The sequence below is a fragment of the Algoriphagus namhaensis genome (assembly GCF_042649705.1).
GTDB lineage: Bacteria > Bacteroidota > Bacteroidia > Cytophagales > Cyclobacteriaceae > Algoriphagus > Algoriphagus namhaensis.
The window spans coordinates 1-115,343 of the sequence record NZ_JBHRZS010000002.1; the positions used below are offsets into that span (position 1 = coordinate 1).

The window sequence follows — 115,343 nt, forward strand, 5'->3', positions numbered from 1 at the left end:
CCTGAGGTCCAGTAGGTCCATCAGCACCGGTTGGTCCAGTAGCTCCGGTTTCACCAGTAGCACCAGTAGCTCCATCGGCGCCAGCAGCTCCAGTAGGTCCTGTTTCGCCTTGTGCACCAGTAGCTCCATCGGCGCCATCTGCTCCAGTAGCTCCAATTGGGCCTTGTGCACCAGTATCCCCTTGAGGTCCAGTAGGTCCAGTCTCGCCTTGTATTCCTTGAGCACCCTGAGGTCCAGTAGGTCCATCAGCACCGGTTGGTCCAGTAGCTCCGGTTTCACCAGTAGCACCAGTTGCTCCATCGGCGCCAGCAGCTCCAGTAGCTCCGGTTTCTCCAGTAGGTCCTTGTGCACCAGTAGCTCCGGTATCTCCTTGAGGTCCGGTAGGCCCTGTTTCTCCTTGTGCACCAGTAGCACCAGTATCTCCTTTAGGTCCGGTTGCTCCGGTAGGTCCAGTCTCGCCCTGTATTCCCTGAGCACCCTGAGGTCCAGTGGGTCCATCTGCACCGGTTGGTCCAGTAGGTCCTTGCGCTCCGGTTGCTCCGTCCGCACCAGTAGGTCCGGTTGCACCAGTTGCGCCATCTGCTCCATCTGCACCAGTAGGTCCAATTGGGCCTTGTGGACCAGTATCCCCTTGTGGTCCAGTGGCGCCAGTATCACCTTGAGGTCCGGTAGGTCCTTGTGGACCAGTTGCACCATCAGCACCGGTAGGTCCAATTGGTCCGGTTGCTCCAGTAGCTCCGGTTTCTCCAGTAGCTCCGTCTATTCCGTTAGTGCCAGCAGCTCCGGTAGGTCCTGTAGGACCAGTTGCACCGGTTGCTCCATCGGCTCCGTCAGCACCAGCAGCACCTTGAGGGCCGGAAGGGCCCATTTCTCCTGGGTCACCTTTATCACCCTTTGGACCTTGAGGCCCTGTGGATGTAGGGAGAGTAACAGTATTTCCATCGGAAATGGAAAGCTGATCCCCATTAATTGCAAGGGTTTGTAATTCGTTAGTGATAGAACCATCGACTACGTCAGTATTCCCGAAATCATCGGTGATTGAAATAGTACCATCACCGTTGTCAGTGATTAAAGCACGTCTAGAATCAAAATCTAAACTTATTCCTGCAGCGCTGGTAAAAGTAAACGTCCCATCACCATTATCTAAAAGTTCGGTATTTGCATTGAAGGTAACTGCTGTACCATCTTCAGAGGTGAAAGTAAAAGTCCCATTTGCATTGTCGGTAAGTGTGGTAATGGTTTGTAAGTTTTGTACAATTTCTTCGAGGTCTAAGACTATGAAATCCCCATTTTCATCAAAATAACCTATTGTGCCATCTTCATTCACAACTAGGCTCCCTTGCATTTTCATGCGGATATCCTCCAGTTCTGTGCCTACTGCGGCAAGTTGATCGTCAATATCGTCCAGATTATCAGAATCCAATACTCGATTCCAACTCCCCTCTCGCCAGAAATAGAAGCCGGGCTCAATAGTTTCACTTTGATTGATGTTGAAAACCAAAAGGCCATCCACAGGTCCTCCAGGTAGCAACGCTGCATCCTCTGGGGAATTAAGTGAGAGTCTTGGGATCAAAATCCCAAGATTGGAAGATTCAATATGCAGAATAGTAGATGGATGGGGATTTTCTGTCCCAATCCCTACCTGCGCATGGGCTACACCGACAAATAGCGCCAAGAAACTTACCAGTAATACCTTTTTCATAACCTCTATATTTACTAAACTTTTAATGCTTTAATTTTGACCGTGAAGACAGCGTTTTGTTTTTTTAATCCTCCTTAATTACTTGAATCCAACCCTTAAAGGACTGAGTGCTTCCATCTTCTTCTACCACATCTAAAATGTAGAAGTAGGTGCCTGCCACAAGCCCTTTTGCTTCCCAGTTGTTCGAATAATTATCTTCTTCAAGGATGTTATCCCCCCAACGTGAGAAAATAGTAAGCTTGTTAGAGACAAATTTGTTGAGTCCCTTTATTTCAAATTGATCATTGAATCCATCAGAATTTGGCGTGATGGCATTTGGGATGAAGAATGATTTCACCTCATTTTCATCTGTATCCAGGTTGTCACTAGGATCTTCATCTGGTTCAAAAGAGCTTACCTCTGCCACATTGATGATTCGGCCTGGATCAGCTGCCCTTACTCGCAGTGTAAAAGTGGCCTCATCGCCGCCGATAAACTCGGGGATACGGATGATAACAGACTGGCCGACGACCTCTACGTCAAACTCAAGTAGCCCAAAAATCGATTCTCCTTCTACGCTCACAAATTCAAGCTCTCTAGGAAGATTATCAACCAGAACGACGTCTGTGGCGGCAACCTGGCTATTGTTTTGAAGGGTGATTTGATAGTCAAATTGATCGCCCTCCCAGATGGAAAGGTCGAATGAGGTTTTTGTTAGCCCCAAATTAGTAAACCCAGTGAGCACACCTAATGTATAAACAGAAGTGCCACTAAGTGTGACAGCCGAGCTCACAAGTTGTGCTGGTAAATCTATTTCTCCTCCTTCACTGACCCATTGAGAATCAGTTTCGTCCCATCTTACAATCCCAATTTTGTTGAGCTCTCCTAAGATAAAAGGAGGTGTGGTCACATCACGCCAAGAAAGAGTTAGGCTTAAGTCGCGGTCACTTGCCTCAAGATTTTCTAGTTCCCAATATTCGGCATCATTTACTAAAACAACGTTTGGAGCCGTTTGATCTCTAGGGTAAAGGTTACCTGGATCTTCTAAAAAATATCGAGCAGTGATATTCAATTCATCTCCTGCGGGAATTGGAGAAGCGAAAAGAATACGACGAAATGCTGCATCTCCCGTAGGGAAAAGAAGCTCCTGCTCGATAGCGGCACCTACTTTCCCATCTACAAAGCTTTCATCAGAGGAGTTCTCAGAATTTGCACCTACTTCAAAACCAAAAATATGGTCAGCAGAACTTGCCCTGACTACCCCTGCCTCAAAGTCCGCTAAGCCAGATACCTGCAGATCATTGGATAGAATGAAGTCGGAATCGTTGCTAAGGAATAGATTCCAAGTGTTGATCTTTGAAGAGCCCGTTAGACTCTGACCACTAAGCCCTTCTAATCGAAGTAGTCCGGTTTCTTCGGACTGGCTAAAGGTAAACTCTCCTTCATTGGCTACATCAGACAAGAATATTACTGTCCCATCGTTTATAAATGAGGCATCGGTGCGATTTTCAAATGGAAATGCAGACCATATAATTGCTCCTTCTTTGACGGATAATTTACCCGTATTGACAAATTGTGCAAAAACAGTTTGGCCGCAGCACAAAAGTCCTACAAAAACCGGTACACACCGATATAAGAAGCTTCGAGTCATTTTGGGTAAAATTGTAATTCTATATGGGTAAAATTTAAGCTATGATCTTTCACCTTCGGCATAAATTATGCCATTAGTCCTTCCGATTTAGTACAAAGCCCTTTTACAAATAATATAAGTATCTGTTGATCTGTATTTTATGAATAAATGAAGCTAAAATTAAGGGTGATTTAGCTCCACTTTTTTAATTATAAATTGGGGTGTAGACAAAAAAAAGAACATAAAATTGTATTCCAACATCTTTTTTTTGAATTCAAACCAAATAGCCAATGCAAAATTTTGCTTGACCTAGCGGTAAAAATACAAGCTGCTACAGAAAAAATGGTTTAAAAAAAAGAAAAATTATGTAAAGCTTGGTTTAAATTTAACCAAATGACCGATTCGGTGAGATTTCGGTAGAGCAAGTGATACTCTTAGGTTTTTTGGTGTTGTAATCACTTCTCTGAGATCAGTAGTTCTGATTCAACTCTAAATCTTTCACCATAAATCCCCTCAGGAAGCCCTTTGCCGCAGCCAATGATCATACAGATTTCAGAACCTGAGGTAAGATTTAGGAGTTTTTTCACCCGCTTGCTATCAAAGCCTTCCATAGGGCAGGTATCATACCCAACTGCCTTCACTCCCAGCATAAAGGTCATGGCTGCCAAAGCTGCAGATTTATGAACCGAAATTCGAACTTCTGTTTCACCGACCTCTCGAACCATAGGTCGTTTTAAACCTACGGTAAAGGCGATTAATTTTTTTACCAAGGTCCATCCCGGAAATTTGCTGTAAAGCTTGGGGATTAAATTTCCGTAGTAGCTCAGGGCTTGTTTTTTCTTCTTCTCGGATTGATTTTGAGTCGCCGATTTGATGTATTCGTAGTTGGCAGCTGCACGCGATTTCCATAGATCTCGTCGAGTCACTACCACGACCAATTCTCTAGCCGTGGTGGCGGCTTTTTGTCGCATGCAGAGCTCAGCAAGCTGGTCTTTTAAGGAAGAGGATTCGGGAACGCGGATAAATTGATAGAGTTGAAGATTGGAACTATTTGGAGATAAAATTGCAGCTTCTAGTGCCTTCTTAATCAAATCATGATCAAACGGAGTTTCTTGGTCAAAAATCCGGACTGATCTTCTACTTTCTACTGCATCAAAAAAACTCATCGTCTCGCTCATCGTTAAATCGGGTGATTTTCTTATCATTTTTTCTTGGGAATAGCACATATTCCCTATCTTTTGACACGAATTTAATGCAAATAATCATTCCCACTTATGATTTTCGAACTCATTCGATTACAATGGCTCAAGTCCTTTCGATCCACCTCCTTTGCAAAAAGTGCGGCAGTGACTGGACTTTTGATCTTTTTGGCTATTCTATTACTAAGCTATGTATTGATGGCGGGTCTCCTTTTGGCCAACATCATAGATAAGCTAGCAGAAGGTCAAGATCCGATTTTCGTAGTGAACAGTTCGCTCATCTATTTCTTCTTGGGTGAGTTTATGTATAGATATTTTATCCAAAAACTCCCAGTAATCGAACTGGAGAGTCTTCTGCATCTGCCTATCGGAAAGCGGAAAATCATGAATATTCTGCTCGGGCGATCATTTTTCTCTCCACTAAATATTATAGCCCTTCTCCTATTTCTTCCCTTCGGGATCAGTAAGGTAGCGGAAGCCCATGGTATGTTAGGGCTGATTGGCTGGATTGGGACGATTGTTCTGTTAAGTTGGTCTTTGCATTGGTTTATGCTTTGGTTTAAGCAAAAATTCGAGGATAGCTTTATTGGGCTTGTAGTGGTTTTTGTGGTATTGATTTTAGGTGGCGGATTGAGTTATCTGGGCTGGTTTAACATGGGCGAATTATTAGCTCCCTTGTTTATTTACTCTATGACAAGCCTGATTCCTGTGATTGGGTTTTTGGGACTTTGCATTCTGACCTACTTTATTACATACCGATTCTATCTCAATAATGCCTATCTGGAGGATCTGACGGAAGAGGAAGAAGTTCGTTTTGCCAATCAAAGCGTAGGATTTTTCTCCAGATTTGGAGATGCTGGTGAAATGGCGAATTTGGAATGGAAGCTCATCATCCGTCATAAAAAGAGTAGATCGTATCTCATGCTTTCAGCTTTCTTTTTGCTTTATGGGTTGATTTTTTATACCAATCCAGTATATCAGGATGAAGGGGTAAGTGCCATTTTCATATTCGTTGGGATTTTCATCACAGGTATCTTTATGATCCAATATGGTCAGCTATTTTTAAGCTGGAACTCCTCGAATTTTGATTTTTTCATCAATCGAAGAAATGGCATTGAGTCTCTGATTCGGGGGAAATATTTACTCTTCATTTCTATCTCATGCCTTTGCTTTCTGCTATCGGTGCCTTATGCGTATTTTGGCTGGAAGTTTCTGCTGATCCATTTTGTCACCTTTATTTTCAACATTGGAGTTCTCATCCATTTATTGATTTATGTGGCGCTTTGGAAACCAAAACCCATGGATTTGAATAAGGGAGCGATGTTTAATTATGAAGGAGTAGGGGCAGCCCAATTCTTGATAATTATACCATTGATTGTCATACCTTATGCGATTTATCTCCCTTTTGCCTTGCTAATCAATGACTATGTTGGTCTAGCGGCACTTGGATCGGTTGGTCTGCTAGGATTGATTTTCTCCAAAAAACTTATCAATATCAACGTAAAAAGAGTGCTCAATCAGCGCTACGAAGTTTCATCATCATTTAGACAAGAAGTATGATCAGTGTAACAAACCTTAAAAAACAGTATAAAGAAGCAGTTGTATTGGACGTGCCACAGCTGGAGATTCCAAAATCTGAATGTTTTGGCCTAGTTGGAAATAATGGTGCAGGTAAAACCACACTTTTTCGAATCATGCTCGACCTGGTAAGAGCAACGGAAGGCACAGTAACCCTAGAAGGGGAGGATGTGAGTAAGTCGGAAGCATGGAAAGGGCGAACTGGGGCTTATTTGGACGAGCATATGCTCTTGGCTTACTTGACTCCAGATGAGTATTTTGAGACGCTTCGCAAAATGTACCAGCTCTCCGAAGAGGATTTGAACCTGCACTTGTCAAAGTTTACCGAGCTTTTTAATGATGAAATTCAAGGCAAGAAAAAGTACATCCGAGATCTCTCGAAGGGAAACCTAAAGAAGGTAGGTATAGCTGCTGCCTTAATGGGCAATCCCGAAGTAGTTTACTTAGATGAGCCTTTTGAAAACCTGGATCCAAGTTCTCAGATTCGATTGAAAAAACTGATTTTACAAGAGAAAGAAAAGTCTCAAACCACCTTTTTGATTTCTTCGCACGATCTGAACCATGTCACGGAGATTTGTGATCGAATTGTGCTTTTGGAAAAAGGTAAAGTCATTAATGACCTTCGAGATCGTAATGCAATGATGGCTGAACTTGAGGCTTACTTTACAGGGTAAGTAAGAATTATACTCTTGGTAATTTGGTTATTTGGCGAGCTTTAGGATTCGAAAAGCCCCCTGAATAACCAAGGCAAAGACGATGATCCCTACGAGGAGATCCGGGAGGCTCGAATTGAGCCAGTTGACCAGTAAGGCTGCGACAATGACCCCCGCATTGATAATCACGTCATTGGATGTGAAAATCATGCTTGCTTTCATATGTGCTTCCTCTTTAGTTTTTGATTTTTGTAAGAGATAAAGACAAAGGGCATTAGCTACTAGTGCCAAAAGTGACACCCAAATCATAGTTTGAAAGTCCGGTAATTTTTCTGATCCAAGAAACCTTCGTAAAACCTCTACAAAACCAATAAGAGCAAGTACGATCTGAAAATATCCAGCGATGCTAGCAATGCGTTTCTTTCTATGGATCGCTGCACCCACAGCGAATAAACTGATCCCGTATACAAAACTATCGGCGAGCATGTCCAGACTGTCAGCCACTAATCCCATGGATTTTGAGATCAAGCCAAAAGTCATTTCAAGTAGGAAAAAGAAAAAATTAATCAGTAAAACCATCCAAAGAAGTTTTTTCTGATCTTGATGCTCCTCAAATTCTTCTTGATCAGTAATAGAAGTCGATAGCTTTTTTTCACCCAGGTTTAGTTCGGCAAGGGACTTTTCAATAGGGCCGATTTCTCCCGAGTGATATACCGTCAGTTTGCGATTCGGAATATCAAAGTTAAGATTGGCGATGCCGTCAACACCCTCTAGTTTCATCCGGATCAAATTCTCCTCGGAGGGGCAATCCATCTGAGTTATTTCAAAAACCGATTTTTTCATTAGCTAGATCGAGAATTGTCTGAGCAAAAGAATATCGCTTTGAAAAGACTACTGATAGACTCGAATGTAGTCTACCACCATGGCACTTTCTGTAAAATCAGGATCAATTTCTGGCAAAATCGCAATATTCATCAAGAAATAGTAGTCACTGTCATAGGGCCAGGTGTTCTCATCTTTTACTTCTGGGGCGTAGGTGAGATGTTCTACTCCGTCGACGCTGAATACGATCTTGTCCTTATCCCATACCATAGAATAGATATGGAAATCATCTGAAGCATTTTTGATTTTTTGACCGCCTACATTCACGACCCCATCTCCATAGCTGGAGCCATTATGAAGTGCGCTGGATACATAATCTTGATCATCCCCCCAATGCTCCATGATGTCTATTTCTCCACAATAAGGCCATTTGGTAGTGTCGTAGCCCTGATTATCCCAAAAGGCACCATCTTCATCAATATTGGTATTGAGCATCCAGATGGCAGGCCAGGTCCCTACGCCAGAAGGGAGCTTTGCTCGTACTTCCACTCGACCGTAGGTAAAGGAAAATTTAGAATTGAGGCGGGCAGCCGTGTATTCTTTGGTTTCACCTTGGTCGGTAAATGTTTCTTTTTTGGCTACTAAATGAAGAAAGCCGTCTTTTTGGAAGGTGTTTTCTACCCGATTTGTATAATGATTAACTAATCCGCCAAACCAACTTCCCCAAGGGGGTAATTGGGTTTGATGAAACCACTTTTCCTCATCTAAAGCCCCTGAGCCATTAAATTCGTCAGCCCAAACCAAATTATCGAATTTTTGAGAGTCGTCTCGGTCAGAAGAGGAGTCTGAAGCCCCCTTATTCAAAAAGATGAAACAAGAAAAAAGAATTAATACTAAAGGAAATGCAAGGGTGGATAGGATCTTTTTCATAGGTCTAAGTTAGCTCATTTAAAATTTACCCAAGATAAGACCTATCTCCGTAGAGGTCAAAAATCTGAGTACTTGTGCCCTCAGGATAAAAATTTAGAAATCCTTAAACAGAGGCTGAATCTTTTTCCCATGCAATCATTCTGTAAGCTGTCTCAGATTTAAATCCAGTTTCTTGATCTTCAAAAGTGTAATTGAATTGACGATCGATTAATCTCCGGAGTGGAATATCTTGGCTAATGGCCTCATTTAGTACCTTGATTTTACTCCCAGAGTCCTGGATACAAATCACCACAATACATTCACTTTGAATACCTGATATGATTCGTTGGATGAATTCGACTTCTTTTTTCTTATCCTTTTTGGTGAAATGAAACATGCTGTCTAAAAGGACAAAATCAAATCCTTTAAAATTATCAAAGGCATAAATGTCTTCTACTAGGCCTTTTAAGTTAAGATTTTCGGTCTTTGCTATTCTATTCATCTGGTCAATTCCAACTAGAGAGTTGTCAATTCCAGTCACATCATACCCAAGACGCGCAAGTGATATCGCATCCCTTCCTTGCCCGCAGCCTAGATCAAGTACATTCCCTTTTCTCGGATATCCAGCAAAAAACTCAATCAATTCTGGATAAGGCTCGCCGAATAGATTTTCTGTTTGATAGTATTTGTCGTAGACAGCTGCCATTTCAGTTTTTGGATTTCAGAAAGGTGTTGACAACAATAACCAGGCTTATAATTGAACATAAAAGCAAGGAGAATTTAGAGTTATTTGGTGAAGCAAAGCTTACTCCTATTCCTATTCCCAAAATAAATAATGCAACTATTAATTGAATCGACATTTTGGGGGTAAGGACGAGATCTCCATTTTTGAAAGGTTTTAGTTTCATTTTTAGAAAGATTTCAATTCGTACAAAGGGGCGGGATTAAATTTTATCTGAATCTTAAAATAGCACAAGATTATCATCAGTATTTTATCAGCTACAACTAAAAATATGAAAAATTCACTTATCTCGGAGGGTAATAAAAAAACCTCTCCATTTGGAGAGGTTTTGTGGAGCTGGCGAGATTCGAACTCGCGTCCAGATAAGGAAACACCGTACCGTCTACATGCTTAGTCATCGATTGGTTTTCGACCAGATTATGGTGGATGACACACCTTGCACCGGCTTAGCTATTAAGTCTTAGGCCCGATGAATAGCATCTCGAGCAGCAGTCCAATCTTATCGACACCCCTTAGTCCACCCCGAAAGGACGGAGGGCGGAGGGATGTGGCTGGGGAATCCCGATTGGGGACTCAACCCTTAAAGCAGTCTATCCTAAAAGGTTAGATTAGGCAGCCATGGCGTAATTAGATTCGCCAATTATGGTTCGTATGAATGGTTTAAGGCCGTACATACTCCAGCCTGCATGCGAGCCCGCTATTCACACTTCCTGTCAATACCGGTCAGCCCCATTGTAGGGATGACAAAAGTAAGCGAAATTTTGTTCCCAACACCTCTTCGATTTTTTAGATCATCGAGTAAAATCTGGTTAATACATCTAGAAAGTGCCAATGAAATTTTCGGGAAGGGATTGCACTCAGTCATATCAGTAAGATAATCCCGCTAAGTGTCAAATGCTTAAATAAAATCTTTCCAATCCCTGCCTTTTCCTACCTCCCGAATACTCAGTTTTTTATATCTTGCGGTGATGGAAAATTTTGTCGTTTCGGCAAGGAAATACAGACCGGCGGATTTTAAAAGCGTAGTAGGGCAGGAGCACATTACCACCACCCTGAAAAATGCGATCAAGAATAATCACTTGGCGCAGTCTTTTCTTTTTTGTGGTCCTAGAGGAGTGGGTAAAACTACTTGCGCCAGAATTTTGGCTAAAACGATCAACTGCGAAAACAAAACCGCAGATTTCGAGGCTTGCGATACCTGCGATGCCTGCAAATCTTTCCAAAACAACAGTTCATTTAATATCTACGAACTTGATGCAGCATCTAACAACTCTGTAGATGATATTCGAAATCTTGTTGATCAGGTACGTTACGCTCCGCAAAAAGGTCAGTACAAAGTATATATCATCGATGAGGTTCACATGCTTTCGACTTCGGCCTTCAATGCCTTTTTGAAGACCTTAGAGGAGCCGCCGAGTTATGCCATCTTTATTTTGGCTACCACGGAAAAGCATAAAATTCTTCCCACCATTCTATCTCGATGTCAGATTTTTGACTTCAATAGGATTCAGATCAGGGATATTGCTACGCATCTCACCAAAATTGCAGAGGCAGAAAAAGTAGAGTTTGAAGAGGAGGCTCTTCGACTGATCGCGACCAAAGCTGATGGAGCCCTTCGAGATGCTTTATCTATTTTTGACTTGATCGTAACCTATTCTGCGGGTAAGAAAGTCACCTATCAAGAGACTATAGATAATCTCCATATTCTGGATTACGATTATTACTTCAAGGTTGTAGATGCTTTTTTAGCTGAGGATATAAGTGAGGCACTTTTGATTTTTGATGAAATCCTTAAAAAGGGATTTGATGCGCATAATTTTATCGTAGGTCTAGCCACTCATTTGAGGGATGTTTTGGTAGTGAAAGATCCAGCTACTGTGGAGCTTTTGGAGGTTTCTGACGATACGAAAGCACGATATATTCAGCAAAGTGAGTCCACTTCTGTATCCTTTTTGATTTCTGCATTGAATATTATCAATCAATGCGACATCAATTATAAAATGAGCAAGAATCAGCGCTTGCATGTGGAATTGGCCTTGATGAAAGTGGCGAAGCTTTCCCAAGCTTTCACGCTAGCGAAGCTAGCTCAGGCAGAGTCAAAAAAAAAAGCCTAGAACCGAAGACTGAGGAGCCTTCTGCTTCGAAAAGCCCAGCTACAAGCGCAATCGAGGACACCCTAAAGAAAGCACCTCCTCCGAAAACGCTTTCTATCCCCACAAGCCTATCGAATACCAAGGAGCTCTTAACTAAAGCAGCTAAAGATGAGGTGGAAGAAAGTGCATCGAAGGCTGTAGCCGAAGAAGCTAAAGAGAAGAGCGTGGAGCGAGTTTCCCTTACGCCCCCTTTGTTTAATCAACTAATCGAAGGAATTAAAGATAAGCTTACCCAAGAGGATAAAAACCTAGAGTTGGCAATTCTTAACCAAGAGTTGGAATTTCACGAATCTGAAGTCAGTATTCAGGTTTTTGGGCATGTGCAGGAAGAAATCGCGACAAAGATGATTCCTTCTTTGGTACATTATTTCAGAGAGGAAGGAAAGGTGTCAGAGATTTCATTCAAGCTTGACATTCAGGAGGAAGCAGATCAGAGTGCAAACAGAATGTATACCAACTCTGAGAAGTTTGAATATCTCAAAAAGAAGCACGGAGCCCTCGCGGAGTTTCAGCGGAAATTTGGCTTGGACACGGACTTTTAAAAGTCCAGAGATATCCCAAAGTTTATGAGGTTTTGGAGCTGAATGGCCTGTTTTGACGTGCCATCATCTTGTTTTATGAAGACCTCCTCATCATAGATTAGTATGGTCTCGATCCGTGTGGAGATGAATTTGTTCACTTTTAGGCGGATCACTGAATTGAAGTTCACTACTAGATTTCCAAATCGCTCGTAGTTTGAGAAGAGGTTCAGATCTGCCTTCCAGGTGACATTTTCCATTATCTTAAAATTCGAAATGGAGGTATTCAAGGAAACTCCAGCTTCAGCACGGACATTTTCGCCAGGAGTCACACCAAATGCTCCAGCCTGACTGAGTGAGTCATTCATCACGATTGTGAATCGTCCCGTAAAAGGGGACAAGATCATGGATACTTTGCTTTCGTTTTCGTAGGTACGTCTGTAGTTGATACCCGTAGACGATTGCAAGTAGCCCGGGCTGAGCAAGTCAGAGATTTTTTGCCGGGTTTCAGAATCACCCCCACCCGGGCGACTATATTTAAAGCCTTCAAGAAGTTGGGTTCGGAAGTCGATTTGGGTGGACAGATAGTATAATTCGGATAACTCACGACCATAGTTACTCACAAAGTTCAGGTTGTCATTAGTCTTTCTGGTTCGGTACTCTCGATCGGATTGACTATTGAATCCTAAATTGACATTAAGCTGCGTGTCCCAAACTTTCTTGTCCTTTTTATAATTGGCAAAAAGGGAAAGGCCCGAGTTCAAAGCCAAAGAACTAGCACCACCTGCAGCCCAATTACTAAGGGTTACTTGTTGTATGTTAAGGTTGTAATTTCCCCCGGTCTTCCAGAATATTTCTTTGGGAGGTTCTTCAATCAAAAGCGAGTCACCTAGCATGAGCAAAGTGTCCCCATTGATCAAAACCGTATCGGGGATTACTTGCCGATCTTGAGCACGACTAGATTGGGCAAAAATGAATAGAAAAGCTCCAAAAAGCAGTAAAAACCTTTGCATGAAGGGTGAGCGACATTGATAAATTAAGGCGTGAAGATAACCAATTTCTGACCTATGCTGATGAGGTTATCGTTACCGATTCGATTCCAGGTTTTTAATTCATTCACAGAAACTCCGTATTTTTTGCTGATCGCAAAAAGCGTCTCTCCTTGTCTCACGGTATGATAGGTTTGACTCGGCGCCTTGTTTGTTTGTGCGGTAACTTGGGTCGGTGTACTTGTCGGTTTGCTCTCAGCAATTACCACTTTGCTTGGCTGTGGCTGAGCAGGAACTTGCACGATCGGAATTTCTTCCCCTCTGCTTCTGTGCTCTTGGAGATTGAGAACCATACCCACTTTGAGCTCGGAGTCTTTACGGATTCTATTTTTTGCTTTGAGGGAGCTAAGTTTGATACCATATTTCTGAGAAATGCTCCACAGCGTTTCACCAGCACGCACAATGTGTGTTTCTACTTCTGCTTTCGCCTTCTTCTTTTTGGTGTAATAGTACTTTCCAGATTCTATTCGAGCACCTTTTTCCAGATCATTTAATCTTCGTAGCTTCTTTTCTTTGATTTCCAGATCTTCTGCGAAATCAGCCTGTGTGGTGGTTGCAGGCGCTTGAACAGCCTTAATGTCGTTTACTCGGATTTGATTTGGCTGAGAGGCCTTGCTTTGGTTTCCTGATACCTTTGGATAGCTATCAGCCAAACTATACTTTGGGCTAACCTTGCTCTCCGTCTTGGTCTGTGGCTTGCTTTCGATGATGGCAGGCTGGATAGGAAGTTCACCTGTGGAAACATAGACTAGGGTATAGGTTTTTCCAGCTGGGATTTTACCATTTTTCGTCCAAGTATTATATTCTTCCAAATGATCTTCGGAAACATTATACTTTTTGGCCAACGCGGAAAGAGTCGTCGGGCCATTGACGGATACTTCTACAAGTCTTCTATTGCTGGTAAATTGATTGATGTTATCCTGAAAGGCGATTTTATGGGCAAGAAATTTCTTGAAATACCAATGCGTATTTCGATCTACATCGACCACCCGCTGACCATTGTATCTATCTCCAAAGTACTTTTTGGCTCCACCTAAGCCCATTTGATAGGAAACCAAGGCGCACATCCAATTATCAAAAGAGTTATTATGTTTTTTTAAATAAAGTGCAGCTCCTTTGGTCGAGGAAGCAATATTTTGACGCTCATCGATTTGTCCATCGACACGTAAAAACACCTCCTCTGCCGTGCCTTGCTTAAACTGCCAAAATCCAACCGCATTGGATGTGGAAACAGCATTTGAAATCAAGCTGCTTTCTTGAATCACGAGAAATTTCAGGTCTTCGGGGACATTGTTTTCCCGAAGTACCCGCTCCACCAAAGGCATGTATAGGTTTACCCGATCAAGTTTAATTTTGAAATATTCCGGGTTTCGATATTGCGCATCCACATCCAGTTGGATTTCTCTTCGTGCTTGCGGATTGATCCGTACCAAAAGGTCGGCAAACTCCAGCTCTGCAGGCACTTGTGGGATCTGCGCCAAACTCTCAAATGAAAGCGAAAGAATCAGAAGAAAAGGAACAAGGAATAATTTGGTGTACTTCATGTGAAAAAAGGCTTAAAACCTACGGTTGGCCTACTTTCTGCAAAAATGATTCCCTTTTTAATTCCTTTATTTTTTTCTTAGCATCATCACTCCATCTCGCAAGGGGAGGAGGGCATTTTCTACTCGTGGATCGTCCTGTACTTTTTTGTTAAAATGAAGCAAAGCGCGAGTATCCTTGTCCATTTTTTTACCGCCAAGATCCACCACCTTTCCGGACCAAAGTACATTATCTGCAAGAATAAAACCGCCTGGACTTAGCTTATCTATAAGTAAATCAAAATACGCGCTGTAATTTACTTTGTCGGCATCGAGAAAAACCAAATCAAAAGGTCCATCTAACTCTGGAATGATATCCATGGCATTTCCCAGTCGATAATCGATTTGATGCTCCATTCCGCTCTCTTTGAAAAAGCCCCTTACCATGGTTTCCAATTCATCATTGACATCTATGGTGATCAGCTTTCCTTCCGAATCTAGACCTCGGGCCAGGCAAATAGCCGAATAGCCTGTATACGTACCCAATTCTAAAATTACCTTGGGACGGGCTATTTTAGAGATTAGCTCCAGAAATTTTCCTTGAAAATGACCAGAAATCATTCTGGGTAAAAGCACCCGAGTCTCCGTGATTCGGGTTATTTTTTTGAGAAGAGCATCTTCCGGAGAGGTGTGATTTTCGCAATAGGAAAGTAAGTCTTGGTCAAGGAAGTCCATGAGAATTAATGGGGTAAGTAGGTCAGCGTACTGATCATTTCTGGATCGAAAGTTTCTTGGGCAATCTCCTGCAGCTCTTCGGCTTTGGTTTCTCTTACCAAATCGAAAATTCTATCCAATGAGTCAATTTTGCCATGATCCAAAAGGCTTTTGCCATAAACCAGCATAAGTCCAGCATAATTTTCCTCTGCCATGGCCATTTGCCCAATGACTTGCTCCTTGGCCATGTGCAGCTGTAATGTACCCATCTTTTTATTTCGAAGTAGGGCTAATTCTTTGAGGACAAGTTTCCTCGCCTTGTCCAGGGTTTTGCCCTCCGTTCCAAAATAAATCCCGAAAAATCCCGTATCGGAAAAGGGTTGATAGGAGGACTCAATGCTATACACCAAACCGTGTTTTTCTCGTAAGGTGAGATTTAATCGGCTATTCATGCTAGGGCCACCGAGGATGTTGTTCAGCAGGAAAAGCTTGTACCGATTCGGATCATGAAGTGAATAAGTAGGACGTCCCATGGCACAAAGGGACTGTGTTACTTCTCTATTAATAGTCTTTTGCTTAGGCTCATAATTCTGAAAATCACTTCGAATGTAGAGACTTTTCTTAGGCTGAATATCTTTTAGCGGACCTTCGATTTGACGAAGTGCTTTGGCAAAGCTAATGTTTCCTACCACGGAAAAAATCAGATGCTCAGTGTCCAGATGCGTACCTATAAAATCAAAGAAATCGTTTTGGGTAAATGAGGCTACAGTTTCTTCCGAGCCCAAAATATTTCTACCTAGGGAATGATTTTCAAAAACCAGAGCGTCTAGCTCGTCCTGAATAGAATCATCCGGAGAGTCGCGATACATGGCCATTTCTTCCAAAATCACCTGTCGCTCTTTCTCGATTTGCTTTTCTGGAAAGGTACTATTGAATGTAATGTCGTACAGCAGCTCGGCTGCCTTTGGGTAGTGATCTTTGAGAGTAGAGGCATAGAAACACACCTTTTCCTTGGTGGTATAGGCGTTGAGTTCTCCACCCAGTGACTCTAGACGATTGAGGATATGAAAAGTCTTCCGCTTTTTGGTTCCTTTGAATGCCATATGCTCCCAAAAATGGGCGAGCCCTTCTTGAGCCTTGGTTTCATCTCGGCTGCCAATATTCAATATAAATCCACAATGGACCAATCGAGTATGTGTGATCTCCTGATGGACAATGCGGATCCCGTTTGGAAGTTCTTTAATATTGATCATCAATGGGGTTTAGAAGGGCGAAGTTACGCAAAAATGCAGGCTTTTAAAGCGACGTGAATAATGTTAAGTTTGTACTTAACCCAACGTAGAGTTGCTTGGTTTGAAAATTAGATTTTTACTCGATACAATTTTATTAAGATGAAATATACTCCACTTCCCAAAGAACTCTATCAGCGGAATAGAGCAAAACTCGCTTCGAAACTACAGTCTGGAAGCGTTGCCATTTTGAATTCAAATGACATCATGCCTACCAATGCGGATGGTACCATGCGTTTCAGGCAAAACAATGACATTTTCTACCTCTCCGGAATCGATCAAGAAGAGTCAATCCTTTTGATTGCCCCTGATTGTCCAGTAAAGGATTATCGGGAAGTTCTTTTTCTCCGAGAAACCAATGAACACATTGCTGTATGGGAAGGTCATAAATACACCAAAGAAGAAGCGCAAGAAGCCTCGGGAATCGAGAATATCCAGTGGCTAGGTAGCTTTGATCAGATTTTTAACACGGTAACCGCCCTTTGTGAAAATATCTATCTGAATACAAATGAGCATCTGAGAGCTGGAGTGGTGGTGCAGACAAGAGATGCGAGATTTATCGAGCGTTGTAAAGCGCAGTTTCCGCTTCATGAATACAATCGTCTAGCGCCTATTATGCACGAATTGAGAGGGGTGAAGGAGCCAGAGGAAATCGCGCAACTACAAATGGCCTGCGACATCACAGAACTTGGTTTCCGTCGGGTACTAGGTTTTGTAAAGCCAGGGGTGACTGAGTACGAGATCGAAGCGGAGTATCTGCATGAGTTTGTAAGAAATCGCAGCAAGGGTTTCGCATATGAGCCGATCATTGCTTCGGGAGCCTCAGCTTGTGTGTTGCATTATTTAGAAAATAATAAAGCCTGCAAGGATGGGGAACTACTTCTGATGGATGTGGGTGCGGAGTATGGCAATTACAATGCGGACATGACTAGAACCATCCCTGTGAATGGTCGATTTACATCACGTCAAAAGGATGTCTATCAATCCGTTCTTAGGGTAAAAGATATCGCCACTGGCATGTTGGTTCCAGGTGTGACTATTCAGGACTATCATCGTGAAGTTGGCTTAGTGATGCAAGACGAATTATTAAGACTTGGATTGATCACTCAAAAGGATATCTCAAAGCAAGACCCTAAATGGCCTGCCTATAAAAAATACTTTATGCATGGCACTTCCCATCATTTGGGGTTGGATGTACATGATGTGGGCACGATGCATTATCCCATTGTAGAAAACATGGTATTTACTGTAGAGCCAGGAATTTATATTCCAGAGGAGGGTTTTGGAGTGAGACTGGAAAATGATGTGGTGGTGAAGTCAGGAGGAAATCTAGACCTGATGAAAAATATCCCGATTGACCCAGAAGAAATTGAAGACTTGATGAATGCTTAAAAAAAGAAAAGCTCTTCCGAAAGGAAGAGCTTTTTTGGTTGATTGCAGGATGTGCAATAATGGATTATCCGATAGAGATTCTCTTGAATGCTGATACAGTCATTCCTTTGCTTACTCCGTCAAGATATTGAGCGATAGTCCTAGAGTTGTCTTTTACAAAAGACTGGCTAAGCAAAGTATTCTCTTTGTAGAACTTGTTCAATTTGCCTAGAGCAATTTTCTCAAGCATTTCCTCAGGCTTACCTTCAGCTCTAGCTTGCTCTTTTCCTACTTCGATTTCTCTTTCTACAACGCTAGAATCTACACCGTCTTTATCTACGGCTACTGGATTCATTGCTGCAATTTGCATCGCTACGTCTTTTCCAGCTTCTTCAGCATCAGTTCCGCTTGTGTTGGTCAAACCTACCAATACACCAAGCTTACCGTTCGAGTGGATGTAAGGAACTACGCTTTCAGCGTTTACTACTTCGAAATGAGAGATGGAGATTTTCTCACCGATCTTACCAGTCATTTCCACGATTTTCTCACCTACAGTGATATTTTCGTAAGGAAGTGCAAGGATTTCTTCAACAGAAGAAGCTCCGCTTGCTACAGCAGTTTCAAGAAGTGAGTTTGCGAAAGCACCGAACTCTTCGTTTTTAGCCACAAAATCAGTCTCACAAGTCAAAGAAAGAAGTGTTCCTTTAGAACCGTCAGCAGAAACGTGAGTGACTACCACACCTTCTTTGGTCTCTCTGTCTGCTCTAGATGCAGATACTTTTTGTCCTTTTTTTCTAAGGATGTCCACTGCCTTTTCAAAATCACCTTCAGCTTCAGTCAAAGCTTTTTTGCAATCCATCATACCGGCGCCGGTCATTTGTCTTAGTTTGTTTACTTCTTGTGCAGTAATTGCCATTGTGTTGTCGTTTTATTGGAACGTTATTGATTTATAGAATCTATTTCGCTGCGAGCAGCGGAGTATTGGTTTTTTCCTCCTGAGAAAGGAGGTAAAACAAAAAAATTGAACATAGACGAAAGCCTGATGTTCAATTTTTTTATGTAATCAAATCATGCAGTGGATTATTCCTCTGTCTCAGCTGCGTCAAGTGCTTTTTTCTCAGCTTCCATTTCGGAAGATTTAGCTTCGTCCTTGTCTTTCTTACGCTCTGAAAGACCTTCTTCGATAGCTGCACCGAATGCTTTTACGAGTAGAGAAACAGATTTAAAGGCATCATCATTCGCTGGGATAGGGAAGTCCACCTCATTTGGGTTGGAGTTAGTATCCACTAGTGCGAAAACAGGTATACCTAATTTTTTTGCTTCGGCGATAGCAATGTGCTCACGCTTGATGTCCACGATGAAAAGGGCTGCTGGAAGTCTAGTCAAGTCGGCGATGCCTCCAAGTACAGTTTCCATTTTCTCCTTTTGACGGCTAAGCATCAATCGCTCCTTCTTCGCCAAGTTTGTGTAGGCATCTTCTTTGGTCATTTTTTCCAAAGTTGACATCTTCTTTAGCGACTTTCGGATTGTAGCGAAATTGGTCAACATACCACCCAACCATCTTTCGGTGGTGTAAGGCATGTTCAATCTGCGTGCTTCCTCAGCTACCAAGTCTTTTGCTTGCTTTTTGGTAGCGACGAACATCACTTTTTTACCGGAACGTACGATTTGCTTCACTGCGTTAGATGCTTCTTCGAGGCAGGCAAGCGTTTTGTTAAGGTCGATAATATGGATACCGTTCTTCTCCATAAAGATATATGGAGCCATTCTCGGATCCCACTTTCTCGTCAAGTGTCCGAAGTGGACACCAGCATCTAGTAAGTCTTTGTATTCTAAATTGGCCATTAATAAATTGTTTTTCTATGATGTAAGAATAGATTCGAATTAACGCTTCGAGAACTGGAATCTTCTTCTTGCTTTTCTTCGTCCTGGCTTCTTACGCTCGACCATTCTTGGGTCACGAGTAAGGAAACCTTCTTTTTTCAATGGACCTCTGTGCTCCTCGTCAAATTCGCACAAAGCTCTAGAGATAGCCATACGAGCTGCTTCTGCCTGCCCTTTGATACCACCTCCGTCTACATTGATTTTGATGTCATAATTTCCGTCTACACCTACGAGTGAAAGCGGCTGCTTCACTACGATCTGGTGAAGGTCAAATGGGAAGTAAACTTCCAATGACTTATCATTGACGGTAATGTTTCCATTCCCTGGAGCCATATAGATTCTGGCCACAGAGGTCTTTCTTCTACCGATTTTGTTGATCATTTCCATGATTTGTTCGATTAAAGGGTGATAGATTTTGGCTGCTGCGCTTCATGCGGATGCTCAGCCCCTTCGTATACATAGAGGTTGCCATAAAGCTTTCTTCCTAGTCTGTTTTTAGGAAGCATGCCTCGCACCGCTTTTTCGATTAAAATGGTTGAGGATTTGTCTTTCAACAATTTTGGGGTAGAAATTCTCTGACCTCCTGGATATCCAGTGTGTCTCACATAAACTTTGGAGTCCCACTTGTCACCAGTTAGTCGGATTTTGTCTGCGTTGATTACGATTACATTATCACCGCAATCCACGTGAGGAGTAAAGCTTGGCTTTACTTTGCCTCTTAAGATTTTTGCGACTTCACTCGCCAATCGGCCTAGAACTGCAGACTGGGCATCGACTACGACCCATTGTTTGTCTACGGTTGCGGCATTGGCTGAGATCGTCTTGTAGCTCAAAGTATCCACTGCGTAACTGTTTAATTTTTAGCGTATTAAATATATTTTGCCCTCAAAAAGGGACACAAAGATAGAAGTAATTTATTTTGCATGCAAAAAATTTACAATACTAAGTCCTAATTTTCATTGGCTTAGCCTGCACGTAATCTCACTCGAGAAAATTATCTTCTGAAATTTCAACGAATTTAGGCTGATTTTTCCAATTGTTGCGTCAAAACACGGAAGTCTTTGGGGTAGGGGGATTCGACAGAAATAGACTCTCCTTTAACCCCAAGAAAGGAAATCGCGAATGCATGCAGTGAGACTCGCTGCATAATTGGAAGCTCCTCGGTCTCCTTTTTAAGATTGAAACGTCTCTTCAGGGAAGAGAGGTAAAGAGGTTTGCCTCCATATAAGGTGTCGCCGCAGATAGGGTATTTCAGAAAAGCCAAATGCACCCGGATCTGATGTAAACGGCCTGTGATCGGCTTGCACTGCACCAACGTGTGAGCGTAATAGGTTTTTAAAGTGTGAAAAATCGTTTGTGCAGGCTTACCGGCTTTGGTGACCTTTGCCACTCCTTTAGTGGTAGCTGCCAGATTTTTATCCACAAGCTCTTGATCAAATTCTTTGATACCCTCGATTACTGCATGATAGACCTTGTCTACCTTTCGGTTTTCAAACTGCATGGCTAAGTTTCGATAGGCAACCGGATTCTTAGCAATTACAAGACATCCTGAGGTTTCCTTGTCTAGTCTATGACAAAGTTGCGGGTCGGGGGTATAGGTACGCGCTAGGTCCAGAATGTTTTGCGCTTCATGTCTATCATCCAAGCTTGAAAGATAAGGAGGCTTGTTGATCACGATGTAATCTTCGCTTTCAAATAAGATTAAAGAAGAGAAGGATATTTTTTTCATAATTCAGTTTTCCTGTTCTGGAAAGGCAAAACTAAGGAATAAAAAAATCGACTCGCTTATTTCATTTAGAATTCATTGCGATTTCCAAGTTTCTGGGGATTTAGGTGAGATCGTTGCAGTATTTTTCTTTTCAGAAATTATTCTGCCTCATCCTCCTTGATTAGTGGCAATGAAAAGCTAAAGACAGAGCCCTTACCCACTGTGGAACTTACGGAGATTTTACTTTTATGTCCTTCCAAAATATGCTTGACTATGGCGAGGCCCAGCCCAGTTCCGCCTTTTTCTTTGGATCGGCTTTTTTCCACACGATAAAATCGCTCAAAAATATGCTTAATGTCCTCTGCCGGAATACCCTTGCCATTATCCTTGACGGATACTTGGATACTGGATTTTCCCGCTTTTAATTCTACTTCCACTTCACCACCTACTTTTTTATTGTTGTAATTAATGGCGTTAAAAAGGAGATTTTGAATCACCCTATAGATTTTGTCTTCGTCTCCATAGGTGAGGTAGTCCACTCCCTCTTCAAACTTGAATTTCAGACTGATGCCTTTCTTGGTGGCTTTGTGTTCGAGTTGGTCTATTACCTCCAGTACCAAAGCTTTCAGTCTAAATTCTGAAAAATGAAAATCGATGTCTCCGCTCTCAATCTGATTTAGCGTCAAAAGGTCCATGACGAGCTTATCAAGAGAGTCAAGGTTTTTGGCAGCACGTTTCAGGAATTTCATTCGTACCTGCTTATCGTCTATGGCTCCATCTAGCAAGGTGTGAATGTAACCTTGCGTAGCGAAAATCGGTGTTTTCAATTCATGAGAAATATCCGCTACAAATTCTCGACGGTACTCTGCATTTTTCTGTAAAGCATCAATTTCCTTTTGCTGTGCAATGGCGTAGGAGTTGATCACTTTGTTGATTTTCCGAAGGGGAGAAATAGAGGCAGAGCCAGATTTTTCGGTAATGATTTCTCCATGCTTTTTCTTTTGGATTTTTTCCAAAAGGGAATAAATGTTCCCGATCTCCCGAAATACCAGAAACTCCAGTGTGATGAAGATGAAAATGTAAGAAGCTGAAAATGCTAGTCCAGCGGCTACCAAAATCAAATTGACCGTGGCGTCATCCATCAAAGAAAGAAAAGCTGCCACCATCAGTCCGATGATGATTGCAAGAATCAAAGCGATGCCACGGGAGGTTCCTAGCATGTCTAGGCCTGATCAAATTTATATCCTACACCCTTGACAGTTTTGATGTAATCGTCTCCTATTTTTTCACGAACCTTACGGATATGTACATCCACAGTACGTGCAAGTACAAAGACATCTGCACCCCATATATTATGGAGTAGTTCGTCTCTGGAAAAAACGGTATTAGGGTTTTTGGCTAAAAAGTAAAGCAGTTCAAATTCCTTTTTAGGGAGCGAAATCTGGTTTCCATCCTTTTCTATGGTATAGCTTCCGCGATCAATGAGAAGGTCTTTTGCCTGGATTTTGGTCTGTTCTTGTTCCTTTTTGGATTCTCTGCGGAAAAGCGCAGCGATCCGACTCATCAAGGCTCTGGGCTTAATGGGCTTCGTGATGTAATCATCCGCGCCCACATCAAATGCAGCCACTTCGGAATATTCCTCCATTCTTGCCGTGAGGAATATAATAAAGGTGTTTTTCAATTCGGGGATTGCCCTCAGCTGCAAGCAGGTCTCTACCCCATCTTGCTTCGGCATCATGATATCGAGAAGGATTACATCTGGGAAAAACTTAGATGCGGTTTTCACACCTTTAATGCCATCTTCGGCTGTTTCTACCTGATAGCCTTCTTTTTCCAGATTATACTTCAGGATTTCTACGATATCCGGTTCATCGTCTACGACTAGGACTTTGATCTTATTCTTTTTTCCCATGATACCTGGCTACAATTAGTTGATTAAAAATAATGATTATTTAGGCAAAAAAGCCAAATAAAGCACCGTTATGATTTGATCACGAAAGAAAAACAAAAGAATAATTTGAAAAAAAGGAAAGACGTTAACTTAATGTTATCCTATTGTTCAGTATGGGTTGATTAGCCCTTTGGCAGATACGATATCCAGATTCAATGAGCCAAGAAAAAGGTTGGCTTTGATGCGAACGGGGATTTTGTTCGCATCTTGGGTTACCCAGACTTTGATTGGATACTCTCCCCGAAAAAGCTTGTTTTTTGGAATCTGAGGGCTAAAAACAAAGGTGTCTTGCATCCCAAAGACTGTTTCAATTTTTTCCTCACCCTCGTAGATGAGCTTGATATTGTAGATTTCTTTATCAAAGAAGCCACGAATCACCACTGTTTCCCCAGGGTCGAGAGCTTTCAAATTCATGGTTCGAAGCTGATAAAAGCCACTGACGATGTCCTGTACTTCTCCCGGCAGGTCAAAAAGTCGCTTTTCCTTCACCCTAACATTATCCCTATCATATAAAGTGAGGTATGCTTTTTTAGCTTTTTGGTCAAAGTCTATCACTTCATGCTTGCGATAGTTTCCTTCCTCGATGTGACGGTAAGACTGTGAAGGTAGAATGGTCTTTTTGTTCAAATAGGTGCCCCAATTATCATTTACCTTTCCAAAAATGGTAGCGGCACCCTTGGTCTTGCCAAAAACATCTATTTTGAAATGCTCCTCCCCATTCATTTGCTGTGGGCGTTTGTGAATTTCTAGCTTTGCATCTGCTAGATTGAGCCAACCATAGCTGACCTCAAAGTTTAATACCTCCCCATATTCAAAGGGTAAAGTAGAAGTCATAGTCTGTCCGCAAACCCTGCCAAAGGCTGTCAGAAAAATCAAACTAATTAAAAAGGATGTTTTGCGCATGACTTGCTCAGACAATACGTGACAATTTTGTGTGGATTTTAAAATTTGATTCAAAAAATCATGGTGAAAGGTAGCGGAAATTACGAATTTAGGGCTGCAAAACAAATGAGAAAACCTCTCTTGGTAATCCCTCATTGTTTGACTAATTTCACTTAAATTGAATTCTTTACTAATCAACTCATGAGTAATAACGCAGAAAAGTTAAAAGCTTTACAACTGACCATTGACAAACTGGAAAAAACCTATGGCAAAGGTACAGTAATGAAGCTGAGCGACAATCATGTTCTAGATATTCCGGCGATTTCGACGGGTTCTTTGGGGCTTGATATGGCTCTAGGAATAGGTGGAATCCCACGTGGGAGAGTCATCGAGATTTATGGTCCAGAATCTTCTGGTAAGACCACCCTCACCATGCATTGCATCGCTGAAGCACAAAAAGCGGGAGGACTTGCTGCTTTTATTGATGCGGAACACGCTTTTGATAAAACCTACGCAGAGAAGCTTGGGATTGATATTGACAATCTACTGATTTCACAGCCAGATAATGGAGAGCAGGCGTTGGAGATAGCTGAGCATTTGATTCGTTCGGGAGCTATTGATATTATCGTGATTGACTCGGTGGCGGCTTTGGTTCCAAAGAGCGAACTCGAGGGCGACATGGGAGATAGCAAAATGGGTCTGCAAGCACGACTGATGTCTCAAGCATTGAGAAAGCTTACCGGAGCCATAAACAAAACGGGCTGTGCCTGCATTTTCATCAATCAGCTTCGTGAGAAAATCGGGGTCATGTTTGGAAATCCTGAAACGACCACTGGTGGTAATGCACTGAAGTTTTATGCTTCTGTTCGTCTGGATATCCGTAGAATTGGTCAGATCAAAGAAAGTGCAGACAATGTGCTTGGTAACCGAACCAAAGTAAAGGTGGTGAAAAACAAAGTAGCACCTCCTTTCAAAATTGTCGAGTTTGATATTATGTATGGTCAGGGTATTTCTAAGGTAGGTGAAATCCTAGACTTGGGTGTTGAGTTCGATATTATCAAAAAGGCTGGGTCATGGTTCTCCTACAATGGAGAGAAACTTGGCCAAGGTCGAGATGCAGTAAAAAACATCCTGCTAGACAATCCTGAATTGATGGATGAGTTAGAGGTAAAAATCAAATCTGCTGCAGGTTTGACTCCAGCAAAAGCAATTTTAGAAGAAGAAGAGGATTAATCTTTAAACTTTCAATTCATAAAAAAAGGGGATCAATTGTGATCCCCTTTTTTTGCTTAAAGCCGAATTAGGCTCGGATAGCTTCAACCGGATCAAGTCTCGCGGCTAAAGTAGCTGGGACAATCCCTGATACTATTCCGATTATTGAAGAGACACCTAGTCCGAGTACAATGTTTTTAAAGGATAGAACCAATTCCAAACTCCCCAGTTGCATAAAACTTAAGAAGTACACTAGCACGATCCCGGTCAATCCGCCGATCAAGCTTAGGCAAACAGCCTCAAAAAGAAATTGGAAAAGGATGAAATAATTTTTTGCTCCAAGAGATTTTTGAATCCCGATGATATTGGTTCGCTCACGTACCGAGACAAACATGATATTGGCGATCCCAAATCCACCAACCAGAATGGAAAATCCACCGATGACCCAGCCTGCAGCTGAGATTACATCGAATACAGATCCTATGGCATTCTGAACAAATTCAGTCTTGTTTAGCGCAAAGTTGTTTTCTTCTTTTGGTTTCAGGCCTCTTTTGGCTCGAAGTAAACCTGCCATTTCATTTTCAAGCTCGACAAGTCCAATGTCATCTTCACTTCCTTTGGCAGCGATGGTCGGTTCTACACCACGTCGTCCGCCCACATAGTACATTTTGGAAAAGGCACCAAAAGGAATTAGAGCGGTTTGATCTTTGGATGAAATCTCAAATAGTCCCTCACCCTCTTTTTCAAATACTCCTACAACTGTGAATTTCATTCCTCGAATCTTCATTTCTTTGCCCACAGCGGGCGAATTTGGGAAGAGTGTGGTAGCGATCTCCTGCCCAATGATGGCGACATTTCGCGCTGCCTTCACTTCTGAATCTGTAAAGAACCGGCCTGTTTCTAGAGGCACATCAAACACTTCTGGGTAGGTTTCCAAGACTCCGGTGATCTGAGTTCCTTCATACGCACTGGATCCAGCCTTTACCGTAGTTCCTGCAGAAACAGAAATTGTGATAGCTTCAGCGCTTTTAAGTCTTTCTTGAAGAAATTCATATTCTTCTAGAGATCCTGGAGGTCTTCGGAAATATTTCCACCAAGGGTAATCCCGACCATCATCGGTGAAGGGAAATCTACCTACATTGATCACGTTGGTTCCTAGAAAATCAAATGAAGACTTGATGTTGTTTTCAAGGGAATCCACCAAAGTAAAAACTGCGATAATGGCGAATATACCCACAGTTACCCCGAGGAGTGAGAGTACAGTCCGGGTGAGATTGGTCTTTAGAGCGTCTACAGAGAAAAGGAAACTTTCCCAGATTAGGGCAAGGACTTTCATGCTTTTACTAATAGTTGGTTAAAACAATTTGTCAAGTTAGCTGAATTTAGGCATTATTGTTACTATCTTTGCACTTTTTAGAGTTAATCTAGAATAATTAAAATCTTTCTTTCACTAAAGCCGCTTTATGAAATTATCAAATTTCAAATTTGACGTTCCCAAAAAACTTGTAGCCCTATATCCCGCTGATAATCGAGATGAATCACGATTGATGGTGGTTCATCGAGATACTGGTGAAATTGAGCATAAAATGTTCAAAGATATTACCGATTATTTCAGCGAAGGAGATGTCTTTGTGACAAACGACACGAAGGTATTCCCAGCTAGGTTGTACGGTAACAAGGAAAAAACAGGTGCCGAAATCGAGGTTTTTTTGTTGAGAGAATTGAATCCTGAGCTTAAACTTTGGGATGTGCTTGTGGATCCCGCTCGTAAAATCCGTGTTGGAAATAAATTGTATTTCGGTGACAGTGATTTGGTCGCTGAGGTCATTGATAACACTACTTCCAGAGGGCGAACGATCCGATTCCTTTTTGATGGAACAATGGAAGAATTTCACAAGACGATAGATTCATTAGGTGAGACGCCATTGTTGAAGGAGTTTATCGAGCGAAAAGTGGAAGCTGAAGATCGCGATCGCTATCAAACGGTTTATGCAAAGAATGTGGGTGCTGTGGCAGCCCCAACCGCAGGATTGCATTTTACTCCGCACTTGCTAAAAAGACTAGAGCTTCAAGGTGTAGATGTGACATCGATTACTTTGCACGTAGGTTTAGGTACTTTCAGAAAAGTGGAAGTAGAGGACCTTACCAAGCATAAAATGGATTCGGAAAATTATTTCATACCCGAAGAGACAGTTAATTTGGTAAATCGTGCATTGGATGAGAAGAAGCGTGTGGTTTCAGTGGGAACTACTTCACTTAAGACCATAGAGTCATCTGTCACTGCCAATGGTCGATTGAAAGAGAGTTCTGGCTGGACGGATAAGTTTATCATCCCACCTTACGAATTCAAAATTGCCAACGCATTGATCACAAACTTCCATCTTCCGGAGTCCACTTTGCTGATGACAGCTTCAGCATTTGGAGGATATGACCTCGTGATGAAAGCCTACAAAGTGGCCATCAAAGAGAAGTACAAATTCTTCTCCTACGGTGACGCGATGTTGATATTGTAAAATCTTAAAGTCCCAACCGGGGCTTTTTTTATATTTGATTTTTTAATCAAACATATAAACCCTGTGGAAAAATACGCGGTGATCGTGGCCGGAGGCAAAGGAACTCGAATGGGTACAGACCTACCCAAGCAATATCTACCCATAAAGGGCTTGCCAGTGTTGATGCGATCGATCCAAAAATTTCATCTAGCTGAACCACTTTGCAAGTTGATTTTGGTGATCCCAAGTGTTGATTTTGAATTTTGGAAGGGGCTTTGTGCCAAATATGACTTCGCTGTGCCGCATCAGGTAGTAGCAGGAGGGACTTCTCGCTTCCAATCGGTCAGCAACGGCTTGGCAGTTATCGAAGGCACAGAAGGCGTCGTGGCTATCCATGACGGGGTACGTCCATTCGTAGCCGTTGAAGTGATCCAGGAGAGTTTTCTGGTAGCGAAGAAAGATGGCAGTGCCATTGCTGTAGTGCCCCTGAAAGATTCGCTGCGCAAACTCACCGATTCCGGGGAATCTTTTTTCCAAGAGCGACAGCAATTTAGGTTGGTTCAAACCCCGCAGACATTTCAAGTCTCCAAAATCAAAAAAGCATTTGAGGTGGAGGAAATCCCACAATTTACCGATGACGCCACAGTGTATGAGTTCCAAGGCTGGCAGGTATCCTTGATTGATGGAAATTTAGAGAACATCAAGATCACCACTCCTGATGATCTCAGCTATGCCGAATACCTACTAAGCAAGGTCGGTTAAAATTCCCGCTACATTTTCACCGACTTTTTTGTAGTCTTTACCGACTGTTCCCGGCAGATAGCCTATTTGATATGGGCTAGGAGTGATTAGCTATCTAAGTTTGAGCATCATTTAATTCTCAAAACCATGAAAAATAACAACTCAAACGACTCCGGTATCATCTTCGGTTTTTTAATCATTGGGGTGGGTGTCTTGATTCTTGCCCGCAAATTGGGATTCTTCGTTCCAGATTGGATCATTTCCTGGCCAATGATTTTGGTAGCTATTGGTACCTTCACATTGATCAAACATGGCTTCAAAAGCTTTTTTGGATCCGTTGTTCTTGGCCTTGGACTCTACTTTCTTTTTGAACGAGAATTTGGCTTCGACTTTGGGATCGAGCGATTTATCTTCCCCGTAGCTTTGATTTTGCTAGGTATTTACCTGGTGACTCAAAAGCGTAAGGAAAACAATATCCTTGCCGATGTGCAGCGGAAGATGGATGCTAGTATGAAAAATCTGGATGATCAGTTGAATTCAGGTACAAGCGATTCAACTTCTCAGGGAAATCCCTTCGTGGCCAAAGGAGCTACTTTCTCAGAGCGACTTAATGTGGACGCCATTTTTAGTGGCGTGAATAAGCGTGTGATGACCAAAAACTTTCAAGGCGGTAAATTGACTGCGGCGTTTGGAGGGATTGATTTGGATTTTACTCAAGCCGACTTCAATGGCATGGTAACCGTTCAGGTGGATGTAATTTTTGGTGGGATGAAACTTGTTGTTCCACCGCATTGGGATGTACGAACAGAAGTGACCAATATCGCAGCGGGGATTGAAGACAAAAGGATCTATCGTGAAGCCGAAGTAGATCCACAGAAGGTCTTGGTTCTAAAGGGAACTGTTTTCTTCGGAGGTTTGGAAATCAAATCATTTTAACGAGATTCCAATCTTAAAATAGTCACCATTTTGTTTTCCAAAGCATTTTCTAATCCCATCAAAGCAAATTGGATAATCCAAGGAGCCAGCTTAGTCTGGATCCTTGGGTCTTTCGTTTTGCTCAAATTTTATGGATTGGAAACGTCAGTAGCACTTTTGGATGCAATAATTTTTGGGGGACTTTTCCAATTGGGAGTCATGCTCTTGGATCGGATTTTCACCTTCTATCTTCCTAAAAGTGGGAGTATCTGGTTGCTTTTGATCCTTCCATTGATTTTAAGCGTGGTGGGGGTAGTAATACATTATTTCTCATTGGAGTTGTTCTTTGATGAGCATCCAGGCTATGTTGACTTTCTAGCAAATGCGATTCCCATCCGCATGGCTGTCTATTGGATAAGTTTGACATTAGTTACCTTGATCGCCATAGTGGTGGGTAAATTAGAGCAGCAGGAAATAATTCAAGATCGTGAGATCATGATGCAGGAACTATCTAAAGAAGTCGAATTGACTCAATTGCGGCAGCAACTTCAACCTCATTTTCTTTTCAATAGCCTAAATTCCATCAATGCACTCGTCGTGAGCCAACCTGACAAGGCTAGAGAAATGGTTTTGCAGCTTTCTGACTTTCTTCGTGGAACGATTCGAAAGGATCATCAAAAATGGGTTCCGCTAGCTGAAGAGCTCAATTACCTGAAGCTTTATCTGGATATCGAAAAAGTCCGCTTTGGCCATCGCTTGGAAGTGGATTTGGATGTTGCTGAGGAAGTAGAGGTATTTAAGATACCTCAGCTTCTGATCCAGCCACTGCTAGAAAATGCGATCAAACATGGACTGTACGGTACTACTGAGCAAGTCAAAATCTCTTTGAAGGCGAACAGGGTAAATAACTATCTCGAGCTCATTTTGGAAAATCCTTTTGATCCAAATCACTCCTCACCCAAAGGGACAGGCTTTGGGCTTAGTTCTGTAGAAAGGCGATTGTTCTTACTTTTCGGAAGGAAAGATCTCCTTCAAACTGGAGCAGAGGGGGCACTATTTAGAGTTTCAATCAAAATTCCGCAACTCAAATGATTCGAGCCATAATCATAGATGATGAGCCATTAGCAGCAGGCGTGGTCCAAGAATTTCTAGCAGAACTCCCAGAATTCGAGGTGGTGGCAATGTGTCAAGATGGCTTTCAAGGGCTGAAGGCAATCCAAGAATGGAAACCCGATTTGATTTTTTTGGATGTTCAGATGCCCAAAATTACCGGTTTTGAGATGCTGGAATTGGTGGACAATCCTCCAGCAGTGATTTTCACCACAGCATACGACGAATATGCGGTGAAGGCCTTTGATGCCCGGGCTATTGATTATTTGATGAAGCCTTTTTCTAAAAGTCGATTTCAACAAGCGGTGGATCGATTTTTGAAAAACCGAACTTCTGAAGCGGTTCAGGAAGAAGGGGATGGGTTAGATAACCTGGCTGAAAAAAATCACCGATTGGTGGTGCGCGTAAAGAATGAAATCAAAATAATACCAACGTCGGAGGTTCGTTTTTTTGAGGCGCAGGATGATTATGTGGAGATTCATACCCCGGAAGGAAAATTCCTAAAAAAGATGACCATGAAATCTCTGGAACAAGCTTTGGAAGAAGGTAAATTTGCACGGACGCATCGCTCCTTCCTTGTGAATATCGATCAAATCACCAAAATAGAGCCTTATGAACGAGACAGCTACTTACTCATGCTGAAATCCGGCGAAAAGATTCCGGTGAGCAAATCGGGGTATTCACGACTAAGACTTGTACTTGGGTTATAAAAAAAGTCCCGCGTGGGACTTTTCTATTTAATACTCATCTTCATTAAAGAAGAAATCATCTTTTGTCGGATAGTCCGGCCAAATTTCCTCGATGGTTTCGTAAGGTTCCCCATCGTCTTCCAGCTCTTGGAGGTTTTCAACGACCTCCATAGGTGCGCCTGAGCGAATACCGTAATCGATCAATTCATCCTTGGTTGCTGGCCAAGGGGCGTCTTCAAGATAGGAAGCTAGTTCTAGTGTCCAGTACATAGTTATTAATATTTAATCGTTCCGGATTTTAAAGTGTGCAAAAGTATAAAATTTTTGAAATATTCAATCTTCTACTGATTATTTAAACGAAAGTTGTCTAAGAATATAATTTTTTACGTCAACTTTCCGCTTCAAAGCAGATAATTTTTTCATCATCGCAATTTCAAAGTCCTTTGTTTGTACTCGGAAATTATCCGAATTGTTTTGAACATTCTCCAACTCCGATTGATCTCTTCTCAATAGGTCCTTTAAAAGGGCTATTTTGAGCTGTTTTTGATCCGCTTCAGACTTTGAATCAAAGTCATCGTATTTATTTTTTACTAGGCGCTCCAAAAAGGATTTCTCGAAAATGATATCCGAAAAAAACTGAAAGGATTTTGCGGCCATGTTTGCTTCCCGAGGTTTACGTGGAGGTAGTTTTCTCCACTCCTGCTGGATTTCTTTTGCTTCATTGATTACCTGATAGGAAGTGGGTTCGCCTGCCAGTCGCTTAACTTTTGCAGTGAGCTCCTCCACTTTTTTAATCACTTCACGTGGGTGAAGGGTTGGGCCAGGATTGAGTGCTCGCTTGTACTTTGAGAAAATCCTATTGTTGAGTTTTGAGAACTCATCCCAGAGGGGCTGCCTTCTTTCGGCTGGAACCTTACCAGATTGTTTCCATTCTTTTTGAATCCGCTTGGAGATTTCAAAGGCCATTCTGACATCAGGCAAGTCATGCGCCTCTCTGGCTTGTTCCACCAAAGCCTCGTATACCTTGATGTTTTCATCCGCTTGCAGCGAAAGTCCTTCGTAGTAATGTCTTCGGTTTTCGAAGAAATTTTGAACGTAAAATTCAAACTCTTCCTCGATTTCTGCTTCAACGGCTTTTTCTACCGGACCGGTTTTGATCCAACGTATTTTGAGTTCCTTGTAGAAGTCCGTGGTGGCTTTCCAGTCCGTATCGTTAGTCTTGGTCGCGGCTTCTTGGATCAAAGCTCTCTTCAGCTCGAGATTCTTTGCTCGATTTCCGGCTATGATTTCATTGAGATAGGTCTCTTGCTGCTCAAGATCCTTAATCAAACTCACGAAATCACCCAAAGCATCAGGCGTCATCAAAGATTCTTTGAGATGCACCAGCTTCATTAGGAATGAGCCCTTATTTTGATTCTCAGCAATATCCTGCTTGAGTTTTTCTACTTTTTGCTTGAGGAGTTCGAATCGATTTTCAAAATATGCGATCGTAGAGGCTTCATCCTCCTTGACTTCACCTATCTCACGATCTTTCTGCCCCAAGAATCCCTTTAAAAAAACTTTATTATCCTTGATATATCCGTAGGGATGCTCCATGCACTCTAATAGGTTAGTTGGTCGGTTTCAATTTTGCAAATTAATTAATTCAAATGCACTTATCCTAAGAAAGGGCTTTTTTTGCCATCTTTGAAGTCAAAGCAAAAAACTACAAAATAAAGACCCATGAGTGCAGAAAAAATCATCTTTTCCATGGCGGGGGTATCCAAAATTTACCCTCCCCAAAAGAAAGTCCTCAATAATATCTATCTCTCATTTTTTTACGGTGCCAAAATCGGCGTGCTAGGTCTGAACGGATCGGGTAAGTCATCTCTTCTAAAAATCATCGCTGGCATGGACACCGAATTTCTCGGCGAAGTGGTTTGGTCTCCTGGCTACACTGTGGGTATGCTGGAGCAGGAACCTAAGCTTGACCCTTCCAAAACAGTGAAAGAAGTGGTGGAGGAAGCGGTAGCAGATACCGTGAATCTGCTGAAGGAATTTGAAGCCATCAATGAGCAATTTATGGATCCAGCCCTCATGGAAGATCCCGATGCGATGAATAAACTCATCGAGCGTCAAGGTGCAGTTCAAGAAAAACTGGATGCAGCCAATGCCTGGGAACTCGATGTGATGCTGGATAAAGCTATGGACGCATTACGACTTCCTCCAGCGGATGCCAACGTTGCGAATCTTTCGGGCGGTGAAAAGCGAAGAGTGGCACTTTGCCGTCTTCTGCTTCAGGAGCCAGATGTTTTGCTTCTCGATGAGCCTACCAACCACCTCGATGCCGAATCGGTACATTGGCTTGAGCAGCATTTGCAGAATTACAAAGGAACGGTGATCGCCGTAACGCACGATAGATACTTCTTGGATAATGTAGCCGGTTGGATTTTAGAACTGGATCGTGGAGAGGGGATTCCTTGGAAAGGAAACTATTCTTCTTGGCTAGATCAAAAGCAAAATCGACTGAAGCAGGAGGAAAAGACAGAATCTAAGCGTCAGAAGACCCTAGAGAGAGAGTTGGAATGGATTCGTATGACACCCAAGGCCCGACAGGCCAAAGGAAAGGCAAGACTTAGTGCATATGACAAATTAGTGGGCGAGGACGCCAAGGAGAAAGAAGCCAAGCTGGAGCTATTTATTCCTCCAGGGCCAAGATTGGGAGCCAAAGTCATCGAAGTGAATGGGGTGTCCAAAGCTTATGGAGATAAATTGCTTTTTGAAGATCTCACTTTTGCTTTGCCGCAGGGTGGTATCGTCGGTGTCATTGGTCCGAATGGTGCAGGTAAATCCACACTTTTCAAACTGATTACCGGTCAGGAAAAACCAGATGCAGGTCATTTCGAAGTCGGGGAGACGGTCCAACTAGCCTATGTAGATCAGGGGCATGATATCCTCGATCCTGCCAAATCGGTGTATCAGACCATTTCTGAAGGAAATGAATTTATCAAACTGGGCAATAAAGAAGTAAATGCCAGGGCCTACGTTTCGAAGTTTAACTTCGGTGGAGGTGATCAAGAGAAAAAAGTAGGCGTACTCTCAGGAGGGGAGCGAAATAGAGTACATCTCGCCTTGACGCTGAAAGAGGGAGGAAATCTTCTTCTCCTTGATGAGCCCACCAATGATCTGGACGTAAACACACTTCGAGCGCTTGAGGAGGCACTGGAAAACTTCGGAGGATGCGCGGTGGTGATTTCCCACGACAGATGGTTCCTAGATCGTATCTGTACGCATATTCTTGCCTTCGAGGGAGACTCGCAGGTGTATTGGTTTGAGGGTAATTTCTCTGACTACGAAGAGAACAAGAAGAAAAGGTTGGTAGATGTGACACCCAAGAGAATTCGGTATAAGAATTTGAAGTAAGACTGAAAGCTAAAATCAGAATTCTCAAAGGAAGTCGTCATTGCAAATGCTGTGAAGCGATCTTTCTGAAATGAATAAAACCTCCGAGGTAAAGGTACTTCGGAGGTTTTTTCGACTTACATGTGTATATATTTTTGTGGGTTTACTAGGGTTATGACCCAAGAGCTCTTGGATATGCCATGGGTCCGTACGTCCTTTCAAAAGAAGGGTAGCGAACGAGTGTCTAAGCCAATGAAGTGTGACAGGTTTTTTAATCCCCGCCTTCTTCACCGCTGACTTTAGCACTTCCTGTAAACTACTGCCACTATACACCTTGCTTTTATTCATCTGTTTTAAAATAGTTAATGAATCGTCTTTGGATGTATGTTTACTTAATATCACTTCATACTCTTTTGAAGTTATGAATGCTTTTCTCTTGCTTAAAAGCGACTCTTAAATTTTTGTCTCGTTATAAGAAGAACTAATAATGGATATTTTCATGGATTCAATTGTGTGGTTTGGGAAGTTCTTTTTGAATTTCAATTCATTTTTTGTGAAATGGAAAAATTTAAGTTTCCTCTAGCCAGTTTATTGGATGTGTCTAATTTCAAAGCTTGGTTACAAGCTTCAATAGCTTTGTCATACTTTTTGAGCTGATTGTATGCTGCACAAATATTATTAAAAGCAGCACTGCTAAGTGAAATTTCATTTGACTTCTGTGCAGCTTTTATACAAGATGAAAAATCTCCATTATTATAGAATTTTAAACTTAAAGCTAAAAAATCTTCTGCAGATGAATTCTTAGTATTCGAATTGCGATTTTGTAATTCAGTAGCATTAATTGCATCGGACAAGTTGTTTTTTGCAAGTGTAAAATCTGGTTTAAGGTTTAATGCCTTAGTGTAAGCTTTAATGGCTTTATCATATTCACCTAATCTAAAGTGGGCAATTCCAATGTTGTTGTATGCTTCTGGATAATTATTTTTTAAACTTAAAGCTAATGTTGCTGCAGAAATGGTTTTTTCAAATTTGTTAGCTCTAAAATAGTGGAGGCTTAAATTGAGATATTTTTCCGCTGATGGTTCAATGTGTGCTTCTTCTTCCAAAATCATAGAGATGGACTTCTTATTTTGAGCTATATTTAAATATTTCCTAGCTATGCCATTATTTGGTGATTTGTTCAAGGTTCTTTCAGCTAAGTTTTTTAATTTATCCCAGTCTTCTGCTTTATGATGGAGGTTTAACAATAACACCTGGGCATGCGTATAAGTAGGTGAAATTCTTAGGGCCTCTGATAACAGATCCTTAGCTTCTTCAAATCTATTGTTCTCATTCAAATATCTGGCATAATAATATAAGGCACTGTGGCTATTTGGATTTAATTCTAGCGCTTGTTTAAAATAGTCTTCCGCCTCAATTTTATCTCCCATTGCATTGTTTAAAATGCCTAGATTAATATATAATGTGGCATAATTTGGATTTAATAGAAGAGCTTGTTTGTAGTAACTCTCAGCATCAGCATATTCTCCTTTAGCCATTAGTGCCAATCCGTAATTCATTAAACCGCGTCCATTGTTGGGGCTCTTAATGGTAACATCCTTCCATAAACTAAGTGCATTGTTCCAAACTTTATTTCGTTGTCGTACCCCATAAACATTGGCTGCTAAAAAGACAATTATTCCAATAAAAATGATAGTCTTTGCTTTTTGGTTTTTTAGAAAATGGTGTAGATATTTCTTTAAGAGATAATTTGTGCCAAACACAAAAGCGATTGTTAATCCGATGTATGGAATAAACGTCCGATGGTCGTTTAATACCTCCGCAAAAGGTATAATGGAAGAAGTTGGTAACAAGGATATAAAAAACCATAAGAATCCAAATGAAAATAGTCGAGTTTCCTTCTTGTTAGAAGCTCTTAATGCTACATAAACCAGTAAAGTAATAATCACAATTCCAAGTATTGCTCTATAGTCGAAAAGAGAAGTATAGACCACCCAATCGGTATCTGCCGATAAATTATAAGGAATAAAGTAGGTGGCGATATAGTGCGCCATAACCATAGGTTGAGTTATCAGATAATTAAACGTGCTTACCCCCCCTGGATTAAAGGTAATTGGCCGTATGTTTGTATAGAATATATAAAAAGCGATCGTTAAAATAAATGCTGGTAATGCTTTATAAAGAGACTTTAATGTTTTTTTGAATTCTTCTTTTCTATAAAAGTGAAATAGATCAACCTTTTCTTCAAATATTAATAAATAGAGTAATAATAGAGGAGCAAAAACAAACGCCATCTCCTTAGCAAAAAATCCAATTAGCGGAAATAAAAGATAGACATAAAATTTCCTCCAAAAGCCTCTGCTGAGAAATGCCACAAATCCGGCAAGGACAGATAGTGCAGCAGTAATTTCTGCTCGTTGGATGATGTAATTCACTGTTTCTGCATTTGCACAGAGAAAACCAAAAATTGCGGCACATAAAAGTGCCCAATACTTGTTGTCTTCTGAATAGTTGATTCGGTCTAATAGCTTTTTGATAAAGAGTCCTATTAAAAAACAAGTGATTAAGAATGTGAGAAATATATGGATATGAAATACTTTGGTGTCAAGACCATCTCCAATTTTGTAATCAATTGCATTTTCTAATGTTGTTAAAGGACGATAGCTTTGATTAGAAGGTAATGAACTAAACGTACTTCCATCCGTAAAAAAAAGCCTGACATTGATTTCTTGAATGGCACTGTTGCTTTCAATAGTATGACTATCATCAAAATGAAAAGAATTTGAAAAATGATTTGAATAGGCAAATATCAATGTAGCTAATGTAATGCCTACCAATATTAGAAAACCCTTCTTTTTGATATAACTTGAGTTGTTTTTACCTGAAGTGTTGCTACCTTTCATTTTGATCGAATTGTAATACATACAAATAACACAAATTGTTTTGATTTTTCCATGGTGCGCTAATCTTATCTTAAAAATTAAACTGGAAAGAATATTTTTTTGAATAATTAGACACAGTTCGATGGTTACAGCGAAAGTCAAAATACAAGAATGACTCTATGCAGCTGAGGCAGGTCAAAGATACAGCCTTCGTGAAGAGGATATTCATCGCTTGGGAAATTTCAAACACTTCAACAGTTACATCGGTCTGAAGCCAATTCTACACCTGAGTGGTGAAGCAGATCGAAAAGGATATATGACTTACCTGGATCATCAGGTTTTGCGGAGCTCGCTATTTAAGTTCACCGTAACCACATTTCAACAAGTTCTGCTAATGCTGACTCGATTCCAAGAATTTTGGCTAGGAAATACTGGAAAGTGAGCCATTGTAATTATTGCAAGAAATTTACTCTCAAGAATCTATCAAGTGCTAAAGGCCAAGGAAGCGTTTAAGATGGGCTATTCAAATTAGTTCTTATCGGAGATCTCTGAACAAGCCTTATACATGCTGCAAACCTCTAATTCCCATACAGATGTCGGGACGTGAGTTCAATTTTTTGAAACTCTTGTATGGTTTGGGGCTTGAGCAGGTACTGAACTAACCTGAAACTGGCGCTCCTAATTAAGAGACTCTTGATAGCCTGTCCCGATGAATATCGGGTGGAGTATGGCTTTTCCGCCAGAGGTGACTAAGTGTTTTTTATGATTTGTTATAAGGTTGGAGCTTTTTGGGAATACTATTAATATCGATACTAATGGCTTGTAATAAAAATTGAATTCCCAAAATAATTGGTAAAGCGGCAAGCATTATGGTTCCAGAATTATTTGCAGTGTTTTCCATAATACCCATTATCCAGCTATAACCTCCAAAGAACAAACCAAATAAAAGTAGGGGGATAGAAATTAGAAAATAGATTGAGGCCATATTAAAATTATAAATATAGTATTTGTAAAATATTCTTTTGATTAACCCCTTCAATATTTTTATAGGAAAATTTAAAATAACCCTTTTTATGTTGAGATTACTAGTCTCATCCCCATAAATTGCAGAAATAGAAATATCTTCAACGACTTTGTTTAAAAGATTTAAATTTATGAGCATGTCGGTCTCAAAAAAATATCTATTATCAATTTTATTTAGGTTTAGTTCACATAAAGAATCCTTAGAAATAGCACAAAATCCATTTGTTGGATCCATAATGTCCCAATAGCCTGAAGCCAATTTTATAGTAAAAGATAAAAAACTATTACCAAAAAGTCTTATTTTGGGCATTCTTTTTAGTGCTTTGAAATCATTAAAACGATTCCCTTTTACATAATCAGCCCTATCATAGAGTAAAGGGTTTATTAGTTTTACAATTTCATTTGGATTCATTTGGCCATCTCCATCCAATTTAATTACAATATCACTTTGTAGCTCAATCGCCTTTTTAAAACCACTAATTACAGCTCCTCCAACACCTTTATTTTTTTTATGAAATATAACTTCCACAATACTTATATCCATTTCCTTTACTAAGGCACCAGAATTTTCGGGACATGCGTCGTCTACAACTATTATTTTGTCTACAAACTCTGGTATTAAGTGAATAACACCTCTAATTTGTTTAGAGACTTTATAGCAAGGAATGACAACAGTAATTCTTTTATTCAATTTCATGAACATTTCCCGTTATTTTTCTAAATTTTACATTGAGATGAATCATCAAATATCGACTCAAAATTGGGGGATTCTTCCTGCAATAGATATAACTTAGGCAGTGACGTATTAGTAATTTATATAGACATATCTGATCCAAAACCTGCTTTTTATTACATTGAAACACAAATTTTTTGCTATTGATTCTTTTTCCAATCATAAAAAATTTTAGTAACGTATAAGAATAGCAAACAAAACGATTAATATTAATAGAAGTCTTGAGATCTAGATTGTATAAAGTTGCTCATTATTTATTGATATATTTTTAGAAGATGTTTTAGGGAGTTTCCTATTTATGATGTCATTTAATTTTTTTATTGTTGCTAACGTTTTATGATTCTGCGTTTTAATGCAGTTTAGGTTTTGTTAGCCAAAGTTTTAAGGTAGTTTTTAGCCTTTTCTTTATCTGGATTTCTACTTTCATAAAATCGGTAGAGACCTATATTTTTGTTTAACCCAAAAACTTTACATGTATTACTATTATAAAAAAAGTTCAATACTTCTTCTATTTCCTTAGCTGTATTCACATGTTCAAATTTCATTAGATTTCCATATTCTAGCCCATGCCTCAATTTGAATTCCAAGCCTGTTGTCATTTTCCAAGCCAAGGTCCATAAAAATGTTCCTTCATTCGGAATGCTTGTCCTTAATGAACCATTTGGATCTAATAATAGACATGATTTTGCCACAACTTTTGGCAAGTCAGTTATATGTTCAAACGTTGCAATAGATGTGATTCTATCATATTGGTTAGAAATATCAACTTCATCAATATCCCTATAAACGCTTCTGATTTTTTTCAGGTCTGAAGAATTTAGAAATAAAGCTTCGAAGGGTTCAACTATATCATAATAATCAGATTGTTCGTATTTTAATTGGTTTAGTGTTCCAGCACCTATTTCCAGTGTTCTTTTATCATGATAGAAAGTAACATCAGAACTCACTTTTTTATGTAGCCATTGTTCCATTTTTTGAGCTAATCCAGAAGCAGGTGTATCCCCGTCACGATTTGACTTGTAATGTTGATTGTAAATCTCCTTAATTCCTTTGGATAAAGGAGGCCTCGTTTTTGGATAATTTTCAAACATAATGTGTTGCAATTTTGGCTGAAGAGTCGCTACACGCAACCAGGTGCGTATATATCTTATATGTTTTGTTTCGGGAAATTTGTGAAATTCGGCTTTATTATCTGAATATTAGCTTTATCTGATAACAAATGGATACAAACGGATAACTTTCCGCTTGATTTTTTTTTCGCTTTTTGATAGAGTTGTAAGATCGTCATTTAGCCCTTGATTCGCAATAGCTATTACTGGGTATTTTTTAATTTTGATGAGAGTCGCCTAGAAGTTTTAGGGGATGCGTTTTGTCTTTGGCACCTAACTCGATCGAAGTGCGCCACCTTAAGAATTGCCCAGCACTTGCCCCTGAGGATAGTATCATATTTTTCCTAGGCTCCAATTTTAATTACACCTTTATGTCATTAAGGGATTTGTAAATTCATCTCTTAAAATAGTTAAAGTCATTCCACAAAATTTGTCGAGATCCATTTCCACACGTTAAAACTACGAGCTCTACTTGGACAATTACTTCCTTTTCAACGTCAGCACTGTTATCTCCGGCCAGATTCCCACTCGCCCGGGAAAGGCTAGGAATCCAAAGCCTCGGTTCACATGTAAGTAGCGACCCATTTCTTCGTATAGTCCTGCCCATTTGGGATAGCGAAGGGATGCCGGACTCCATTTGATCCATCCTGGGATCTCGATCCCGAACTGCATGCCATGGGTATGGCCACTTAGGGTAAGATGGATAAATTGGGAAAACTTTTTCACCTCCTCATCAAAATGGGAGGGATCATGACTCATCAGGACTTTAAAACTTTGATCACTGAGGTTGGCTGTAGCTTTCGGCAGATCGCCATGCTGCGCAAAACCCTTTCCCCAGTTTTCCACTCCAATCAGGTCTATGCTTGCTCCGCCCCTAGTGATTTTCACATGTTCATTTCTTAAGAGCCTAAACCCCAATTCCTCTTGGATATCGTATAGCCGCTGCATATTAGCGGCCTTGGCTTCTTCGCTCGGCCAAGCCACATAGTCGCCATAGTCATGATTGCCGAGAATAGAGTATTTGCCCATGGGAGCTTTAAGCCTTTGGAAGGTTTCCATCCAAGGCTCCATCTCCTTTGCTTGATTATTGACCAAATCCCCGGTGAAAAGAATGATATCCGAATTCTGCTGATTAATCAGATCTACGCCATATTCCAGCTTCTTTTTATCATCAAAACTCCCCGAATGTATATCTGAAATCTGAGTGATGGTAAAGCCATCAAATTCTTCGGGCAAATCCTCAAATTCCAGGGTGTGCTTCATCACTCGATAGCGGTATTTCCCAATCAAGACTCCATGTAGGATCCCCAAAAACGGAACGGCTGCGAAAGCTAAAGCGGTTTGGCTGATGAATTTTCTTCGATCGGGTAAAAAATCCCCTTCTCTTCCCCCAGCTAGTGATTGAAAGGCTCCCGAGAAAAAACGTAGAATATCCTCTCCAAAAAGAAATGCTAATACAATTAATTTGGGAATCAGGGAGAGAATAAGAATGGAAACCATTTTCCCAAAGCTAGGGCTCATGGCCTCTCGGCTGAAGGTTAGAAATCCATAAGCCACATAGCCATACACCAAAACTGAAAAGGCCCAGTAGGCTACTTTAACCCAAGTATTTGAGGGGAAGGCAGTTTTGAAAGCCTGGTATGAATACCAGTCGATCAAGGCTATAAAGATCAAAAAGATGAAAATTCGAAAGAAAACCACAGCAGGAGAGTTTGATTTGGATATAGTCTTAAACTGTCAAAAGTACCTGAAAGGTTCTAGAAAAAGCAAGCAGGAAAGGAATGACAGAGAGGCTTTAAAATTTAAAAGCTATATGAACTTTATTGCCCCAAGTCTTTTGCTTTTCAGTCTTTTGGTGAAAAATCCATTGGCTTTTCTTTTTCTTTGTAAAGGAATATATTCCAAACAAGCCTATTGACCTATGAGACAACCTCTTTTGCGGCCCGGAGCCGAAGAACTCTCCTATGAAATCCGTGGTATCGTCAAAAAAGCCCGACAGATCGAAGCCCTTGGTTACGAGATCACTTGGGAAAATATCGGCGATCCTATTCAAAAAAATAATCGAGTCCCTGAGTGGATGAAGGAGATCATTGCCGATCTGCTGCAGCAAGACAAAACCTATGGATATGCTGACTCGAAGGGAGTGCTCGAAACCCGACAGTTTCTAGCTAATCTAAATAATAAAAACGGGGGCGTGCAAATCTCTGCGGAGGACATCCTTTTCTTTAATGGGCTGGGTGACGCGATTGCTAAACTCTACCAGTTCCTTACCCCAACGGCTCGCATTATCGGTCCTTCGCCGGCATATTCCACCCACAGCTCTGCCGAGGCTGCCCATGCAAATACCTCACCGATCACGTATAAACTCGATCCGGACAATCAGTGGCTACCGGATGTGGAGGATTTGTATCTGAAAGTTCGGTACAATCCCTCTATCGTCGGAATCCTAATCATCAATCCAGACAATCCAACTGGGATGGTTTACCCTCGAGAGGTATTGGAAAGCTTCGTGAAGATTGCCGAAGAGTTTGATTTGCTACTGATTATCGATGAAATCTACCAAAACATTACCTATAATGGAGTCCGAGCTGTTCCGCTGACAGAAGTGATCGGGGCAAGACCTGCCATTTCCCTGAAAGGCATATCCAAAGAATTTCCTTGGCCAGGCGCTCGTTGCGGCTGGATGGAGTTTTATAACCGGGAGGCTTCAACTGAGTTTTCAAAGCTCTGCCAGACCCTTGAAAACGCTAAAATGATCGAAGTATGCTCTACCATTCTGCCACAATTGGCGATACCTCGCATTATGAGTCATCCTTCTTATCATGACTATAGACAAAAAGCCAATGAAGCTATCGGGAAGAGAAGCGAGTGGATGAAGGAGATTTTGGGAGATATTCCGGGTATTAAATTCAACCCTACGCAAGGAGCATTTTACAATACCATCGTGTTTGATGAGTCGGTTTTGCATGCGGGACAAAGCCTGCCTATAGAAGATCCTAGGTTGAAGGCACTGCTTCAGACCTGGCTTGCAGATTCCAAAATGCCCTTAGACAAACGATTTGTTTATTACCTACTAGTTGCGGAGCGAATTTGCGTGGTACCTATTTCCTCTTTTTGCTCAGATTTGAGAGGATTTCGAGTGACCCTTTTGGAAGAAAAAGAAGAAGTATTTAAGGATACTTTCAGGAGACTGGGGAGAGCGATAGGGCAATATTTGAGGGCAGATTATGATGGCTGAAGGCTGAAGTACGAATGCTGAAGGTTGAAAGTCTAATAATCCAATGAAAAGCTAAAACCAATAAAAATGGAAAGGGACTTGAAAATCAGAACGAAGAAGTTTGCTCTGGAAATAATTAAAATAGTTTCTGAGCTTCCTAAGAATTCAGCTGGATTCGAATTAGGCAAACAACTCATTAGGTCAGGCACGTCAATTGGGGCGAACTACAGATCTGCACTCCGAGGTAGATCCAGAGCTGAGTTCATCTCTAAACTATCAATTGTCCAAGAGGAGGCCGATGAAACTGTTTTTTGGCTAGAACTGATCGAAGAAAGCGAACTCATCAACCCTGAGAAAATACGTCCATTAGTTAAAGAAGCGAATGAACTCACAGCCTTTTTACCACGATGGTCATTAATACCAAGAAAAATTCATAGCACTTTAACCTTTATGATTCACTCAATCTTCAACCTTTACACCTCATTCATCAAACCTTCTCCTTTTTCTTTTCATCCTTCATACCTCAGCCTTCATACTTCCTAATGATCCCTGACTTTCAACTTTGGATTGGTCTTTAATTCCTCCTCTGGGATTGAGTTAGTTCCTAGGCTGCCAAGATCCGGTTGCCCGGCATTGATCCATGCGGTGTACCAAAAGTCAGCGATCATCTTGATGGACTTTTTCATTTGCCGCTCAATTTGTCCGTTTAATGCCTCTTCATACGCGAGAGAAAACTCTCTAGAGTAAACTCGAATAGTCAGTCCATTTCGCTCCTCGAAGCTATATTTTTGATCTGCAGGAAAGGTGGTACTGAGGCTTTTTTCTATGCTCAAGACTGAGTCTACCTGACTGTGGGTAGCAAAGACGGCATCCCAAATGGCCTGCTGGGGTCTCTCCACATACTCCGCTTTCCCCACCCAAAGCGGATAATCGCTAGCCTGAATTTCAGGAATCCGGCTTTCCCAAAAGCCATGAATCCCTTCTTGGCCAGTTAGTTGTCCGTTGTAGTTTTTGGTGGTATGCAGGGGAACATTCAGATCGGCAAGGTAATGTCCTAAATCGGCGGAAAGCCTGAGAATCGCATTTGTGTTCTTTTCTTGAAAGGCTTTGGTGAGGTTGACAAAAGTGAGGTATGTCGACCAGGGGCCGATTCCATGGGCACGCAAGCTATCCTCGGAGTAGATCTTCAGTGCATCGTTCCAATAGATAGGAAGAGCTTTCTTAGCACTATCGGAATAATGATCCAAGTCGATGTAGTGCTTTTCTGCCTCTCCCTCCACCGCATATCGCCTTCTGTCTGGGTTGACGGCCTTCTCCCGGATAAAGTCAATATTAGGCTTGTAAAAGGCTATCATTTCTGGGGGCAGAGAGAAGGTCGCCAATCCATTGATGAGGGCATGTGCGAAAAAGCCCCAAAAAGAAAGTATGTAAAGCAGGGGTACCATAAATGAGCTAAAAGTTTAAAAATATAAAGATTTGTCTCTTAAAATACTAGCGGCAAACCCCATAAATCTGGCTTTATGGCCTTTGAAGACTGTTTTTGAGGCAATGGAACGGTCTGGGATTCATTAATTGCCAAGGAATGTTTGAATTTACTTTGGCAGTATTAATATTTTACAATAACTTTGCACTCCCAATCGGTATAGGGTAAGAAAAGAAATTCATTAATAACGAGATATGGCAAATCACAAATCAGCTCTAAAAAGAATTCGTGCAAACGAAGCGAAGCGTTTGAGAAATAGATATCAGGCAAAAACTACAAGAACTTTTATCAAAAGATTGAAGGCTTGTACTGATAAAATCGAAGCTCAGGAGCTTTACCAAAAAGTTTCTTCTATGTTGGACAAGTTGGCCAAGAAGAATGTGATTCACAAGAACAACGCAAACAACAAGAAGTCAAGATTGGCAAGACTTGTGAATGCAATGGGATAATCTTCCAAAGACATTTATTGAAAACCCTGTTTATCAGGGTTTTTTTTATGTCTGATAATTAGTAATTTTTAGTTCACTTTTTACTTTTTATCATGGAAAACTACACATCCATTAAGATTTCTCAGTTAGCCGAAGAAGATCGACCCAGAGAAAAACTCCTCCTCAAAGGCAAAGCAGTGCTCACGGATGCTGAGCTGATCGCTATTTTGATTGGTTCAGGAACGCCGGCCATGAGCGCTGTGGATCTCTCCAGGCTTATTCTCCAGTCAGTGGATCACGACCTATCTCGGCTTTCGAGACTGAGTATTCAGGATCTGAAAAAATTCAAAGGCATCGGAGAGGCCAAGGCGATATCCATCGTAGCAGCCATGGAATTGGGAAGGCGCCGAAAGGAAGCTGAGCCGATTAAAAAGCAGAAAATCACTTGTTCGCAGGATATTTATCAGATCATGAAGCCCGAACTTTATGATGAGGTGGTTGAGCATTTTTTCCTTATCCTGCTGAGTCGCTCCAATCAGGTGATCAAAAAAGTACGGATTTCACAAGGTGGCACAGCTGGTACGGTCGTGGATTCAAAAGTCATCTTTAAAGTAGCATTAGAGCATCTGGCCAGTTCAATCATTTTGGTACACAACCACCCTAGCGGTAATCTCAAACCCTCTCAACAAGACATTCGATTAACAGAAAGATTGGTAAAAGCCGGAAGAGAATTGGATTTACCCGTATTAGATCATGTTATTTTTGCGGATGATGGCTACTTTAGCTTCGCAGACGAGGGAATGATCTGATTTTATGAAACCAAAAAATATATTTCTTATCGCAGTGGCTCTTGTGGTCCTTGCTGCGGTGATTTACACGCTCACGGCCACAGAAAGCCCGGAGGATTACATCGAGCGAATAGAAGATGAACGCGAACGGCAATTTAAATTCATTCGCTTTAACATCGACTCCCCATTATCGGAGGAGCAAAAACGCAGCTTCAAAGCACTGAGCTTTTATCCTATAGACCCGGAGTACAAGGTGACCGCACGAATGGTCCCGGTAAGCAATAAAAAAGTACGGGAATTGCCCATGACTGACGGGACTACGGAGCGATATATAGAGCACTCTTATGCTGAATTTACTTTGAAAGGTATGCCGCTCAGACTTTTGCTGCTTCAAGATATCAATGAAGCAGATAAGCGTAATTTCTTTGTGGCTTTTGCAGATGACACTAGTGCAAGAGAGACTTACGGTGGTGGTCGATACATCAATGCTCGACAGACTGGAAAAAACAGTATTACCATTGATTTTAACCTAGCCTACAATCCCTACTGTGCCTACAATCCAGATTATGCTTGCCCTCTTCCTCCCAAAGAAAATCTGCTGAAAGTGCCGATTCCGGCAGGAGAGAAAAATTATGATAAATAGCCCTTCTGCTGGCCAATTCTCTTAAATTTGCTTTTTATTTTCTCACCAAAGACATGTGTTGTGGTGGAGCGAAATGCCTTATTTGGGCAAAAGAAAAAATCGTATGAAGATTTCGATCAACAGATTAAAAAAATATATCGCACTCGAGCAAAGTACTGATCAAATTGCAGAAATGCTTACCCAATCTGGTCTGGAAGTAGAGGGGATTGAAAAATTTGAATCCATTCCTGGTGGTCTGGAAGGAATTGTAATTGGGGAGGTTCTCAGCTGCGAAAAACATCCGAATGCGGACAAATTGAGCCTCACTACGGTAGATATCGGCCAAGAAACCCCATCTCCAATTGTTTGTGGAGCACCCAATGTAGCCAAAGGGCAAAAAGTACTTGTGGCAACTGTAGGAGCCACACTTTATCCTACTGAAGGCGACTCTTTCCAAATCAAAAAAGCTAAAATCAGAGGGGAAGTTTCCGAAGGAATGATCTGTGCTGAAGATGAGCTAGGTCTAGGAAAAAGTCATGATGGGATTTTGGTTTTGGACACTGATTTACCTAACGGTACTCCTGCAGCAAGTTTAATCGATGTAGGTCAAGATGAAGTTTTGGAAATAGGGTTGACGCCTAATAGAGCTGACGCCGCATCGCATCTTGGCGTGGCTAGAGATTTAAAAGCACTGCTTCAAAAGGAAATTTGCCTCGCAGAAGAATCTTCTCTCGAAAAAGAAACGAATGGTCCTAGCATAACCGTTCAGGTAGAAAATCATAAAGATTGCCCAAGATATGCAGGTGTGGTCATGACGGACATCAAAGTGGGTCCTTCCCCAGATTGGCTTCAAAACTTCTTGAAATCTCTGGATCTGGATCCGATCAATAATGTGGTGGATATCACCAACTTTATTTTGCATGATTTGGGTCAGCCGCTTCATGCTTTTGATGCAGATAAAATTTCGGAAGGGCAGATAATTGTAGGAAAACTTCCCAAAGGAACTTCTTTTGTCACCCTTGATGAAAAAGAGCGAAAGCTTTCCGGCGAGGAATTGATGATCAAAGATCTCAAAGGAGGCCTTTGCATTGCCGGTATTTTTGGTGGTGTGAATTCTGGTGTTTCGGAAGAAACAACTTCCATTTTCTTGGAGTCAGCGTATTTTTCCCCAGATATCACCCGAAAAGGTGCCCAATTTCATGGATTGAAGACAGATGCTTCCTTCAGATTCGAAAGGGGTACTGATCCCAATATGCCTGTGTATGCCTTGAAGCAAGCAGTCAAACTTCTCCAAGAACTAGCAGGTGGTAAGGTGGCATCGGAAATCATCGACATCTATCCCGAGCCAGTGAAAGACTTTGAAGTTGATGTAGAATACGGTCACATCAATAGACTGATCGGAAAGAAAATCGAAACTACTGAGGTAAAAAGGATTTTGGAGTCCCTGGATATTCAAGTGCAAAATGAAACCGAAACTGGATTTAAGGCGATCGTCAAGCCTTATCGAGTGGACGTGACCCGAGAGGCGGATATCATTGAAGAAGTCCTCCGAATTCATGGTTTTGAGCAAGTCTTACTTTCTGAAAATTTAAATACGGATTATTTGGCTGAGCATCCCGTCAAAGATTTTGATAAGCTTCAGTATAACGCGACAAGCCTTTTAGCAGGTCAGGGTTTTTCTGAAATTATCACCAATAGCCTCACAAAGCCCGTTTACTCGGCGAAATCGGGCTACTTGGATCCTGCTAAGGATGTTGAGATCTACAATAAACTCAGTGAGGATCTCGGAGTCATGCGACAGACTTTGCTCTTTTCAGGTTTAGAAGTTTTGGCTCATAATATCAATCGAAGACAGACCAATTTGAGGCTTTTTGAATTTGGAACAGTCTACCAGAAAGCAGAGACTGGATATGCAGAAGGGGTTAGATTGGGTATTTTCTTAACAGGAAATAGCAGGGAAGAAAGTTGGATTGAGGCATCTGCACCTTATTCATTTGCGAACATCTACTCCGCAGTAGTTCAAATCCTTGAAAAATTGGGTGTTTCTCCAGATTCAGTGGAGGTAGTAGAGTCGGCTCCTTTCGAGTATGGACTCATTCTGAAAGCCGGAGAAAAAATCTTGGGAAGCCTAGGATTGGTTCAGAAAAGCCTGCTCAAGTTGGCTGAGGTCCGTCAGGATGTTTGGTTTGCTGAGCTGGATTGGGACTTGCTTTGCAAGAAAGCCTCGGGGGTGAAGAAGTATGCTGAGATTTCAAAGTTTCCTGAAGTGCGAAGGGATTTATCTTTGGTGATTGACAAAGAAATCAGCTACAATAGCCTAGAAATTCTTGCCAAAAAAGCAGGAGGTCGATTGCTTCATCGGGTTGGCGTTTTTGACGTGTACCAAGGGGACAAGATCCCTGAGGGCAAAAAGGCCTATGCTTTGAGTTTTCATCTCCAAGACCAGGAAAATACACTTACCGACAAGGTAATTGACAAAACAATGAGTAAATTAATCCAAGCATTTGAAAAGGAGACGGGAGCATTGATCCGTACTTGATATGATACACGATGAACTGCAAAAGCTGGAGAAATTAGCCCATAAAATTCAGGCGAAACTCCAGGAAGTTAAGGCACAAAATGAAGAACTCAGGGTTCAAAACTCTGCTTTATCGAGTGAGTTGCAAGAAAAAGAGCAGGAAATCGAACACTTTAAAAATAAGATTAAAATTAGTAACATTGTGGACAACCGAACGGTGAATCCTGAGGATTCCACGGAAATGAAAGACTTAATCGATAATTATATAAAAGAGATTGATCAATTGATCACCTACTTGTCTGATTAATATGGAGACACTTGCCATACGTTTGAAAATTGGTGCCCGGGAATATCCTATGCGCGTCAAAATGGAAGATGAAGCCAAAATACGGCGGGCTGGCAAGTTGATAAATGAAAAATTAAGAAAATATAAGGAAGAATTTGGGCTGGATGATATTCAAGATTTATTAGCCATGGTGGCATTTGATTGCATGGTGGAATCCCTAGAATCAAATGAATTGAACGCTGAGGACAGTGAAAAAATCCAAACTAGTTTAGCCCAAATCAATTCACTTCTTACAGATTCTTTATAAGTCAATTCCCTTTCATTTCTTGGAGTTTTAGGCTTCCCCTAGGAGAATTATACCAAAATAACTCATGGGAGAAATACTATATATTATACTGGCTGGGGTCATAGGACTGGCAGCTGGAGGTGGACTGGCATCGATGCTGGTCAAAGGGAAAAATAAGAAAATAGAAGAGGAGGCACGCGAAAAGGCTAAGGCTATCCTACGTGAAGCAGAACTCAATGCAGAATCCATCAAGAAGGACCGCATTCTCGAGGCTAAGGAGAAGTTCCTCAAGTTGAAGGCTGAGTTTGATGAAGAGACCAGCAACAAGAAAAACATCCTAATCACCAATGAAAACAAGCTCAAGCAACGAGAACAGCATCTTTCCAAAGAGCTAGAGCGAACAAAGAGAAAAGAAGCTGAACTCGATAGTGCCAAGGAAAACGTGCAGGCACAATTACATTCACTACAGATTAAGAAAGAGGAGCTAGAGAAGGTTACTAATCGTAGAATTGCTGATCTAGAAAAAGTTGCTGGCCTAACGCGAGAAGAGGCAAGAGAGGAACTAGTCACCATGCTCACAGAGGAGGCTCAGTCCAAAGCTTCATCCCAGATAAAGGACATTCTTGATGAAGCCAAATTGACTGCGACTAAGCAAGCCAAGAAGATCGTATTGGATACCATTCAGCGTACAGCGACAGAGCACGCGGTGGAGAATTGTGTGTCAGTTTTCAATATCGAAAGTGACGATATCAAAGGTAAAGTCATCGGTAGAGAAGGAAGAAATATCCGAGCGCTTGAAGCAGCTACGGGCGTAGAGATCGTCGTAGATGATACTCCTGAGGCCATCATTATTTCTGGCTTTGATCCAGTGCGCAGAGAGGTAGCTAGACTGTCTTTGCATAGATTGGTGCAAGATGGAAGAATCCACCCAGCTCGTATCGAGGAAGTGGTAGCCAAAACTCAGAAAAACATCAATGAGGAGATCATGGAAATCGGTGAACGTACTTGCATTGATCTTGGAATTCATGGGGTACACCCAGAACTCATCAAAATGGTAGGCCGAATGAGATTCCGATCTTCTTATGGTCAAAACTTACTGCAGCACTCGCGAGAAGTCGCGAACCTATCTGCTACCATGGCTGCAGAGATGGGACTCAACGCCAAGCTTGCCAAGCGGGCAGGATTGCTTCATGATATCGGGAAAGTATGGCCCGAGGAGCAGGAGTTACCGCACGCAGTTCTTGGAATGGAGCTTGCCAAGCGATACAAAGAGCATCCGGAGGTTTGCAACGCTATCGGAGCCCACCACGATGAGATTGAGATGACCAGTATGATCTCGCCTATCGTACAGGCTTCTGATGCGATTTCTGGAGCGAGACCGGGAGCACGTCGTGAAGTGATGGATAGCTACATCAAGCGTCTGAAAGATTTGGAAGCTTTGGCTTTAAGTTTTGATGGGGTAAATAAATGCTTTGCGATGCAGGCAGGACGAGAACTGAGAGTGATCGTGGATGCCGAAAACGTAGATGATGGAACAGCAGGTCAGCTTTCCTTTGATATCTCGCAGAAGATCGAGAAGGAAATGCAGTATCCAGGTCAAATCAAAATTACCGTGATCCGAGAAATGCGAGCGGTGAATTATGCCAGATAAACTTTAGTTTTGAAAGATAAAATGAGGTGATTACATTTAGCGTAATCACCTTTTTTTATGGGTTTATATTTTCTCAAGGAATTATTTTACAGCATCGCAGATGCCTTTTCAGCATTGCGATTTTCATTTTTTGCAAAGAAACTTAGCATGGCGGACAGGAGGATTCTCCAAAACCATTTTCCCTATTATGCTAGGATGAATCCTAAATTCAAACCTGAATTTGAGCGGAAATTAGAGCGAATGATCTCTTCCAAAGAGTTTATTGGAAGAGGTGGAATCGATGAAGTGACCCAAGAAATGGAGTTGCTGATCGGAGCCACTTTGACCATGGTTTTGTTTGGCTGGAAGGGAATCCAATTGCCGCATTTCAATCGAATTTTGATTTACCCCAATGCCTACTACAGCACAGTAACCAAAACATACCATCGCGGAGAGGTCAATCCAAAATTTGGTTTGATTGTAGTGTCTTGGCGTTGCTTTCTTGAAGGATTGGTCGATGAATCAGATGGAGTCAATCTGGGGATTCACGAGATAGCTCATGCACTTAAATTAGAAAATTTGATCTCCAGAAATGACGAATATGGATTTCTCGACCCGAATACCAAACGGCAGTACAGAGCACATATGCAGGAGGAAATGAAGCAAATGAAGGCGGGTAAGTTTTCGCCCTTCAGATCAAATGCGATGATTGATGAAGATGAATTCTTTGCGGTGGTCTTAGAGTATTTTTTTGAAAAGCCCCAAAGCTTCCAGAAGCATAGACCTGATTTTTACCAGACTTTGGTTCATCTCCTTAGACAAAACCCTCTAGTGGTGAGTCCACCGACAGAAACTTCTCTCAGCACCTGAATCAGGCCTTCCGCTCTACTTCCCTGAGATTTTCAAGTTTCTTATTTCGTAAGAATCCATTGATATCCTCGAAGTGCTCCTTTACTCGCTTATTGCCAAATTCAAATACTTTGATCACCAACCCATCCAAGAAGTCCCGATCGTGAGAGACGACGATCAGCGTGCCATCAAAAGCTTTGAGCGCGTCTTTGATGATGTCTTTGGTCTTCATATCTAGATGGTTGGTAGGCTCATCCAAAATCAGAAGGTTCACAGGTTCCAGAAGCAGTTTGATCATGGCCAGACGAGTTTTCTCTCCTCCGGAAAGTACCCGAACTTTCTTATTGATATCATCTCCCTGAAACATAAAGGCACCCAGCAAGTCTTTGATTTTGCTTCGGATTTCGCCTACGGCAATCTGATCGATGGTTTCGAAAATGGTCAAGCTCTCATCCAAAAGTGAAGCTTGGTTTTGAGCAAAATATCCTACCATGGCATTGTGACCTAGTTCACACTTACCTTCAAAGTCGATTTCGCCCATGATGGCTTTGATCATGGTGGATTTTCCTTCTCCGTTTTTACCTACGAAGGATACCTTTTGGCCACGCTCAATGGTCATGCTGGCATTTTTGAAGACCACATGATCTCCATAGCTTTTACTCATATCCTCCACAATTACCGGATAGTTTCCGGATCGCGGAGAAGGAGGGAAGCGCAGTTTCAGGGCAGAATTGTCCACTTCATCCACTTCGATGATATCCAGTTTTTCCAGCATCTTTACTCTGGACTGCACTTGAAGTGTTTTGGAATAGGTGCCTTTGAATCGTTCTATAAACTCCGTGGTATCAGCGATGAATCTCTGTTGCTCTTCATAGTGCTTTTGCTGTTGCTCTCTTCGCTCTTTGCGCAGCTCCAGATAGTGGCTGTATTTCGCTTTGTAATCATAGATTCTACCCATAGTCACTTCGATGGTTCGCGTAGTGATATTGTCCACAAAAGCCCGGTCGTGAGAGATGACCACCACAGCCTTTGCCTTATTCATCAAAAAGTCCTCGAGCCACTGTATAGATTCGATGTCTAGGTGATTGGTGGGCTCATCGAGAAGGATTAAATCTGGGTTTTGAAGCAAGATTTTCGCAAGTTCGATTCGCATTCTCCAGCCACCGGAAAATTCTGAAGTAGCTCGCTGTAAGTCACTGCGCTCGAATCCAAGTCCTAGCAGGACCTTTTCCACTTCAGCTTCATAATTCACTTCCTCGATGGCGTAAAACTTCTCCGAAAGTTCCGATACCTTTTCAATTAGCTTATAGTAATCTTCCGATTCGTAGTCTGTGCGTTCGGTCAACTCTTGATTGATGCGATCGATCTCGGTTTTCATATCTAGATAGCTAGCAAAGGCTTTGGAGGTCTCCTGCATAACCGTGCAATCATCTGCAATAAGCAAATGCTGAGGCAGATAAGCTACCACGAAATCCTTTGGGGCAGAAACAGATCCCGAACTTGGTTTGGTTTCGCCAGCGATGATTTTCAGAAGTGTGGATTTCCCAGCCCCATTTTTCCCCATTAATGCGATTTTATCGGTAGGGTTGATGGCGAAGGAAACGTTACTGAAAAGGGTGGATCCGCTATGAATGACGGCTACATTATCTACTGAAATCATGACTTTCTGAATTGAGCTGGCAAAGGTAGATTTTAAAGGCAGAAATTAGAAGTAAGAAATGAGAAATAAAAAAACCGCTCCAAAATGAATCGAAGCGGTTTTCGAGCCTACCATGTAGGTCAGGCTTTTGATATCGGTCAGCCGACATCGAATAAATATTATGCGCTTACGCCCAAGGCTTTGGCCATGGTCGCGCCGATCTCGGCTGGAGAATCTGCAACGTGAATTCCGTTCTCTCGCATGATTCTCATTTTGGCTTCTGCCGTGTCGTCTGCTCCGCCGATGATTGCTCCTGCGTGACCCATTCTACGTCCTGGAGGTGCTGTCTGCCCTGCGATGAATCCTACTACTGGCTTTTTGTTACCAGTCTCTCTGATCCACTTGGCTGCTTCTGCTTCGTAGTTTCCGCCAATCTCACCGATCATGACAATGGCATCTGTCTCTGGATCTTCCATAAGCAATTGTACTGCTTGCTTGGTAGACGTTCCGATGATTGGGTCACCACCGATACCGATGGCTGTAGAAACTCCAAGACCTGCTTTTGCTACTTGATCCGCTGCTTCATAGGTTAAAGTTCCTGACTTAGAAACGATACCGATTCTACCCGATTTGAAAACAAACCCTGGCATGATACCCACTTTTGCTTCACCTGGAGTGATTACTCCTGGACAGTTTGGTCCGATCAAGGTAGCACCTCTTTCGATGATATATGGCTTTGCCTTAATCATGTCCGCCACAGGAATACCTTCGGTGATTGCGATAATCACTTTAATCCCTGCGTCTGCTGCCTCCATGATAGCGTCTGCTGCAAAAGCTGGCGGAACAAATATAATCGAAGTGTCTGCCCCAGTCTTTTGTACAGCTTCTTCCACAGAATTGAATACTGGTTTTTCCAAATGAATGGATCCCCCTTTGCCTGGAGTCACTCCACCCACTACGTTGGTGCCATATTCGATCATCTGCTGTGCGTGAAAAGAGCCTTCAGACCCGGTGAATCCTTGGACGATCACCTTTGAATTTTTATTGACAAGTACACTCATGATGCGTTTTTTAAAGTTTGCACAAAAATAGAATAAACAACCCGCTGACAAAAGAAATGATCAATATTCTGGCTTTAAATAATGCCGAATCCTTTTCGAAGGGGATGAAAGGTAAGGCTGCTGAGAAAATCTTAGGCCAATTTGGAGCTTTAGACCTGCTTTACTTTCGGGCAATCAATATTTTCGTATTTTTCGCCATCATAAGTTTCGCCCATTTTTCATAACCTGTACGGGATGTTTAGCCTAAAAATATTAATTGTAGAAGACGACTCAGTCTCAGCCCTGCTACTACAGCGTGCGCTTGAAAAAAATAATCATCAAATCATTGGGATCGCAGATACCGGGGAAATGGCATTAGATATTCTGGAGGTCAACCCGGCGGATATCGTAATGATGGACATTAATCTGGCCGGAGATCTTGATGGGATTAGGACTACCGAGATCGTCAATGAGAAATATGACATTCCTGTAGTGTACCTGAGTGCGAGCTCAGATGCCGAGACTTTAAACAAGGTGGTGGGTACGAATCCGAGTGCCTATGTGATCAAGCCTTTCAATATTCGTGAACTGAATATGGTGATCGAACTTGCCATATTTAAGGATAGGAAAGAAAAGGAGCTTCAAAAACTCAATAATGAGCTAGAAGAAAAAGTAAAACAGCGAACGGCTGAACTCTACGAGGCAAACCGCGAACTAACCAAAGCGCTAGAAAAGGAACGAGAAATCAGTGAGCTTAAATCAAGGATCGTACTCAATGTCTCTCATGGATTCAAAACACCGCTTACTTCTATTCTGAGTTCCGCCCAGCTGCTCCAAGTCTACGCTGAAAAGGAGCATCCCTTCAAACAAAAAATCGTGAAACACGGGGTGAAAATCGAAAACTCCGTCCGGGCATTGAATAATTTGTTGACCAGTGTACTATTCTTTGGGAAGGCGGATGAAAACAAGATGGAGTACAAGCCCAAGAAAGTATTTATTGGGGCTTTTGTAAAAGAATTAATTGCAGGTATCAAAGCTGGAATTGAGAATAACGTGAAAGTAAAGGTGGAACTCGGTGATTTACCTAAAACAATAACCACTGATGGAGAATTGCTTTACCAGGTTTTTGACAATCTTCTTTCAAATGCCACGAAATACTCCAAGGATGGGCAGGAAGTTATTTTTAAACTCAGAATGGACGGAAATAATTTAGTAGGATCAGTTACTGATAATGGAATAGGAATCCCTAAATCCGAACAAAGCCAGCTCTTCGATCGTTTTTTCCGTGCAAAAAATGTAGGGATTGTGGAAGGATCTGGACTGGGTCTTTCTATTGTGAAAAAATGTATAGAAGTGATGAAAGGAGAGATTACCTTCCAGAGTGAGCCGAATAAAGAAACCGTATTTCAGGTGTCTATACCCGTGACATAAACATGCTCGTAAAAACTCAGAATCTTTCATTTTCTTACCCAGGTGCCGGAGACATTCGCTATCCAGATCTTGGAGTTGGTGCTGGAGAATCACTGCTCATTCTTGGACAATCTGGAAGTGGGAAAACAACCTTTTTGAATCTTTTGGCTGGATTACTCACGCCTAAGACTGGTGAAGTTCAAATTGATGGGCAAAATTTAAATGACCTTTCAAATCAGAAACTAGATCAATTCAGGGGGGCAAAAATTGGCTTGGTTTTTCAGAAACCACATTTGCTTGCTCCTCTTTCTGTGCTGGACAATTTAAAGCTTGCACCTTTTTTTGGAAAGACTGAGGGGCAAGATCCGCTTGAACTTTTAAAAGAGCTACAAATCCAAGCTAAGGCAAATTCTCCAATTCAATCCCTAAGTGAAGGGGAGGCCCAGCGGGTTTCCATCGCCAGAGCATTGATGAATAAGCCCAAAGTGATTTTGGCAGATGAGCCTACATCCAGCCTAGATGATGAGAATGCCGAAATTGTGACGCGACTCTTGCAGCAACAAGCTAAAAAAATCAACGCAGCATTGATCGTAGTGACTCATGATCAGCGTGTGAAAAATCTAATTCCCAACTTTGTTCAAGTGCCACAATCATGAACCTCTTTAAGATCAGTTGGAAATATTTGACCTTTAAGCCATTGAGTACGGGCTTAAACGTGTTGCTTTTGGCCTTGGGCCTAGCCATCATTGCTATGCTTTTGCTAGTTCAGCATCAGTTTGAAAATACGATTAATCGAGATGCAGAAGGCATCGATTTGGTAGTGGGAGCCAAAGGAAGTCCACTTCAGCTGATTCTCTCCAGTGTGTATCATGTGGATTTCCCTACTGGAAATATTCCGATGAAAGAAGCAAAGGGGCTCCTACGAAATCGGCTGGTAGAAAAGGTGATCCCTATGGCACTTGGCGACAATTACATGGGGTATCGAATCATCGGTACGAATCATGATTATCTGGAATTATATGGGGCTACTTTCGCTAGTGGAGAAGCTTGGACTCGTCCATTTGAAGTGGTTTTAGGTTCGGCAGTGGCCAAAGCTGAGGGCCTCAAAGTTGGGGACACCTTTGAGGGAAGTCACGGAATCAGCGTAGGAAGTCACGCTCACGATCAGCATGATTTTGAGGTTGCGGGGATATTGGAGCCAAGTGGTAAAGTGATTGATCGTTTAGTCTTGACTAGTATCGAGTCCGTGTGGTTTACGCATGACGAAAGCGAGGATGAGGAGGAGTCAGGCGTTGAGCCAGATTACCACCACGATGAGGTGGCATTGACAGGCTTTCCTGATGGTGACGATGGACGAGAACTAACCTCCTTGTTGTTGAAGTATCGAAGCCCTATGGCAGCCGTACAATTACCAAGACAGATCAATTCTAGAATGTCCATGCAGGCTGCCTCGCCTAATTTTGAAATGTTGAGGCTTTTCGAATTACTAGGTGTTGGGGTGAGTTTGCTTCAGGGCTTAGCGGTTATTTTGATTTTTATCGCAGGCCTGGGAATCTTTATCGCTTTATACAATTCGCTTAAAGAACGAAAATACGACCTGGCTATTCTTCGCTCCCTTGGTGCGAGCCGTGGACAGCTCGTTTCCTTAGTATTTATGGAAGGCATTGTTTTGACTTGGGGTGGAGCTTTACTCGGTTTGGGCCTCGGACATATATTTCTGGCATTGCTTCTGAATGTCGCAGACTCTGGGTTCACAGCATCGGTGACTCCATGGCTTTTTCTAAAAGATGAACTTTGGATTTTGGTATATTCCACGGTTGTGGGTGTTTTAGCCTCTCTTATCCCTGCCTACACTGCTTATCAAACAAGTATTGCAAAGCAGCTAACAAAATCTTAACTAGCGCGTAAATTAGACTGGAAAAAGAAGGAAGATCATGAAAAAGCTATTGCTATTTGCCTTGATAATTGGAATGAGTTTTACCGTGTATGCTCAGGAAAAAAATGTATGGAGGAGCCTGTCTGAGGTCTCGTATAAGATTAGTGAGGATGACTTTGGCGAGTTGTATGTTCCTGTTTTTTCAGACAATATCAAGACCCTAGAAGGTAAAGTAGTGGAAGCAGACGGCTATATCATTCCGTTTGAAGGGATGTTTAAGCCAGAACATATTATTCTTTCCAGTCTCCCGCTTGCAGAGTGCTTTTTTTGTGGCTCCGGTGGGCCTGAGACTGTAATGGAGGTGATGCTCAATGATCCTATCAAGTACACTTCCAAGCGAGTGAAAGTGAGAGGAAAATTGACTCTGAACAGCAAGGACCCAGAAAAGCTGATGTACATCCTTCAGGATGCTAAATTGGTAGAATAGTCCCTACTTCAGCATTCTCTCCTCAAGCTCTCTGAATTTCTCTAAAATATTCTTGGTGTAAGGACCTGGTTTTCCAGATCCAATGACATGATCATCGATCTGTACCACAGGTAGTAGTACTTTGGTGGTGCTGGTAATGAATGCCTCATCAGCTTCAAAAACTTCAGATAAGGTCACTTTTCTGACCTCAACTTTATTGGCAATATCTAGGACATGTCTCCTCGTGATACCCTCCAGCACATCCGAATCTGGAGTAATCAAAGTTGAATCTTTGACAATAAAGAAATTACTTCTAGAACTCTCGCTCACGAACCCATCTCGGTGATATAGCACATCCTCTGCTCCCTTTTCTTTCCAGGTGGCACTATGCCAAACCGGATAAGCATAATTGGTGGTTTTGATCTTTGCCACTGGTCGGACGTGTTCCAAAGCGAGTAGTTTGACACCCTGCTCATATTTTTCGGCTGCTGGAAATGCCAACTCCTCAGCAAAAATGAAAAAAGAACTTCTGGCCGGAGAGAAATGATTTGGAGAAATCCCGCCACTGAGTAGCATTCGAAAACCTCCAGTCTCCATTTTATTTTGCTCGATTAGGTCATAAATGATGCTTTCTAGTTCTTTTTTGCTCAGCTCAAACGTCAAATGAGTTTCGCGGGCTGAATTGATAAAGCGGTCCAAATAATGCTCTAGAAAGACCGGCTTGGAACCGGCAACCCTGAAAAAATCAAAAATCCCATACCCTCTGATAAAAGCCAAATCCATAGGATGAATTTGAGCCTTTTCCCAAGGCATGATTGTTCCATTCGCGTAGCAAAAAGGCATCATATCGCAGCAATTATATTTGGTTCTAAATTAGAGATAGAAAAGGATTCTCAGGCACTATTTTGATTTTTTTTCGGTATTCGAGACTCCGCGCCTTACCTTTGCAAAGCACAAGCTAGTATCATGAAAAACTTAACACATTCTATATTTATTTTCCTCTTTGCACTTTCTTTTTCTTGCGGTCCAAGTCCTAGTGAGAAAAATCAACAGCTTCGCGATGAAGTCATCGCTGTACACGATGAGGTGATGCCTTTGATGGGCAAGCTAAAGTCTTTGGAAAAAGAGGCCGCAACTGCTGCCGAGGAATTGGAGGCTTCAGGCTCTGAGGACACCACGAGGATCGAAGAATTGAAAGCACTTGCTTTTGATCTCAATCAGGCTTATGAGGGCATGTTTGTGTGGATGAGACAATATGAAACTGAAGATGGTGAATTGACTCCTGAAGAGGTCAAAGCCTATCTTGATGATCAGATGAGTAAAGTGAGTGTGGTCAATGAGGATATCAAAGCTGCACTTGAAAAGGCGGAAGAGCTTCTGAAGGATTAAAACTCCGGTTCGCTTTTCAAATAAGCTTCCACGTCAGATGAAGTTATAATTCCTTCATTCATCCCCCAAATATTAAACAGATACGTACTGATTTGAGCAATTTCAAGTGGTTTGAGATTGGGGTTAGCAGGCATGGCCTGATTGTAAATTTGGCCATTTACGGTGATTTCCCCTTTTTGACCATACTTCATGATCCAAATGGATCGATGAACACTCGCCTGAAAATAGTCTGACTCACGAAGCGGAGGGATCAGTTTTCCCAAGCCTGTGCCATCTGATTGATGGCAATTACCACAATAGTTTTCGTAAAGCACCTTGCCCTGAATGGCATATTTCATCACCTCAGGATCGGAGATTTTAGCGAGTTCATTTTCTGTATTGGTAGACTTTGGTGTACAGGCAATTGCCCCACAAAAGACCAAGAGAATCAAATAGCGCATCACTTGAGTAATTTTGGGATATCAGCTATCAAACGGTCGACCTGATCACTTTTGGTGCCGTCATAGACACCCCGAATATGACCTTCCTGATCAATTAAAAGAAACGCCCCACTGTGCAAAAATCCCCCAGGCTCCTGTTGATCTTCCATAGCAGTGGTGAGATAGCTAGTTTGTCCCATTTCAAAGATTTTCTCCTGATCACCTGTTAGGAAATTCCAAGTGCTCGCATCTTCTATCCCGAGTTTATAGGCATAGTCAAATAACACTTCCTCCGTATCATGCAGCGGATCAATCGAATGACTCAGAATCAAGAAATCCTCTCGATCACCAAAAGCTTCATAAACCCGCAGCATTTCACGTTTCATGATGGGACAGATGGTGGGGCAAGAGGTAAAGAAAAAGTCAGCCACATAGACCTTTCCTTCTACTGTTGCATTGTCGATGGTGTCACCCATCTGATTGGTAAATTCGAATGGAGCGATTTTGTGAAAGACAGTGTCGGTTTTCGTTTCACCGTTTTCTTCAATTTCGTCAATGTAGAAATTCCCCAATTTTGGAAGTGCACTCGTCTCCTCGGTACTCGGGGAGTTGCAGCTTATAGCAGCTGTGAGTAGGACGCTTGTGAGGAGAATAATTGGCTTAATTTTCATTTTTGGTTCTATATTTTTTGTAAAGCCGAATGGCGATCATCAGCGAAATGGCTAGACCGATCAATCCAACCAAGCCCCATACCATGCTCAGGGTGTTTTTCAATACAATCAAGAAGACGATCGCGAAGAGAAGCAGGGTGGAAGCTTCATTCCAAAGTCTCAACTGATTTGAAGACCAGCGTGTTTTACCTTTTTGAAGTTCTTTGTAGAGAACGTGACAAAAAAAGTGATACACATAAAGAAGAAAGACAAAGGCCAGTTTGGCATGCATAAAACCAAGCTGCATATATCCCCATCTATACGTGAGCACCCAGGTCCCAAAAATCAAGGTAAGAATTGCCGATGGCCAAGTGATAATATTCCAAAGCCTTCGTGCCATTAGATCAAGTTGCGGCTTCAAAATAGCTCGCTCCGCCTCTGGTCGCTCCATAGCTTCAGTTTGATAAATGAAAAGCCGAACGATATAAAACAGCCCTGCAAACCAGGTGACTACGAAAATGATATGAAGAGACTTGACGTATTCGAATTCCATTATCAGAATTTTGGGCTAAATTAAGGCCTATTCCTTATAACCCCTACCTTTTTGAAAAGTAGCCGAATTATTTTCTGGATTATCACTGCAGTCGTGCTCGCCACCGTCTATTATATTGTTTCTGAAAGTCTTTCCCAGCCTGGTTTGGAGCGCTTCAAGGGGAAAATAGAGGAGCGAGGATTTTACCGAAATGAAAATAATACCGGGCCAGTTTTACGGGTGTTTGCAGCAGAAGTAATCGGTGGCGATTTAGCACTGATGAAGGAATATGGAGATGCTATGCCACATACCAAATATGGGAAAACCATAGTTTTCTTTTTAGAGCAAGATGAAATGAATTCAATTGAAATATCATCCCAATCTCCCTATTTACCCGTGGAGTTGCAGTCTAGGGTATTGGCTACATATTCCAAAAGCCCCATGGGGGAGGCCTCTATTGTAGAAAGTTTTGTGCCATGAAAAAACGACAGACTTTAAGCGAGTATAAAAATGGAGTCTTGGAAGGGAATCGTTCGACTTTGGCTCAAGCTATCACCTTGGTGGAAAGCAACCGGCCAACGGACAAAGAACTTGCGGCGAAGCTAGTCCAAGAAATTCTGCCACAAACAGGGAATTCAATCCGAATCGGGATCACTGGAGTGCCTGGAGTGGGGAAGAGTACCTTCATCGAAAGTTTTGGAACTACACTCGTGAATTCAGGGAGAAAGGTAGCTGTGCTTGCCATTGACCCAAGTAGTCAACGAGGTAAGGGAAGTATTCTGGGAGATAAAACCCGAATGGAAACTTTGGCAGGGGATAAGCGCGCATTTATCCGTCCAAGTCCATCAGGCACCTCTCTGGGTGGAGTTAGTGCTAAGACTCGAGAAGCCATGCTCCTTTGCGAAGCAGCTGGCTACGACACTATTCTCATTGAGACTGTGGGAGTGGGACAATCCGAAACTGCCGTTCGTGGGATGGTAGATTTCTTTCTTCTTTTGATGTTGGCTGGAGCTGGAGATGAGCTTCAGGGAATCAAAAAGGGGATAATGGAGATGGCTGATGCACTTTTGATCAACAAAGCAGACGGGAATAACCTCAAAGAGAGCAAGCTCGCACGTCAGCACTATTTACAAGCTTTGCACCTTTTTCCTCCAAGCGAAAACGGTTGGTACCCTAAAGTTGAGCTTGTTTCTTCTATAGAAAAATCTGGATTAGAAGAAGCTTGGGATATGATTCAACAGTATGAAAATCATACCAAAAGCAATGGATTTTGGAAAAAAAATCGATCTGATCAGCGATTGAAATGGCTAGACGAAAACCTTCAAATGATGCTATCAGAATTGATTTTATCAAATAAGTCTGTGCAGTCCCTTTTGGATACTCATAAAGATGGAATAAAGTCCGGAGATATCAGCCCACTCTGGGTGGCACAGGAAGCAATCAAAATTTTGACCCAAAATTATTCATGAAGACCGTACATTATTTAGCATTATTGGGCTTCTTACTATTTGCTTGTGATGAGAAATCCAAAATATCAGAAAATTGGCAAACCAAGAAACTAGAAAAAGTTGGCTCCATTGATGGGGATTCTGTGAGTGTGATCTTGGAGTGGCCCGAACTGGGGGGAACTCAATATTCGGATTCAATCAACTTTGCCATTCGCAAGAAACTGGCTTCTTACATCAGCTTTGAGGATAGCATCGGAACCCTAGAAGAGGAGACAGAAAAGTTTGTGCAGAGTTATTATGACTTCAAAAAGGATTTTCCAGAATCGTCTGAAGAGTGGCTGGTCAAGGTGGAGGTTTCAAAAACCTTTGATTCACTTGGGATAATCTCTTTGCAGTTTGCAGCGGAATCCTACACAGGTGGTGCCCACGGCAATTATTCAGTTGACTATTTAAACATCGATAAGGCTAGAGGAGAGGTCCTGAGCAACATCTCATTTATTTTGGATGAAGAGCGATTGGTAGAACTTTCTGAGAAAGCCTTTCGAGCTTATTGGGAAATTCAGCCAGATTCTAGTTTGCAGGACGCCGGATTTTGGGTTAGCGATGGATTTTTCCTCCCTAAGTCTATTGGCTTCGAGGCAAAAAATTTAATTCTCTATTACAATAACTATGAAATAGCCCCGTATTCCGCTGGGCCAACAGTTTTTAAAATCCCGTACTCTGAATTAGAGGGTGTGATTTCCTTTGATTAGTAGGAACGCATCTTAAATTTCTTCTTCAACTCATTAACTGAGTTTCTGAAATTGGAATCCGTCTCCATAATGTCATTCACAGTTTGCACAGCATGAATCACAGTGCTGTGATCTCTCCCTCCAAAATGATATCCAATGGATTTGAGGGAATGATTGGTGAATTCTTTCGAAAAATACATGGCGACTTGTCGCGCAGTTACGATTTCCTTCTTCCGGGTTTTTGCTTTGAGGTCTTCTAAAGGAATATTATAGTATTCAGAAACAGTCTTTTGGATAAAGTCAATGCCCACTTCAGTCTCGATATCCTTGATGATATTTTTCATCACTGTTTTGGCGAGCTCCAGGCTGATTTCTACCCTGTCCAAAGAAGCGTAAGCGATCAATGAGATCAAGATGCCTTCCAATTCCCGGACATTGGTGTCCACGGTATATGCAAGATATTCAACCACATCCGCAGGGATTTCTATTCCCTCGGATTGCATTTTCCGTCGAATGATAGCTACCCTCGTTTCGAAATCTGGCATTTGAAGATCCGCTGTCAAGCCCCATTTGAATCGGGAAAGCAAACGTTCTTCTAGTCCCTTCAGATCTCGAGGAGGGCAATCCGAAGTCATGATGATTTGCTTTTTGTTTTGATGCAAATGGTTGAAAATGTGGAAAAACATCTCCTGAGTTCTGTCTTTTCCTGCTAGGAATTGAATGTCATCGATAATCAAAACATCCACCTGCATATAGAAATTGGTGAAGCTTTTCACATTTCCATCCTTGATGGAGTCCATGAATTGATTTACAAATTTCTCGGACGAAACGTAGAGCACAAACTTATTATCTACCCCGTCTTTGATCTCATTGCCGATAGCTTGCACCAAGTGAGTTTTGCCAAGTCCCACTCCTCCGTAAACCATCAAAGGATTGAAAGAAGTGATGCCTGGCTTGGTGGCCACAGCAAATCCAGCTGATCTGGCTAGACGATTACAATCACCTTCGATGTAGGTGTTAAAGTTGTAGTTTGGATTCAGATTACTCTGAGTTAAGGTCTCCGCATTGAGGGAAGGGAGATTAAATGGGGTAGTGGACTGCTCCTCTGCAGGTCCCGGTTTTCCATTTTTCGCACCCTGATTTCCCTGTGGATAGGATACCACATAGGGTTGATTCGAGGAATTTCCCTTATCCACCACTACTGCGTATTCTAGTCTTCCTCCTTGACCTAAGGTAGTTTTGATCGCCAACTTCAGGACTTGGACATAATTGTCCTCAAGCCATTCGTAGAAAAATTGGCTTGGAACCTGAATAGTCAGGTTTGTGCCAACAAGTTTCACGGGTTGGATGGGTTTAAACCACGTAGAAAAGCTCTGCTCGTTCACGTGTTGTTCGATCACACGAAGGCACTCATTCCAAACGGCATTAGCTTCTGTACTCATAGAGAAGATTTGTGAAAAAAGAGAATATCTCTAAAAACAAGGGCTTCAAAATTGATGAAAAATCACATAAATAAAAAATCAATCCGAGGATGTTCTTCGATTTTTCGCCTTTCTGAAAATTGTGTTTTTTAGTCCAAAAGGATTATCCCTTGTTCAATGAAGAAATCCCTGTGATAGGTGAAACTGTTTCTAGAAATAGTTATGTTTTTATGGCTTTAATGCCTTCAAAAAAAATCTAAAAAAGTTTCGGCGCGCTCGTGGAATAGCGGTAGGGCGTTCTTGAGCATTTACCTATTTTTGATCTTGAAAATATACTCGCAATGAAAGAACTTGATTTTTATGGTTTTCCAAAGTCAACGCAAGAGGACTGGATTGCTCAAGTCAAAAAAGATTTAAAAGGGAAAGATTTTGATGAGGCTTTGGTCTCGAAACTTTGGGGGGAAATTGAAATTGCCCCAATGTATTTTCCTGAGATTAAGGAAACCGATCAAATGGCCTTTCATAAGCCCTCGGACTTGCCTGGGTTTTCACCCAGACTTTGGAGCAATCTTGTAACTGTGTCGGTTGAAGATGAAGCCAAGGCGAATGCTGAGATTCTTGAGCTTTTGAATTCTGGAGCGGATGGGATCATCCTCCAAACGTCAGGAAGTCCGAATTTGAATCAGGTTTTGAAGGATGTGATGATCGAATACATCGATATTTATTTTCATCCAAATGGAAATCCTAAAGAGCTTCAAGATTCGATCGAGGCTTATTTGAATTCTCAAGAAAACCCAAAGGACAAACTGAGCGGCGGAATTTCCTGGTCCCCGAGTAGTGATCTGGTTAAGCGAGGAGAAGTAAAGCTGGAGTTTCAGTTGGCTGCTGATTTGATAAAGTTTTATGAAGCCTATCCAGGCTTTAATCCCTTGACCATCGATTTTGCTAATTATGGTGAAGCTGGAGGGACGGGGTTTCAGGAGCTAACCTTTGGTTTGGGAGAATTGATCGAGCTTTTGGATCGTGTAGAAGGATTTGACATTCGGCCCAGACAAGTTTTCGAAAACTGTGGTTTTTTGCTTTCAGTTGGCTCAGATCATTTTGCTGAGATCGCCAAGCTCAAAGCAGCCCGAAAGTTGATTTCAAGTTTAAGTTCCCTGTACGATTTTGATTTTGAGAATGATAAAATCAAGCTGATTGCTACGACGAGTACCTTCAGCAAATCGCTGCTGGATCCTCATTCGAATCTCATTCGACAAACCTATGAAGCCATGTCGGCAATTCTTGGAGGAGCAAATTCACTTTGGGTAAAACCTGCTAAAGGTGATAAATCAGATATTCTGTCCAAACGAATGGCTCGAAATGTCTCAAATATTTTGAAAGATGAATCGTACTTGGACAAAGTCATGGACCCCGCTGCTGGATCTTATTATCTAGATCGGCTACAGCAAAATATCGAATCCAATGTCCAAAAAGCGCTGATCGAATTAGAAGAGCAGGGAGGTTGGTACGGCTTATATGAAAGAGGAGAAATTCAACAGCAGATTAGAGAAAATCGACTTTTGGCACAAAACTCAATCCTGGATCAGCAGATGATAAAAGTTGGTGCAAATAAATACAAAGCAGGAAGCGAGGATCAGGATTCCGGTAGTTTCGAAACCATTGAGGAAAACCCACTTCAATTAAGTCCTACTCGTGCAACCTATTTATTGGAAAAAGAAACGTTCAAGAAATGAGACCAGACCTGAAGAATTGGAACGTAAATCCAACAAAAACTACGATCAAGGCCGATTTTTGGGATGCGCCAGAGCAAATTTCGGTACCCTCGGTATTTGATCCGAAAACCATAAAAAAAGCAGGTCATCTCGATTATGTGTCTGGAATTGCCCCCTTTTTGCGAGGCCCTTACAGCACGATGTATAGGCTTCGACCATGGACCATTCGTCAGTATGCCGGATTTTCCACTGCAGAAGAATCCAATGCGTTTTATAGAAAAAATTTGGCTGCAGGCCAAAAGGGACTTTCTGTGGCTTTCGATCTAGCCACACATCGTGGGTATGACTCTGATCATCCAAGAGTAGTAGGAGATGTGGGTAAAGCAGGAGTTGCCATAGATTCAGTCGAGGATATGAAGATACTTTTTGATCAGATTCCATTGGATCAAATGTCCGTGTCTATGACCATGAATGGCGCTGTGATTCCCATTTTGGCTTTTTACATCGTGGCGGCTGAAGAGCAGGGAGTGAGCAGGGAAAAGCTAAGCGGAACTATCCAAAATGACATTTTGAAGGAGTTTATGGTGAGGAATACCTATATCTACCCTCCTCAACCTTCCATGAGAATCATTGCGGATATTTTCGAATATACCGCCAAGCATATGCCCAAATTCAACTCCATTTCTATTTCTGGATATCATATGCAGGAAGCAGGAGCAACAGCAGATATCGAATTGGCCTACACTTTGGCCGATGGCTTGGAGTATTTGCGTACCGGTGTAAAGGCGGGACTTTCCGTAGATGATTTTGCTCCAAGACTTTCTTTCTTCTGGGGGATTGGGATGAATTACTTTATGGAAGTAGCCAAATTGCGTGCAGGACGATTGCTTTGGGCTAAAATCGTGAAACAGTTTGGCCCAAAAAGTGAAAAGTCATTGGCCCTTCGTACACATTGCCAGACTTCTGGTTGGTCACTGACAGAACAGGACCCTTTCAATAATGTGACCCGAACAGCGGTTGAAGCCTTGGCTGCAGTGATGGGGCATACCCAATCCTTGCACACCAATTCGCTTGATGAGGCCGTGGCTTTACCAACGGATTTTTCAGCCCGCATCGCTCGAAACACGCAGTTGATCATGCAGGATGAGATAGCGGTCACACGCGTTGTGGATCCATGGGGAGGATCCTATTATGTGGAATTTTTAACCGATCAGTTAGTGGATAGAGCTTGGACTTTGATCCAAGAAGTGGAAGAGTTAGGAGGTATGGCCAAGGCCATTGAGGCAGGGATCCCCAAACTGAGGATAGAAGAGGCTGCCGCCAAAAAGCAAGCTCGAATTGATGGTGGAAAAGACGTCATCGTGGGTGTAAACCGTTATCAGGTTGAGGAAGAAGACGAGATTGAAATCCGTGAGGTGGACAATCAGTCTGTTCGGAAAGATCAGATCAGACGTTTGGAGAAACTAAAAGAGAATCGTGATGCCGCGGAAGTAAAAGAAAGTCTGGAGACTATTCAGAAATGTGCAGCAAGTGGTGAGGGGAATTTACTCGATCTGGCTGTGGATGCAGCGAGAAAAAGAGCTACTTTAGGTGAGATTTCAGACGCCATGGAAGCGGTTTTTGGTCGGCATAAAGCGACTACCCAAACTATTTCAGGTGTATATGCAGCAGAAGTGAAAAATCAAAAATCATTTACTAAGGCCGTAGAACTTTCAGATCGTTTTGCCGAGATCGAAGGGAGAAGACCAAGAATCATGGTGGCCAAAATGGGTCAGGATGGTCATGATCGTGGAGCGAAAGTGATTGCTACGGGCTTTGCGGATTTAGGCTTTGATGTGGATATCGGACCGCTTTTTCAAACCCCTGAAGAAGTGGCCATGCAGGCCATCGAAAACGATGTGCATATTGTAGGGGCTTCATCTTTAGCCGCTGGCCATAAAACTCTGGTTCCACAGTTAATCGAAGAACTCAAAAAGCAAGGAAGGCAGGATATAATGGTTGTAGCTGGTGGAGTGATTCCACCAAAGGATTATGAATTTCTGTATCAGGCAGGTGTTTCGGCAGTCTTTGGACCGGGTACTGTCCTCTCTGAAGCGGCAACGGAAATTCTCCAAAAATTAATGGAGGACTAAAATGAAAAGCCAGTCTAGCTAGAGACTGGCTTTTCATTTTATTGGTATTTCTTTCTTAGCCCTGCGGACCATCCCAAGCGTCAATTCCCATGCCTGCTAATCCAGCTTTCCGAATAGGTTCTGTCGCATCATTGAAGGCCTGAAAACCAAAATCCAAACCAGCAATAGTTCTGATTGGTCTTTTTCCCGCTGGTGTTTCAACTAATTTATCAAAGATATCTACGACGATTTGTGGGTCGGTTGGAGCATTTTCATCGGCAAACATTCCCGTAACTTGCTGTTCAAATCCACCAAAGAATTCGCCAACATGCTGATAAGCCTTAGCTATTTCTTGGTCCTCAGCATTCACCATAGCACCAAAGAAATTAGTGGCGAACGGTCCTGGTTCTACCAAAACTACATCGATTCCCAATGGAGCCAACTCGTATCGCATGGCTTCACTCATGCCCTCAAGTCCCCATTTGCTTGCGTGATATACCCCAAATCCAGGGAATGCCGCACGTCCTGCGGTAGAACTTACTTGGATAATCAAGCCAGACTTTTTTGCACGCATTTTTGGTAAAACTGCAGTGGCGACTCGGGCAGTTCCGACAATATTTAGATCCAATTGATCTAAAATTTGTTTAGAGGTGAAGGCTTCGATTGGTCCTCCAAATCCTCTTCCTGCATTGTTGATCAATACATCCACTTCACCCATTTGTGCCACAGCACTTTTTACGGACTCATCAGAAACTACGTCAAGTTCGATTACATCTAAACTATGATTTCCAGCTTTCGCAAAATCATTCAATTCTTTCGCCTTAGCGGCGTTTCTTCCCGCCACGTCACGCATAGTAGCGTAAACATGATGTCCTTTGGAAGCAAAGTGTTTGGCAGCATCAAATCCAAAACCGGAGCTGCACCCGGTGATTAAAATGTTTTTCATGGTAAAAAGGTTAAAAGTTGTGGAGCCATAAAATGATGACTACCATGATATAAAAACAATTTGTTGATAAAGTTCAGCTTTGGCAAAAGAATACCTTAAAGGTCGATAGCGATGATCATGTCCTTGTCGAGCTTGAAAAGGCATTCTTCAAAGGTGGGAGGCCCAAATGCACTGGAGGGGTTGTTTGAGAAACCATATTTCTCTGTGGGGATGGGTACAAGCTTACCCATATTCAATTTTCCATTAGAGTCCTCGTCATGGAAAATACTGATCGCATAAGTATCCGCCGGTAAATCCTCAAAAACCACGAAGAAATCTTTGGATTCGATAGGTACATTCCGACCGATTTTGCAACGCTCCAAAAAATCCCCCTTTTCAGTCACAATGCAAATACTGATGTTGCCAACCACTTTTTTGATGGATTTGACTTCTAGGGTAAGATTGTGAGTGTTTTGCCCAAAGGCACTCCATCCAAAAAGAAATGAAATAATGAGGAGGAAGATGTTCTTATTCATAGGCACTTTAACGCGAAAACAGTACCGGAAAGTTATGTAAACTGGATCATTTATCTAGCGGGCAACATATTTCTAATGGCGCTGATTTTCCAAATTTTATCTGCGCGATGCACCACAAATGTGCTCCACATTTTTCGCGTGACTTCACCCTTAGAAATGATTTCATAGCGGGCATCCACGACCGCCACATTGGCGTCCAGGAATTTAATCCGCTCTACGGTCAGCTTTCTCGAACCAGGGTTTGACGTAGAACTAGCCAACATTCCGGACATCGCTTCATCCATTCCACTGCGCCATACTCCTGAGGATACAAGTTGGTCCACGTCCTCGGTAAGAATTTTCTTTAACAAAATCGTGTCTTGAGATTCTCTGGCTTGAGAATATTTATGAATTAATTGCAAGATCTCTGTGGAATTGGCTTTTTCTTTATCAGTTGCTTGTCCAAAGCTTAGGTTTACCGAAAAAAGGAGAATAAGAAATACCAGTAAATTTTTCATATCAGAGCGCCTGTTTTGGTCTAATATACTCAAAATCCAGGTGATCTATAAAACACAAAAAACCACCCAAAATCAGGTGGTTTTTGATTTATTAAATCTGTGGATGAGTTAAACCACGTCTTCTCCTCTAAGCTTGACAACGGCCCCATCCAAGATTTCTCCTATGCGGATTTGGCAGGCTAGTCTGCTGGTGGGATAATATTCCGGCAGGTTTTCCAACTGATCCAATTCTGGATCTGTAGCATCTCCCAATCCATCTTTTCCCTCCAAAATCTCGACATGACAAGTAGCGCAAAGCGCCATACCGCCGCAGGTAGCCAAAACGGGATATTCATATGCTTTGAGTATTTCCATCAAGCTCAGCCCCATATCTTCGGGAGCTTCATGCTCTTGACGATTTCCCTCTTGGTCTTCTACCGTGAAATTTATCATGGGGCAAAAATAGAATTAAAATGCATTTACACCATTCACTGTGGTGTATTTGAAGCTTAATTTCTGATCTGGATACACATATTTAAATGCAGAATGCATCATAATGGCCGCTTCATGGAACCCACAAAGGATCAATTTCAGCTTACCCGGATAGGTATTGATATCTCCGATAGCATAGATTCGTTCCACTCCTGTGGAATAATCGCGTGTATCGACTTCGATCGCATTTTTGTCTATGCTCAATCCCCAATCCGCGATGGGTCCGAGCTTTGGGCTCAATCCGAACAAGGGAATCAAGTAATCCGCATCCAGCTCAGTCAGCTCTTTGTTTTTGTCTTCTAATACCACCTTGTTCAAGCGGCCATTTCCTCCGATTTCTTTAAGATTGGAAGAGAGGATTAAATCGATCTTGCCCTTATTAGCCAAGTCAAAAACTTTAGATGCGGAGTCTGGCGCACCTCTGAAAGTTTCATTTCTATGGACCAAAGTCACTCGTTCGGCCACGTCTGCTAGGAAGATGGTCCAGTCTAGAGCGGAGTCTCCTCCTCCGGCAAGAATGACTTTCTTATCACGGAAAGTCTCAGGGTCACGCACCATGTAGGTGATTCCCTTACCTTCAAATTTCTCCAAATTATCCAAAACTGGCTTTCTTGGCTCAAAGCATCCCAATCCACCTGCAATGATGATCACCTTGGCATGCACCTTGGTTTTCTCGCTTGTGGTAACGATAAATGATCCATCGGCTTGTTTGTCTAAGTGATCGACACGTTCGCCTAGGGTAAATGTGGGCTTAAATGGCTTGGCTTGCTCCATCAAATTATCCACCAGTTCCTGAGCTTTCACCTCTGGGTATCCCGGGATGTCATAAATGGGCTTCTGAGGATAAATCTCCGAAAGCTGTCCGCCAATCTGTGGAAGCGCATCGATCAGATGGCATCTCATTTTCAAGAGGCCTGCTTCGAAAACTGCAAAAAGCCCTACCGGGCCAGCACCGATAATACAAAGGTCAGTGTGAATCATAATGGGTAATTTTATCTGAAAACCAGTTTTTAAATACTTTTGTTCGTCTAAATATAATTAGTGCACGAAATAATTTATTCCGCCTTTTCTCCGCCTAAATTTTCATAAATGGTATCCAAGATTCGCTTGAATTCCTCAAAATCCTTCTCGTCTAAATTTTCCCAGGCTTTCTCTCGAATTTCCAGAATCTGAGGCCTTAGATGTCGGACCTTTTCTACCCCCGAATCGGTCAAATGAAGCTGAAAGCTACGTCGATCCTGGGGATGTGGCACTCGCTCCACATATCCTTTCTTACAGAGTAAATCTAAGATTCGAGTTAAAGTAGGATGATCTTTGAAGACCAAGTTGGCCAGCTGTGTTTGGCTGAGATGACCGTTTTCTGAGAGATTTTTCAAGATCAGCCATTGATCTACGGTCACGTCAAATTCGCCAGATTTAAAACGCTGTTGAGCGTATTGTTTTACCTTTCGTGCGGTACGATCGAGTAGAAATGAATACTTGGCAAATTGCTCTTGTGTCATACAAATTATTAGTACAACAAATATATAAAAATTGTTTATCAGAAGTATTAATTCTAATTGATAATTGCTGATTTTCAGACCAAATTGACCTTCTAGGAATCAAGATGTGGGTCGGATAAACTCAATTAGGGCTTCTGTTGAGCTGAATTTTTCCCCTTTGTAGGAAAGCTCAAAAGGCACTGAAGTGACCAAAAGTGGATGAGGTAAATGATGAATTTCTGCTTTGAGCAAAGCTTGTTTCACCCAAAAAGTAAACTCGTCTGGACCTTGGATCTTCAGATCTGAAGAAGGCATTGGTAAAACCAACCTGCCCTTTGCTAGATCAAATTTGAAATCACCTTCGGGCAGGAGACGCATGATATCTCCCGAAAGGATCAGGTCTTCGGGTTTTCCAATGATCAACTCGCCGGCATCAATAAGCATCCAGAATTCATGAGCGGTCTCTATTGCCAATTCCACGTTGTGGGTCACCACCAAAATGGCCTTTTGTTCGCTAACAGCAATTTGTTGCAGGAGGGTCATGATTTCTGTTCTGCCGGTGAGGTCTAGGTGGGCCGTTGGTTCATCCAAAATCATTATTTCACCTTCTTGTGCAAAAGCGCGGGCAATCATGGCTTTCTGCCTTTGTCCATCGCTTAGTTCTGAAAGTCGCTCTTTTCTAAGGTTCGAGATTTTAAGTGCGTTAATGGCTTCATCTATGGCTTGGTAATCTGCTGCCCGCAGTTTTGCATGCCATTCTGTATGAGGAATTCTGCCTAGAGCCACCAGTTGCTCCACAGTAAGGTTGCCTGGAATATTCGTTTCCGTAAGTACTACGGCGATATTTCTGGCCATTTCTTCCTTCGAATACTCTTGAAGCAAACGACCCTTTAATTGGATTTCGCCTTGGTGAGGATTTAGCTGGCCTAGTAGCCCCTTGATCAAAGTGGATTTTCCGATTCCATTTCTTCCCAATAGACAGGTCATTTGGCCTTTTTTTAAAGAAATATTTAATCCAGAAATGACTTCTTTGAAATTTTTCCCTCGGGGATAACCTAAATGGATATTTCTGCCTGATATGATGGTCGCGTTTTTCAAAATTCCTTACTGAAGTTTTTTCGAATCACTAGACTAATCACCACCGGAGCCCCAACTAAAGAAGTTACTGCATTGATCGGTAGGGACTGCGCTGTTCCGGGTAGCTGACTGATTGCATCGCAAAAAAGCAGCAGTAATGCCCCCAAAATGGAAGAGCCTATGAAAAGCGTGGTATGATCTGAGGTTTTCCAGATCATTCGTGCCAAATGTGGCACAGCAATTCCGACAAAAGCTATGGGACCACAAAAGGCCGTGATACTTCCTGCAAGCAGCCCTGTACTTATGATCATCATCCAGCGCAGTTTTTTTGGGTTGATTCCCATGCTGGCGGCATAGCTTTCTCCGAGGAGCATTCCATTGTAGGATTTGATTGAGAAAATGACAGGAATCAAACCAAGCAAAATCATAATGAACAGGGCCATAAGTTGTGACCAGCCCAATCCACCCAAGGATCCTAGTCCCCAAATGGTGAAAAGCTTTAATGCTTCCGCTCCCGCGAAATAGGATAAAACTGAAATAACAGCCGAAACGGCGGCTCCAAACATCAATCCCACGATCAGCAGCGTCATACTATCCCTCACTCGCCAAGCCACTAGACTTACGAGGACTAGTACCAATCCTCCGCCAATACTTCCTGCTGTCACAATGGCCCAGGGATTCATCGCTGCATTGCCCACCATCCAGCCAAAAGCCGAGCCTGCTAGCATAAGCAAAGCCACGCCTAAACCTGCGCCCGAGCTGATTCCCAACACGTAGGGTCCTGCCAAAGGATTTCTAAAGAAAGTCTGCATTTGCAATCCGCTCACGCTAAGGCCGATACCTGCCAAAACAGCTACAAAGGCCTTGGGAAGTCGATAATTCAAGAGGATTTGTTCGGTAGAGCTTTTTGTCCACTCCCCGAGGATTAGCCCAGAAAAAATTTCCTGAAAAGAAATGGAAACCGACCCTAGGCTGATATTGATCAGAAAGAAAACAGCCAATAGGCCAAGGCCTAAAAGTAAGAGCAGTACGTTACCCCGGTTAGTCATTTAACTTTTTGTAAAAATACAATTCATACTCGGGAAGTAGCTCTGGATGAATGATTTTGATCATATCCTTGAGGATAAGGTCAGGTCGCATATAGCCAAGTTCAAAGTATTCTAAACCACCTTTTGCACCTTTCTTTTGGGTGTAGGTGTAGACATTACCTGTCTTGAATGCTTCAAATACTGCATATCGAGGTTCCATTTTCCCCATACTTTCTAGGCTTTCGAAATCAGCCGACCCAATCCAAAATTCTGCATTTATCCCATTTTCTAGAACATATTCATAATTAAGCTGAAGGCTCCCTGTACCTTTTTGCTCCTCAAAAATATAAGAACCACCGGCATTTTTCAGAATCTGAGCCCCCCAACTATCACTTCCTGGCGCGTACCAAATGTCTTTGTACATCACTCCACTAAGGATTTCCGGGGAATTTTGTGAGCTGCTATTTTGCACAATCTCAAGGGCCTCGAGATACTCTTTTTCAATCCTGTTAAAGACTGCGGTAGCCCCATCGAGCTTGCCCGTAAGAGCTCCGGTAAACTTGATCCATTCGGCTCTTCCGAGAGGATGTTGCTCCACATATTCACCATTGATCACAGCCGGAACTCCGGCGGTTTTCAGGAATTCAAGAAACTTCAAATCTTCGCCAAGTGTGGAAATGACCATTAGATCCGGTTCGAGTTCTAGGGTCAGCTCGGTATTTGCGCTAGGCCCAGACCCCAAATCTTTGACTTTTCCTCCATCCACCAATTTGCGAGTCACTTCGGATGAGATCAAGTCCGTGTCTGGAAAGCCCACCAGCCGATCCGAAATTCCTAAAAGGTCTAGATGAGGGATTTGTGTGGTAGAGGTCAGGACGATTCGCTCAGGATTAGCCTTGATCACCGCATCAAATTCTCCATTGGGTGTGGTTGCTCCGGCTTCAAGAGCCAGATAAATATAGCGGGCCTCAGCACCAGTCCAAGGCTGAGAAACGGTGATAATAAAATATCCTTCACCCTTCTGAATCTCAAATCCTTGAGCATATTTCAATTCTATTTCCTTTAGATTAATCTTGGTGGTTTCCTCCGTTTTTGCGCAGCTCGAAAGCAACAAAAACAGGAGTCCAAGCATTGCAAAAAGCAATCGATTCGATGTCCACCTATGAAAAGTCATGCGGGCAAAGTACGAGTGACTTGAGCCCTTTTCCAAAAAAAATATTTTAAGCACTTTTTTTAGAGCTGGAGTAAATCTAGCTTTGCAGCGGAAATAGGTTCTCAATCTCGTCTTAGAGCGCTTGAGATTAAAAGGGAATTCGGTGTAAAACCGAAGCTGTCCCCGCAACTGTAAGCCCCCGTGGAGCGATCCACAAACGATTTGTCACAAAAAGCCATTGCTCCGAAACCAATTCGGAATGAGAAGGCGGCAAATTGGGGTGAGCCAGGAGACCTGCCTGATTCTACGATTCTGTGCTTTCGGAGGAAAAGCGAAGAAGATCTGTATCAAAAGTCAGCGGTGACTCCGCTTGGCCTAGTTTCATGTCTTCCTATTTCTCTTCAGGCCTGAATCGAATTTGATTTTAATTCGATCAGGGATGAGTTTGTTGCTTTGGATAGGTATGTTTTTCGGCTTTCAGCCGCAGAGTCAGGACACTGTAGCCTTGGCTCAGGTGGATGTTTATGCTCCCGCCTTGGCTCGCTTTACCCAAGGGCAAAAGGTCGAAAATTATTCCAAATCCATACTTAGCGAGTATTCAGGTAGGTCTTTGGGAGATTTGCTCCAGGAGACTTCACCCATTTTTATCCGGCAATATGGACCAGGTATGCTTGCCTCCCCATCTTTCCGTGGCACTTCAGCTGGGCATACCGCAGTATTTTGGAATGGTCTTCCCATCAATTCTCCATCCTTGGGACAAAGTGACTTATCGATTTACCCAGTTCAGGCATTTGATAAGGTGCAAGTGCAATTCGGAAGCAGTGGCGCCCTGTTTGGAAATGAGGCAATCGGGGGCTCGATACATTTAGATTCTCAAAGTGATTTTGATCAAGGCCTTCAGCTGAATATCAATCAGCAATTTGGAAGCTTTGGTTTGAAAAATACGGGTATATCTGCTGGTTTTTCCTCCGAAAAGGTGAGCCTTCAATCCAAGTTTTATTCATTTCAAATTCAGAATGATTTTCCCTATAGAGATTTAGGGCAACCAGAAACTCCACTAGTTAATCAAGATCATGCAGCTGTGAAGCAGATAGGTTTTGTTCAAGATTTTGCATTGAATCTCAAGCCAAACCAACAGATCAAGGCTTCTTATTGGTGGAATAGCGCCGATCGTCAGATTCAGCCCGTGATGGGGTCATCTGGCGGTGATACACAGGAAGATGAAAGCCATAGAATCGTGCTAGATTATTTTCTTTTCGGGGATCAGTCTGTTTTAAATTTCAAAACTGGATTGGTCCTTGATCGACAACTTTTCAATGGGTCCGCCAACGATACGGATCAGTATTTTTTGAGCGGAGATTGGGATAAAACTTTTAATGAAAAATGGAGTCTCAAAACGGGCGTAAGATATACCCAAGCGGTAGGAAATCTTTCCACTTATCAAGCCACGGACACCCGGCTCGAACTCTACCAATCCTTACGATTTCTTCCTTCGGAAAAAATTAGCCTCTCGGCAAATTTTAGAGAATTAGCTTATGAGGGTGGAGGAATTCCTTTTGCTCCTTCGTTAGGAATGGATTGGAGCATACGAAACATGTCGCTTCTTTCCATTATTCTCAAAACATCTCTTGGACGGGGTTTTAAAGTTCCTACGCTCAATGATCGATTCTGGGAGCCGGGAGGTAACCCCGACCTTTTGCCTGAGGAAAGTTGGAATGGCGAAATAGGCGTTCATTTTTCAGGGGAAGGGGAATTGTCCTGGAAAAGCTCCATGACCTATTATCGAATGGAGGTGGATAATTGGATCATTTGGCTTCCCAAGGGGAATGTATGGTCGCCAGAAAACCTTCGAGAAGTTCAAAACCAAGGGCTTGAATACCAAGGAAATCTAAGCAGGAGTCAAGGACTATGGAATTTTAGCGCAAGCTGGTCTTACACTTGGAGCAAGGCAATCATCACTGAGGGTGTTGGGGAAAGTGATCAAGCCATAGGCAAACAGCTGCCTTATACCCCCGAACACCAAGCAAACGGCAGGATTGAGGTGTCTCATGCTGGGCTTTCGGTTTTTTTAGGGACTTTTTACGTGGGTGAAAGAAGAGTGACAAGTGATGGCGGCCGCTCGATGCCCTCGTATCAGCTTTTCAATCTTGGATTGAACTATGAAAATTTCCACTGGGGTCAGGTCAAAATTCCACTCCGCTTCCAAGTCAATAATTTATTTAACACCGAATATCAAGTGCTAAATCTCCGGCCTATGCCGGGGAGATCGTATCAATTATCCTTATCTATCCAACTATGAACATTAAACTAAACCAATTCTTTTGGGCGGTAGCCCTGACCTTGTTCACCATGTCCTGCTCAGAAACTGAGCCCGAGCGCCCACTTGGTGAATACGAAACCGGAATTTTGATCATGAATGAAGGTGCCTTTGGGAGCAATGACGGAGAGGTCTATCATTTTGATCCCATCACAGGAGAGCTCAAAGCAGATATTTTTGAGGCGGAAAACCAACGGCCATTTGCGGGATTACTCGAGGATGTGGTCCTGCATGAGGAGCGTTTGTATCTCGTAGCCAATACCGGAAAGGTGGAAATTGTGAATGCGGGGGATTTTCGCAGCCTCGGTGCTGTAAGTGGTGACTTAGATCAGCCTCGCTCAATTGCGGTCGTTGGCAAGAAATTATTCATCAGTGATTACGGCCCCTATGATTCTGATTTCAATACTCCTGCATCATACATTGCTGTGGTGGATGGGCTAAACGGTGGTGTGGTGAAAACCAAAATCCCCGTTTCCAGCAAACCGGAAGACCTTTTTGCCTACGGAAAATATGTATTAGTGGCTGGATCTGATGAGGGCAAGGTAGAAATCATCGATACTGAAAAAGAGACTATTTTTAAAACACTCGAAGTACCGGGAAGGCCAATCCAGTTTTTTGAAATGCGCGGTGATCTTTGGATTTATTCCATCGGGGCTGATGAAATTTTCTTTCAGTCCTTTCATCTGGATAATTTTACCAAGAAAATCCAAACTGGATTTCCCATTCCTGATGCCACAGGCAGGATTGCATTTGGCAATGAGGACTTGATCTACATCAGCACTAGCTCAGGATGGCCAGATTATAACGATGCCATTTCTAAATTCTCCTTATATGATAGTAGGCTCGATATCAATTATCTCAGTGGAACAGGGATTTACGGGATAGGCTATGATAAGAACAACGACAAGTTATTGCTAGCCTTTTCCAAAGGCTTTCAAGGGAATGGAGAGGTGATGATTTATGATAAAAATGCCAACCTTCAGAATACGCTCACCGTGGGAAGAGGCCCTTCCGGATTCTTTTTCTATTGATAAAAAAAAGGGAAGATGTCAAAGCATCTTCCCCATATTTTCCTCGAAGCGATTGAAAAGCGAAGTGTAGCGTTTTTTGATATTTTCAATAAATTTTGACTGAGTATCAATCTCGTAGACTGGATTATACTGGATTCTGTCGATGATAATGTCCAGCCAAGATTTACCATCATCTATCAGATCTGCATGAAAAGCCTCGACCGTCAAGTCTCTGGAGCCTGAGTAAGGTCCTTTGCCCTGCTGGGCAAAATACTTACTCATCACCTTTAGTGCGAGCTCATGTGTCACCTCGAAACTAGTGATCAGTTCTCTGGATTGAGCCTCCGAGAGCTCCACTTTTTTCGCTTTTTGGACATAGACTCGGAGATCATCAAGGGCCTGACCAAATTCGGCAAGGCACTGTTCGCAGGATTGAGGGAGCGTTTTCATAAGGTTTTGCTTTGTGATAAGTTAGCAAACTTTTACGAAAAGGAATTATCTCACGGTATAACTCTGCATGAAAGGCTGACCATTAGGAGCTACTCCCTCGAGCAAGAGTTTACCACTGAAATCCTCCAGATATTTACCGACCACTTTAGGGTCTTTTGCTGGTTCACGATTGATAGAAGTGATGACGAAACCATTTCTCAAGCCCAAATCTCGGAGATACCCTCGATTGATTGCAGTGATTTTCACCCCATGAGAAAGACCCAAGCGATCTCGTTCAATAGTATTGACCGCTTCCAATCGCGCCCCGAGAAGGCTAGAGCTATAATATTCTCTTTTCAAAATACCAGATCCTCCTTCTAGATTTTGGAGTTCTAGCTGTGCAGTACGTGCATTACCCTCTCGCAAGTAATCGACAGTTACTTTATCACCGGGGTAATAATAGGATAGGGCTTCTTCAAAGCTACCCATACCAGTGATAGGTTGTGCATTGATTTTGGTGATTACATCACCGCGAGAAAGTCCTGCCGCCTCTGCGGCACCTTCTCTGACCACATGGGTGATAATTACCCCATTTAGGGTTTCAATTTTAAGTTCTTCAGCCAGCTCCGGTGTGATTTCCACGGCTTCGATTCCGGGGATGGCTTTCTGGACTTCGCCATATTCGATTAAGTCCTTGGCAACTTTCAATGCTATATCCACTGGCACGGCAAATCCATAACCGGTGTATGAACCTGTACGTGAAAGAATGGCTGTATTGATGCCTACAAGTTCCCCATCGACATTAACTAGTGCTCCACCGGAGTTTCCAGGATTAATTGGAGCATCGGTTTGGATGAAGCTTTCCAGAGGGAAATCTCCACCTAGGATATTAATTTGACGTTCTTTGGCAGATACGATTCCAGCTGTCACTGTGGAGGTTAGGTTAAACGGATTCCCCACGGCTATCACCCATTCCCCAATAGCAAGGTCTCGACTGCTTCCTCTTTTAATGGCAGGCAAACCTTCTGCTTCAACTTTCAAGACGGCGATATCGGTGTTTTTGTCTGTGCCGACCAGTTTTGCCTTGTATGTTTTTTTCTGATGAATCACTTCTATGGTTTCTGCTCCATCAATCACGTGGTTATTGGTGACGATATAGCCATCTGTGGAAATAATCACCCCAGAGCCTGTGCTTACTTGCTGAGAAGGACCATTGCCGAAGAAATAGTCAAACATGCTATAACGTCTCGGATCTGTTCCGGAGAAGTTTTTGATAAAAACTACTGATCCGGTTGACTTCTCGGAAGCCTCTACAAAAGAAATGGGCGGGTTTGATCGCGATGAATTGATGGGTTCCGTTGGCGCGTAGCTCGAAGCAAAATTCATCTCAGAAGCTTGGCTGGTAGGTAAATTTGAGGATATCGATTCGGGTGTTTGAACCAAAAATTGGGTCCAGACTGCGGCACCAACAAGGCCCGCCATGAAAGAAAGTCCGATGTTTTTAATTGAGTTTCTCATAGTTTTTATTCTAAAATTGACTCACGGCATTGGCTGGCTTAGGTTTGACTCTTCACAAACTTTTACATTTACAAATGCCCTTTTTGGTGCTTATTCCAACAAAATGTAAACCAGTCATGAAAAACTGACGATTTGTACAAGGAAAAGTCTAGTCATCTTGTAATTTTGTCAGCCATACGAGAAAACCTTCCACCTATGGATCGGTTTATTTCTCAATTCAAGTGAAGATTTAAATGAGTAATCCCAAAAGCGTAGCCATCCTAGGCTCTACCGGTAGCATAGGCACCCAGACCTTGGAGGTAATCCGGCAGCATCCGGAAGAATTTCAGGTGGAGGTACTCACAGCCCAGAATAATTTTCAATTGCTAATACAGCAAGCTTTGGAGTTTGATCCCAATGCAGTAGTCATCGGCAACGAGTCGCATTACTCGGCGGTGAAAGAAGCTTTGGACCCAAAAGGGATCAAAGTTTTTGCCGGGCAAAAGGCTATAGCTCAAGTCGTAGAAATGTCCACAATTGATGTGGTTCTGACTGCTTTAGTCGGTTATTCCGGATTACTGCCCACTATTCAGGCAATCAAAGCTGGAAAGGCTATTGCCCTTGCCAACAAAGAGACAATGGTAGTGGCCGGTGAGATTATCACGGCCTTAGCCAAAGAGTATGAAGTGAATATTTACCCAGTGGACTCTGAGCATTCGGCGATATTTCAGTGTCTTGTTGGCGAATTTCATAATCCTATTGAAAAAATTATCCTCACCGCATCAGGAGGTCCTTTCAGAGGGAAGGATCGAGCATTCTTAGAAACGGTGACCAAGGCTCAGGCCTTAAAGCATCCCAACTGGGATATGGGTGCGAAAATCACTATTGACTCAGCTTCCATGATGAACAAGGGTCTAGAAGTGATTGAAGCCAAATGGCTTTTTGGGCTGAAAAAAGAACAAATTGATGTGGTAGTTCACCCGCAGAGTATTATCCATTCCTTGGTTCAGTTTGAGGATGGTTCACTCAAAGCGCAACTCGGCTTACCTGATATGCGTATTCCCATTCAGTTTGCTTTGAGCTATCCGGATCGATTGAAAAGTGACTTCGAACGCTTTGATTTCGCCAAATATGCTTCTTTGGACTTTGAGGCTCCGGATCTGAAAACGTTTAGAAATCTTCAACTCGCGTATGATGCTTTAGACCGAGGAGGTAATGCTCCTTGTATCTTGAATGCTGCAAACGAAATAGTAGTGGATGCTTTCCTGAAGGATCAAGTCGGGTTTTTAGAGATGTCTGAATTGATTGAGGAAGCTTTACACAAAACAGAATTTTTGGCTTCGCCAAGTTTGGAGGATTATATCCACACCGATCAGCGGGCCAGAGAGATTACAAAAGAATTATTAACAAAAGTTAGCTAATGGATACTTTAATAATGGTGGGTCAATTGCTCCTGGGATTATCCATCCTGGTTGGATTGCATGAATTGGGTCACCTTCTTACGGCCAAGATGTTTGGCATGAGAGTCGAAAAATTTTCAATTGGTTTTCCTCCAAAAATTGCTGGTTTTCAGTGGGGTGAAACCGAATATTCTATAGGAGCGATTCCGCTGGGAGGTTTTGTGAAAATCTCTGGAATGATCGATGAATCCATGGATCAGGAGCAGATGGCACAGGAGCCACAGCCTTGGGAATTTCGCTCTAAGCCCGCTTGGCAGCGACTGATCGTAATGCTTGGTGGGATTATCGTGAATGTGATTACCGGTATTGTGATCTTTGTTTACTTGGTCTATCAAAATGGAGAAACTTATTTCTCTCGGGATCAAGTAGTCGAAAATGGAATCGTTGCCTATGATATCGGCCAGTCCATTGGGCTTCAGGATGGAGATAAAATTTTGGATATCAATGGAGAATCTTACGAAAAACTTGGGGATCTCAGCAGCGGATCAGCCCTCCTAACCGAGAACGGTTACTATACAGTGGATAGAGATGGGGAGATCTTGAAAATCGAAATTCCTCGAGGCTTTATCAATTCATTCAGCAGCAAAGAGGCACTGGATAACTTTGTTGATATCAGATATCCTTTTGTTCTAGCTCAGATCGATGAAGGGGGTGCTGCAGAGAAAGCGGGTCTTACAAAAGAAGATAAGATTCTCACCGTGAATGGTGAAGAGATCAATTATTTTAATGATTTACAGCGAGTTTTGGGTGAGGCAGCTGGGGAGCAAGCCGAACTAGCTTATCTCGCTGGCAGCGACACCGTGCTTACGCAAGTAGCAGTGACAGAACGTGGGACCATTGATATTGCTGTGACTCCTTTGATAGAGCCTGTTGTTCGGAAATACGGGTTTAATGAAGCCATAGCAAATGGGACTAAGCGAGCCTTCAATGTCGTGGCAATCAATGCCAAAGCCTTGGGTAAGATGTTTACCGGAGAAGTTTCCACCAAAAACATGAGTGGACCTATTGGCATGGCGGCCATTTATGGAGATACATGGGATTGGGGTAAATTTTGGAGCATCACAGGATTGATTTCTATGATCTTAGCCTTCATGAACCTTCTTCCGATTCCAGCTTTGGATGGTGGTCATGTGATGTTTTTATTGTATGAAATGGTTTCTGGGCGTGCACCTTCAGATAAATTTCTTGAGAATGCCCAGAAGGTAGGGATGGTTATCCTTTTGGCATTGATGGTGTTCGCAATTGGTAATGATATTCTGAAGTTGTTTAACTAGTGGACCAATCCAAATCAATCTGACAAAAAACCGAGTTGTAAGCTCGGTTTTTTACATTTCAAAGCTGATTTATGACAGTTTATTTTTCAGAAACTATTTTTTTAAAAGCTATTGTTCTTGAAGTGTTTTTTATCTACATATGCGGAAAATTTGTAAGCATATGCAAAAAAAAATTGTGTCGATTTTCTTAGGGTTTTCTTTGGTGTTTTTGGCTTTACAAGCTTATTCACAAAGCGGTTTTATTGAAGAATCCATCTGGAGCAATGTAAATCCTCAGACTGGTCTTGAAGAGGATTTTGTAATCACTAAATCAGGAGAAAAGATCTTTGGTAAGATCATCAGTGATTATGATCAAGCCACCTACAAAACCTTGATTTTTGAATCCAATGGGGAAAAGAAAAACTACACCACATTGGATCTCAATGCGTTCGGGCTAGAAAATTCACGGTTTTTTATGACCAAAAGACTCCCAGAGATTGATGAAGAAGTCTTTGTACAGATTCTGGTTTCGGGCCCACTTCAATTAAACTATTATGATCAAAGGTATTTCCTTGACAATGGTGAAGAAATATCTGAATTGAAAGCCTTTTATACCGTAGGATCAATTGATGGAAATAAGCTTAAGCGATACGTGAAAGCCTACATGAGTGTATTGAAGCTAGAAATGGCGGGTGAATGTGGCGTGCTGCTCAATGACATGATTGAGACCACTAAAATGGATGAGCAGGATTTTATTCGCTTATTCACGGCATATAACGAGTGCCAAGGAGGACCTAATCAGGTTCACGTCAGTAAAGTAAAGTTTATGAAGGTCGCTCCAGTTTTGACTGCTGGAGTGAGTATGATCTCTCTTTTGGATAGGTCAGTGGAGCGAGGTCAGCTCAATGATTTTGGAAATAATCTTGCATTGCGTTTTCTGGCTGGAGTGAGGCTGAAAGAATTTCGAAAGCTTCCTAGAATCTCGATCGACTTTGGGCTAGGGTTGGAACAATTCAATTCTACTTTTGAAAGCGATTTTGAATCTCCGGGAGTTGTGTCCATCAACGCGGTCGAGGAGTTCAAAGAAACAAGCGTATTTGTTCCCTTTAGCTTCAATTATAGTGTTTTCCGTAAGGATAACCTTGATTTATATGCTGGTGTGATGGCTGCTATTTGGTTTAGAAGTCTGAATATAGAAAGCACGGAAATCAGAGAGGAAATCTTCCAGAGTGATCGTGTGAATCTGTATAATACACCAATTCTGGAAGGGCCGAAGCGACTATTTGTACCTGGTTTAAAAGTTGGTGCAAGAATTCCTGCTGGCAAAATGACGGTCTTCACTGAGCTTCAGGGTGACTTGCAGTTGGATTACTACACGGCCAATATTTTGGCGAAGCGCTCGAGTTTCAGCAGGTCGGCGCTTACATTTCAAATTGGTCTCGAGTTTTAAATAGAATGAAAAGGTATTGGACACCGATCATTCTTGCTCTTTGGGCATGTGGTGGAGATGAGCCCTCTCCTAGAGAATTTGTGTCTATCAGTATACCCGAGGTCATAGCTGTTGATGAAAAGGGAGCAGAGTTTCAAGCGCGCGTCACTGGCTTAGGCACAGAGGAGGTATTGGAATATGGATTTGTATGGAGTCAAAATTCACGACCCTTGATTGATACAGACCCCAAGGTGTATCGATCGGGAAACCCGCCTACAATCTTCAGCCTCCGCGCAGAGAGCGATATGCTACCCAATAGATCCTACAATGTTGCTTCCTATCTGAGAACCTCCACTCGAATCATCTATTCGGAACCCACAGACTTTATCAGCAAAGGGTCTAGTCGTATAGTTTTTCTGGGAGTAGACACCAATGATGAGGTTTATTTTGAAGATACCGTAAGAGTATTGGTCAGTAATCTGAAAAGAGAGGACCAAGCCAAAATGAAGCTTTCCTTTGAGGGAGTAGAGGTGCCTTTTTTCGACTATACTCCTGACGGCTTCAGCTTTGAGATTCCTCGTGATTTCAATACTACTTTCGAGAATATGCAGGGTGGTGTTTTTGATCTTCAAGTGAAACTAGATCAACAAACATTTGACTATGAACTGAGCTTAAAATTCCGAAAGCCCCAATTCCAAGAAAAGAGAGTCTTGAAATATGCCGACGAATGGGCCATCAAGGGGGATTATTTGTTCTCTCAATCCGTGTCAGTGAGCTATATTTTGGATGGGCAGACGATTAATTTTCAGCTAACTGAGAAAAATGATAATGAAATACGTTTTGTCCCAAGGACCTTTTTCAAAGAGAAAAATCCCGTTTTTTTGGTCAATATCCGAGATCAGATTTTTGAAGTAGATCAGATTGAAATCTCTGATTCGGATATTCTACCTGGACAGAATCTTATTCCGGATGATGTAACGAAGTTGTACTCCTTGAAGGTAGATAATTTGAACATCCTAGGCTCTAGTCAATCCGCAAATTATCCACTGCTTTTCTTTGATCCAGTAGGGTTAAAGGCTCAGTATTATTCGAATGAGTTGGATAGAATGAGTTTTACGGTCTATGCAGTAGGGCCAGTTTCCGGGAGAAGCTTTAGAGTCTTTGCTAATAATTTCGGGCAGAACTCATCCACTTTTGCTACTGGAGTTTATGCTCATCCTGCCTTACCTCGGTTTGATCTACCCGAAGGACTTCAAGAATACTTTAATGTTCCTGGGCAGACAATAGGCTCAAAGGCCTACTTTTTGAATAAAGGAAAAATTTTTGAGTTTGCATCGGGTCAGTTTGCTCTGGTGACTAGTACAGATCTTTCAAGCCAAGAAGAGACTTTATTTGAGAAAGTTCAAGACAAAATTTATTTCACGTCCTTTTCCACCGAGGGATCCAAAACAGGTCTACCATTCTATTCCTTTGATCCAGTCTCTGGTCAAACCAGTAGAAAATCTAACTTTCCACGGGAGGGAGTGGTCTTAGGAAGCTTTGTCTGGGACAATGAGATCCATGTTTATTTAAGGGCTTCTGTCCAAGGTGAAACCAAAGTATTGACGCTTCGATATCGAGTAAGCGCTGACGCATGGGTCGAAGAAATTGAGGAAAACCCAGCCTTTCAGAATTATTTCAATACATTCAACTTTGGAGACAAACTCATGGCTTTTTCTGCTGATCGCGGAGCCCTCCTTGAGTGGGACGCTCTTCAGAAAAGTTGGAGGACTGTGGAGTTTATTTCTTCATTCAACTTATACCACAAGTTTTCGGTAGAAGTGATCGGTGATATGGCCTATTTCCACATTCCCAATAATGGACTTTTTGCTTATGACCTAAATAGGCGAGACTTGGAAATTCGAGTTAATTCTGACCTTTTTCATTCCCAAAGTTTAGTGAAGGTAAATGGTAAGATGGTCATGCTAGGGGCAGTAAATCGCTTTTTTTTGTACGAAATAGACGAAGAGTATTTTTAAGATAGCACTTTCGACACTATGTCAATGGCCAATTGAAATTTACGACTACTGCAAGACGTAGTAAATTTTAATTTTGTGGTCAAAGGAGCCCAAGTGTAAAAAGCATTAAACTTGGCTAATTAAAAGAATTTTGGATTTTTAAGCGGTTTTCTTTCAAATCAAAACTTAATGACTGCCATTCTGTCGACCTTACCGATTTGGCATACCGCTTGACCTTTACAGAAGAACCTTTAATTATTGAGGGTTCTTCTTTTATTTTAGCAATAAATCGACAGCTTGCCTGTCAAAATGTCTATATGAGTCTATTCGATAATGCCTTGTTTCAGAAATTGATGGTGGGAGAGTTTGCCTCGGAAGGGGACTTGATTCAGCTCATCACTGATGATGAAGAAGAGGACCAATCTCAAACGCTTGATTCTGAAGATCTCCCGATACTTTCTGTTCGAAATACGGTGCTTTTTCCTGGGGTAGTTATTCCTATTACCGTGGGTCGCTCTAGGTCGATTAAGTTGGTCAAAAAGGCTCAAAAAGGAAATAAGCTTATCGGCGTCTGCGCTCAGCTCAACCCAAATAATGACGATCCGGCATGGGATGATATTTATCAGGTAGGGACTCTAGCCAAAATCGTGAAGATGATCGTTTTACCCGATGGAAATACGACGATTATTATTCAGGGGAAAAAGAGATTTAAGATCAAGGAGCAAGTTTCTTCTGATCCATATTTTGAGGCAAAAGTTGAATATCTCGAAGAGAATTTCCCCAAAAGCTCCAAAAAAATCGAAGCTCTAGAGGAGTCTCTGAAAGAGGCGGCTACGCGTATTTTGCATTTGAACCCTGAGATTCCTCAGGAAGCACAGGTGGCGTTGGACAACATTGATAATACGGCTTTTCTAACCCATTTTCTTTCGTCAAACGTGAATGCCCCAGTGGAATCCAAACAGCGACTGCTGGAAATAAACGATGGGGTAGAACGAGCCACATTGCTCTTGGAGCTTATGATGAAGGATATTCAGATGCTTGAGCTCAAGTCTGAAATTCAGAAAAAAGTCCATACTGATATCGATCAACAGCAACGTGATTACTTTTTGCGCCAGCAAATGAAGGTACTCCAAACTGAACTTGGTGAGGAGGGACCAGAAAAAGAAGTTGAAGAGCTGAGAAGGAAGGGTGATTTGAAACTTTGGTCCAAAGACGTGGCAAAGCATTTCAATAAGGAGTTGGATAAAATTCTACGGATCAATCAAGCTGCAGCAGAGTATCCTATTGCGTTGAACTATGCGGAAACCATGGTCGATCTTCCTTGGAATGAATTCACCCAGGATAATTTTGACCTGAAGCGAGCTAAGAAAATCTTGGATAGCGAGCACTTTGGCTTGGACAAAGTGAAGGAGAGAATCATCGAATATCTCGCTGTATTGAAGCTAAAGAATGATCTCAAAGGACCGATTCTATGCCTTTATGGCCCTCCTGGGGTAGGAAAGACATCACTTGGTAAGTCGATTGCCGAGGCTTTGGGAAGGAAATACATTCGTATGTCGCTTGGTGGCTTACACGATGAAGCAGAAATCCGAGGGCATAGAAAGACTTACGTCGGTGCAATGCCTGGTAAGATCATCCAAAACATGAAGAAGGTTAAAATCTCCAATCCGGTTTTCGTGCTGGATGAGATTGATAAGCTTTCTTCAGATTTTCGTGGCGATCCAAGTTCGGCCTTCCTTGAGGTACTGGATCCCGAGCAAAACAATGCATTTCTTGATAATTACCTGGAGGTGGAATACGACTTGAGTAAGGTTTTATTTATCGCCACGGCTAATTCTTTGGATACGATTCAGCCTGCCTTGAGAGACCGAATGGAGATCATCCAAGTTACGGGTTATACACAGGAGGAGAAGGTAGAAATCGCCAAAAGACATTTGGTACCAAAGCAGCGAAAAGAGCATGGCCTGAAGGCAAAAGATATCACTTTCGAAAAAGCTGCCTTGGTGAAATTGATCACTGATTACACCCGAGAGTCAGGGGTAAGAAGTCTGGAAAGAGCAATCGGCAAGGTGATCCGAAATATTGCCAAATCCATTGCTATGGAGGAGGAATACAATCCGAAAATCGGACCTGATGCTGTTCGTCAGATATTGGGTTCTGAGATTTTTGATAAAGAAATTTATGAGGACAACTCCACCGCAGGAGTGGTTACAGGGCTTGCTTGGACTAGTGTGGGTGGAGAGATTCTTTTCATCGAAACCAGCCTGAGCAAAGGGAAAGGTAAGCTTACACTTTCTGGTCAGTTGGGAGATGTGATGAAAGAGTCTGCTGTTACTGCACTTTCTTTCCTTAAGTCTAGAGCCGAAAGCCTCGGAATTGACCACCGGATTTTTGATCAATACGATCTGCATGTTCACGTACCAGCTGGTGCAGTGCCCAAAGATGGACCTTCCGCTGGTATTACCATGGTGACCGCAATGGCTTCGGTTTTCACTCAGCGAAAAGTGAAGGCTAAGATAGCCATGACGGGCGAGATCAGCCTGATTGGTAAGGTCATGCCAGTTGGTGGAATCAAAGAGAAAATATTAGCTGCCAAACGGGCAGGTATCAAAGAAATAATTCTTTGTAAAAAGAATCTACGAGATATAGAGGAGATCGATGCACAATACATCAAGGGAGTGAAATTCCATTTTGTAGAGCGTGTCGATGAGGTTTTGGATATCGCATTGCTTAATACCAAGGTGGATAGACCGCTCCAATTTAGTTTGAGTCCAGAAAAATCTCCTAGTGCTTAGGGGAGGACTTCTTTGGCTTATTCTTACTGTTCCGGTTTTTCAGGCTTTGGGACAAACCTCTCAGACTGCTTTTCAGTTTGTAAAGCAATCTTCATTCACCCGCCTATCTGGATTGGGCGGGGTGAACCTGACTAGTACAACTGATCCGCTTTTTTTTCTTCAGAATCCAGCAAGTTTGGATTCGACAAATGAAAACATAGGGTCTTTCCATTACCTCAATTTTCCAGGCGGGATCAATTGGGGCACGGCGGGCTATCAATGGGCTCCCGAGTTTGGTGGGCAATTCGCCATTGGGCTTCAGTTTGTATCCTACGGGACCTTTGATGGCTTCGATCAGTTTGGGATTTCGACTGGGGAGTTTTCGGCTCTGGAATTTAATCTGCAAGCAGGTTATGCTAGAAAGAGAGGAGTGTTTACCTATGGAGCCTCCATCAAATTGTTAGGTTCCTTTTTGGAGAGCTATCAAGCCTATGCTTTGGTTTTTGATTTTGGAGTCAACTATAAGCATCCCGTGGAGGATTTCCGCTTAGGGATGACTGTCAGGAATTTAGGCTTGTCGCTTGGTACTTATTTGCCCGATCAAAAACTTCGGCTTCCACAGGACGTTAGGTTTGGAGCAAGTTTTAAACCCAAATACATGCCTTTGCGGTTTCATTGGACCTTGAGAAATCTCAATTCAACTGAGCAAAACCTAGAGCAAGTGGAAGGGTTTGGACGTCAGGCTTTTGAAAAAATGGTTTGGGGAGTAGAGATTCTTCCAGCCGAGACTGTGAGTTTAATGGTTGGTTACAATCAGTTGATTCGGAACCAATTTACTGGTAATTCAGGCGCTGCGGCAGCTGGTTTTTCGGGCGGTTTTGCCTTTCGTGTGAAGCAGTTTGAATTTTCATATTCCCGAGCCTTTTACAATGTGGCCGGAGCTTCCAATTTATTCGGAATCTCCACAAATTTTATAAACAGAAGAGCATTTTAATTTAAATAATGGAAAAGATCTTATCACTTACACCGATCCAAATCGTCTCAGAATTGGATAAATATATCATCGGACAAAACGATGCAAAAAGAAATGTGGCTATAGCCCTAAGAAATAGAATCCGAAGGCTGATGGTGAAGTCGGAGATCCAAAAGGATATTGTACCGAACAATATTCTGATGATCGGAAGCACAGGTGTGGGTAAAACTGAAATTGCCCGCCGACTAGCAAAGGTTGCTAATGCCCCATTTACCAAAGTGGAGGCATCCAAGTTTACAGAGGTGGGTTATGTCGGCCGTGATGTGGAAAGTATGGTTCGGGATCTTGCTGAGCAAGCCATAGCACTCGTTCGCGAAGTCAAAAATGAAGAAGTGAAGGAAAAAGCTGCCCATGCGGTTGAGGAGGCGATTCTGGATATCTTGATTCCACCGGTAAAAACTGCTGGATTTCAGCGATCGATCACTCCAGGAGATACGGATGATTCCCCTCCAGCCAGTGATGCCGAGCTAAATGAGCGGACAAGAGAGCGCTTCCGAGAAAAACTGCAAAAAGGGGAGTTGGATGATCGCAAAATTGAGATTAATGTGAAGTCTTCTGGACCTGCGGGAATTGGAATGATTGGAAACGGTATGATGGATGATGCAAGCATGCAGGGTCTTCAGGACATGATTTCCAATATGATGCCGAAGAGAACCAAAAAGCGAAAAATTGCAATTTCTGAGGCTCGCAAAATCTTACTTGAAGAGGAAATGTCCAAGCTTATCGACTTCGATGAAGTGAAAGAAGAGGCCGTGAAGCTTGCCGAGAATAACGGAATCATATTTATAGATGAGATTGATAAAATCGCTTCAAAATCCGGAAAAGGCGGAGGAGGCCCAGACGTCAGTCGAGAAGGAGTGCAGCGGGATTTGCTTCCCATCGTAGAAGGCTCAGCCGTAAACACGAAATATGGAGTAGTGAATACAGATCATATTCTTTTCATTGCTGCGGGAGCCTTTCATGTGGCTAAACCGTCGGATTTGATTCCAGAGCTTCAAGGTCGTTTTCCGATAAGAGTAGAGTTACAAAGTTTGACTCAAGACGATTTCTCTAGAATTCTGAGAGAACCAAAGAATGCGTTGACCAAGCAGTATGAGGCCTTGTTTGAGGCAGAGGAAGTTTCGTTGAAGTTCAATGACGAGGCGATAGACGAGATCGCCAGACTCGCATTCTTGATCAATCAAGAGGTGGAAAACATTGGAGCCAGAAGACTCCATACCGTGATGAGCCATTTGTTAAATGACTTCCTTTTTGAAGTGCCAGACACCATTCAGGCTAATTCAAAAATTGTAATCACCAAGGAGATGGTGGATGAACGCTTGTCTACCTTGGTTAAAAATAGAGACCTATCTCAGTACATTCTGTGATGAATTCTCTTGCCATAATCACTGGTCATAGCCAAGGTCTGGGGAAGGCCTTGGCTGGCCTTTTTTTGGAGAAGGAGGATTATGAAGTGTTGGGTATTTCTAGAAAAAAGTCAGGACTCAGCCATTCTAAGTTAAAAGAGGTTTCTCTAGATCTATCCGATATGTCCTCGGTACATCAGATGCTGCCTGATTTATTCCCGAAGGGCGATTTTGACAAGATAATTCTGGTTAATAATGCAGGTTGGATCGGACCCATTATCCCCCTAAATAAGCAGAATCCGAAGGATATCGAAGCTATAAATGCGATTAATTTTCTTTCGCCTACTTTACTTTGTCGACAGTTTTTGGTGCAGTATGGTGGAGAAAAAACGGAAAAACTGATTTGTAATATCAGTTCGGGCTTGGCTTATCGAGCGGAGTCTGGACTCACAGGCTATTGCAGCAGCAAGTCCGCCTTGGCGATGCTTACTGAAGTTTTGGCGCTTGAAGATTATAAAAATTGTCGATTTTTTAGTCTGGCACCAGGAGTGGTGGACACACCCATGCAGGATGAAATCAGAGCAGCATCTCCTTCTGATTTCCCGAAACTAGATCGATTTAAAGATTTAAAATACTCAGGCTCATTGGTTTCTGCTGAAGAGACAGCCCGAAAGGTGCTATTTCTTTTGGACCATCCTGATCGATTTGAGGGAGTGGTTCAAGATGTCAGGAAATTTGATTTGGGTTAGATTTTTTTCTTAGGGAAATCAAAGAATAGATAGCCGGCATTCGACTCCTTAAAGTCTTTCCAAGAGCTAATATTTGCTTTAAAACCATATTGCCCTGAAGTAGGAAGGTTGTAAATATTCTCTCCCAAATCATCAATTAGATCATTAAATCCCGGATTATGTCCAAAAAGAAGGGCTGTTTGAAATTCATCTGGAATGGATTGAATCAGTCGAAGGATGGTCCTTGCACTTGAATGATATAGCTCAGGAGTGAGTGTGATCAGACTCGGGTCAAAGCCCAGGACTTCGGCAGTTTTGATTGCAGTATCTTTTGCGCGGAGAGCTGTCGAGGATAGAAAAAAGTCTGGGTTAAGGTTTCTCTGTTTTAGGCGGCTTGCCATGACAGGGATATCTCGTATTCCTCTTGGGGCTAATGGCCGATCGTGATCTGAAAGTGACGGATTATCCCACGCTGATTTGCCATGTCTCACCAATATTAGTTTCTTCATTTGCCAAATTAAAAAAGATAATTTTGTTTTTGACTTTACAAATATTTACTTTTATCGCACATTTAATTACAATTTATTTTATTTCATTATGGGTACCGGAACAGTAAAATTTTACAACGAAGCCAAAGGGTTTGGATTTATCGTTGACGATGAGTCTCAGAGCGATCTCTTCGTTCATGCCACAGGCTTGGTTGACCAAATCGGCCAAAACGACAAAGTAACTTACGAAGTCAAAGATGGCAAGAAAGGACCAAACGCCATCAATGTCAAAAAAGCATAATAGCAATTTTGAAATTTAGGTAAAGCCCTCTGGAGTTAATCTTCAGAGGGCTTTTTGTTTTCATCTGCGGTATCAGAATCCTTTTCGTTTTCCTTTTTCACCTCCTTTGGACTTTGGATTGCCTCTTTTACCTCTACAGCTTGAGCTATATTTTGTAGATCACCTGGAAACGATTTTACATAGAGGTCTCGTTGTGGGAATGGGATTTCGATATTGTGTTCCACAAAGGCTTCGAAGATTGCGTTCATTACTTCAGATCTCAGGTCTATCCAGATATCCATATTTTCTACCCAAAAGAGGAGTCGAAAATCCACGGAATTATCACCAAAATTCTGCATTAAAACCCTTGGAGCTGGATTTTTCAATATTTTTTCTCTGTTTAAAACATCTTTGAATACTTCGGTGACAAGTTTCATATCTGACTTGTATGCCACACCTATGATCAGTTCAATTCGCCGGCGCTTGTCAGATAAGGTCCAGTTTATCAAACTTTGGGAGAGTAGATCTCCATTAGGCATGACGATCTCAGACCCATCATAGGCCCTGATCTTACTTGCACGGATTCCTACTTCCTGCACGACACCAAGTTTATCACCGATTTGGATATCGTCCCCTATTTGTATGGGTCGTTCGAAAGCTAAAATGATACCTGATACAAGATTGTTAATAATGGTTTGGAGACCAAAACCTATACCTACAGAAAGAGCTCCAAGTACAATCGTGATTTTATCAAAAGGAATTTTCGCCGCAGCCATCGCGATGAAAAAGCCAATGATGATCACTGCTAGGCGAATTAAAAGTACTGAGCTTCCTAGCTTTTGCTTTCGGGTTCTAGAGCCACGACTATCTAGTAAGGATGCAAAATAAGCAATATTGTTTGCCAAAAATGCCGAGAGTAAGATGAGGACAATAAAGAGTAGAATCGAGGAAAACTCAAATTCCAAATTTCCAATTTGGCGAGGCTCGATCAAAAAGTTTTGTGCGGCTTCATAAAGCGGTATAAAAAAACCGAGGTAATAGGTGACGCTGTAAAACCATAAGCCTGCTGCAAAAATACTTAAGAGTCCCTCAAGTCTCTGCTGAATTTCCTGAAAATCGAAGAATGAAGTGAGAACATCAGCTTCCTTTTTAGAAGCCTCAAGCCATAAGTAAACTAGCTTTAGAATGACTTGTACAAAAAGGTAAAGCGCAATGCCTCGATAGAAGTTCGCCACTCCTGCAATCCCGTATGTCTTGGCTAGACTAACACGACCAAATGCATTTAAGCCTAACGAAAAAATTGATACCAAAAGCAGAAATATGGATAGGAAGTATAACAGTGTGGATCCGGCGAACTTTGCTTTTGTTGTTTCTCGGAATGTTAGCCAGCCTAGTGTAATTCCGGCGATTGCCGCAAATAAACTAAGATATCGTTCGTCGTAATTTAAGCCCCATAATAAACCAAAAGTAGGACCTAATAGATAAACGGGGAAAAAGAATAACCATAATTTATAGATCTGAGCTGGGAATCGATCCTTCACTACCCAGGTACATAGTGCGACAAAAACGAAAGAAACAACAGAGGAAAAGACAATGCTTGGATTGTTCAGGGAAACATAGGTGAAAGGAATGACTATGATGGCACAACAGATAAATAGATATTTTTGAAGAAAGCTTACTCTGCCTAAAATTTGATCTGCAAATTCTTTTTGCTTCTTTACTTTTTGTATCACCGATTTGGTAAAGACGTAGATGATAAGCAAGAGTGCCAAAGAAGCGAGGTGATAGGCCTGATGTAGTCTGAAAAATCTTGTGAGTATAAAGATGTTGGTAGAGAATGATTCTCGAGCTATTTCACTAAAATTTGTTAGGTTTTCATACGATCTGGGTTCCCAAAGGTAGTTGGCTTCCTTGGACCAAGACCGCTGTTGAACTGCCCGCTCGTTTGCTCGAAAAAATTGGCGTAAGTTCATGAACTGAATGCTGAGTTCGCCTAGTCTTGCTTGGTAAGAGGCAATGTCTAGTTCTTGCTCGATAAGCATTTCTTCTATTTCCGAAATAGCCGATTGAAGCCTATTTAGCTCCTCTGCAATCTCTGGGAGCAGTGAATTATCTCTTAAAGAAAGTTGCATCAGGGTGTCCTGACTAACCTTATCTAACCTCTCTCCAACATCGATCAGCTCGTTCATCCGCTTATTGACCAATACATCAAAAAGCTCCTTTTCATCTTCATAGTATGTCATGAAATTCTCCACACCATTTAAAAATCGAGTATTAGCAACATCTTTGTTTTCCTCAATAATCTTTTCTAAGTCAAGCGCAATATTTCTTAACTGTGGAACCCTTTCATCCAATGAGCTGAAATCTGGTCTTGAAAGTAAAACTAATTTCAGTTTCCCCAATTCTATGGAATAGCTCTTGGCATTTGTTACAAGATTACTCAACACCCGTCCTAACCTGGTCGCACTTCTGTTTACAGATGAATCCTTACGAACAAAAAGACTATCCATTGCGGCCTTAGTCCCAGATTCCTGAACAATTGAAGTCAGGGAACCGATGGACTCAGTCCTTATACTGTCCTGTTCGGAGGGCAAGGATTGAGAGATACTCTCTGTTGAGTATAAAAAACCAAGGAAAATGATTGAAAGAAGTAAGGGTTTAAACATGCAGTGGTGATATAAATGCTTCAAAATGCTACGAATTTGCTTTGAAAGCAAATGAATTTATGACTAAATGGATTAGACCCTTTTGCATTGTTTGTCAATCCATAGTTCTGCTAGGTATGTTTACTTTGCGCTCAAATCATGTCAAAAAGACACTATTTTGATCTCCAAAGACCCAAAACAAGCCATAATGTCTGTAAAAACTCCTTGGAACAGAATTTTCTATAGAGTGGGAAAATTGAAACTCAAAACTCAAAAAACTATGAAACTTGTAAGATACAACCAATTAAATCCGGCCTATCCTTCTGCTGTATCCAGTATGTTGGATAAATTCTTCAGCGATTCTTTCGGCCCAGTCGCTAAATCCTTCAACCCTGCAGTGGACATTTCAGAGGATGAGAAAGCGTATGATATCCAACTCTCCGTGCCTGGTGCAAAAAAGGAGAATTTCAAAATCGAATTGGTGGATGGAACCCTGACTATCTCTGGAGAGCGAAAGTGGGAGGAGAAAAAAGAAGGTAAAAACTACCATTCTGTCGAAAGTCAATATGGATCATTTAGTAGATCCTTCTTCTTGCCAGACGACGCCCAGTCCGAGGGGATAGAGGCTAGCTACGAGGATGGAATCCTCAAAGTAATAGTTCCAAAAGCTGAAAAAAAGATCGCCAAGTCGGTGATTGAGGTGAAGTAATCAAAGAGTGGGGAGACCCACTCTTTTTACTTGGATATAAAACGTCTTATCCTTCAAAAAGCGGTTAATTGTTGTTAATTTGAGGATGAGACATTTTTTTTAGGATTGTTTTTTAAGACAATTCTATTCAAAATGCGTTACTAAATCGAAACCTATAATCGAATCAATTATGAATAAAAGACAATTCTTCTTAGGAATGATTCTAGCCTCCTTCTTGGGAGGCCTCGTGGTGTTGGTAGGGTTGAAGTTTTTTGTTCAACCTGAGACCGGTCGAACCTTCGACGAAAAACAGCAAGCGAGCTTTGTAAATCTTCTTTCGAATAAAGATTTCACCATTCCTGATGGGATTAATTTTGTGGCATCTGCGGAAATAGTAACTCCCGCAGTGGTCCATGTTAAAAGTAAGGTGACTTATAGACAGCGCTCTCAGCGAAATGAGCTTGAAGAGTTTTTTGGCTTCCCTCCAAGAGATGATGAAAGAAATGGTGGTATGCCACCACAAGGAATCAGCTCTGGGTCAGGCGTAATCATTTCCCCGGATGGTTATATCGTCACCAACAATCACGTAGTGGAAGGTGCCAATGAAGTGGATATTTCACTAGAAAATAATGAGCGCTATTCAGCTACAGTGATCGGGACAGATCCTACCACTGATTTGGCCTTATTGAAAATTGAAGGAAGTAATTTGCCTTTTGTACGTTTTGGTGATTCGGATGAGACGCGGATCGGAGAGTGGGTACTTGCAGTAGGAAACCCATTCGATCTCAACTCTACCGTGACTGCCGGAATTATTTCGGCCAAAGCCCGGAATATCGGAATCCTACGTGGTGTAGAAAATAATCTTCAAATTGAATCTTTCCTGCAAACAGATGCCGTAGTGAATCCTGGAAATTCAGGAGGAGCGCTTGTGAATTTGGCTGGAGAACTTATAGGGATCAATACCGCAATAGCCACTAGAACAGGAACATTCAGCGGTTATTCTTTTGCCGTGCCAAGCACTTTGGTAAAAAAGGTGATGGATGACTTGATGGAGTATGGTGCTGTGCAGCGTGGTCTGTTGGGTGTAAGTATTCAGAATGTGAGCCCAGAGCTACAAGAAGCACTCAATATTGATTTGCCAGTAGATCGTGGGGTCTACGTAGCCGGTGTGAACGAAAACAGCGGAGGTAAAGAAGCAGGTTTGCAGGAAGGTGATGTGATCGTTGGTGTGGATGGAAGGGAGACCTATAATGTGGCTACCCTACAAGAAATGGTTGCGAGAAAGCGCCCAGGAGATAAGGTAGAGGTGGAGTATGTCCGTGATGGAAAGACATATAAGGCCAAGGCTACACTGAAAAACTTCTCTGGGGATACTGAGATCATTCGTAAGGTTGTCCCAAAAACGTTTGATTTTGGAGGAGTCATCTTCGAGGAGATAGATGATAACATGAAAGAAGCTTTAGATATAAGAGGAGGAGCAATTATCGAGTCGGTCAATAATCCAGATTGGAGAAAGGCTGGAGCGAGAGTTGGTTTTATAATCACTTCATTAATCAGTGAGGATGGACGAATTCGGATTTCTTCCCCTGAAGAATTGATTTCAGAACTCGAAGGGCTAGCCGGAGAGGAAATAGTAGTGCTCGGGATGTTCCCGGATGGAACAGAATACTACTTCGAAATCACCCCATAATTTAAGGATCAAGAGTGATAAAAGAGATCGGCAATCGTCGGTCTTTTTTTGTGCCATTAAATTTGACTAATTTGATTAGCAACTTTCTTTAATCCATATGAAAATCAAACTCTTTACTTTCCTGATTTTTCTTGTTCCTACATTTTTTGCCTTTGGACAAGAGTATTCTATGTCCCAAGAGCGGCTGGACAGAATAGATGCCATGCTTGATGAAACAGTGGCTAGCAATCAGGTACCTGGTCTTGTTGCGCTCATTATGCAAAACGGCAAAATTGTCTATCATGAGGCGAAAGGCTTTGCCAATGTGCCGGATAATGTGGAGATGAAATCAGATCAAATTTTTAGAATTGCGTCCCAGACCAAGGCAATCACTTCTACAGCCGTAATGATGCTCTGGGAGGAAGGTCATTTCCAACTAGACGATCCCATTTCCAAATGGATCCCTGAATTCAAAAACCCAACAGTCTTGGATGAATTCAACGAGTCTGATTCTAGCTTTACTACTAAGCCAGCCAGTCGCGAAATCAGGATTCGGGACTTGATTACCCATACCTCAGGAGTGGGGTATGGAGTTATTGACGGAAATCCGAAAATGAAAGCCATCTATGCCAAGGCCGGTATCGTAGATTTATATACGACAGAGCCTATAACCATCGGCGACAATATCAAAAAATTGGCAAAACTCCCCTTGCATCATAATCCTGGAGAGCGATTTACCTATAGTGAAGGCTTAGATGTATTAGGTTACTTTATAGAGATCATCAGCGGAATGCCCTTTGATCAGTTTTTAAAGACGCGAATTTTTGATCCATTGGGAATGAAGGACACTGGTTTTTATTTGAGTAATGCTCAAGGTGAGCGTTTGGTCACCGTACAGCGAAAAATAGAAGATAAGTGGGAGATTTATCCGGTTACCTTTTATGATCCAGATTATCCCAAGACCGGTGCAAAAGCCTTTTTCTCCGGGGGAGCGGGGCTTTCTTCTACAGCGGAAGATTATGCTATGTTTTTGCAAATGTACCTCAATGGAGGAGAGCTGAACGGTAATCGCATCCTGAGCCCAACCACCATTCAGGCAATTATGTCTAATCAAGTGGGGGATTTGTTGGGTAATGGTGGTAAAGACTACGGTTTGGCATTTGGCTTAGTTGATCAAAATGGCGTAGCTAAAGGAGGTTTGGGAAGCTTGGGAACATTTGACTGGGGAGGATATTTTAATACCCAATATTTTGCCGATCCTGTGACAAAGACCGTTGGAATCTTAATGAAACAAACCCAAGGAAATACTGGTGACCAAAGTGGATGGAAATTCCGCCAAATGGTTTTTTCAGCGATAGAATAAAAAAACGGGTACTTGAGAGAGTACCCGTTTTACCTTGAAAGTATTCTTAAATCTTAATCGATAAGCAACTTATAATTGGGGTCTTCGATCACATTTACGTCCACCAGTTTGTCAGCATTAGCGATGAGCTTGCGACAGTCTGGACTAAGGTGCTTCAGGTGAAGTTTTTTGCCAACTTTTAAGTAGCGCTCGGTAATTTTGTTTAAGGCTTCGATAGCAGACATATCCACGACACGGCTTTCCGCAAAATCAATAATCACTTCTTCAGGATCGTTTTGCACGTCAAATTTTTCAGCGAAAGCTGTCACCGATCCAAAAAATAAGGGGCCGTACATCTCGTAGTGTTTGACACCCTCCTCATCGACATATTTTCTGGCACGGATTCGCTTGGCATTGTCCCATGCAAAAAATAGGGCTGCTAAGATCACACCAACCAGAACAGCCACAGCCAAATTATGAAGTACGGCCGTGATCAAAGTGACTAGTACCATCAAAAAGACATCTGATTTTGGCATTTTGGTGAAAGTTCTCAAACTCGCCCATTCAAAAGTTCCGATTGCCACCATGATCATTAGGCCTGTAAGTGCAGCCATGGGTACCTGTTCGATTAGGCTACTTCCGAACATAATGAATACCAAAAGCATGACGGAGGCCACAATTCCAGAGAGTCTCGCCCTTGCACCGGAAGAGATATTGATCAAACTTTGTCCGATCATTGCACAACCACCCATTCCTGAGAAGACTCCAGAGAGCATATTGGCAATACCTTGAGCAACGGCTTCCTTATTTCCGCTGCCTCGGGTTTCGGTTATTTCATCGATGATATTCAAAGTCAAGAGACTCTCGATCAAACCTACGCCTGCGACAATGGCGGCGTAAGGAAAAATGATCTGCAAGGTTTCAAAGCTTAAGGGAACTGCAGGTAGATGAAAGGGAGGGAAGCCACCTTGAATGCTGGCAATATCACCTACAGTTTTGGTATCGAGACCAAGTAATTTCACCACGGCAAAAATCACCAAAATGGCTGTCAATGAAGAAGGAACGACCTTGGTCAGTTTCGGTAAGCCCCAAATGATGAGCATGGTAAGAAGTACCAATCCCAATAAAATATAAAGTGTGGTTCCAGTGAGCCAATCTCCAGTAGCATTTTTGAACTGATCGAGTTGGGACATGAAAATGATTATTGCCAAGCCATTCACAAAGCCAAAAATTACTGGATGGGGCACTAAACGCATAAGTTTACCCAGTTTCAGCGCACCAGCTGTCACCTGGAGAATCCCTGCAAGTACAACAGCAGCAAAAACATATTCCACTCCATGATCTGCTGCAAGAGACACGATGACCACCGCTACAGCTCCCGTCGCACCAGAAATCATCCCTGGTCTACCTCCTAAAATAGAGGTCACTAAACCCATCATAAATGCCGCATAAAGCCCGGTCAAAGGAGAAAGACCCGCGATAAATGCAAATGCAACCGCTTCAGGAATCAGGGCCATGGCCACGGTAAGGCCGGAGAGAATCTCGGTTTTATAATCTACCCGCTGACTGAAGTCAAAGAGATTGAGGTACTTTTTCATCTGTTTATAATTGTTTCTTAATGGTCAGATGGAATCTCGCTTGAATAATCATCCCTCACTGTGAGGTACTCCTCATGCTCGATTTCATGTGTAGGTTTGAGAATAGGTGTGTAGAATAAAATTCTATTTTTCCAGGTAGGTTTCCGGAAAGTAAGGGGCAAAGGTATGAAAAATGAGTGAAACAGAATTTTATTCTGAAAACTTAACCAAACTCTATTTCCCCAAAATCACTTCTTTGAATTCGTTAGCTAGTTCTAAAGCACAGCCCCAAGCCACCGTATAGCCTGCTCCTCCATGTCCATAATTATGAAAAATAGAAGGGTAGTTCGGGTCAAATTCAAATCTTACAGCACTTCGTTTCGGTCGTAAACCGACGATGGTTTCAAGAATTTTAGGTTTTTGATTTACCCCAAAGTTTTTCAGCCTATCCAGTATTTTCATGGTGTCTTCTGGGTCCTCTTGCTCATTCCAATCATCATCATAATCCGTCCCGCCAATCACAGAGTCTTCACTTCGATTGATGAGGTAGGAAAGTGCACCTTTTCGAGTAGGATCAGCGAAGGAGGGTATCTCTAGTTTTTCGGCCCGAAGAATCTGCCCTCGCATGGGGTGTAGATCCTCGTCTTGACAAATCGCTTTGGCGCCAAGACCGGTACAATTCACTACCCAAGCTTCCAGCTCATCCAACTCTCCTAGGGTAGAGAAAGTCCGTAACTCAATCTTTCCCCCAGACTCCAAAAATCTTTCAACCAAGAAGGGTAAATATAAAGGAGGCTCAGTAAGTGGGACATCCGCGATAAGTCCATTTTCCATACCTTTTGGAAGTTCGGTGGGAGTAGCTTCCCTTGCCGTTCCGTGTGGAAGTTGGTTCACCCACTTTTCCTCCTGTAGATCCGAGTAGGCATTTAGAAAAGAGATCATACTCACCCCCTTGGCATATTTTGACTCCTCTTGGTAGCGCTTGTAGCTGATCGCGGCCCAGCGATCGGTTTTTTCCTTGGGCTCGATGGAATAGGGAAACCAAACTGCCCCTACCTTGTGGGAGAGGCTTTTGTCAAAAAGTTCCTTGGTGAAAATCCGAACCTCGAATCCAGCTTCCTGTAAAGCAATAGCGGAAGTTAATCCGATAATACCGGAGCCGATTACAGTGGCTGATTTTGGGTTGTTCATTGGATATTCTGTTGGGCCTAATGAGTAAATATTTCTCTTTCTAACGTTTTGAGAGCGAAAGCGTGAAAGCTTTGTAATAGTTTAGGTATACAACTCCTTGTAAATCGTGATTCATGAATTTATAATCAATCAAGTAAAGCATCATTATAAGTCACCCTTAAAGGCTTCATTAGAAGGCTAAGCAGTAGGGATATAATCTCCTTAAAGCCAAGAAAAACGCTAGCATCAATTTCCAAATGTCTCTGGATGCAATAGCGGCAGCAACAGCGAAGAAATGCATCTCATTTGGAAACTACAGATATTTGAGGCCTTCAAGTAGTGGATTAATTGATCAGCTTCCAGCCAAAAACCATTGTCGATAGCTATTTTTTGCTCTACCTTTCTTACCTCATAGCGAATATCATTGGTATGAAATCTACCTCCTTCGTCGCACTGAATTATTTCAGAGACCACTTTTCCGGTTTTTAGCGGAGGGTTGGGGTTCGGGTTTTCAGGAGACGATAAATAGCTAGGATAGAGTGCTGACTCAGTGGAAATACCCCATTCGTGATCAAATCTTACCAGAAACTCATTTTTGCCTTCTGATCCATAATATAACAACTGTGCGAGACCGATGCCTTCCATTTGATATAAGGGCTGCGACCAAGCTTTCACTTCCCTAGTCGTCGCCGCAAAATGGTAAATTCCAATACTATTCGCATGTCCCTGCCTTGGGACTACTCCCTTGTCACTTATTTCCCACTGTGTCAGATCCTCTAAAGGAATCATTTCGTATTGGGTTAGCTTTGATGGATCTGAAGGAGGCATTGGGAGTGGCTTAAGGGAACGATGTTGGTTTCTCCAAAATCCATCCCAATCGAAGACCGCTAGTAGAGATCTTAAATCAGCATTTAGGAAATTGCCTTTCATTAAGACCCCTTTGATGGCCAATATAGACGCCCAAATCATATTCTCTTGCGTAGGGATCATTTTATCCGCCAGGAGGTAGTGATGCGTCTTGCTCTTCTGATAATATTTTGAACCCAAATCATGCTGCATACTATGTGTGATCAGGTGACAGCCGGGATAGAAGCTAGTGAAGTTTTCTACGTAAGCTGTGGCCCTGCCCCCATGTAGTTTCAGGTAATTGGCTGGAGTACTCTGGATGGTCGGGCCGTACTGAATGATCCCAGTATTGCCAGGCTCGACTCTTGCCTGTAGGAGTACAAAAATTTCATCCTCCATTTTGCAAATAATTAATCCGGTGAGGGCACTTTGGGGCTGATACAACATCAACTTTTCATCCTCGGGAATTTGTCGATTTCGCAATCCGATCACTTGAAAAAAACCCTTGGAAACATGAGACATGACTCCATTCAATATCTTCCAATGATTTTGGGAGCTCAAGGTCACCTCTTTCAAGGAGTATGCAGAGGACGCCTTTGTGTTTTCTAGGAAATCAATTAATTCTCCAGCTTTACAGGTTTTCACGAGTTCCATTTATTGGTCTTTGAAATATGTTTTTTCACAAGGCTATAATCAGCTTCCGGTGAGATTTCACCTCGATGAGGTAAAATATGCAGTTGTAGATGGAAGGCTTTGGCCAGTTTTACTTGTATAGCTTCATTAGAAAAATCAGCACTTTCTTGCATGATGATCATGCTACCCGGACTCATCCAAAGCATATTGATCAGCTCTGCACCCCGGATGGCAATCACCACATTTGCTGCCGAAAAGGCTTGAATTTGGGATTTCAAATTATGGTCTCCAGGAGTAAAGAGGCTAGCATCAAAACCAAGGGCTAGAAGTTGACTGACGAGCTTTTCTGGTTCCCGCAGGGATCTTCTTTCTGTACCATAGCCTGGCAACCATCGAGCTTCTTGGCCAGCTTCAGTTTGGGTAATCGCCGGTGGGTCCGCACGTTTTAAAACCAAGATTTTGCTTCGATGAGTTGAATTAGTGGAATCCGCCCAAGTTTTGAGCTCTTCAACCATCTTGCTTATCAATTCCTGAGTCTCTGGGAGAAACTTTCCGTATTGATCCAGATATTTATCCCAGCGTGGGACGCTCAACTGCTTTCCACACTTCCTAAATTGATGGTAAGTAAAAATTGATGCATGAGATCCACGAAGGAGCAATTCGAGTTGGAGTAATTTCCGGTTTACTTTTCCCTTGAGTGATTTCCAATCTTTTCTAGGAACATCAATGCTTTTGGGACCCAACTTTTCAAAAGAGTGCGTAAAGTCAGTGGATTGGAGGTATTCTTTTAGAATCTCATCAGAAAGTGGGTTGCATGAATCAAAAATGAGATGCTTGGCCTGAATTTCACTTTTATGTGTATTGATATAATTGATGACAGGTAGAAAATACCCAAGGAGGTAATGCCAGTAGTTTCCTAAGTCGCCTCCTCTTTTGGGATCTGATTTGAAATATATCTTTTCCAATCTACCTTAAGTTAAAAATAAATATTAGTCAACTACTCGGTTAGAAGCTGACTATCTATGATTAAAGAATTTTTACAATCTTTTTAATTATTATAAAAATACCATCATTTAAACTAGTGGTCAACCTCTTTCTTTCGCGTAGGAGTTTATACTTTGCACAATGCGAAAAATCCTTCTACTGATTGCTCTAGTTTTCTCTTTGAATGCCTCTGCACAGGAAAAGCCCTGGATGCTTGGTCCATTTATCAGGCCTTCGAATGCTGAGCCGGTGATTTCACCACTTTCCAATTCCACTTTTACTGATCCCATGACCGGAAAAACGGTTTTTTGGGAATCTATGGCCACTTTCAATCCCGCAGCTATTCTGAAAGACGATACGGTTCATCTTATCTACCGAGCGGAAGAAAAACTTGGGGAAAAGGAAATCGGTGGACATACTTCCCGATTGGGAATGGCCATATCTGCAGATGGATTTGACTTCGTAAGAGAATCTCAACCTATCTTTTTCCCTCAGGAAGACTCACAGAAAAAATACGAATGGACTGGAGGGACGGAAGATCCACGAATCGTGCAGATTGAGGACGGGACCTATGTGCTGACTTACACCCAGTGGAACCGGGACGTACCCAGACTCGCCGTGGCCTCTTCCAAGGATCTCCGCAATTGGGAAAAGCATGGGCCAATCTTCGAAGACTGGAAAGATGGAAAATATCATAACGTCGAATCCAAGTCGGGTGCGATCGTCACCAAACTTGTGGAGGGTAAATTGGTCGCTGCCAAAATCAATGGCAAATACTGGATGTATTATGGGGTACCGCATATTTGGCTGGCTACCTCTGATGACTTGATTAATTGGACTCCGGTGGAAAATCACGAGGGTAACCGAGTACCGGTTTTAAGTCCTAGGCCTGGATTTTTTGACTCGTGGCTAGTAGAAGCTGGTCCGCCACCAGTCTTGACGGAGGATGGAATTGTGGTGCTCTATAATGCGGGAAATTCTCAACCGGTGGGTGTGAAAGATCTTGGCAATAGAGTCTATACCGGCGGTCAGGCACTTTTTGATGCTAATGAGCCATGGAAACTATTGGATCGTACTGCGAAGCCCTTTATCCAACCTGAACTACCCTTCGAAAAGTCAGGTCAATATCCAGAGGGTACGACGTTTCTGGAAGGCCTGGTTTACAAGGAAGGAAGGTGGCTACTTTACTATGGTACGGCTGACTCCATGGTGGGCGTAGTGAATACAAGCGCTTATAAGTAATTGAAAATGAGTTAATTAGGCTTCAGTAATGATTTAATGGTTTCTCTATTTGCTTTTGAAATAGTACATCAAATCGCTTTCGGCTGCTAGGTATCCAAAAGATGAAAAGGCCTTAGATTCTACAAGTTCCTCCATTAGCAGTATAGCCTTTGCAGTATCCCCATTGTATAAATACCAATTGGCTACTCCATATCGAACAGCGTCATTGGATGGATTGCCTATTCCCTCTTGGAGAAGGGAGTCCACGGGTGTTTGACCTTTGTAGAGCAGGCATAAGTCGGCATAGCTTTGATTTTCTATGACTGTAGAGTCACTCGTGATTGGAGCCAATATAGAATCTGCTTTAGCCGGATTTTCTAGTCGCTGCTGAATCATGTAAAGCCAGTGTGTACTCGAGACAATGTTGTCATATCGGGAACCGCTCTCTCTGCATTTGATATAGGCTTCATAAGCTTTGTCATACTTATGCGTGAGGTAGTAGGCTAGCCCAAGGTGATAGTAAATATTTCCATGAAGGGTACTCACGGGGATGTTTAGTGCATTTGGCATGCCATCTGGTTCAATTTCATTTTCCGTTCCCTGAATCAGTTCCGCTGCCTTTTCAAAGTCGGCGATAGCTAGATCATATTCCCTTAAACTGATATAGCGATGGCCTCGATGACGGTAGAGTTTGGGCTCCTCCGGATAAAGCTCAATCCCGTCTGAATAGATCGCGATAGCGGCACGATATTGTCCCAAATAGGCGGTTCTTCTCCCGTACCAAATAATGTTTTCCAGATCATTGGGATTGGTTTCGAAGTCAGCTTTAGCTTCCTCAAACTTGGTCAAAAGAGCATCAGATGGTTCTGAAATACTGTATGTCTTGCCGAGCGGAGTGGTAAAACTATCTTCCAAAGCGAAGGGTACTGAACTGTCTTCAGTACTTTTTTCGGCTGTGCAGGCTAAGTTCAATAAGATCAGAAGGACAAGGGCTTTTCTCATAAATCTGTATATCGAAAGGGTTAAAACTAGTTGAAAGGATTAGTTGAATAAAGGACCAATTCCGGCTTTTTGAGCCATGCTGTTAAATTCTAAAATCCGCTCATTCTTCAAACTTACCCCTTGCTTTTTCAGCTCCTTCCATTCTTCTGTCAGTTCTGCATATCTATCCTTCGATCCTTGTGTGACTTTGGGGATGGAGCTCTCGGTTTGATTGATCATAAAGAGGTAATTCGCAGTGAATTTATTGGGAAAGTTTTCCACATCATCATAGGCTTTTGATCTTCTCTGAATCATCAGTTCATCCCAATCTTTCAATCCTTGTAGTAGCTCATTGCCCTTTTCATTTACGTTCTGATAGGTTGGGTTACCTTTGGTTTTTGCCAGAAGCCCCGAGAGCTGGTCTTGGTAGCTTTTGAGTTCATTAATCATCAAATGCATCTCCCTAAGCTCGGATTCTCTAGCGCTCATAAAGGCATCATACTCTTCATAATCAGCCATGGAAATGTCATAGAGTGGATTCATTTTAATGGCTGCAGTGGCAGAGCTTTCGCTTTCACCAACTTTCAGGCTTAGAGTATAGTTGCCGGGTTTCGCCACATGACCTCTGAAGCTCGCTTCAAGGTATGCTGTCGGTACACCGGGCATGCTTTGGTGCCGCATGTCCCATACAAATCGATTCATCCCTTTATTTGTACTAAGTGTAGGCTCCGGAGATGGGCCGCCGTCATAGCTCTGAAAATCTGGGTCCTCAATAGAACTGATCGTTCTCACCAATTCTCCCGCCTCATTGGTAATTTCCAAAATCACCTTTGTTGAATCAGTTACATTTTTGGGTAGGTTATAATAGATCACTACTCCATTTGCTGGGTTGACTCCTTCGAATGGGTGCGTTCCATCAAAGTCTGGATTACTGCCATTCAGTGGGCTGTACCAATTGCCAAGAGTTGCAGCGTCTGGTGTATAGATTTTTAATTCCTCATCATTTGGCTCCATTTCCCGAAGGACATTCAAATCATCCAAGATCCAAAAGGATCTGCCGGAGGTCGCTACCACCAAATCATTGTGAGCTACCTTAAGATCGGTAATAGGTGCCACAGGCAGATTCAGTTGTAAAGGTTTCCAGCTCAAACCTCCATTTTTGGAGATATAAACACCCATTTCAGTTCCTGCAAATAGTAGGTTTTTGTCGGAGGTGTCTTCGCGAACTACTCTAGTAAAGGCGCCATATGGGATTCCAGAACTGATGCTTTTCCAGGTTTTACCGTAATCAGTTGACTTATAAAGTGCTGGGGTGTAGTCATTGAATTTATAGCGCGTGGTCGCGATATACACCGTTCCCGGATCTGTGGGAGAAACATCGATCGCGTTGATCAGACATTCGCTCAATCCTGCTGGAGTGACATTTTCCCAGTTTTCTCCACCATCCTTGGTTAGGTGAACTAGGCCATCATCGCTACCGGCATAAAAGACGCCTTTCTCATGTGGCGATTCGATCAGGTAGGAAAGTGTGCCATAATTCTCTGCCCCCACGGCTTCATTTGTGTATGGGACGCCACCTTTTCCTTGTTTTTCTTTTTCATTTCTGGTCAAATCAGGTGAGATCACCTCCCAAGTTTTTCCATTATCTCTAGTTCGCTGCACATACTGCGAGCCATGATAAAAAGTGCCAGGCTCATGCTGAGACCAGATGATTGGTGCATTCCAATTGTATCGATAGCGCATATCGCTGGCATCTCTGCCCAGATACTGAATGGGTGCAATCATAACATTGGTAGACCCACCGGATTTTTGATCCAAAAGTTCTATGGTTCCTAGGTAGCTACCACCCATTACATACCTTGGATCGTCTGGGTCGAAAGCCAAAAATGCACTTTCACCTCCTGCGGAATTGTTCCAATGCTCCTTTGAAATACCCCCTCGGCCAAGGGCAATACTATTGATGACTACAGAAGAATTGTCCTGCTGACCGCCGTAAATGCGGTAGGGGAATTGATTGTCTGTATTGATTCGATAAAACTGTGCCGTAGGCATATTATCCTGAGTGGACCAAGTCTCCCCGCCATCGAAGGAAATAGAACCTCCTCCATCGTCCGCCAAAATCATGTTTTTGGAGTTGGTAGGATTGAACCAAAGGTCGTGGTAATCTCCATGTGCGCCATCGTTTGCCTCGAAGGTCTTGCCTCCATCTATAGATTGAAGCATGGGGGCACTTTGAACCCAAACGCTGTGTTCATCCTGTGGATCCGCAAAAACCTCGATGTAATACCAAGCGCGCTGGGTTAGGCGATTGTCTTTATTGACGAGGTTCCAACTCTCACCCGCATCATTGGAAACGAATAGTCCGCCCAAGTCTTTGTAGGTGTCACTTTCGATGAGCGCATAGACCTTATTTGAATTTGCTCTGGAGACTGAAATAGCCATTTTTCCTTTTTCCTCAGGAAGACCATTGTGGATTTTCTTCCAAGTTTCACCAGCATCTGTGGTTTTGTACAAGGCGCTTCCAGGTCCACCAGAGATTACTTGCCAAGGCTTCCGCTGATGCTCCCACATTGCTGCATAAAGCACCTCAGGAGTATTCATATCCATTGAAAGCTCTACGGCACCTGACTTTTCATCCACATAAAGCACCTTTTCCCATGTGGTACCTCCGTCTTCAGTTTTGTACACGCCTCTTTCCTCATTTGGAGCATGCAAAGCTCCTTGGGCTGCAACGTAGACGATATTGGGATTAGTTGGGTGAATCTGAATTCTGGAAATATGCTGGGTTTTTTCCAAACCAAGTTTTTTCCATGTTTTGCCTGCATCGGTAGATTTGTAGACCCCATCCCCATAAGAGGTCATTACACCACGAGGGGCATGCTCACCCATACCCACGTAGACGATATTGGGGTTGCTTTCTGAAACTGCTACAGCGCCAACTGATCCCGTCCCAAAGTAGCCATCGGAGATATTCTCCCAATGCTGTCCTGCATCACTTGTTTTCCAAACCCCGCCACCTGTGGTGCCAAAGTAGTAGGTCAGAGGATCGTTGACTACGCCAGTGGCAGTTACGGAACGACCGCCTCGATAGGGCCCAATATTTCGATATTTAAGAGGTAAAGAGTCGTAAGTTATTTCTTGAGCCAAAAGGGTAAATGGCAAAAGAAAAATGAGAATTGAGAAAAGGTTTTTCATAAAAGAATTGGCTGGTTTCGAATGGATACTATCTACAAGAAACCAAAAAAGCATGACTTTTTAGGTCATGCTTTTTAGAATTTATTCAAATCAAATCAATTACCTCTACCTGATCCGGCCTTTCTGCTAGAAGTGCTGCTTCGAGTAGAACTACTACTTTTTGTAGTGGAACTTGATCTGCTGCTCGGAGCTGGAGACACTTTTTGTCTTGAGGACGTACTTGAGGGTCGAGCCACTGACTTACGACTTGAAGTACTGCTCCTGCTGGACTCCACCTTTTTGGAAGAGCTCCTCGAAGATCTCACGGCCGGTTTCGATGTCTTTGGAGCACTTTCGCGCTGATTCACTCGTGGCTGAGTTCGAGTGGCAGGCTGGGCAGATCTCGAAGGAGCGGTTCTTGTCGAAGTCCTATTCTGCTCGCTGTAAGGTTTAGTCTCGAATCGAGGGCTACTAGCATCACTTCTTGAAGGCTTGGAAAGACTTCGAGTCGATCTGCTTTGATTTTCCAAGACAGGCTTAGAGCTTCTCGGTTGAGCAAGGTCTCTGCTTCTAGGTGAAACCTCCCTAGACGATCTCACATCTGAATTCGAATTTCGAGAGGATCTTGCAGTAGAACTTTGGGAAATACGCCCTTTGTTCATCTCCGTTCCATTTTGTGCCACCAATCTTCTTCCTCTTTGCCCAGTTTCTTGCGTTTTATATACAGGGACGTTTCGTCGAGTTACCTGCTGGATTTCTCTTCTTGAGGGGCCAGCTACATAGTGATTATTGTTGTAAACCACAGTGTTATTGATAATGGTGGTTTGATTATAAATCCGTATGCGCTGTCTTCTAGGAGCAAAATACCTGAAGGCATATGGCTCATAGATTCGCTGACGTGGCAGGAAGACAAAGTATGCGTGAGGTATTCCAAAAGAGACGTTGATGGATAGGCCAGGACGTAAAGGAGCCCAACCGTAAAATCCTCCGCCTGTTCTCCAGCTCACCCATGCAGGCCCCCATTCGTATCCCGGTACCCATGCCCAGCTTCTGTAGAAATTGTCATAATACCATCTTCCGTAGTGGAAAGGCGCCCATCCCCAATCGTAATAAGACACCCAAGTGTTTCCGAATTCGGTCATGGCCCAATGCCCATCAGTTGCGTAAGGATGAAAATCTACTCCTACGGCTGGTAGCCACACGGGACCGTGGATAGGGTCTTGAACCCAGTCCCCGTATGGAAGCAATTCATTGTAAAAAACCTGAAAATTGATTCCATTGAAGGTTTCGGCTTTTGTCTGCTGCATTGTTAACATACCTAGGGCTAATCCAAGTGAAAGGAGGTAAGCCATCCAATTTTTTGATTTGAGCTTTTTCATGATAGTTTGGTTTAGAGGTGAATACTTGGAAGGTGGTTTGTCCCTTTACATACTAGATGCATTTTCTTTGATAAAGGATGCATGCATACATTATCTAAAATCAAGCCATTTTCGCATCTTATATAAAATAAATCTCTGTTAGGGTAAAAAAAACGAGTAAAAATTAAATAAGGTTATCTATCATATCTCATCTTTATTAAAAATAGTAATTCAATTAACTTCTAATAAGTAAAAAAATAGATTAACTAGAATTAAGAAAAGTATAAAATTTCTAAAAGCTCCATTGATCTCCTTCATTTACTGAGATTCCTATTTAAAAAAAGAGCCCTTTCAAAAAAAAAATCGGAAATTAGACTCAAACCCATAAGTCATGAAAAATCTTCTACCTCAATCAATCTTCGCTATTTCCATAAGTTTTTTGATTGGGATTTTAGCTTTTACCCACAAAAATGTCACCGGATTGAAAGATCTTTTTGAAGATGATTTTCATGTGGGAGCTGCGCTAAATTACCAAGAAGTGGATGGGCGAGAGGCTAGGGCACTACCTGTTTTGAAAAAGCATTTTTCTAGTATCAGTCCTGAGAATGGGCTCAAGTGGATCAAGGTTCATCCGGAGCCGGATCGATATGATTTTGAGTTTGGCGATCTCTATATTGAATTAGGACAAAGTTTAGATGCCTTCGTTGTGGGTCATACGCTCGCTTGGCATCAGCAGGTACCGAATTGGGTTTTTGAAAGAGAAGATGGCAGTGCAAAAACTAAGGTGGAACTTCTCAAAACTTTGGAAAGTCATATCGAAACCGTGGTGGGTAGATATCGCGGCAAAATCCACGGTTGGGATGTGGTCAATGAAGCAATTGAAGATAATGGGGAATTTCGAAAGTCAAAGTGGTTTGAAATCGCAGGTGTGGACTTTATCAAAACTGCTTTTCGAAAAGCAAATGAAATGGATCCCGATGCAGAATTATACTACAATGATTACAGCGTCTTTCTTCCTAAAAAGCGAGCTGCAATTTTGGCTTTAGCCAAGGAAATGCGAGCGGAAGGGATTCGAATCGATGGGATCGGGATGCAAGGACATTATATGCTGCGCAGCCCGAGTATTGCGGAAATCGAAAAGGGAATCGAGGAAATCCATGCGGCGGGTTTTAAAGTGATGATCACCGAGCTGGATGTGGATGTTCTGAAACGGCCAAGGGAGGCCATAGGAGCTGATTTGGCAAAAAGCTATGAGTTTCAAGCAGAATTCAATCCATTTGCTGCGGGACTACCGGAAGAAATCCACAAGGAGCTGATTCAGCGGTATGGTGATATTTTCAAATTGTATCTCACCCACAGCGACAAAATCAGCCGGGTGACTTTCTGGGGGATTAATGATGGGGAGAGTTGGCTCAACAATTGGCCAGTCCGGGGCCGGACCAATTATCCTTTGCTTTTTGATCGGGAGTTTCTACCAAAAAGTGAGGCCTTTGAAGCCTTCGAAAAGATGGTGAAAAGATAAAAGCCAAGGTATCTAAGCTCAATTTCTTCTTTTCATAACCAAGCTATCAGCAGGATAAGTTGCTGCAAGCATAGCCATCTGGTCTTTGGCCCAGTCGATTATGAGCTCTCTTTGTTCAGCACTTAAGTTAGCTTCGGGATGAAGGCCAAAATTTGTGTAATCATCCAACGGCATTTCGCCATTTTCTACCATTTCGATAGTTTCTTCGAGTTTATGATTCTGTACAGCTAGTGGGAGTTTTGTAAACTCTGAAAAGTTTAAATGCCGCTTTCCATCTACTATATGATCATTGAGCCAATAGCCGATCGGTTCAATATTGCTGTACCAAGGGTACACTGTATTATTGGTGTGACAGTCATTACAGGCATTCTTGAAAATTGCTTGTACATTTTCAGGAACCTCATAGCTCGTAGAGATATCAAAGGTTTGGTCGTTGCTGGTATTTTTCTCGTAAGGAATAAACTGGATTAAAACGAGGACTACAATCAGTCCTATTGTAATTTTCTTTATCATGGCTGGGGAATTAGGGGTGAAAAACTATTTCAATCAATTCATATGAAATCTCATCAAATTTTGTCCAAGAATCCAGAACATTAGATAAATATTTTGTCAAAAGGTTTAATTTCCACCATGTTCAATTTGAAACTGTCATGCTTTTAGTATTTACTCAGGACGAAGTTCAGCGCTTGATTCAAAATTTTTCTAAAAAGAAAATCAAAGTTGATTTTCCGGGAGAGAATCAATTGACTCTAAGACATTCAGGGGTAAAACTACACTTGTTTCTGACTGAAGTCAGACCCAAAGGGGTCACATTTTTTTACAAAATGAAC

The 115,343-nt window shown here is 42.3% G+C and carries 105 protein-coding genes, 1 other RNA gene, 1 pseudogene and 1 riboswitch (1 of these 108 running past the window's edge); of the genes and pseudogenes, 51 read left to right on the forward strand and 56 right to left on the reverse strand.

Annotation, left to right across the window (positions count from 1 at the left end; all coding sequences use genetic code 11):
• The 3 genes and pseudogenes from ACFOSV_RS00015 to ACFOSV_RS00025 all read right to left on the reverse strand — a co-directional run.
• Positions 1-1,702: pseudogene (locus ACFOSV_RS00015) on the reverse strand (hypothetical protein); the annotation flags it as partial.
• A gap of 64 nt (positions 1,703-1,766) precedes the next feature.
• Entirely contained in the window at positions 1,767-3,332 is a 1,566-nt protein-coding gene (locus ACFOSV_RS00020; RefSeq protein ID WP_377902141.1) for a T9SS type B sorting domain-containing protein, read from the reverse strand.
• 434 nt (positions 3,333-3,766) lie between these two features.
• Complete coding sequence (locus ACFOSV_RS00025) at positions 3,767-4,516, reverse strand: nitroreductase family protein (RefSeq protein WP_377902142.1); 750 nt, start codon at positions 4,514-4,516, stop codon at positions 3,767-3,769.
• Between the two features lie 69 nt (positions 4,517-4,585).
• On the opposite strand from ACFOSV_RS00025, the gene ACFOSV_RS00030 reads away from it, so the two are divergent.
• Positions 4,586-6,070, forward strand: a complete 1,485-nt coding sequence (locus ACFOSV_RS00030) for a DUF5687 family protein (RefSeq protein ID WP_377902143.1) — start codon at positions 4,586-4,588, stop codon at positions 6,068-6,070.
• A complete protein-coding gene (locus tag ACFOSV_RS00035) occupies positions 6,067-6,762 on the forward strand; it encodes an ABC transporter ATP-binding protein (RefSeq protein WP_377902144.1) in 696 nt (231 codons plus the stop codon). The genes ACFOSV_RS00030 and ACFOSV_RS00035 overlap by 4 nt, the downstream gene beginning before the upstream one ends.
• A 27-nt stretch (positions 6,763-6,789) precedes the next feature.
• On the opposite strand, the gene ACFOSV_RS00040 is transcribed toward ACFOSV_RS00035, so the two are convergent.
• From ACFOSV_RS00040 to ssrA, 4 genes are all read right to left on the reverse strand, one after another.
• Positions 6,790-7,584, reverse strand: a complete 795-nt coding sequence (locus ACFOSV_RS00040; protein WP_377902145.1) for a cation transporter — start codon at positions 7,582-7,584, stop codon at positions 6,790-6,792.
• 48 nt (positions 7,585-7,632) lie between these two features.
• Positions 7,633-8,493 carry a glycoside hydrolase family 16 protein gene (locus tag ACFOSV_RS00045; RefSeq protein ID WP_377902146.1) on the reverse strand — a complete coding sequence of 287 codons (861 nt, stop codon included), beginning with the start codon at positions 8,491-8,493 and terminating at the stop codon, positions 7,633-7,635.
• A 103-nt stretch (positions 8,494-8,596) separates the two neighbouring features.
• Positions 8,597-9,178, reverse strand: a complete 582-nt coding sequence (locus ACFOSV_RS00050; protein WP_377902147.1) for a class I SAM-dependent methyltransferase — start codon at positions 9,176-9,178, stop codon at positions 8,597-8,599.
• A gap of 364 nt (positions 9,179-9,542) precedes the next feature.
• Positions 9,543-9,945: a transfer-messenger RNA gene (gene ssrA / locus ACFOSV_RS00055) on the reverse strand.
• Between the two features lie 237 nt (positions 9,946-10,182).
• On the opposite strand from ssrA, the gene ACFOSV_RS00060 reads away from it, so the two are divergent.
• The gene (locus ACFOSV_RS00060) at positions 10,183-11,328 is read left to right on the forward strand and encodes a DNA polymerase III subunit gamma/tau (RefSeq protein ID WP_377902148.1); all 1,146 of its coding nucleotides are present in this window, start codon (positions 10,183-10,185) and stop codon (positions 11,326-11,328) included.
• Positions 11,329-11,480: 152 nt separating this feature from the next.
• Positions 11,481-11,909, forward strand: coding sequence for a hypothetical protein (locus tag ACFOSV_RS00065; protein ID WP_377902149.1), 429 nt, complete (start codon positions 11,481-11,483; stop codon positions 11,907-11,909).
• Here the strand turns inward: ACFOSV_RS00065 and ACFOSV_RS00070 are convergent.
• The 4 genes from ACFOSV_RS00070 to ACFOSV_RS00085 all read right to left on the reverse strand — a co-directional run bounded on the left by ACFOSV_RS00070 (position 11,906) and on the right by ACFOSV_RS00085 (position 16,424).
• Entirely contained in the window at positions 11,906-12,898 is a 993-nt protein-coding gene (locus ACFOSV_RS00070) for a DUF3078 domain-containing protein (protein ID WP_377902150.1), read from the reverse strand. The genes ACFOSV_RS00065 and ACFOSV_RS00070 overlap by 4 nt on opposite strands.
• Before the next feature lie 23 nt (positions 12,899-12,921).
• A complete protein-coding gene (locus tag ACFOSV_RS00075; protein ID WP_377902151.1) occupies positions 12,922-14,478 on the reverse strand; it encodes a lytic transglycosylase domain-containing protein in 1,557 nt (518 codons plus the stop codon).
• Between the two features lie 66 nt (positions 14,479-14,544).
• Positions 14,545-15,189 carry an O-methyltransferase gene (locus ACFOSV_RS00080; protein WP_377902152.1) on the reverse strand — a complete coding sequence of 215 codons (645 nt, stop codon included), beginning with the start codon at positions 15,187-15,189 and terminating at the stop codon, positions 14,545-14,547.
• Positions 15,190-15,194: 5 nt separating this feature from the next.
• Positions 15,195-16,424 (reverse strand): M16 family metallopeptidase, encoded by a 1,230-nt coding sequence (locus ACFOSV_RS00085; protein ID WP_377902153.1) that lies wholly within the window; start codon positions 16,422-16,424, stop codon positions 15,195-15,197.
• A 135-nt stretch (positions 16,425-16,559) separates the two neighbouring features.
• Here ACFOSV_RS00085 and ACFOSV_RS00090 point away from each other — a divergent pair, with 135 nt between their 5' ends.
• Positions 16,560-17,849, forward strand: coding sequence for an aminopeptidase P family protein (locus ACFOSV_RS00090; RefSeq protein WP_377902154.1), 1,290 nt, complete (start codon positions 16,560-16,562; stop codon positions 17,847-17,849).
• A 64-nt stretch (positions 17,850-17,913) separates the two neighbouring features.
• On the opposite strand, the gene tsf is transcribed toward ACFOSV_RS00090, so the two are convergent.
• The 8 genes from tsf to ACFOSV_RS00130 all read right to left on the reverse strand — a co-directional run bounded on the left by tsf (position 17,914) and on the right by ACFOSV_RS00130 (position 24,274).
• Positions 17,914-18,744 (reverse strand): translation elongation factor Ts, encoded by an 831-nt coding sequence (gene tsf / locus ACFOSV_RS00095; protein WP_377902155.1) that lies wholly within the window; start codon positions 18,742-18,744, stop codon positions 17,914-17,916.
• A 164-nt stretch (positions 18,745-18,908) separates the two neighbouring features.
• A complete protein-coding gene (gene rpsB / locus ACFOSV_RS00100; protein WP_377902156.1) occupies positions 18,909-19,673 on the reverse strand; it encodes a 30S ribosomal protein S2 in 765 nt (254 codons plus the stop codon).
• A gap of 39 nt (positions 19,674-19,712) precedes the next feature.
• Positions 19,713-20,099 (reverse strand): 30S ribosomal protein S9, encoded by a 387-nt coding sequence (gene rpsI / locus ACFOSV_RS00105; protein WP_377902157.1) that lies wholly within the window; start codon positions 20,097-20,099, stop codon positions 19,713-19,715.
• Between the two features lie 11 nt (positions 20,100-20,110).
• On the reverse strand, positions 20,111-20,554 hold the full coding sequence (gene rplM / locus ACFOSV_RS00110; protein WP_377902158.1) for a 50S ribosomal protein L13: 444 nt from the start codon (positions 20,552-20,554) through the stop codon (positions 20,111-20,113).
• Positions 20,555-20,730: 176 nt separating this feature from the next.
• On the reverse strand, positions 20,731-21,441 hold the full coding sequence (locus ACFOSV_RS00115; RefSeq protein WP_377902159.1) for an RluA family pseudouridine synthase: 711 nt from the start codon (positions 21,439-21,441) through the stop codon (positions 20,731-20,733).
• A 137-nt stretch (positions 21,442-21,578) separates the two neighbouring features.
• Positions 21,579-22,640 carry a sensor histidine kinase gene (locus tag ACFOSV_RS00120; protein WP_377902160.1) on the reverse strand — a complete coding sequence of 354 codons (1,062 nt, stop codon included), beginning with the start codon at positions 22,638-22,640 and terminating at the stop codon, positions 21,579-21,581.
• A 2-nt stretch (positions 22,641-22,642) separates the two neighbouring features.
• On the reverse strand, positions 22,643-23,332 hold the full coding sequence (locus ACFOSV_RS00125) for a response regulator transcription factor (protein ID WP_377902161.1): 690 nt from the start codon (positions 23,330-23,332) through the stop codon (positions 22,643-22,645).
• Between the two features lie 147 nt (positions 23,333-23,479).
• Complete coding sequence (locus ACFOSV_RS00130; protein ID WP_377902162.1) at positions 23,480-24,274, reverse strand: DUF3108 domain-containing protein; 795 nt, start codon at positions 24,272-24,274, stop codon at positions 23,480-23,482.
• 180 nt (positions 24,275-24,454) lie between these two features.
• Between ACFOSV_RS00130 and recA the strand changes: the two genes are divergently transcribed.
• Positions 24,455-25,486 carry a recombinase RecA gene (recA, locus tag ACFOSV_RS00135; RefSeq protein WP_377902163.1) on the forward strand — a complete coding sequence of 344 codons (1,032 nt, stop codon included), beginning with the start codon at positions 24,455-24,457 and terminating at the stop codon, positions 25,484-25,486.
• Between the two features lie 67 nt (positions 25,487-25,553).
• Here recA and ACFOSV_RS00140 read toward each other — a convergent pair whose 3' ends face one another.
• Positions 25,554-26,801: an ABC transporter permease gene (locus ACFOSV_RS00140; protein ID WP_377902164.1), complete on the reverse strand. Its 1,248-nt coding sequence runs from the start codon at positions 26,799-26,801 to the stop codon at positions 25,554-25,556.
• Positions 26,802-26,928: 127 nt separating this feature from the next.
• On the opposite strand from ACFOSV_RS00140, the gene queA reads away from it, so the two are divergent.
• From queA to ACFOSV_RS00165, 5 genes are all read left to right on the forward strand, one after another.
• Positions 26,929-27,978 carry a tRNA preQ1(34) S-adenosylmethionine ribosyltransferase-isomerase QueA gene (queA, locus tag ACFOSV_RS00145; RefSeq protein ID WP_377902165.1) on the forward strand — a complete coding sequence of 350 codons (1,050 nt, stop codon included), beginning with the start codon at positions 26,929-26,931 and terminating at the stop codon, positions 27,976-27,978.
• Between the two features lie 63 nt (positions 27,979-28,041).
• Positions 28,042-28,719 carry a 2-C-methyl-D-erythritol 4-phosphate cytidylyltransferase gene (locus ACFOSV_RS00150; RefSeq protein ID WP_377902166.1) on the forward strand — a complete coding sequence of 226 codons (678 nt, stop codon included), beginning with the start codon at positions 28,042-28,044 and terminating at the stop codon, positions 28,717-28,719.
• Between the two features lie 126 nt (positions 28,720-28,845).
• Positions 28,846-29,634, forward strand: a complete 789-nt coding sequence (locus ACFOSV_RS00155; RefSeq protein WP_377902167.1) for a LiaF transmembrane domain-containing protein — start codon at positions 28,846-28,848, stop codon at positions 29,632-29,634.
• A gap of 135 nt (positions 29,635-29,769) precedes the next feature.
• On the forward strand, positions 29,770-30,705 hold the full coding sequence (locus ACFOSV_RS00160; RefSeq protein WP_377902168.1) for a sensor histidine kinase: 936 nt from the start codon (positions 29,770-29,772) through the stop codon (positions 30,703-30,705).
• Positions 30,702-31,433, forward strand: a complete 732-nt coding sequence (locus ACFOSV_RS00165; protein WP_377902169.1) for a LytR/AlgR family response regulator transcription factor — start codon at positions 30,702-30,704, stop codon at positions 31,431-31,433. Before ACFOSV_RS00160 ends, ACFOSV_RS00165 begins: the two co-directional genes overlap by 4 nt.
• A 27-nt stretch (positions 31,434-31,460) precedes the next feature.
• On the opposite strand, the gene ACFOSV_RS00170 is transcribed toward ACFOSV_RS00165, so the two are convergent.
• A complete protein-coding gene (locus ACFOSV_RS00170; RefSeq protein WP_111322787.1) occupies positions 31,461-31,682 on the reverse strand; it encodes a DUF2795 domain-containing protein in 222 nt (73 codons plus the stop codon).
• 78 nt (positions 31,683-31,760) lie between these two features.
• Positions 31,761-33,008 (reverse strand): DUF349 domain-containing protein, encoded by a 1,248-nt coding sequence (locus tag ACFOSV_RS00175; protein WP_377902170.1) that lies wholly within the window; start codon positions 33,006-33,008, stop codon positions 31,761-31,763.
• A gap of 126 nt (positions 33,009-33,134) precedes the next feature.
• On the opposite strand from ACFOSV_RS00175, the gene ettA reads away from it, so the two are divergent.
• Positions 33,135-34,814, forward strand: a complete 1,680-nt coding sequence (gene ettA / locus ACFOSV_RS00180; RefSeq protein ID WP_377902171.1) for an energy-dependent translational throttle protein EttA — start codon at positions 33,135-33,137, stop codon at positions 34,812-34,814.
• Between the two features lie 24 nt (positions 34,815-34,838).
• On the opposite strand, the gene ACFOSV_RS00185 is transcribed toward ettA, so the two are convergent.
• Both ACFOSV_RS00185 and ACFOSV_RS00190 read right to left on the reverse strand, forming a co-directional pair.
• The gene (locus ACFOSV_RS00185) at positions 34,839-35,195 is read right to left on the reverse strand and encodes a tyrosine-type recombinase/integrase (protein ID WP_377902172.1); all 357 of its coding nucleotides are present in this window, start codon (positions 35,193-35,195) and stop codon (positions 34,839-34,841) included.
• 137 nt (positions 35,196-35,332) lie between these two features.
• Positions 35,333-37,696 carry a tetratricopeptide repeat protein gene (locus ACFOSV_RS00190; protein ID WP_377902173.1) on the reverse strand — a complete coding sequence of 788 codons (2,364 nt, stop codon included), beginning with the start codon at positions 37,694-37,696 and terminating at the stop codon, positions 35,333-35,335.
• Between the two features lie 202 nt (positions 37,697-37,898).
• On the opposite strand from ACFOSV_RS00190, the gene ACFOSV_RS00195 reads away from it, so the two are divergent.
• Positions 37,899-38,117 carry a transposase gene (locus ACFOSV_RS00195; RefSeq protein ID WP_449224148.1) on the forward strand — a complete coding sequence of 73 codons (219 nt, stop codon included), beginning with the start codon at positions 37,899-37,901 and terminating at the stop codon, positions 38,115-38,117.
• Positions 38,118-38,435: 318 nt separating this feature from the next.
• Here ACFOSV_RS00195 and ACFOSV_RS00200 read toward each other — a convergent pair whose 3' ends face one another.
• The 3 genes from ACFOSV_RS00200 to ACFOSV_RS00210 all read right to left on the reverse strand — a co-directional run bounded on the left by ACFOSV_RS00200 (position 38,436) and on the right by ACFOSV_RS00210 (position 42,214).
• Entirely contained in the window at positions 38,436-39,395 is a 960-nt protein-coding gene (locus ACFOSV_RS00200) for a glycosyltransferase family 2 protein (protein ID WP_377902175.1), read from the reverse strand.
• 395 nt (positions 39,396-39,790) lie between these two features.
• Complete coding sequence (locus tag ACFOSV_RS00205) at positions 39,791-40,522, reverse strand: hypothetical protein (protein ID WP_377902176.1); 732 nt, start codon at positions 40,520-40,522, stop codon at positions 39,791-39,793.
• A gap of 498 nt (positions 40,523-41,020) precedes the next feature.
• Positions 41,021-42,214 carry a metallophosphoesterase gene (locus ACFOSV_RS00210; RefSeq protein WP_377902177.1) on the reverse strand — a complete coding sequence of 398 codons (1,194 nt, stop codon included), beginning with the start codon at positions 42,212-42,214 and terminating at the stop codon, positions 41,021-41,023.
• A 4-nt stretch (positions 42,215-42,218) separates the two neighbouring features.
• Between ACFOSV_RS00210 and ACFOSV_RS00215 the strand changes: the two genes are divergently transcribed.
• The 3 genes from ACFOSV_RS00215 (at position 42,219) to ACFOSV_RS00225 (ending at position 44,300) form a co-directional block, all read left to right on the forward strand.
• The gene (locus ACFOSV_RS00215) at positions 42,219-42,458 is read left to right on the forward strand and encodes a hypothetical protein (RefSeq protein WP_377902178.1); all 240 of its coding nucleotides are present in this window, start codon (positions 42,219-42,221) and stop codon (positions 42,456-42,458) included.
• A gap of 3 nt (positions 42,459-42,461) precedes the next feature.
• A complete protein-coding gene (locus ACFOSV_RS00220; protein WP_377902179.1) occupies positions 42,462-43,778 on the forward strand; it encodes a pyridoxal phosphate-dependent aminotransferase in 1,317 nt (438 codons plus the stop codon).
• A 66-nt stretch (positions 43,779-43,844) separates the two neighbouring features.
• Complete coding sequence (locus ACFOSV_RS00225) at positions 43,845-44,300, forward strand: four helix bundle protein (protein ID WP_377902180.1); 456 nt, start codon at positions 43,845-43,847, stop codon at positions 44,298-44,300.
• On the opposite strand, the gene ACFOSV_RS00230 is transcribed toward ACFOSV_RS00225, so the two are convergent.
• The gene (locus ACFOSV_RS00230) at positions 44,297-45,202 is read right to left on the reverse strand and encodes a zinc dependent phospholipase C family protein (protein WP_377902181.1); all 906 of its coding nucleotides are present in this window, start codon (positions 45,200-45,202) and stop codon (positions 44,297-44,299) included. The genes ACFOSV_RS00225 and ACFOSV_RS00230 overlap by 4 nt on opposite strands.
• 232 nt (positions 45,203-45,434) lie before the next feature.
• Here ACFOSV_RS00230 and rpsT point away from each other — a divergent pair, with 232 nt between their 5' ends.
• The 8 genes from rpsT to ACFOSV_RS00270 all read left to right on the forward strand — a co-directional run bounded on the left by rpsT (position 45,435) and on the right by ACFOSV_RS00270 (position 52,668).
• Entirely contained in the window at positions 45,435-45,689 is a 255-nt protein-coding gene (gene rpsT / locus ACFOSV_RS00235; protein WP_377902182.1) for a 30S ribosomal protein S20, read from the forward strand.
• A gap of 92 nt (positions 45,690-45,781) precedes the next feature.
• On the forward strand, positions 45,782-46,477 hold the full coding sequence (gene radC / locus ACFOSV_RS00240) for a RadC family protein (RefSeq protein ID WP_377902183.1): 696 nt from the start codon (positions 45,782-45,784) through the stop codon (positions 46,475-46,477).
• A gap of 4 nt (positions 46,478-46,481) precedes the next feature.
• Entirely contained in the window at positions 46,482-47,099 is a 618-nt protein-coding gene (locus ACFOSV_RS00245; protein WP_377902184.1) for a DUF1684 domain-containing protein, read from the forward strand.
• A gap of 103 nt (positions 47,100-47,202) precedes the next feature.
• Positions 47,203-49,617 carry a phenylalanine--tRNA ligase subunit beta gene (gene pheT, locus ACFOSV_RS00250; RefSeq protein ID WP_377902185.1) on the forward strand — a complete coding sequence of 805 codons (2,415 nt, stop codon included), beginning with the start codon at positions 47,203-47,205 and terminating at the stop codon, positions 49,615-49,617.
• Between the two features lies 1 nt (position 49,618).
• Positions 49,619-49,903, forward strand: coding sequence for a hypothetical protein (locus ACFOSV_RS00255; RefSeq protein ID WP_377902186.1), 285 nt, complete (start codon positions 49,619-49,621; stop codon positions 49,901-49,903).
• Between the two features lies 1 nt (position 49,904).
• Positions 49,905-50,189: a cell division protein ZapA gene (locus tag ACFOSV_RS00260; protein WP_377902187.1), complete on the forward strand. Its 285-nt coding sequence runs from the start codon at positions 49,905-49,907 to the stop codon at positions 50,187-50,189.
• A gap of 64 nt (positions 50,190-50,253) precedes the next feature.
• Positions 50,254-51,819, forward strand: a complete 1,566-nt coding sequence (gene rny / locus ACFOSV_RS00265; RefSeq protein ID WP_377902188.1) for a ribonuclease Y — start codon at positions 50,254-50,256, stop codon at positions 51,817-51,819.
• A gap of 57 nt (positions 51,820-51,876) precedes the next feature.
• Complete coding sequence (locus tag ACFOSV_RS00270) at positions 51,877-52,668, forward strand: zinc-dependent peptidase (RefSeq protein WP_377902189.1); 792 nt, start codon at positions 51,877-51,879, stop codon at positions 52,666-52,668.
• A 1-nt stretch (position 52,669) separates the two neighbouring features.
• Here ACFOSV_RS00270 and ACFOSV_RS00275 read toward each other — a convergent pair whose 3' ends face one another.
• Complete coding sequence (locus ACFOSV_RS00275) at positions 52,670-54,307, reverse strand: ABC-F family ATP-binding cassette domain-containing protein (protein WP_377902190.1); 1,638 nt, start codon at positions 54,305-54,307, stop codon at positions 52,670-52,672.
• Positions 54,308-54,465: 158 nt separating this feature from the next.
• On the reverse strand, positions 54,466-55,347 hold the full coding sequence (gene sucD / locus ACFOSV_RS00280) for a succinate--CoA ligase subunit alpha (RefSeq protein WP_377902191.1): 882 nt from the start codon (positions 55,345-55,347) through the stop codon (positions 54,466-54,468).
• Between the two features lie 234 nt (positions 55,348-55,581).
• On the opposite strand from sucD, the gene ACFOSV_RS00285 reads away from it, so the two are divergent.
• The 4 genes from ACFOSV_RS00285 to ACFOSV_RS00300 are packed head-to-tail and all read left to right on the forward strand — an operon-like array spanning position 55,582 to position 59,099.
• Positions 55,582-56,757: a hybrid sensor histidine kinase/response regulator gene (locus tag ACFOSV_RS00285; protein ID WP_377902192.1), complete on the forward strand. Its 1,176-nt coding sequence runs from the start codon at positions 55,582-55,584 to the stop codon at positions 56,755-56,757.
• Positions 56,758-56,759: 2 nt separating this feature from the next.
• Positions 56,760-57,392, forward strand: coding sequence for an ABC transporter ATP-binding protein (locus ACFOSV_RS00290; RefSeq protein ID WP_377902193.1), 633 nt, complete (start codon positions 56,760-56,762; stop codon positions 57,390-57,392).
• A complete protein-coding gene (locus ACFOSV_RS00295) occupies positions 57,389-58,633 on the forward strand; it encodes an ABC transporter permease (RefSeq protein ID WP_377902195.1) in 1,245 nt (414 codons plus the stop codon). Before ACFOSV_RS00290 ends, ACFOSV_RS00295 begins: the two co-directional genes overlap by 4 nt.
• Positions 58,634-58,670: 37 nt before the next feature.
• Positions 58,671-59,099, forward strand: a complete 429-nt coding sequence (locus tag ACFOSV_RS00300; protein WP_377902197.1) for a hypothetical protein — start codon at positions 58,671-58,673, stop codon at positions 59,097-59,099.
• A 3-nt stretch (positions 59,100-59,102) separates the two neighbouring features.
• On the opposite strand, the gene ACFOSV_RS00305 is transcribed toward ACFOSV_RS00300, so the two are convergent.
• Positions 59,103-59,924, reverse strand: coding sequence for an aminotransferase class IV (locus tag ACFOSV_RS00305; protein ID WP_377902199.1), 822 nt, complete (start codon positions 59,922-59,924; stop codon positions 59,103-59,105).
• A gap of 120 nt (positions 59,925-60,044) precedes the next feature.
• Between ACFOSV_RS00305 and ACFOSV_RS00310 the strand changes: the two genes are divergently transcribed.
• A complete protein-coding gene (locus ACFOSV_RS00310) occupies positions 60,045-60,467 on the forward strand; it encodes a hypothetical protein (RefSeq protein WP_377902201.1) in 423 nt (140 codons plus the stop codon).
• Here the strand turns inward: ACFOSV_RS00310 and ACFOSV_RS00315 are convergent.
• The 3 genes from ACFOSV_RS00315 to ACFOSV_RS00325 are packed head-to-tail and all read right to left on the reverse strand — an operon-like array spanning position 60,464 to position 62,089.
• Positions 60,464-60,907: a c-type cytochrome gene (locus ACFOSV_RS00315; protein ID WP_377902203.1), complete on the reverse strand. Its 444-nt coding sequence runs from the start codon at positions 60,905-60,907 to the stop codon at positions 60,464-60,466. The genes ACFOSV_RS00310 and ACFOSV_RS00315 overlap by 4 nt on opposite strands.
• Positions 60,907-61,557, reverse strand: a complete 651-nt coding sequence (locus tag ACFOSV_RS00320) for an SCO family protein (protein WP_377902205.1) — start codon at positions 61,555-61,557, stop codon at positions 60,907-60,909. The genes ACFOSV_RS00315 and ACFOSV_RS00320 overlap by 1 nt, the downstream gene beginning before the upstream one ends.
• Entirely contained in the window at positions 61,547-62,089 is a 543-nt protein-coding gene (locus ACFOSV_RS00325; RefSeq protein WP_377902207.1) for a CopD family protein, read from the reverse strand. The genes ACFOSV_RS00320 and ACFOSV_RS00325 overlap by 11 nt, the downstream gene beginning before the upstream one ends.
• Before the next feature lie 51 nt (positions 62,090-62,140).
• On the opposite strand from ACFOSV_RS00325, the gene ACFOSV_RS00330 reads away from it, so the two are divergent.
• Genes ACFOSV_RS00330 through ACFOSV_RS00340 form a run of 3 tightly spaced genes read left to right on the forward strand, consistent with a single transcriptional unit; the run spans position 62,141 to position 64,268 of the window.
• The gene (locus ACFOSV_RS00330) at positions 62,141-62,548 is read left to right on the forward strand and encodes a hypothetical protein (RefSeq protein WP_377902209.1); all 408 of its coding nucleotides are present in this window, start codon (positions 62,141-62,143) and stop codon (positions 62,546-62,548) included.
• Positions 62,545-63,537, forward strand: coding sequence for a methylmalonyl Co-A mutase-associated GTPase MeaB (gene meaB, locus ACFOSV_RS00335; protein WP_377902211.1), 993 nt, complete (start codon positions 62,545-62,547; stop codon positions 63,535-63,537). Before ACFOSV_RS00330 ends, meaB begins: the two co-directional genes overlap by 4 nt.
• Positions 63,534-64,268, forward strand: a complete 735-nt coding sequence (locus tag ACFOSV_RS00340) for a DUF3298 and DUF4163 domain-containing protein (RefSeq protein ID WP_377902213.1) — start codon at positions 63,534-63,536, stop codon at positions 64,266-64,268. Before meaB ends, ACFOSV_RS00340 begins: the two co-directional genes overlap by 4 nt.
• Here ACFOSV_RS00340 and dnaA read toward each other — a convergent pair.
• Positions 64,265-65,689 carry a chromosomal replication initiator protein DnaA gene (gene dnaA / locus ACFOSV_RS00345; RefSeq protein ID WP_377902215.1) on the reverse strand — a complete coding sequence of 475 codons (1,425 nt, stop codon included), beginning with the start codon at positions 65,687-65,689 and terminating at the stop codon, positions 64,265-64,267. The genes ACFOSV_RS00340 and dnaA overlap by 4 nt on opposite strands.
• Positions 65,690-66,009: 320 nt before the next feature.
• On the opposite strand from dnaA, the gene ACFOSV_RS00350 reads away from it, so the two are divergent.
• Together ACFOSV_RS00350 and scpA are read left to right on the forward strand one after the other, a co-directional pair.
• Positions 66,010-67,404: a methylmalonyl-CoA mutase family protein gene (locus tag ACFOSV_RS00350; RefSeq protein WP_377902217.1), complete on the forward strand. Its 1,395-nt coding sequence runs from the start codon at positions 66,010-66,012 to the stop codon at positions 67,402-67,404.
• Positions 67,401-69,515 carry a methylmalonyl-CoA mutase gene (gene scpA / locus ACFOSV_RS00355; RefSeq protein WP_377902219.1) on the forward strand — a complete coding sequence of 705 codons (2,115 nt, stop codon included), beginning with the start codon at positions 67,401-67,403 and terminating at the stop codon, positions 69,513-69,515. The genes ACFOSV_RS00350 and scpA overlap by 4 nt, the downstream gene beginning before the upstream one ends.
• 55 nt (positions 69,516-69,570) lie before the next feature.
• Here scpA and ACFOSV_RS00360 read toward each other — a convergent pair whose 3' ends face one another.
• The 9 genes from ACFOSV_RS00360 to ACFOSV_RS00400 all read right to left on the reverse strand — a co-directional run bounded on the left by ACFOSV_RS00360 (position 69,571) and on the right by ACFOSV_RS00400 (position 76,683).
• Complete coding sequence (locus ACFOSV_RS00360; RefSeq protein WP_377902221.1) at positions 69,571-70,440, reverse strand: SDR family oxidoreductase; 870 nt, start codon at positions 70,438-70,440, stop codon at positions 69,571-69,573.
• 95 nt (positions 70,441-70,535) lie between these two features.
• A complete protein-coding gene (locus tag ACFOSV_RS00365) occupies positions 70,536-70,955 on the reverse strand; it encodes a DUF2141 domain-containing protein (RefSeq protein WP_377902223.1) in 420 nt (139 codons plus the stop codon).
• A gap of 50 nt (positions 70,956-71,005) precedes the next feature.
• Positions 71,006-71,452, reverse strand: a complete 447-nt coding sequence (locus ACFOSV_RS00370; protein ID WP_377902225.1) for a nuclear transport factor 2 family protein — start codon at positions 71,450-71,452, stop codon at positions 71,006-71,008.
• A gap of 108 nt (positions 71,453-71,560) precedes the next feature.
• Positions 71,561-71,884: a 2Fe-2S iron-sulfur cluster-binding protein gene (locus tag ACFOSV_RS00375; protein ID WP_377902227.1), complete on the reverse strand. Its 324-nt coding sequence runs from the start codon at positions 71,882-71,884 to the stop codon at positions 71,561-71,563.
• 15 nt (positions 71,885-71,899) lie between these two features.
• The gene (locus tag ACFOSV_RS00380) at positions 71,900-72,904 is read right to left on the reverse strand and encodes an NAD(P)/FAD-dependent oxidoreductase (protein ID WP_377902229.1); all 1,005 of its coding nucleotides are present in this window, start codon (positions 72,902-72,904) and stop codon (positions 71,900-71,902) included.
• Positions 72,905-72,978: 74 nt separating this feature from the next.
• Entirely contained in the window at positions 72,979-73,425 is a 447-nt protein-coding gene (locus tag ACFOSV_RS00385; protein ID WP_377902231.1) for a MarR family winged helix-turn-helix transcriptional regulator, read from the reverse strand.
• A 99-nt stretch (positions 73,426-73,524) separates the two neighbouring features.
• Complete coding sequence (locus ACFOSV_RS00390; RefSeq protein WP_377902233.1) at positions 73,525-74,502, reverse strand: ABC transporter ATP-binding protein; 978 nt, start codon at positions 74,500-74,502, stop codon at positions 73,525-73,527.
• Positions 74,499-75,530, reverse strand: a complete 1,032-nt coding sequence (locus ACFOSV_RS00395; RefSeq protein ID WP_377902235.1) for an iron chelate uptake ABC transporter family permease subunit — start codon at positions 75,528-75,530, stop codon at positions 74,499-74,501. The genes ACFOSV_RS00390 and ACFOSV_RS00395 overlap by 4 nt, the downstream gene beginning before the upstream one ends.
• Positions 75,523-76,683, reverse strand: coding sequence for an ABC transporter substrate-binding protein (locus ACFOSV_RS00400; RefSeq protein ID WP_377902237.1), 1,161 nt, complete (start codon positions 76,681-76,683; stop codon positions 75,523-75,525). The genes ACFOSV_RS00395 and ACFOSV_RS00400 overlap by 8 nt, the downstream gene beginning before the upstream one ends.
• Positions 76,684-76,761: 78 nt before the next feature.
• Positions 76,762-76,978: riboswitch (cobalamin riboswitch) on the forward strand.
• 123 nt (positions 76,979-77,101) lie between these two features.
• Between ACFOSV_RS00400 and ACFOSV_RS00405 the strand changes: the two genes are divergently transcribed.
• Positions 77,102-78,961 (forward strand): TonB-dependent receptor, encoded by a 1,860-nt coding sequence (locus tag ACFOSV_RS00405; RefSeq protein ID WP_377902239.1) that lies wholly within the window; start codon positions 77,102-77,104, stop codon positions 78,959-78,961.
• Complete coding sequence (locus ACFOSV_RS00410; protein ID WP_377902241.1) at positions 78,958-80,010, forward strand: YncE family protein; 1,053 nt, start codon at positions 78,958-78,960, stop codon at positions 80,008-80,010. The genes ACFOSV_RS00405 and ACFOSV_RS00410 overlap by 4 nt, the downstream gene beginning before the upstream one ends.
• A gap of 18 nt (positions 80,011-80,028) precedes the next feature.
• Here the strand turns inward: ACFOSV_RS00410 and ACFOSV_RS00415 are convergent, their stop codons facing one another.
• Both ACFOSV_RS00415 and ACFOSV_RS00420 read right to left on the reverse strand, forming a co-directional pair.
• The gene (locus tag ACFOSV_RS00415) at positions 80,029-80,439 is read right to left on the reverse strand and encodes a nucleotidyltransferase substrate binding protein (RefSeq protein ID WP_377902243.1); all 411 of its coding nucleotides are present in this window, start codon (positions 80,437-80,439) and stop codon (positions 80,029-80,031) included.
• Positions 80,440-80,484: 45 nt separating this feature from the next.
• A complete protein-coding gene (locus ACFOSV_RS00420; protein WP_377902245.1) occupies positions 80,485-81,936 on the reverse strand; it encodes a S1C family serine protease in 1,452 nt (483 codons plus the stop codon).
• A 233-nt stretch (positions 81,937-82,169) separates the two neighbouring features.
• On the opposite strand from ACFOSV_RS00420, the gene ACFOSV_RS00425 reads away from it, so the two are divergent.
• The 8 genes from ACFOSV_RS00425 (at position 82,170) to ACFOSV_RS00460 (ending at position 93,956) form a co-directional block, all read left to right on the forward strand.
• Positions 82,170-83,336, forward strand: coding sequence for a 1-deoxy-D-xylulose-5-phosphate reductoisomerase (locus ACFOSV_RS00425; protein ID WP_377902247.1), 1,167 nt, complete (start codon positions 82,170-82,172; stop codon positions 83,334-83,336).
• On the forward strand, positions 83,336-84,649 hold the full coding sequence (gene rseP, locus ACFOSV_RS00430; protein WP_377902249.1) for an RIP metalloprotease RseP: 1,314 nt from the start codon (positions 83,336-83,338) through the stop codon (positions 84,647-84,649). Before ACFOSV_RS00425 ends, rseP begins: the two co-directional genes overlap by 1 nt.
• Positions 84,650-84,809: 160 nt before the next feature.
• Complete coding sequence (locus ACFOSV_RS00435) at positions 84,810-86,078, forward strand: hypothetical protein (RefSeq protein ID WP_377902251.1); 1,269 nt, start codon at positions 84,810-84,812, stop codon at positions 86,076-86,078.
• Between the two features lie 5 nt (positions 86,079-86,083).
• The gene (locus ACFOSV_RS00440) at positions 86,084-88,075 is read left to right on the forward strand and encodes a hypothetical protein (RefSeq protein WP_377902253.1); all 1,992 of its coding nucleotides are present in this window, start codon (positions 86,084-86,086) and stop codon (positions 88,073-88,075) included.
• 296 nt (positions 88,076-88,371) lie between these two features.
• Positions 88,372-90,849: an endopeptidase La gene (gene lon / locus ACFOSV_RS00445; protein ID WP_377902255.1), complete on the forward strand. Its 2,478-nt coding sequence runs from the start codon at positions 88,372-88,374 to the stop codon at positions 90,847-90,849.
• The gene (gene porQ, locus ACFOSV_RS00450) at positions 90,842-91,822 is read left to right on the forward strand and encodes a type IX secretion system protein PorQ (protein WP_377902257.1); all 981 of its coding nucleotides are present in this window, start codon (positions 90,842-90,844) and stop codon (positions 91,820-91,822) included. The genes lon and porQ overlap by 8 nt, the downstream gene beginning before the upstream one ends.
• 8 nt (positions 91,823-91,830) lie before the next feature.
• Positions 91,831-93,228 carry an ATP-dependent protease ATPase subunit HslU gene (gene hslU, locus ACFOSV_RS00455; RefSeq protein WP_377902259.1) on the forward strand — a complete coding sequence of 466 codons (1,398 nt, stop codon included), beginning with the start codon at positions 91,831-91,833 and terminating at the stop codon, positions 93,226-93,228.
• Complete coding sequence (locus ACFOSV_RS00460) at positions 93,228-93,956, forward strand: SDR family NAD(P)-dependent oxidoreductase (protein WP_377902261.1); 729 nt, start codon at positions 93,228-93,230, stop codon at positions 93,954-93,956. The genes hslU and ACFOSV_RS00460 overlap by 1 nt, the downstream gene beginning before the upstream one ends.
• On the opposite strand, the gene ACFOSV_RS00465 is transcribed toward ACFOSV_RS00460, so the two are convergent.
• Complete coding sequence (locus tag ACFOSV_RS00465; RefSeq protein ID WP_377902263.1) at positions 93,953-94,444, reverse strand: SixA phosphatase family protein; 492 nt, start codon at positions 94,442-94,444, stop codon at positions 93,953-93,955. The two genes, ACFOSV_RS00460 and ACFOSV_RS00465, sit on opposite strands and share 4 nt — an antisense overlap.
• A gap of 88 nt (positions 94,445-94,532) precedes the next feature.
• Between ACFOSV_RS00465 and ACFOSV_RS00470 the strand changes: the two genes are divergently transcribed.
• Complete coding sequence (locus tag ACFOSV_RS00470; RefSeq protein WP_377902265.1) at positions 94,533-94,724, forward strand: cold-shock protein; 192 nt, start codon at positions 94,533-94,535, stop codon at positions 94,722-94,724.
• A 35-nt stretch (positions 94,725-94,759) separates the two neighbouring features.
• Here ACFOSV_RS00470 and ACFOSV_RS00475 read toward each other — a convergent pair whose 3' ends face one another.
• Positions 94,760-97,369 carry a mechanosensitive ion channel family protein gene (locus ACFOSV_RS00475; RefSeq protein WP_377902267.1) on the reverse strand — a complete coding sequence of 870 codons (2,610 nt, stop codon included), beginning with the start codon at positions 97,367-97,369 and terminating at the stop codon, positions 94,760-94,762.
• A 259-nt stretch (positions 97,370-97,628) separates the two neighbouring features.
• Here ACFOSV_RS00475 and ACFOSV_RS00480 point away from each other — a divergent pair, with 259 nt between their 5' ends.
• The 3 genes from ACFOSV_RS00480 (at position 97,629) to ACFOSV_RS00490 (ending at position 101,068) form a co-directional block, all read left to right on the forward strand.
• Positions 97,629-98,057 carry an Hsp20/alpha crystallin family protein gene (locus ACFOSV_RS00480; RefSeq protein WP_377902269.1) on the forward strand — a complete coding sequence of 143 codons (429 nt, stop codon included), beginning with the start codon at positions 97,629-97,631 and terminating at the stop codon, positions 98,055-98,057.
• A gap of 169 nt (positions 98,058-98,226) precedes the next feature.
• Positions 98,227-99,726 (forward strand): S1C family serine protease, encoded by a 1,500-nt coding sequence (locus ACFOSV_RS00485; RefSeq protein WP_377902271.1) that lies wholly within the window; start codon positions 98,227-98,229, stop codon positions 99,724-99,726.
• A 97-nt stretch (positions 99,727-99,823) separates the two neighbouring features.
• Complete coding sequence (locus ACFOSV_RS00490) at positions 99,824-101,068, forward strand: serine hydrolase domain-containing protein (RefSeq protein WP_377902273.1); 1,245 nt, start codon at positions 99,824-99,826, stop codon at positions 101,066-101,068.
• Positions 101,069-101,121: 53 nt separating this feature from the next.
• Here ACFOSV_RS00490 and ACFOSV_RS00495 read toward each other — a convergent pair whose 3' ends face one another.
• The 4 genes from ACFOSV_RS00495 to ACFOSV_RS00510 form a co-directional block, all read right to left on the reverse strand.
• Positions 101,122-102,645: a SulP family inorganic anion transporter gene (locus ACFOSV_RS00495; protein ID WP_377902275.1), complete on the reverse strand. Its 1,524-nt coding sequence runs from the start codon at positions 102,643-102,645 to the stop codon at positions 101,122-101,124.
• Between the two features lie 213 nt (positions 102,646-102,858).
• Positions 102,859-103,815, reverse strand: coding sequence for an FAD-dependent oxidoreductase (locus tag ACFOSV_RS00500; RefSeq protein WP_377902277.1), 957 nt, complete (start codon positions 103,813-103,815; stop codon positions 102,859-102,861).
• A gap of 225 nt (positions 103,816-104,040) precedes the next feature.
• Complete coding sequence (locus tag ACFOSV_RS00505; protein WP_377902279.1) at positions 104,041-105,294, reverse strand: NDP-hexose 2,3-dehydratase family protein; 1,254 nt, start codon at positions 105,292-105,294, stop codon at positions 104,041-104,043.
• A complete protein-coding gene (locus tag ACFOSV_RS00510; RefSeq protein WP_377902281.1) occupies positions 105,282-106,238 on the reverse strand; it encodes a glycosyltransferase 61 family protein in 957 nt (318 codons plus the stop codon). The genes ACFOSV_RS00505 and ACFOSV_RS00510 overlap by 13 nt, the downstream gene beginning before the upstream one ends.
• 160 nt (positions 106,239-106,398) lie before the next feature.
• On the opposite strand from ACFOSV_RS00510, the gene ACFOSV_RS00515 reads away from it, so the two are divergent.
• Positions 106,399-107,499 carry a glycoside hydrolase family 130 protein gene (locus tag ACFOSV_RS00515; protein WP_377902283.1) on the forward strand — a complete coding sequence of 367 codons (1,101 nt, stop codon included), beginning with the start codon at positions 106,399-106,401 and terminating at the stop codon, positions 107,497-107,499.
• A gap of 45 nt (positions 107,500-107,544) precedes the next feature.
• Here ACFOSV_RS00515 and ACFOSV_RS00520 read toward each other — a convergent pair whose 3' ends face one another.
• From ACFOSV_RS00520 to ACFOSV_RS00530, 3 genes are all read right to left on the reverse strand, one after another.
• Positions 107,545-108,480, reverse strand: a complete 936-nt coding sequence (locus tag ACFOSV_RS00520; RefSeq protein ID WP_377902285.1) for a tetratricopeptide repeat protein — start codon at positions 108,478-108,480, stop codon at positions 107,545-107,547.
• A gap of 39 nt (positions 108,481-108,519) precedes the next feature.
• Entirely contained in the window at positions 108,520-111,654 is a 3,135-nt protein-coding gene (locus tag ACFOSV_RS00525; RefSeq protein WP_377902287.1) for a VPS10 domain-containing protein, read from the reverse strand.
• A 95-nt stretch (positions 111,655-111,749) separates the two neighbouring features.
• Positions 111,750-113,012 (reverse strand): DUF6600 domain-containing protein, encoded by a 1,263-nt coding sequence (locus ACFOSV_RS00530; protein WP_377902289.1) that lies wholly within the window; start codon positions 113,010-113,012, stop codon positions 111,750-111,752.
• A gap of 370 nt (positions 113,013-113,382) precedes the next feature.
• On the opposite strand from ACFOSV_RS00530, the gene ACFOSV_RS00535 reads away from it, so the two are divergent.
• Entirely contained in the window at positions 113,383-114,513 is a 1,131-nt protein-coding gene (locus tag ACFOSV_RS00535) for an endo-1,4-beta-xylanase (RefSeq protein ID WP_377902291.1), read from the forward strand.
• 18 nt (positions 114,514-114,531) lie between these two features.
• On the opposite strand, the gene ACFOSV_RS00540 is transcribed toward ACFOSV_RS00535, so the two are convergent.
• Positions 114,532-115,026 (reverse strand): heme-binding domain-containing protein, encoded by a 495-nt coding sequence (locus ACFOSV_RS00540; RefSeq protein ID WP_377902293.1) that lies wholly within the window; start codon positions 115,024-115,026, stop codon positions 114,532-114,534.
• 137 nt (positions 115,027-115,163) lie between these two features.
• Here ACFOSV_RS00540 and ACFOSV_RS00545 point away from each other — a divergent pair, with 137 nt between their 5' ends.
• Positions 115,164-115,343, forward strand: the 5' portion of a protein-coding gene (locus ACFOSV_RS00545) for a hypothetical protein (RefSeq protein ID WP_377902295.1). Its footprint extends 201 nt past the window's final position; only the first 180 of its 381 coding nucleotides appear in the window; its start codon is at positions 115,164-115,166; its stop codon lies beyond the right edge, outside the window.

What these genes read in the sequence shown, in the direction of transcription:
- ACFOSV_RS00230 (WP_377902181.1), bottom strand. Translation starts at nt 45,202, where the DNA reads ATGGTACCCCTGCTTTACATACTTTCTTTTTGGGGCTTTTTCGCACAT.
- ACFOSV_RS00050 (WP_377902147.1), bottom strand. Translation starts at nt 9,178, where the DNA reads ATGGCAGCTGTCTACGACAAATACTATCAAACAGAAAATCTATTCGGC.
- dnaA (WP_377902215.1), bottom strand. Translation starts at nt 65,689, where the DNA reads ATGAGTACAGAAGCTAATGCCGTTTGGAATGAGTGCCTTCGTGTGATC.
- ACFOSV_RS00165 (WP_377902169.1), top strand. Translation starts at nt 30,702, where the DNA reads ATGATTCGAGCCATAATCATAGATGATGAGCCATTAGCAGCAGGCGTG.
- ACFOSV_RS00490 (WP_377902273.1), top strand. Translation starts at nt 99,824, where the DNA reads ATGAAAATCAAACTCTTTACTTTCCTGATTTTTCTTGTTCCTACATTT.
- ACFOSV_RS00175 (WP_377902170.1), bottom strand. Translation starts at nt 33,008, where the DNA reads ATGGAGCATCCCTACGGATATATCAAGGATAATAAAGTTTTTTTAAAG.
- ACFOSV_RS00200 (WP_377902175.1), bottom strand. Translation starts at nt 39,395, where the DNA reads ATGAAATTGAATAAAAGAATTACTGTTGTCATTCCTTGCTATAAAGTC.
- ACFOSV_RS00215 (WP_377902178.1), top strand. Translation starts at nt 42,219, where the DNA reads ATGAAAATTCGAAAGAAAACCACAGCAGGAGAGTTTGATTTGGATATA.
- ACFOSV_RS00480 (WP_377902269.1), top strand. Translation starts at nt 97,629, where the DNA reads ATGAAACTTGTAAGATACAACCAATTAAATCCGGCCTATCCTTCTGCT.
- ACFOSV_RS00040 (WP_377902145.1), bottom strand. Translation starts at nt 7,584, where the DNA reads ATGAAAAAATCGGTTTTTGAAATAACTCAGATGGATTGCCCCTCCGAG.
- ACFOSV_RS00295 (WP_377902195.1), top strand. Translation starts at nt 57,389, where the DNA reads ATGAACCTCTTTAAGATCAGTTGGAAATATTTGACCTTTAAGCCATTG.
- ACFOSV_RS00260 (WP_377902187.1), top strand. Translation starts at nt 49,905, where the DNA reads ATGGAGACACTTGCCATACGTTTGAAAATTGGTGCCCGGGAATATCCT.
- ACFOSV_RS00030 (WP_377902143.1), top strand. Translation starts at nt 4,586, where the DNA reads ATGATTTTCGAACTCATTCGATTACAATGGCTCAAGTCCTTTCGATCC.
- ACFOSV_RS00090 (WP_377902154.1), top strand. Translation starts at nt 16,560, where the DNA reads ATGAAATATACTCCACTTCCCAAAGAACTCTATCAGCGGAATAGAGCA.
- ACFOSV_RS00405 (WP_377902239.1), top strand. Translation starts at nt 77,102, where the DNA reads ATGAGTTTGTTGCTTTGGATAGGTATGTTTTTCGGCTTTCAGCCGCAG.
- ACFOSV_RS00350 (WP_377902217.1), top strand. Translation starts at nt 66,010, where the DNA reads ATGAAAGAACTTGATTTTTATGGTTTTCCAAAGTCAACGCAAGAGGAC.
- rseP (WP_377902249.1), top strand. Translation starts at nt 83,336, where the DNA reads ATGGATACTTTAATAATGGTGGGTCAATTGCTCCTGGGATTATCCATC.
- ACFOSV_RS00245 (WP_377902184.1), top strand. Translation starts at nt 46,482, where the DNA reads ATGAAACCAAAAAATATATTTCTTATCGCAGTGGCTCTTGTGGTCCTT.
- ACFOSV_RS00060 (WP_377902148.1), top strand. Translation starts at nt 10,183, where the DNA reads ATGGAAAATTTTGTCGTTTCGGCAAGGAAATACAGACCGGCGGATTTT.
- ACFOSV_RS00190 (WP_377902173.1), bottom strand. Translation starts at nt 37,696, where the DNA reads ATGAAAGGTAGCAACACTTCAGGTAAAAACAACTCAAGTTATATCAAA.
- ACFOSV_RS00125 (WP_377902161.1), bottom strand. Translation starts at nt 23,332, where the DNA reads ATGGGAAAAAAGAATAAGATCAAAGTCCTAGTCGTAGACGATGAACCG.
- ACFOSV_RS00460 (WP_377902261.1), top strand. Translation starts at nt 93,228, where the DNA reads ATGAATTCTCTTGCCATAATCACTGGTCATAGCCAAGGTCTGGGGAAG.
- ACFOSV_RS00475 (WP_377902267.1), bottom strand. Translation starts at nt 97,369, where the DNA reads ATGTTTAAACCCTTACTTCTTTCAATCATTTTCCTTGGTTTTTTATAC.
- ACFOSV_RS00530 (WP_377902289.1), bottom strand. Translation starts at nt 113,012, where the DNA reads ATGAAAAAGCTCAAATCAAAAAATTGGATGGCTTACCTCCTTTCACTT.
- ACFOSV_RS00420 (WP_377902245.1), bottom strand. Translation starts at nt 81,936, where the DNA reads ATGAGAAACTCAATTAAAAACATCGGACTTTCTTTCATGGCGGGCCTT.
- ACFOSV_RS00070 (WP_377902150.1), bottom strand. Translation starts at nt 12,898, where the DNA reads ATGCAAAGGTTTTTACTGCTTTTTGGAGCTTTTCTATTCATTTTTGCC.
- ettA (WP_377902171.1), top strand. Translation starts at nt 33,135, where the DNA reads ATGAGTGCAGAAAAAATCATCTTTTCCATGGCGGGGGTATCCAAAATT.
- ACFOSV_RS00525 (WP_377902287.1), bottom strand. Translation starts at nt 111,654, where the DNA reads ATGAAAAACCTTTTCTCAATTCTCATTTTTCTTTTGCCATTTACCCTT.
- ACFOSV_RS00515 (WP_377902283.1), top strand. Translation starts at nt 106,399, where the DNA reads ATGCGAAAAATCCTTCTACTGATTGCTCTAGTTTTCTCTTTGAATGCC.
- ACFOSV_RS00120 (WP_377902160.1), bottom strand. Translation starts at nt 22,640, where the DNA reads ATGCTAGGAACCTCCCGTGGCATCGCTTTGATTCTTGCAATCATCATC.
- rny (WP_377902188.1), top strand. Translation starts at nt 50,254, where the DNA reads ATGGGAGAAATACTATATATTATACTGGCTGGGGTCATAGGACTGGCA.
- ACFOSV_RS00410 (WP_377902241.1), top strand. Translation starts at nt 78,958, where the DNA reads ATGAACATTAAACTAAACCAATTCTTTTGGGCGGTAGCCCTGACCTTG.
- ACFOSV_RS00275 (WP_377902190.1), bottom strand. Translation starts at nt 54,307, where the DNA reads ATGATTTCAGTAGATAATGTAGCCGTCATTCATAGCGGATCCACCCTT.
- recA (WP_377902163.1), top strand. Translation starts at nt 24,455, where the DNA reads ATGAGTAATAACGCAGAAAAGTTAAAAGCTTTACAACTGACCATTGAC.
- ACFOSV_RS00130 (WP_377902162.1), bottom strand. Translation starts at nt 24,274, where the DNA reads ATGCGCAAAACATCCTTTTTAATTAGTTTGATTTTTCTGACAGCCTTT.
- radC (WP_377902183.1), top strand. Translation starts at nt 45,782, where the DNA reads ATGGAAAACTACACATCCATTAAGATTTCTCAGTTAGCCGAAGAAGAT.
- ACFOSV_RS00045 (WP_377902146.1), bottom strand. Translation starts at nt 8,493, where the DNA reads ATGAAAAAGATCCTATCCACCCTTGCATTTCCTTTAGTATTAATTCTT.
- ACFOSV_RS00540 (WP_377902293.1), bottom strand. Translation starts at nt 115,026, where the DNA reads ATGATAAAGAAAATTACAATAGGACTGATTGTAGTCCTCGTTTTAATC.
- hslU (WP_377902259.1), top strand. Translation starts at nt 91,831, where the DNA reads ATGGAAAAGATCTTATCACTTACACCGATCCAAATCGTCTCAGAATTG.
- ACFOSV_RS00370 (WP_377902225.1), bottom strand. Translation starts at nt 71,452, where the DNA reads ATGAAAAATTTACTGGTATTTCTTATTCTCCTTTTTTCGGTAAACCTA.
- ACFOSV_RS00320 (WP_377902205.1), bottom strand. Translation starts at nt 61,557, where the DNA reads ATGAAAATTAAGCCAATTATTCTCCTCACAAGCGTCCTACTCACAGCT.
- pheT (WP_377902185.1), top strand. Translation starts at nt 47,203, where the DNA reads ATGAAGATTTCGATCAACAGATTAAAAAAATATATCGCACTCGAGCAA.
- ACFOSV_RS00500 (WP_377902277.1), bottom strand. Translation starts at nt 103,815, where the DNA reads ATGAACAACCCAAAATCAGCCACTGTAATCGGCTCCGGTATTATCGGA.
- ACFOSV_RS00340 (WP_377902213.1), top strand. Translation starts at nt 63,534, where the DNA reads ATGAAGACCGTACATTATTTAGCATTATTGGGCTTCTTACTATTTGCT.
- ACFOSV_RS00505 (WP_377902279.1), bottom strand. Translation starts at nt 105,294, where the DNA reads ATGGAACTCGTGAAAACCTGTAAAGCTGGAGAATTAATTGATTTCCTA.
- ACFOSV_RS00305 (WP_377902199.1), bottom strand. Translation starts at nt 59,924, where the DNA reads ATGATGCCTTTTTGCTACGCGAATGGAACAATCATGCCTTGGGAAAAG.
- ACFOSV_RS00170 (WP_111322787.1), bottom strand. Translation starts at nt 31,682, where the DNA reads ATGTACTGGACACTAGAACTAGCTTCCTATCTTGAAGACGCCCCTTGG.
- ACFOSV_RS00225 (WP_377902180.1), top strand. Translation starts at nt 43,845, where the DNA reads ATGGAAAGGGACTTGAAAATCAGAACGAAGAAGTTTGCTCTGGAAATA.
- ACFOSV_RS00485 (WP_377902271.1), top strand. Translation starts at nt 98,227, where the DNA reads ATGAATAAAAGACAATTCTTCTTAGGAATGATTCTAGCCTCCTTCTTG.
- ACFOSV_RS00520 (WP_377902285.1), bottom strand. Translation starts at nt 108,480, where the DNA reads ATGAGAAAAGCCCTTGTCCTTCTGATCTTATTGAACTTAGCCTGCACA.
- ACFOSV_RS00035 (WP_377902144.1), top strand. Translation starts at nt 6,067, where the DNA reads ATGATCAGTGTAACAAACCTTAAAAAACAGTATAAAGAAGCAGTTGTA.
- ACFOSV_RS00315 (WP_377902203.1), bottom strand. Translation starts at nt 60,907, where the DNA reads ATGCGCTATTTGATTCTCTTGGTCTTTTGTGGGGCAATTGCCTGTACA.
- ACFOSV_RS00435 (WP_377902251.1), top strand. Translation starts at nt 84,810, where the DNA reads ATGCAAAAAAAAATTGTGTCGATTTTCTTAGGGTTTTCTTTGGTGTTT.
- ACFOSV_RS00495 (WP_377902275.1), bottom strand. Translation starts at nt 102,645, where the DNA reads ATGAAAAAGTACCTCAATCTCTTTGACTTCAGTCAGCGGGTAGATTAT.
- ACFOSV_RS00115 (WP_377902159.1), bottom strand. Translation starts at nt 21,441, where the DNA reads ATGAAAAAAATATCCTTCTCTTCTTTAATCTTATTTGAAAGCGAAGAT.
- ACFOSV_RS00140 (WP_377902164.1), bottom strand. Translation starts at nt 26,801, where the DNA reads ATGAAAGTCCTTGCCCTAATCTGGGAAAGTTTCCTTTTCTCTGTAGAC.
- rpsB (WP_377902156.1), bottom strand. Translation starts at nt 19,673, where the DNA reads ATGGCCAATTTAGAATACAAAGACTTACTAGATGCTGGTGTCCACTTC.
- ACFOSV_RS00205 (WP_377902176.1), bottom strand. Translation starts at nt 40,522, where the DNA reads ATGTTTGAAAATTATCCAAAAACGAGGCCTCCTTTATCCAAAGGAATT.
- ACFOSV_RS00290 (WP_377902193.1), top strand. Translation starts at nt 56,760, where the DNA reads ATGCTCGTAAAAACTCAGAATCTTTCATTTTCTTACCCAGGTGCCGGA.
- rpsT (WP_377902182.1), top strand. Translation starts at nt 45,435, where the DNA reads ATGGCAAATCACAAATCAGCTCTAAAAAGAATTCGTGCAAACGAAGCG.
- ACFOSV_RS00360 (WP_377902221.1), bottom strand. Translation starts at nt 70,440, where the DNA reads ATGAAAAACATTTTAATCACCGGGTGCAGCTCCGGTTTTGGATTTGAT.
- ACFOSV_RS00020 (WP_377902141.1), bottom strand. Translation starts at nt 3,332, where the DNA reads ATGACTCGAAGCTTCTTATATCGGTGTGTACCGGTTTTTGTAGGACTT.
- sucD (WP_377902191.1), bottom strand. Translation starts at nt 55,347, where the DNA reads ATGAGTGTACTTGTCAATAAAAATTCAAAGGTGATCGTCCAAGGATTC.
- ACFOSV_RS00285 (WP_377902192.1), top strand. Translation starts at nt 55,582, where the DNA reads ATGTTTAGCCTAAAAATATTAATTGTAGAAGACGACTCAGTCTCAGCC.
- ACFOSV_RS00425 (WP_377902247.1), top strand. Translation starts at nt 82,170, where the DNA reads ATGAGTAATCCCAAAAGCGTAGCCATCCTAGGCTCTACCGGTAGCATA.
- ACFOSV_RS00075 (WP_377902151.1), bottom strand. Translation starts at nt 14,478, where the DNA reads ATGAAGTACACCAAATTATTCCTTGTTCCTTTTCTTCTGATTCTTTCG.
- ACFOSV_RS00310 (WP_377902201.1), top strand. Translation starts at nt 60,045, where the DNA reads ATGAAAAACTTAACACATTCTATATTTATTTTCCTCTTTGCACTTTCT.
- ACFOSV_RS00255 (WP_377902186.1), top strand. Translation starts at nt 49,619, where the DNA reads ATGATACACGATGAACTGCAAAAGCTGGAGAAATTAGCCCATAAAATT.
- ACFOSV_RS00270 (WP_377902189.1), top strand. Translation starts at nt 51,877, where the DNA reads ATGGGTTTATATTTTCTCAAGGAATTATTTTACAGCATCGCAGATGCC.
- rpsI (WP_377902157.1), bottom strand. Translation starts at nt 20,099, where the DNA reads ATGGAAATGATCAACAAAATCGGTAGAAGAAAGACCTCTGTGGCCAGA.
- ACFOSV_RS00375 (WP_377902227.1), bottom strand. Translation starts at nt 71,884, where the DNA reads ATGATAAATTTCACGGTAGAAGACCAAGAGGGAAATCGTCAAGAGCAT.
- ACFOSV_RS00400 (WP_377902237.1), bottom strand. Translation starts at nt 76,683, where the DNA reads ATGACTTTTCATAGGTGGACATCGAATCGATTGCTTTTTGCAATGCTT.
- tsf (WP_377902155.1), bottom strand. Translation starts at nt 18,744, where the DNA reads ATGGCAATTACTGCACAAGAAGTAAACAAACTAAGACAAATGACCGGC.
- ACFOSV_RS00220 (WP_377902179.1), top strand. Translation starts at nt 42,462, where the DNA reads ATGAGACAACCTCTTTTGCGGCCCGGAGCCGAAGAACTCTCCTATGAA.
- ACFOSV_RS00365 (WP_377902223.1), bottom strand. Translation starts at nt 70,955, where the DNA reads ATGAATAAGAACATCTTCCTCCTCATTATTTCATTTCTTTTTGGATGG.
- scpA (WP_377902219.1), top strand. Translation starts at nt 67,401, where the DNA reads ATGAGACCAGACCTGAAGAATTGGAACGTAAATCCAACAAAAACTACG.
- ACFOSV_RS00535 (WP_377902291.1), top strand. Translation starts at nt 113,383, where the DNA reads ATGAAAAATCTTCTACCTCAATCAATCTTCGCTATTTCCATAAGTTTT.
- ACFOSV_RS00385 (WP_377902231.1), bottom strand. Translation starts at nt 73,425, where the DNA reads ATGACACAAGAGCAATTTGCCAAGTATTCATTTCTACTCGATCGTACC.
- ACFOSV_RS00380 (WP_377902229.1), bottom strand. Translation starts at nt 72,904, where the DNA reads ATGATTCACACTGACCTTTGTATTATCGGTGCTGGCCCGGTAGGGCTT.
- ACFOSV_RS00465 (WP_377902263.1), bottom strand. Translation starts at nt 94,444, where the DNA reads ATGAAGAAACTAATATTGGTGAGACATGGCAAATCAGCGTGGGATAAT.
- ACFOSV_RS00325 (WP_377902207.1), bottom strand. Translation starts at nt 62,089, where the DNA reads ATGGAATTCGAATACGTCAAGTCTCTTCATATCATTTTCGTAGTCACC.
- ACFOSV_RS00440 (WP_377902253.1), top strand. Translation starts at nt 86,084, where the DNA reads ATGAAAAGGTATTGGACACCGATCATTCTTGCTCTTTGGGCATGTGGT.
- ACFOSV_RS00080 (WP_377902152.1), bottom strand. Translation starts at nt 15,189, where the DNA reads ATGGACTTCCTTGACCAAGACTTACTTTCCTATTGCGAAAATCACACC.
- ACFOSV_RS00415 (WP_377902243.1), bottom strand. Translation starts at nt 80,439, where the DNA reads ATGAAAACGCTCCCTCAATCCTGCGAACAGTGCCTTGCCGAATTTGGT.
- ACFOSV_RS00470 (WP_377902265.1), top strand. Translation starts at nt 94,533, where the DNA reads ATGGGTACCGGAACAGTAAAATTTTACAACGAAGCCAAAGGGTTTGGA.
- meaB (WP_377902211.1), top strand. Translation starts at nt 62,545, where the DNA reads ATGAAAAAACGACAGACTTTAAGCGAGTATAAAAATGGAGTCTTGGAA.
- ACFOSV_RS00155 (WP_377902167.1), top strand. Translation starts at nt 28,846, where the DNA reads ATGAAAAATAACAACTCAAACGACTCCGGTATCATCTTCGGTTTTTTA.
- ACFOSV_RS00300 (WP_377902197.1), top strand. Translation starts at nt 58,671, where the DNA reads ATGAAAAAGCTATTGCTATTTGCCTTGATAATTGGAATGAGTTTTACC.
- lon (WP_377902255.1), top strand. Translation starts at nt 88,372, where the DNA reads ATGAGTCTATTCGATAATGCCTTGTTTCAGAAATTGATGGTGGGAGAG.
- queA (WP_377902165.1), top strand. Translation starts at nt 26,929, where the DNA reads ATGAAATTATCAAATTTCAAATTTGACGTTCCCAAAAAACTTGTAGCC.
- ACFOSV_RS00395 (WP_377902235.1), bottom strand. Translation starts at nt 75,530, where the DNA reads ATGACTAACCGGGGTAACGTACTGCTCTTACTTTTAGGCCTTGGCCTA.
- ACFOSV_RS00025 (WP_377902142.1), bottom strand. Translation starts at nt 4,516, where the DNA reads ATGATAAGAAAATCACCCGATTTAACGATGAGCGAGACGATGAGTTTT.